Source organism: Neoehrlichia mikurensis (genome assembly GCF_019186785.1).
Classification (GTDB): domain Bacteria; phylum Pseudomonadota; class Alphaproteobacteria; order Rickettsiales; family Anaplasmataceae; genus Neoehrlichia; species Neoehrlichia mikurensis.
Map to the genome: position 1 here is coordinate 749,731 of NZ_CP066557.1, position 115,343 is coordinate 865,073.

The following is a 115,343-nucleotide window of genomic DNA, read 5'->3' on the forward strand; positions in this document are numbered from 1 at the left end:
TAGGTGATAAAAATTTTGTAAATTCAAGTAATGATACGTGTAAATTGACTGGTAATATTATAGGAATTCTAGCATTTTTATGGTCAATATTTCAATTATTTATAGCTTCACCTTTGCCTTCCATATTAGCTACAAATGATAGTTTGAATTGGGTGATTCTAACAGATTTTAAGTCTAAGGTCATACATTTATCTTTTGCATTCTTGTTACTTTTTTTACTCTTTCCTACCTTTACTAAAGGTTCTAGAAATAATATCACTTTTTTAAGTTGTGTTTTTGCGTGCTTATCAGTTATATCAACAATGTATCTTGTGGTAATGTATGATGAATTATCATTAAGAATAGCAATGCCTAATAACTTAGATATAGTGATTTCTTGTTGTGGAATATTATTTTTATTGGAAGGTGCAAGAAGGTCTATAGGAATGCCTATAGTTGTTGTTGCATTATTATTTCTTGTATATTCTATTTTTGGGCAATATATGCCTGACCTTATTGCTCATAAGGGTAATAGTCTTGCTGCGATTGCTTCTCATGAATGGTTATCTGCAGAAGGAGTTTTTGGTGTAGCTTTAGGAGTGTCTTCTAATTTTGTTTTTTTATATGTGTTATTTGGAGCTTTATTGGATAAGGCAGGAGCTGGTAATTTTTTTATTAGATTATCGTTTATTCTACTTCAAAGATTTGTTGGTGGCCCAGCAAAAGCAGCGGTAGTGGCCTCAGGTTTTATGGGGATGATGTCAGGTTCATCAATAGCTAATACTATTACCATAGGATCATTTACTATTCCTTTAATGAAAAAGATGGGTCTTAGTGCTGAAAAAGCTGCAGCAATAGAGGTATCAGCTGGAGTCAATGGACAGATTATGCCTCCAGTTATGGGAGCAGCTGCATTTTTAATGTCAGAATTTTTATCAATTCCATATGCTGATATAGTTAAATATGCTTTTGTTCCTGCTATTATGATATATGTAACATTATTATATATAGTGCATCTTGAAGCTTGTAAGTTGAATATGCGTCCTGTCATTGATCTAACAGAAGCACGTTCTATTTATTTTATTGTCTTGAAGTTTTTAATATTTATATGCTGCTTATTTATATTAGTAGGATTTATATATCTTGTTATTGAAGGTATTCATTTAGGTAGTTTTTATATTCCAGGGATAAAAGCTATATTTCTTGATGATAGTATTTATTTTATATCATTTGTTTTAGTGTGCTTATATATTGCAATTTTATTGTGTCAATTTAAAAAGGATTCAGGAGAAAATCATGATGCATTAGAATCATCTGATGTATGGGAAATTTTAAAACAAGGGTTACACTATTTTATTCCTGTTTTTATTTTAGTGTGGTGTTTGATTGGTGAAAAATTGTCATCTTCATTATCATGTTTTTGGACAAATTTATTTTTGATTTTTATGTTGATGACTCATGATACAATTAATGCGGTATTTCGGAGAAATTTTTCACAAATTTTCTATGTTTTGTGGAATAGTATAAAAAAAGTGTATGAGGCTATGGTTTTAGGTGCTAAAAGTATGCTAACTATAGCTGTAGCTACAGGTACGGCTGGTCTTATTGTTGGGACGGTTGCTTTGACTGGGTTTGGATTATCTATAGGTGTTTTTATTGATCATTTAGCAAATGGAAGTGTATTTATTACATTATTAATGACAGCTGCTATATGTATAATTCTAGGTATGGGTATGCCTACTACAGGATGTTATATTATAGTATCTACTTTAATGGTTCCTATTTTGAATGCGGTTGTTCATAAAAATGGATTATCTATACCACTTGTTGCATTGCATTTATTTGTTTTTTATTTTGGATTAATGGCTGATGTTACACCTCCTGTTGGAATAGCTTCTTATGCTGCAGCAGCTATAGCAAAGGGTAATGCATTTAAAACAAGTGTGCAGTCATTTTTATATAATATTAGAACCATGATAGTGCCGTTCTTATTTGTGTTTAATAGTGATATTATTTTATATGATATTGATAATGTATGGAGTGCAGCTTTAAGTATATTAGTTGCTTTAGTGAGCATTATGAGTATTTCTGCGGGCATGCAGGGATACTTTTTTGTAAAAAGTAAGTTATATGAATCTATAATTTTAATAGCTGTTGGTATTATTTTAATAATACCAGGACATATTATAGGGTTTTTTGTGCCTAAGTATATGGATGTGTCATTATCTGAGGTTGATAATATAATTACTGTCAAGAGTGATAGTTCTTTGTTAATGACTGTTGAGCATCAAGATGATAATGGTGAAATTATTCAGAAAGATATTGTAATTCCATTGGTTCACGGATTCCAAGGAACATTAATTGATATGATAAAGAAAAAAGTGGGGATTGATGTTGTTGTAAAAAGTTTATCATCTGGAGTTGTTAAATTAGATGTTAAAAATATCGCAAGTTGGAGCTATGTTGATCAATCAGATATAGAGGTGAAGGACTCTATTGTTAAATTAAAATTATCAATACAAAAGAATTTAAAGATGTATGTGTATTTTATTTCTTTCATAGTGTTAATTGTATTGATATTTGTACAGTTGCGTCATAAGACTATTAGTAAATAAGTATGAGGCTATGTTGTGTTGGATATAGCGGTTATTATAATACTATTGTTATGTATGTTTGTGGGTTTTTTTAGAGGGTTTATCAAAGAGGTATTTGGTATATGTGGTATTGTAGCATCTATACTATTGACAGCTAATTACCATGATTATTTTTTTGATATTTATAGTAAAAGAATTAATTCTGAAATTATAGTAAATGCATTGTCTACTGTAACGGTTTTTATTTCAATTACAGTTTGTGTGATAATTCTAAATAGTTTTTTAATGTATTTACTATTGCCAATAAGATATAATGTATTGGATAGAGTTGCAGGATTATTAGTTGGTATTATTAAAGGTATGGTATTTTCTTGTTGTTTATATTTTATAATAGAAACTTGTTGTTATACCTTTTTATATTCTTCTGATGAGGATAATGAGGAGATTGTTCTTCCTGCATGGTTTTCAGAGTCTTATTATTATAATATTTTTTATGTTATCAATGACTATGTAAGTGAAGTAGTGCCAGAATTTACTTATGATAAAATAAAAGTTATTACACATGAAATATTGAGTAAACGTTATAGCAAAAATGATAAAAAAAATAGTGTCATTAATAAGTGATATTATTTGTTTCTATTATATAAGATTTCGATGAATTATATTATAAATTGAAATGCTTTTTATATGATAAGCAAATTATTATTACGGAATTTTTGGGCTATGATATGATTAAGTCATGAAAAATAGAAGTTGTTAGATTATATAATACTAAAATATTAAGTAAATAATTATCTTGATAATAATCTTATATTATATATAATTGCGTAGTTAACTTTATGAAGGAGAGCATGTGCTTTTATATGAGTTTACTTTTATAGCACAGCAAAGCTTAACACAGTATGAATTAGAAGGATTGATAAAAGGATTATCAACTTTGTTGATAAAAGTTGGTGCTGAGCTTATTAAGTATGAATATTGGGGTTTGCTAGATTTTGCTTATAGTATTGAAAAAGCTAATAAGGGTCATTATTGTATGATGTATATTAGCGTCAATAATTTTGATGTTATTAACGAATTTAAGCGTAAAATTAGATTAAATGAGGATGTAATAAGGTTTTTATGTTTAAGAGTTAATAAAATACCAAAAGGTAATTCTTGGATGGTGAATTTAGGGAAAGATTGATATGCTGCAGAAAAACAAAAAAAATAGTACTAGTACGGGAACAGGGTCTTCGGTGTATTCTTCATTAGCTTATTTAAAAAGACCTTATTTTAAAAGATCTAAATCTTGTCCTTTGGCGCAGTGTTCAAATGATGAGATAGATTATAAAAATAAGTTACTACTTACTAAATTTATATCAGAGTATGGTAGGATTCTACCAAGTAGGATTACTTCGGTGTCATCTAGAAAGCAAAGATTACTGGCTTTAGCTGTGAAAAGAGCTAGGTTTTTAGCATTATTGCCTTATTGCTAATTAGTTTATTGTTGATATGTAGGATTATTGATATAACTGTTTGTTTTTATTTTAATAGGATTATGTTGTAATGTTATCAGTTATTTTAAAAGAGAGTGTTAGGAATTTAGGAAAAGCAGGTGAGGTAGTAAAGGTAAAACCTGGGTATGCTAGATATTTATTAACTCAAAAAAGAGCAGTAAGGGCAACTAAGGAGAATTTAGAGGCATTAAAACAGAGATGTTTAATAATAGAAGAAGAAAATCGTGAAAAATTAGCAAAGGCTCAAGCAATAAAATCATTGTTGGATGGTAAATACTTGATTATTATTAAGCAGGCATCAGATGATGGTAAGCTTTTTGGCTCGGTAACTTTGAAGGATGTTGCTAATTTGCTTTGTGATCAAGGGTATGATTTAAGTTCAAAAGATATATTCTTTAGTGGGGTTATAAAACATTTAGGTGATTATATTATTAATATAGAGCTTCATGCTGATCTAGTAGTTCCTATAAAGTTACATGTAGTTAAAGATGAATCAGCGGTTGAGGAAGTTAAAAAATTGTATGCGGATAATATAGTAAAAGTTCAAGAGGAATCTATTATAGAGAAGAATAGTATGAGTGTAGCTACTGAAGTTAGTAGTGATATAGATAATGCAAATATGTAAATTAATAATGTAACTTAATCATAGTATGTGGACTGTATTTATTTAATATAAAATAAAAGGGTCATTATATACATATTTTATGTAAGCAAAAGGACTTCTTGTTGTAGTTAATGTATTTGGGGTAGGTATGGATATTGTTGATAGTGATCTTAAGAATTGTGATAGTGAGGTTTTTAATTGTATAATACAAGAGTTGCAACGTCAAAAAACATCTTTACAACTTATAGCATCGGAAAATTTTGTCAGTAAAGCAGTTTTGCAGGCTCAAGGATCAATATTTACAAATAAGTATGCAGAAGGCTATCCTGGTAAAAGGTATTATTGTGGTTGTCAATATGCGGATTTGGTAGAAAATTTAGCAATTTCGAGATTATGTGAGTTGTTTGGTTGTAAGTTTGCAAATGTACAACCTCATTCTGGTTCTCAAGCAAATCAAGAAGTATTTATGGCATTATTAAAGCCAGGGGACACTGTATTAGGGATGTCGCTTGGGTGTGGTGGACATTTAACTCATGGGTCTGCTGTAAGTGTATCTGGTAAGTGGTTTAAATCTGTACAATATGATGTTGATTGTGATACTGGCTTAATAGATATGGATAAAATTGAAGAGCTTGCTGTTGCTTCCAAGCCTTCTTTGATTATTGCAGGGGCATCTTCATATCCACGTCGTATAGATTTTAAAGCATTTCGTGCAATAGCTGATAAAGTAGGAGCTTATTTTTTAGCAGATGTTTCTCATTATGCAGGGTTGATTGCTGCAGGGGTATATCCTTCTCCTATTAATGATGCGCATGTTGTTGTATCGACTACACATAAAACACTGCGAGGGCCTCGCGGAGGAGTTATTATGACTAATTATGAAGATATTCATAAAAAAATTCAATCTTCTGTATTTCCTGGGATGCAAGGTGGTCCGTTAGTGCATGTAATTGCAGCAAAAGCTGTAGCGTTTGGTGAGGCATTAAGGCCAGAATTTAAGCTTTATGGGAAGCAGGTTATTGATAATGCTAAAGTATTAGCTAATACATTGCAAAGTAATGGGTTTCATGTTGTGACAGGTGGTACGGATAGCCATTTAATGGTTTTAGATTTAAGATCAAAAAATATTACAGGTAAAGATGCAGTACTGTCATTAGAAAGATCTGGAATTGTTTGTAATAAAAATGTTGTTCCATTTGATACTGCAAAACCTTCCATAACATCAGGATTGAGATTGGGTAGTGCTGCTGAAACTTCTAGGGGGTTAGGTATTACGGATTTTGAAACAATAGGTCATTTAATAAGTAAAATATTAAATGGGCTTTCTGAAGATTTGGACAACATTTCTGTTATTGAATCAAACGTAAAAAGTGAAGTTGCTAAATTATGTTGTAGATTGAAGGATTTTTCTTTTGAAGCATAGCTTTTGATAAATTTTTAAATAGCTTGTTACTTTCTAAAGGTTTAGATTGTCTCTAAAAAATATATTGTCAAAAAGATAAGTTTAATTTTTTTTGCTGTAAGAGTGGTTTTTTATTTAAAAGGAATATGGTATTAAATAATAATTAAGCTGTATGTGCATAATTTCTATAAGTATGTTAGGTGCTAATTTTAATTTCTTATAAAGCTATATTTTAGCTGTGTAGTTGATATTGATATATTTTTAATGTGTATTTATGTTAATTACATAATAAGTTTTTTTGCAGCTATAACATAAATATCTTATAATTAATGTTATATAAAGATTGACATTTTTTTATGAAATGATGAACCAAATGATGGTATATAAAATGGTACTGCAGTTATGGTAGAGAGCTTATCCATATTTCAATTTCAAAGTTTAGCATACGAAGTTTTAAATTCTTTATTATATTTGATAGAAGATTCTGATCTTGATGGTGTTTTAGAGTGTGATAGTTATGAAGGGTTGGTAAAAATTACTAATGGAAAAGATGAGTATGTAATTAGTAAGCATGATTCTTCTATGCAAATATGGATATCGTCTCCTTTAAGCGGATCAGTACGCTTTAGTTATGATAGTAATTTAAAAGTTTGGTATAATAGTGATAATTGTGATGTGTTTGAATTTGTAAAAAAGGAAATAAGTTTATTATTTAATATAAATTGTATAAGCTGATGAAAATATTATTTTCATATATTAAGCCGCATATATTATATTTCGTATTTGCATATGCTGCGGTTATTATATCTTCTGTTACTATTTTAACTTTTGGAAGGGGGTTACATACTTTAATAGATGTAGGGTTTTTTACAAATACTACAAGCATTAAAGGACCATTTTTTATGATGTTAGCTATAATTGCTGTTATGGCTTTAACTTCTTTTTTCCGCATGTGGTTGACGGGGTATGGAAGTGAAAAGGTGATACGTGACATTAGGATAGGGCTATATAATAAAATTATATATTTACCTCCAAGTTTTTTTGAAAAAGTAAGTACATCAAGTTTGATGACAAAGCTAATTACTGATACTTCAATACTACAATCGATCTTAAGTAGCAGTATGTCGGTAATTTTGAGAAATGCAACTACTTTTCTTGGTAGTGTTGCAATGTTAATTCATACTAATTTGAAATTGACAATTTATACAATAATTATTATACCTATTATTTTAACTGTATTAGCTTTTTTTGGTAAAAAAGTAAGACTTTTGTCTAAGTGTGTTAATAATAAAACAGATGAAATAGCAGATTTTAGTGATGAAACATGTCGTGGTATTAATGTAATTCAGTCTTTTGTGAGAGAAGCAATAGTAAGTCAGCAATTTACTCTTTTATTAGATCAAGCATTAAGTATAACTAAGAAATATATATGCTTTCGTGCGCTGTTAGTAACGTTGATTATTACATCTGTTATGGGCTCTATTGGTCTTGTATTATGGGTTGGTATTCAAGAAGTTGTTGCTCATAATATAACTTCAGGGGCGTTATTTGCTTTTCTTTTTTATTCAACATTAGCAGCTGGTTCAATAAATAGTATTGGTGATAATATACAAGATTTGCAGAGAGCTACTAGAATATCAGAGGGAATATCTCAGTTATTGAATGTTAAATCAGATATTATTGAAATACATAATCCTAAGGTAATAAACAGCATTAAAAAATTGATTTCAATTAATAATGTTACATTTTACTATCCAACTAAGTTAAGTGTTCCAGCATTAAGAAATGTAAATTTATCTATTAATGTAGGAGAAAAAGTTGCTTTAGTTGGTCCATCGGGAAGTGGTAAAAGTACGTTAATTAATGCCTTATTAAGGTTTTATGATGTTAATGATGGAAATATAAGTATTGATGGAGTTGATATTAAACAATTATCTTTGCATAGCTTAAGGTCTCTTTTTAGTATTATACCTCAAAATCCTGTAATATTTTCTGGAACTATACTGGATAATATAACTTATGGCGTGAGTAATTATACGTATGAAGAATTAATTAATGCTGCAGAAAATGCATACATCATGGATTTTATCAATGGGTTGCCTGATAAGTTTTCTACTTTTGTTGGAGAAAAGGGTTTATGTTTATCTGAAGGTCAAAGGCAAAGAATTATAATTGCAAGGGCAGTATTAAAAAAATCTGAGGTATTAATTTTGGATGAAGCAACATCATCGCTAGATTCTCGTAATGAAAAAGCTATACAAAATGCTTTAGATAAAATTATGCATGGGAAAACGATGATCATGATAGCTCACAGATTGTCAACAGTGATGAAGGCAGATAAAATTGTTATTTTTAACAATGGTGTAATAGAAGAAATTGGCACTCATGAGTCACTGATGAAAAATCCTGATGGATTATATATGAAACTTGTAAAATTACAACTACTAACTAATAATGACTCTACAGAGTAATATTGTATATATTTTTTACAGTAAATAGTAATTATGGTATAGGATATAATTAATTTTTATATACTTATAGTTTTTATGTATCTATAATTTAGTTTGTACCATGTAGTGTATAAGGAAATTTTCCTATAGTTACGCATGTTAGTGAATAAGCTTCAATAAGTAGTACGTTTAAATTAATTGCGATTTTCGTTAGGTATAAATTAGAATTACAATGTGTAAAAAAAATAGTAAATACTAAGTGTAGAGTTTTTTAGAAGTTTAATTATAAAGTTCAAAATAGTAGTATAAGTAGATATGTTATACTGTCCTTACTTGTTGTAGCTTGAAGAAAAATTGAATTTTTATAATAGTGATATTATAATTAATAAAGCTTTAAACTTAGTTTTTACTGTAGGTTTACTATTGACTCATTGGATTATTATGGTAGCCTAAAATCATGTATGGTTTTTAATTTATTAATAATGTCTAATTTTGCATACGAGATTATAGATCATGAATACGATGTGGTTATAGTTGGTGCTGGAGGTGCTGGGTTACGAGCTACACTTGGCATGACATCTGTAGGATTGTCAGTTGCATGTATTTCTAAAATTTTTCCAACACGTAGTCATACAGTTGCTGCTCAAGGTGGTATTAGTGCAGCACTTGGTAATGTAACAGAAGATGATTGGCGCTGGCATATGTTTGATACAGTAAAAGGGTCAGATTGGTTAGGAGACCAGGATGCTATTGAATATATGTGTAAACATGCAATGCAGGCAGTTATTGAATTAGAACATTATGGTGTTCCATTTTCTCGTACTAAGGATGGAAAAATATATCAACGTCCTTTTGGGGGAATGACTACAGAATTTGGTAAGGGGAAACCAGCACAGCGCACTTGTGCTGCATCAGATAAAACAGGACATGCTATACTTCATACGTTGTATCAACAATCATTAAAGTTTAATGCTAAGTTTTTTATTGAATATTTTGCTATTGATTTAATTATGAGTGATGAAGGTCGATGTCAAGGTGTACTAGCCTGGTCGTTATGTGATGGTACTTTACATAGATTTCGCGCACATGCAGTTGTTTTAGCTACGGGAGGATATGGGAGAGTTTATTTTTCTGCAACTAGTGCGCATACTTGCACAGGTGATGGTGGAGGTATGGTTGTAAGAGCAAATTTACCATTAGAAGATATGGAATTTGTTCAGTTTCATCCTACAGGCATATATGGTTCCGGGTGTTTAATTACAGAAGGTTGTAGAGGCGAGGGTGGTTATCTAATTAATTCTGAAGGTGAAAGGTTTATGGAACGTTATGCTCCTAAAGCTAAAGATTTAGCTTCACGTGATGTAGTTAGTAGATCGATGACCATGGAAATACGTGAAGGTAGAGGAGTTGGTAAGAATAAAGATCATATTTATTTGTCAATAGCTCATCTTGATCCTAAAATTATTCATGAAAGATTGCCTGGAATTAGTGAAACGGCTAGAACTTTTGCTGGAGTTGATGTTACAAGAGATCCAATACCTGTAATCCCTACAGTTCATTATAATATGGGAGGTATCCCTACAAATTATTATGGTGAAGTTGTAACATTAAAAGAAGGTGCAGAAAAAATAGTACCAGGGCTTTTTGCAATTGGGGAAGCTGCATGTGTTTCTGTGCATGGAGCTAATCGATTAGGATCTAATTCACTATTGGATTTAGTTGTATTTGGTAGAGCTGCTGCAATTAGAGCAAAGGAGATTATTAAGCCAGGTGCTTCTTGTGCTCCTATAAATAAATGTTATGAAGAATGGATTATTGATAGATTCGATAAAGTACGTTTCTCACAAGGGAGTTTGCGTGTATCAAAAATACGTAGTAATATGCAGAATGTTATGCAATTACATGCGGCTGTGTTTCGTACAGCAGAAGTCTTAGATGAAGGAAAAGAAAAAATAAAAGAAGTTGCTGCATCCATGAAAGAGATTTCAATTACTGATAGAAGCATGATTTGGAATAGTGATTTAGTTGAAGCCTTAGAACTTATTAACATGATACCACAGGCAGTAATTACTATGAATTGTGCAGCAAATCGTACAGAAAGTAGAGGTGCTCATGCTCGTGAAGATTTTCCTGATCGCGATGATGAAAATTGGATGAAACATACTATAGCATGGTATGATTATAATTGTTATAACGTAAAAATAGATTATAAGAATGTTGCAAATTCAACTTTAACGGATGAGGTACAATATTTTCCTCCTCAGAAAAGAATATATTAAAGGATTAATTATGGTTCAGTTTTCTTTACCTAAGAACTCTAAAATTAACAGAAATGGTAAGGTTTACCATGCTGATGTTAATGCAAAAAATGTGAAATGTTTTAAAATATATAGATGGTGTCCAGATGATGGAGATACTCCAAGAATAGATACATTTTTTATTGATATGGAGGAGTGTGGGCAGATGGTGCTGGATGCTTTAATAAAAATCAAGAATGACATTGATTCTACATTAACATTTCGAAGATCGTGTCGTGAAGGAATATGTGGTTCTTGTGCAATGAACATTGATGGTACTAATACACTTGCATGTACAAAATATATTTCTGAGATTAAATCTGATGTTGAGATTTATCCTCTTCCTCATATGGCTGTTATAAAAGATTTAGTTCCTGACTTAAGTAATTTTTATAAACAATATGAATCTATTAGTCCATGGTTGCAAGCTAAGGAGCCTGATTCTGTTAATAGTGAACGTTTACAGACTATAGAAGATAGAAGTAAGTTAGATGGAATTTATGATTGTATACTATGTGCTAGTTGTAGTACTGCTTGTCCTAGTTATTGGTGGAATTCAGATAAATATTTAGGACCAGCAGCATTATTGCAAGTATATAGATGGATTGTTGATAGTAGGGATGAAGCTTTAAATGAGCGTTTAAATATGTTAGATGATGCTTTTAAATTATATCGTTGTCATACAATAATGAATTGTACTAAAACTTGTCCTAAAGATCTTAATCCAGCACAAGCGATTGCAAAAATTAAGCAGCTAATGTTCTTAAAGATAGGAAACTAAGGTTATATATGAAAACACAGCGTATTGTTGTTCCTGCTCTAGAGGAAATTTTATATAAAGATCATAAAGTATTAGATCATGGATTTATTAGGGTTATTGATTATATGGGTGATGACAGCTCTGTTGTTCAGGCAGCTCGTGTCTCTTATGGTAAAGGTACAAAACATGTGAATCAAGATGCTGGGTTAATTAATTATCTTATGAGGCATTCTCATACTACTCCTTTTGAAATGTGTGAGATTAAATTTCATGTAAAATTACCTATTTTTGTTGCTAGACAATGGATACGTCATCGTACTGCTAGTGTTAATGAGTACTCTGCTAGATATTCAGTTTTGGATAAAGAGTTTTATATTCCAGATCATAGTCAAATATCAGAACAATCTTGTGATAATGCTCAAGGTAGGGGAGAAGTTTTACCTGAAGAGTTTTCACAGGAAGTTATTGATATTTTTCAACATGATGCAGCTTTAACGTATAGTAATTATAGTAAGTTCTTAGAAAGAGGTTTAGCGAGAGAAATATCACGTATTAATTTAACATTAAATTGTTATACTCAGTGGTATTGGAAAGTAAATTTACATAATTTATTAAAATTTATTAAGTTAAGAGCTGATAAGCATGCTCAATATGAGATAAGAGTTTACGCAGAAACAATGCTAGATATTGTTAAACTTTGGGTGCCTTTAACCTATAATGCATTTGTAGAGTATTGTTTAGAAGCAAAGGCATTATCACGAAATGCTTTAAATGTCATACGCAAGCTAATTGATGGACAAGAGGTTAGCAGAGAAAGTAGCGGTATGAGTAAAAGAGAATGGAATGATGTGATGATGATTTTAGAAAAATAAATAAAAAAAAAGATTGTCAGTTTATTATGGACGTATACCTGTAATATTACATATGATAGCAATTTTGGGTTATCGGGTACAGTTTGTGCTGTTAGCTTTATATACTTATACATATTGTTTATTAAGTTATTCTTTATGGAATGGTGATGCAAGTTTTAAAAAAAGTGATTTTGATTTTAGTGGTTATGACTATTACTATCTGTGATATGTCATGTGATATTTATACACCTAGTCTGCCAAAAATTAGTGATTTTTTTAATGTAAAACATGCTATTGCTCAATTAACAGTAAGTTTGAATTTGATTGGCGGATCGCTTTCAGGATTATTATATGGCCCACTATCTGATTATTATGGACGTAGACCTATAATGTTAATAGGAATAGCAATTTTTGGATTAGCAAGCATAGGGTGCTGTTTTGTTAATAATATTGTAATGTTAATTATTATGAGGTTAATTCAAGGATGTGGAGCAGGGGTTGCAGGAGTTATAGGATATGCGGTAATTAATGATATGTTTTCTGGTAGTGAGGAATGTGCAAAAAATATATCGTATGTTAATATGGCAATTGCTTTTTCTCCAGCTATAGGTCCAATATTAGGTAGTTCCATAATATCTCATGGATATGATTGGAATGTGCTTTTTATGGTGATATCAGTATTATCAGTAATACTTTTTATTTTTCTATATATTTATCTAAAAGAAACAATAGTTACGTGGCACAAAGATAGCCTTAACTTTTACTATGTAGTTAAAAAATATGTTAATTTAATGGTGAATATGAGATTTCTAGGATTTGCCTTAATTTATAGTTTAACTATTATGTGGGTATGGGCGTCTATTGTTAATTTGCCATTTGTTTTTATTAAATCAATGAATTTACCAATAGGAAATTATGGTTATCTTATTGCTATACATGTAATTTCATATGTTATTGGTACTATTATCAATCAAAGGTTAGTGGAAAGAGTCGGAATGAATAGAATGTTAATTATGGGGTTATTATTAGATTTTATACCAGATATTATAGTTGTAATATTCCACTATGCTATAAAATTAACACCATTACTAATAGAATTGATATGGATTCCATCTGGTATTGGCATTGCATTTACTATTAGTAATAGTATGGCATCTGCATTTAAGGAAATCCAAGATAGTGGGACTGGATCAGCATTTATTGTATTTTTACAGACATTTTTTGGGGCTTTAGGGATTTATATAGTAGAATGTTTTTCTGATGGTACTATTATTGCAATAGCGATTTTACCAATAATATGCTCAATTGTTTCTATAGTGATATATACTACTTTACGTGTTACAAGAAAAGAAAAATATATTGAATAACTTTTTAGTGTATATGATGTTCATATTTAGGTACACAATAGATTATGGTAAGGGTATCATAGTTATAAAAAGTAAAAGTTACTATGATTAACTTATAAAATTTTACTATTTAATATTAATAAAAAACGTTAATTTATTTTTATGGTTGTAGCATTAGTAATTTTTTATGAGATTATGCAAAAGTACTATAAGTATTATATAAATATAAAAAATTACAATAAAGATATTATAAAATTTTATAATGATTTAGTATTACATCAAAAGTTTCAGTAACATTCTTGAAAAACTAGTGATTAAATTATTGTGTTATTTTATGCAATATGTAATAAATCGCAAGGTGATATTTTTTATAAATTAAGGCAATTTGATAGAATGTTGGAGTATACTGAATACATATTTAAAGTTTTTGTATGTGTGTTGATCAATTAATGAATATTGGGATGATGACATACTTATACAAGTAAGTTATCTGTTAAATATTGTATTGCTTGAGGTGTTATAATTCTTCCTCGCGGTGTACGTTGAAGAAAATTTATTTTTATAAGATATGGTTCTATAGTTTCTTCAATGTTATTTATATCTTCTGATAGTGCTGCTGCAATTGTTTCTAATCCTACTGCTCCATTGGAGTGAAAAATAAATTTTAAGTAACTTATATCTAACTTGTCTAACCCAATGTTATTAATGCCTAATTTGGATAAAATTTGATTTACAAATGATCTATCAATTATATTATAGCCTTTAACTTCAAGAAAGTCTCTTAATCTTCTAAGTAATCTTAAAGCAATTCTTGGAGTGCCACGAGATCGTAATGCAATTTCTCTTGCACCATCATTATCAATATTGGTATTAATAACTTTTGCTGCCCGGATTATGACGAGTATTAGTTCCTCTATTGAGTAAAATTCCAAATGTAATGGTATACCAAACCGATCTCTTAATGGACTTGAAAGTAATCCGAATCTTGTAGTAGCTCCTATTAGTGTAAAAACTGGTAAGTCAATTTTTAATGTGCGTGCGCCGCATCCTTCGCCGATAACTATGTCTAAGCAATAATCCTCCATTGCTGGATATAATATTTCTTCAATATTGCGGTTAAGCCTATGTATTTCATCAATAAATAATACATCTTTTGGTTGAAGGTTTGTTAATATTGCTGCTAGATCGCCAGCTTTATTTAATAATGGTCCAGCTGTAGATCGAAAATTTACTTTTAGCTCCTTTGCAGTGATATGTGCTAACGTAGTTTTTCCTAATCCTGGTGGACCATATAATAATATATGATCCATTTGTTCTTTTCTAGCATAAGCTGCATCGATAAATACTTTAAGGTTGCTTACTATTTCACTTTGTCCAATAAATTCCTTTAGTAGATTAGGTCTTAAAGATGTGTTACGCTTATCTTCTTCAGATTCATGACTTTGTAGCATATAAGTTACTTAGATAATTCTTGTAATGCGTGACGAATTATTGTTTGTGTATCATAGTTAGGAAATTTACTATGGATTTTTTGCAACACATTAAAGGCTTTAGATTTGTCATATCCTAAGCTTAATAATGCTGCTAGCATATCATTTAATGAATTGTTATTTTCTTCTTTATTTGTTATAGAATCAAGTTTTATTTTGCTAACCTTAGCTGATAATTCAGTAATAATTCTTTCTACTAATTTTTCACTTATACCTCCCATTTTAAGAGTAACTTTATCATTATTGATAATTGCTGAAAATATCTGGTCAGGTGTTAACTTATCTAATATATTCAAGGCAGTTTTATAATTTATTCCATTAACTGTGATGAGCATTTTTATACAATTTTGTTCTTTTATGTTTAAAAATCCATATAGTTGAGTAATGTTATCTCTATTGATATGTGTTTCAATATAGAGTTTAATATTATGTCCTATAATGCATTGTTGTAAAGTCTTTGAAGAAAGATAAACTATATAACCTACATTGTTAACATTAAGTATAATGTAATTATTGTACAATTCTTCAACGTTGCCTATCAAGATTCCTATCATAAATCCTCATTAGCAATTTGAGAGAGTTTTATATTAATTTTTTGTATATTTATTAAGGTATAAGTTCTGATAATTAATAATATAATGAATAAAAGAGATAATGCAGTAAACATAAGTAGTAAGGGTATCATCATTGAAATATCTATAGCAATACCATTTTTACGTAATATGCTAGCAGGTTGATGTAAAGTATTCCATATGTTAACGGAAAATTTAATTATTGGAATATTTATTGCGCTAAATATTGTAAATATGGCTGTAGAACGGCTTGATCTATATTCATTATCAAAAAAATTCCATAATGCTAAATATCCAATATATAAAAAAAATAATACAAGCATTGAAGTAAGTCTTGCATCCCATACCCACCATGTTCCCCACGTACCTTTTCCCCATATACTTCCAGTTACTAGACAAATGAAAGAAAAACACATTCCTATAGGAGCAATTGCGTGAGATAATATAGATGCTGTGACATTTCTCCATATTAGTACCAAAAAGCTTAAGAGTGCTATTAATAAATATGCTCCTAATGATATCCAAGCTGCTGGTACATGTATATACATGATTCGTACAATTTCTCCTTGTTTATAATCTGGTGGTGAAGCATAAAATGCTGTGTATATACCAGAAATAAAAAATAAAACGAATAAGCAGATAATTAAGGGAAGAAGAATATGTGAATATCGATTAAAATAGTGCATTACGTAATTTTATACCTTAAGTAACTAAATACATATCATAGGTGGTTTTTGAAAACAATATTTAATAGTTGAAATAATATATATATTGATGGTATAGTAGAAATGTGAATTAGAATGCAAGATAACATAGTGGCTCTTGAATTAAGAACAGAAGGTGTTATGTTAGTTATTTCATCTCCTTCTGGCGGAGGAAAGACTACAATTTCAAATTTATTGGTAAATGATAAAAGTAACAATACGGTGCGTTCTATTTCTATGACGACTAGAGCTCCAAGAAGTGGAGAGGTACACGGAAGAGACTATTTTTTTGTAAGTGTAAGTGAGTTTCTAGAGCTTTGTAATTCAGGCATGATGTTAGAATATGCAAAGGTCTTTGGTAATTACTATGGTATTCCATCTGATTTTGTAAAAAATCATATTAATAATGGAGTGAATGTATTATTTACAATAGATTGGCAAGGAGCTTTTAAACTGATTGAGTTAATGAACCAATATGTGGTTAGTATTTTTATATTGCCACCGTCGATGCAAGAATTGCAAAGGCGTTTGTATAATAGAAGTGGTAACAATATTGAAATAGAAAATAGACTTGGTGAAGCGTCTTTTGAAATTAGTCATTGTTATAAATATGACTATATTATAGTCAATAATAATATAATAGATAGCGTTAATCAAATTCAATGTATTTTAAAGGCAGAAAAACTGAAAACTAGAAGGCAGATTAAATTAAAAGAATTTATTACTCAAAGTCTTAATATAAAAAGGTAAGTAATACAGCATTATTTAGTTATTATAATATCTTAGAAAGAATTTTATAAACTGTTAACAGTATCATGATAAGTAAGAGATGGAATTTTAATACTGTAAAATTTTTTTTCATATTGTTAGTATAAGTTATTGAAGTATATTATTACTGTGATGTGTTAAATTAATTACTTGAAATGTATACTAATGTTGATTAGGTATTACACTAAAGATATTTATTCATATGTTAATTTTATGGTTGATAAATGTTTAAGTAGCAAAGAGCATGCTTAAAGAGCTTGTTATGTTGCTAGTGTTATATTATAAATGATATCATGTTAGTAAGTCTAAAGAGCATTTAAAGTATAAAGAAGCTAATATAACTAGCTTAAATTTAATGTGTTGAAATTACTTTATTCAATTTTCTTATTTAAAGAGCTTTTTACTGATTATAGGTGGTTAGTTATAGAAGTTATTATTTAAAGTTTAGTATTGATGAATACTATAAGAATAATTCTTACATTTTTTTAAATTAATTACCTTCGCAATGATAAACATTACTAACATGAATTTTGGAAGTTAAAGGAATATGTAATTGCTAAGGGCTTTTTTATATTTACACCTAAGTTACAAAGTGTTTGTTTAGTAAATTGTTCCATTATTAATTAAACATAATTACTGATATTTTAAATTACTTTAAATTATTTAATTATTTTTTGTAAATATCGGCTATTATGATCTAAACATATATTATAATAGTAATTTGTAATTTATTAAGTTGCTAGTTTTTTGAAATTTATTTATATTTTAGTAGCTAACTCTAATGATATTTTGGATACTATTTTAATTTTTGTAAGTAGTACTAGTAAGCTATAGGTTATGAGTAGCAGAAAGACTAAACAGTTAGGATATTACATTAGGATCTAACATGAATAGTAATATTATAGATGGTAAGCTTGCATCTAGTAAATTGTTGAATCATTTATCTGGTTGTATTAGTGATTTAAAGAGAAATTATGATTTGATACCATCTTTAATAGTGATAATAGTCGGGGATGATCCAGCAAGTAGGCTTTATGTTAGTAATAAGCAAAAGAAAGCTGAAAAGTTAGGAATTTTAGCGAAAACTGTATGTTTACCTTCTACAACTTCACAAGATGAATTACTTGGTATTATTAATACGTTTAATATTGATCCAAGCGTAAATGGTATTTTAGTTCAGTTGCCATTGCCAAAGCATATTGATAAAAATGTTATTATTAATGCTATCAATCCGTGTAAAGATGTAGATGGGTTTCATAATGAAAATGCAGGTAAATTAGCAACAGGACAGTTAGATTGTTTGCTTCCTTGTACTCCACAGGGATGTGTTTATTTAATTAAAACAATATTGAACGATTTATCAGGAAGCAATGCTGTTGTTATAGGAAGATCAAATATTGTTGGTAAACCTTTAGCATCATTACTATTACGTGAAAATTGTACTGTAACAATCGTTCATTCTGCTAGTACTGATATAATAGATTATTGTTGTCGAGCTGATATTCTTGTAGCTGCTGTTGGAAAGGCTTGTCTTGTTAAATCATCATGGGTTAAACCTGGTGCTGTTGTTATTGATGTTGGGATAAATTTAGTTAATCAAGATGGAAATAATAAATTTGTAGGGGATGTTGATTTTAACGAAGTTAAAAATATTGCATCCGCTATTACTTCAGTTCCTGGAGGTGTAGGGCCAATGACAGTAGCATTTTTAATGGTAAATACAGTAATATCAGCTTGTAAACAATATGGGTATGATAAGTTTATTGAAAAGTATTTAAGATTTTAAAATGATAAAAAATTTCTTTGTTGCAGAGATAGTTTTTATGGTTTATACATAAATACAATGGGCGATTAGCTCAGCTGGTAGAGCATCTCGTTTACACCGAGGAGGTCAGCAGTTCAAGTCTGTTATCGCCCACCATTTGCTAATAGTGGTCAATTTGTGTATTATACTAAGAAAATCTTGTATATATCTGATACATTATAGAGTGCTGGATTTTAAGAGTTAAGTAATTAATATATTTATTGAAAAATAGTTTCAGGAATATTATTTTGTCATTATGATAGTTCTTTGATTTTATTTATTATGTAAATTTGAAATTGTGATTATAAGGATGTAAAGGATTGTGAAAAAAAAATTTTAGAAGGTTCTTTGATTATTTTTTTTCCTAATAGGATATTGTTTTTTAGTTTATTATTAATATGTAAAATGTGCTGTAATTATTATTTGTTTGTATCAAGCTTTTTTTTTGAATAGTCAACTATCTAGCTTAAATAAGTTTGTATTATAGAAGAGCAACACTATCAATTTATCTTTTCATTGTTAATAGTTCTTGGAGTATTTTTATAGAATGTAACCCTGCTTTTATCTACTTTGTTTCTTTATATGATACAAAAACTTTTTTATATTCTATATTTACAGTCACTCTATAGCTATTTATTGGTAATCTTCATTTTTATTATTAGTTAAGGTTTGGTGTTATAGTAAAAAATGAATGTTACGTTATTTATCGCTTTTTGTGATAATGCATCATTATATTGTTACGATAACTAATTTTAAAAAGTGTAAGAATATTGTTTGATAATTTTTTTATTATAGGATTTTGATATACTATATTTTTGATAGGTATATTTAATGACCGCAGTATTTAACTTAATTATTTTCAAGTATATTAATATAAATGATATTATTAATAATATTTATTAATTTAAATATTAAATAACTATTTTATATAAAAAATTGTATATATTAGATATATGAAAGAAAGTAAAAGTGCAGTTAGTTAAATAAAAATAACATATTTCCATTGTAAAAAAAAAGTAAGAATAAATTTGAGAATAATCAGTGTTTTGTTATAAAACAGGTAAAGTATTACGAGTTATCCATTATTGTAATTAGTAAAGTTATGTACACAGAAATAAATTTTCGTGATAAATTATAATGAATACTATTATTACGTGAGTGATTTATAAAAAATTTATTAACGATTATAATATATTACATAATTTATTTTACGCAAAGTATATGTATTTACTAATAATGTTAATATTATTACTTATTTTTTAATAAAAGTTAACACGATTAAGTTATGGCACGGAATAAAGATTATTATACATTATGTAAAAGTGTATGAGTTTATATTAAAGGAGTGAATAATGTGTTATATATTTGAATTCTGACGTATATGTATAGGAAAAAATATTATTAATAATATCAAATATAGATATTAATTAACATGATTTATATAAGATTTTATAGGAAAGTACTTATGAGTAATGTTATTAAGTATGTTTTTAAATAGAAAGCTAATCTAACTAATATAACATAAATTTAGTAATGCATTTATCTAGAAAAGAGTGACAATTTTTATACGGTATTTTTATATTATGAATTAGTAATGGGTGATTTTTTGTACTTTAATAAGAATCTTTTAAGTGTAGGATTTAAAAATATTTTGAAATCTTTATAATATTATATTAAAATAGTAATGATTTATGCTGATAAATCTTGTAAATCTTTAATTATAATATCAGGGTATAAAATTAGAAGCAGTGTGTATATTAACAACATTGTCTATGTTCATGTAATGATATATTTTTCATAACTGTATTGTGAGTGTTTAGTTGAATTGTTAATAGTGAGGGATGTAATGTTATATCATCAATTGGTATTAAAAAAGCGACAAGTTAGTAATTCTGATATATGGGTAAATAGGTCTATTTATTTGTGTTCATATAAACAACGTTATCATGTTACACAATCAAGTAGTGACGGCATTAAACGATTAAGTAGTGACGGCATTAAACGATTAAGTAGTGACGGCATTAAACGATTAAGTAGTGACGGCATTAAACGATTAAGTAGTGACGGAGTTAAACGATTAAGTAGTGACGACGTTAAACGATTAAGTAGTGACGGCGTTAAACAATCAAGTAGTGACGGCGTTAAACGATTAAGTAAGTTATATTGTTTAAATGCTTATTTCCATGGAATCAATTACTATAACACGGTTGATAGAAAAAAAAGGAATATGCAAAAATGGAGAAATGCTGTAAGGCAATTTTGTAAAGGTGTACCTCATACGCGGTATAGCGTACCAAAAGAGCAACAGATTAGCATGAATGTAGGCATGAAACCATTTTATGATCATGCAAGTAATATAATACACTGTACCGCAGAATACAATGATAAAAATTATTATAGTGAATTTGGTAGAAAGGATAGTATATTCAAAGAAGGTAAGATGACCTGTAAAGTACGACGTTTTACTTTAAAAGAACAAATGGATAGCATAAAATTTATTGCACGAGATAAGAAAGGTACTTATAGATTATATGATAAAAAAAGTAAGATGCCTTATAATACATATGGTAAAATTGTTAAATGTAAGTTAGATAGTGTAGCTTATGTTATTACGCTTGATAAAAAACTAGTAATTGCTGATGAGTTAACACACGAGATTATACGTAATGAAATAATTTGTCATTCTACATTATTGCGAGGTAAGCCAGGTATATGTGCAGGGGTTATGAAAGTTCATCATGGTAGGATTGTTTATATTGATGATAATAGTGGACACTATTTGCCAACTCAGGAACATTTATATAATGCGGTTAAGATTTTAGATAAGGTGATAGATCATAACGCATGCATATCTTCATTTTCATCCATAATAGTAAACAAGAACTCATGTATAGAACATGAGTTTGCTATAAAGCAAGAAGATAAAAAAGCATTTTTGCATCGTATGGAGAAAGTGGGCAAAGATGGATTAACAATTCCACAAAGATATTTTATAGCTATTCGTAATGAAAGTATGTTATATGCAGTGAGAATAAAAAATAATTCTCTAAAGGTAGGAAGAGAGAAATATAGTAGTATTAGTATTTAATTATTTATTGTTTAACTACTAAGTTCTATTTACTTATCATTTGTTTTATAATTGACGTATTATACAAGCTATAAATGCACGTTGTTTATTATAATAATTTTTGATTAGTATGCTAGGAGCTTTATATTTGTTGTTAGAACATTTTATGAAGATTATTTTTTGTTATTCCATATGAAAAGAACATTCATTATATAATAATATACATAAATATTTATCTATAACGGATTATTAAGGATATAATGTACTATATTTGCAAGTATTGGTTAGTACCTTTATTTACTAAAGTGCTAACAAAGCTTGTCTTTTATTTATCAACACTTTAATTATTAAGATTATTGTAGAGTAAATAAATATACTTATGTTAATAATAATTTAAATAATTGTAATTAAGTTATTTCAATTAGTATACTAAGCATACACGCTATAAATTACTAATAATTAATTGAAGATGTATGGGTAATTGTTATTACGAAACAAATTAATTAATACAAAGATCATAATTATAAAGCGCATCAAATAAAAAAGAAGAGCTTTTATATGGAATAAAAAGGTTAACATTATGAAGAGTATGATTTTCAAGTAATAAGAGTTCTGTTAATTAAGTGAAGATTGTCTGGTAATCTTGAGATCATAAGTTTAATTATAATAATTTTAAGTTGTACTAATAGTATTTAAAATAGTAAATTTACTTAATTATATTGATTAATCTTTTTATAGATTTAATGTCAATCATGAATAACTTGAAAATAAAGTTTTTAGCAAAATATTTTAATTTATTTAATACTTTAAATGCAAAAACAAAATGTAGTATTAATATTAAGTGCGAGTCAATAAGAATGTAAAACAACTAATAACTATATTTATTAATATATTTATTAACATTAATTTAATATTTTAATTTTTATCATTAAAATATTAAAATTTTAATGTGGAGTAAATAAATATTTATGTTAATAAAAATATTTAAAAGAAGAAAAGAATATGATCTAGCATCTAATTTAAATAAGGAATTAGATAGTGTAGGGAAATATAAAATAACTAGTGAACTTTATGATGTATATTCTCATATAAAAAAAGAACAGAATATGAATACATGGAAATATGCTGCTAAACAGTTTGCTGCATGTTCAACAAGTAGTGCAAAATATCATGTTCCAAAGGAGGAACAATTGAGCATAAATTTATCATCGCATAAGCCAATATTTGATCATGATAATAATATAGGGAAGTTATATGATGTTGAGAATCTAGTTATAAATTTATATTATAGTGAAGTTGGAACAAAAAAGCACAATCGTCAAAAGACTTCGCAAGATTTTCCTGATGTATCTGTTGATAAATTTAGTATGAAAGAGCAGTTTGATGCTACGAAGATTATAAAAAAGGATAAAAATGGTGAATATAGATTATATGATAAAGATGGTAATGTATATGATACAACAAGGCAGCAAGGTAAAGCAGTAACAGGTGAGGTAGCTTATGCTATTACTCTTGATGGGAGATTAATTATTGCTGATGAACCGACACATATTATCACTCGTGATTCTTCTGGGGGATTACATGGGGTATATCATTCTACTTTACTAAGATATAAGCCAGGGATATGTGCTGGTACTATGATGGTACAGAATGGGAAAATTACAATGATTGACATAAAGAGTGGACACTACACTCCAGCGCAAGAAAATTTATTTAATGCAATAAAGTGCTTAGATAAAGTGATAGTTCCTGATGCAGAGGTAAGATCACATTCTTATACGATTTGTGATAACGTTGTAAGATCAAGAGCACATTTTGAAAATAAAGAAAGTTTTTTACATCGAATGGAAACTAAAGGTAAAGATGGATTAACAATTCCGGAAAGATACTTTAGTTATATACGTAAATGTAATAAAGCTAGATTAGCGTCTTTAGGTAATGATAGAGATTCTCAAGTAAAAAGTAATTCTGATAATAATCGTTTGAGTTATATTCAAAGATTGCTTTGTGAAGAAAAGAAAGAGTTATGTAGATAAGATAACTAAAAAAACTTTATATAATGAATTAATCAATAGGGCTTATTTTGATTATAAAAAGACGTGATAAGCTTAGTTGTGAAGTATTTATTGACAATTAAGCTTATTAACTTTTTAAGTTATTAGTTTAATTTGATTAATGTTACCTTAAGTTTATGACTAATTAATATTTTAAAGCTTTGTATTCGGTGTAATTGCTGATTATGGAATTATAGATAACAATAATAAGTTATAATTTTTTTAATTATATGTTGTTGAGTGATTTTTAGTACTTTTAATCATATTAATTGTGCATTGGTATTTTGTATAGTAGGTTAAAGCGTGATATAAATAAAATGTAATTTTTTTATGTGAAGAATTATATTAGTATATTCAATTTCATAAGTATTTCACATTTAGGGTTTTAAAAGTTTGATAATACATAAATTTTTTATTTGAGAGATTAATATTCATAATTTTAGCTTATCTGTTAGCTTAATGTTAATGTTTTAGTTTAAAACTATAGCTTAAACAGAAAGTATTTATAATTCTTTTATTGTATACTTTGGTAATAAAACTTATATTTGAATGATTGTATGGGAATTTGTTTTAAGTAGATCTATTTTAGATGTTGTTAAGTATGTAATTATTGAGATAGATTGTGTATTTAAGTAGAATAACTAATGCCAAATTGATATTGTTGAGATCTTTAAAAATATTTTTAATAGTATAATTATTTTAACAATTTTACATATATGTAATATTGATCTTGATAAATATTACTTTTTTATTAAAAAATTAAGTATAAAATATTTTGTGTAATACTATATATTATAAAGTATAATAAAGTTGTTTAAGTTATTGTTGTACAGCAATTTACTTTAATTAATGCCTATAGGGGATGATATTAATTCTTTTTATAACAGTAAAACAAACTTATAGTTTATTCGATAATATTAAAAATATTAAAAAATAATTTAATTTATTTATAATATTGTTAATAGTAATTTAATTTAAGTCCATTTAATATATTAATATATTTAACTAATTAAGATTAAAATTATTATGAGTAAAAATTTACAAAAAGAACAAACAACGCATCAAGATAAAAAAGTCTCGGTTGCCTTAAAAGCAAAGATTAATAATGCAGATGCTATACTACCTAAAGATCAGATGATTTATCCTGTAAATGGACGAAATCCTTTATATAGAACTTTAGATGATTTGTGTAAGGAGAAATCTGCCAAAATTTATCTTATGAAATTTAGTTACGATGGCAAGAATACTGGAGTCATAAGGCAAGATACTGAGGCAAAGAATAGTGTAAAATATAGAATGTATGGCAAAGATGATGAATTGTATAATACACAAATTAAGGATTATGTACGTCAATGCTCATGCAAAAGTGCAGTACCTTTTGTTGTTGGACGTAAAGGAGAATTATTAGTCCTTGATGGTGCAGTAACTAATAAGTCTTCTGATGTGATACGACTTTATACTAAAAGTCATTATTTTTTTGAGAGACGTAAGCCAATAATATGTGCTGGTATGATATCTATAGATAATGGTAGAATTGTTGGAATTAATACCACTAATTCTCATTATGAAGTGTCAAAAGAAAATTTGTATAATACAGTCAAGCTTTTTGAAGACGTGATTAGCAAAAATGCGAAAATTTCACACGAAGGAAAAAGATACAGTAAAAAGTCATTTATAGATATGATGGAAGGCAAAGATAGTTTCTCCTTAGGCGAAGTTCGCAATAAAATTAAAAACTATTTAACAACAGCAGTGGAAAATTGTACTAGTATTGTACGTTATAGAGGTAAAAACAAATATAATGTTAGTGGTAACATTAATGGTAGTTCGAATAATCCGCTTTTGAAAGATCATGTTGAGGGTAGTTATGTTCAAAAAATTACACAAGCCATGGTTCTAGAAAATCTAGAAAATAGTGTGACTCATCTTTAATTCTATATTAGTTTGTATCTCATTTGATAAGGTATTTTATATATAAAATACCTTTATTTAGTGAGTTACAAACTAACATATAAATTGTAATAATAGATGGTAAGAGAATGTTTTTTATTAAAGCTAAAAATTTATAATTAGCTAATGCTAATCTTTTAAGTAGAGATATGATTAAAAATTACAAATGAGATATTAATGTTGTGCTAGTAATGATTGTATTGAGTTGAAAGTTAAATTTAAAGAGTGCTTATCTCTTAGGTAGTGATCACCTGATTTAATAAGATACAAGTTAACGTTTGTAGAAGTGACCTTTTTTGCTATGTGTATTGATGTTTCATATGGGATTGCTAAATCATTCATACCATGGATTAAGATTATAGGACAATTAATATTTATATTATTGTTATTTAATAATAGATGTTTTCTGCCATCTTTAATAAAGTTGTTTGTTATGTTGTATGAACGGTCTTCATCTTTACTGTAAGTAAAAGTAACAGTTACTGGATGATTGTTTTGTAAAAGATTTTTTTCCTCAGGTGTTAGTGCAGCAAAAATTACATTTTCTGTAAAATCTGGTGCAGGAGCTAATCCAATAAGACCAGCAACTTTACTAGGATGGGTTAATGCTATTAGCAACATAAGCCATCCTCCCATGCTTGATCCGATTATAATTTGAGGTCCATTAGTTAATGATTCTATAATGCTAATACAATTTTGATACCAATCGTTGATAGTATAATCGATGAAATTACCACTTGAGTTTCCATGTCCTAAATAATCAAATACAGTTAGATTTAAATTACATTTTTTACAATAATTGTACAAGGCTGTTGCTTTTTCTCCGTACATGCTTGATCCAAACCCTCCTAGTAGTAATATTGATGGCAGATTATTATTTGTCTTTAATTGACGGTACGCTATCCTATGATTATTTTTATGATCTAATGTTAAAAAACTTGGAGAATCCATCATTTTATATTACTCTAATGATTTAAAATATGCTAGTAGGTCAGCAATATCCTGAGGATTCGATATACCTGCAAAGGACATTCTTGTGCCTTTAATGTAAGCTTGAGGTTTTGTCAAAAATGTAAATAACTCTTCTTCTGTCCAGATTCCACCTTTGCTAAGCAGTGCTTTTGAGTAATTAAAGTCTTTTAAGTGTCCTTTATTGTTGCCTATTATATGCCATAAATTAGGGCCTACTTTATTTTTACCTTCTTTTTCAAATGTATGACATGCTACACATTTTTTCGATATATCTTTACCCTTCGCTGCGTTAGCATTTTTTATTAAGGTTTTGATATCTATTGTTTTTTCTGGTGATTCTTGTTTAGTGTTATTTTTAGATAATGTTGTAACTTCATATCCTTTAACGTCGTCTTTATGATTTTTAGGGTTATATATTAGGTCTACTATATTGCTAATAACAAGTATAAGGAATGATGAAAATAAGATTGCTGTTGCAATTTTATTTAAATTAAAGCCATCCATAAGCTTACGTACACCAGGATTATAAACATGACCTTGTTAAGGATAGTTTACTTGTTATATATAGTCAATATGTAACACATATTTTAAATTAGTTTCTGAATTTATAAGTAAATATCATAGTACCTAATGATAAGAAAATAGAATGGAATTATACTAGATATGAAAATATGGCGTTGTTTATTATTGGAATGTGATAAAACTCATCATGTGATATATAATACTTGGTTTAAAAAATAATATTAAAATACATGTTGATGTTATAAGCATAGAGATTAACATAAATTTAGGTGCTTCTTTTATATGATTTGTTACAGGTGGAATAAAAAATGCTTTGTATATTATTGACATAAAATACATTGTATTTAATAAAGTGCTTAGTATTAAAATTGACATAACAAAAAAGTTTCTTTGATGTAATGCTTCAGAAAGAATATAAAATTTACCCCAAAATCCGGAAGTTGGTGGAATTCCTATCATTGTAAGTGCACCTATAGTAAATGCTATCATAGTAATTGGCATGGATTTTCCTATACCATGAATTTCATTTATATTTTTCTTTTTAGTAGATGTATATATTGCACCAACTGAAAAAAATAGTGTAATTTTTCCTAGGGCATGAGATATTAACTGGAAAACTGCAGCCTTTATAGCAGCATTTGTATAAAGCGATGCTGCTACTATAACGTAAGATAATTGTGAAATAGTTGAATATGCAAGTAATTTTTTTAAGTTATTTTGTTGCATTGCAATTAGTGACCCTATTATTACAGTTATAGCTGATACGTACATTAATATGTTATATTCTGGTGCAACTATTTCATGTATTTTTTGTACTCCTATTATGTAAACTATAATTTTTAATATAGTGAATATACCAGATTTAACTACTGCTACAGCATGTAATAATGCACTTACAGGAGTTGGAGCAACCATTGCTTTTGGAAGCCAAAAATGTGTTGGCATAATTGCGGATTTTCCTATCCCATAAGAAAAAAAAGCTATCATAAGAATAAGAAAAAATGCAGAGATATTATCTTTTAATATGCCACCATTATGAAAATCTAAAGTGCCACTTATATTAAAAGTTATTATTATTGCGGGGAAAAATAGCATAATAGAAGTACATAATAGTGTTTGTATATAATATCTGCCAGATAGTAATGAATTGTTATCTATGTAGTAGGTAATTAATGGATAAGTACAAATTGTGAGTAATTCATAAAATATAAATAGTGTTATTAAATTTCCAGAAAAAGCTATACATATAGTGCATCCTATACTAGTGGCAAAGCATGCATAAAAAAGATTCTGTTTTTTATTATGTAAATCATTATGATACATATAACTAAATGTATAGATGTTAGTGACTAGCCATAAAAATGAAGCTAAAATACTAAACATCATTCCTAGTATTTCAATATTAAAGCTTATGTGTATTTGTGGATAAAGAAAATGATAATCCAATAAAAATGCATTTTTATCTTTTACAAAAATACTGTAGATTAGTGCAATAACTATTATTAAGGTAGAAGAAGATATAAGAGTAATAAATTGTTTTGCATATGATAAGTCTTTAAGTATTAAAATAAGTGCTGCACATATAAATGGTAACAAAATTGCAATAATCATTAAAATATTTGCTTGATAAAACAAAGTGCATATCCTCATCAAGAGACATCTACCATTCTTTATATAAATAACAAGAAAATCATACTAAGAAAAGTATTTTTTGAGGAATAGTTTTTAATGTGGCAGTTTTACAAAATATAAACAAATAATTACATAGTGCATTTTAATATTTTTTGACTTCAAAAAGTTTTTTGTATAACTAGATATATAAGCTACATAAAATAATAAGGAAAGTATTTAAGTTAGTATATAAAAATACTTTGCCACAGAGATCTTTTGTAAAGGGAAGCATGAAAAATAGTTTAGTGCTAGCTGGTAGCATAAGTTTTGGTAATACTTCCATGTTTTCAGCATATTAAGATTTAGAAAAGAGTTTCTTTCCATTTGATAAGCCATTTTTATTAGTTGTCTAATGTTTTTTTGTTGATTATTACATGACTAACAGTGTCATAGCTAAGATTTTATAAGGAGAACATGAGACATAGTTTGATGCTAGTATTAAAATAACAATATATCTAATCAGCATTAAACTATCAATGTATTATTAATACATTACAAAACTTTCGTAAATCATAAAACTTTACTATACTTGTATTATTATTATGACGCATATTCTAAAAACTAATTGCATTACTAATCGTATTCAACTGCTTTTATTAACAATATTTCAACACCTTAAATTAAATAAATAATTCTATAATGTTAATTTACAGCATATATTATTATAACTGCCATCAATGCTTTATAAAAAAAAAGAACTTGTTATTATTTTATTATTATTCACAATTTAAATTATTAGTAAGCTCTATAAACTACTATTATATTGATTTTAAATATACCTAATAACACAAAATGCTATTATATCCTACAAGTGCACCTCTAGCAGTAATATTTGACTGGTATAATACTTTAATTAATACTAGTAATATAAATTACAATATTGCCAGTCAAGCTTTACATATGATGGGATACAATGTGTCGCTTGATACAATACCTAATACTCAAATTAGACAATATTTAACATATTTACTCAATAATAAGTTAAAAGAATGGAGCATATTATATGAACAAATACTTAATAAATCACAAATAGAACATAAAATACAACTCAATGAAAATGTATTAGAGATGTTAGAATTATTACATCAAAAAAGCATAAGTATGGCTATCGTAAGTAATAAAAATGGATACTATTTACGTCGTGATGTATATGATCTTAATCTTACAAAGTATTTTAAAAGTATAATAGGAGCTAATGATACACCGGAAAACAAACCATCACCTAAACCAATATTAGCAGCATTAGAAATACTAAATCTTCCACCAACTAAAAAAATATTTGTCATCGGCGATAGTATATCAGATGTTGAAAGTGCAAAAAATGCAAATTGTTTACCTATAATGTATAACCATAATACTAACATTAACGGAGTTTTGTCCTTTACTCACTTCAAAGAATTGAGTAACCTTATAATAAATTTGTCACGTTGAAAACATGAATATATTAGCAACTATTCCTCAAAGAATTTTCGCAAATATTATTGATTCCTTAGTTTTGCTAATTTTTACATTTCCATTTTCATTAATATCTTTAGATATTCCATGCATTTTTTTTCTATATAGCATTGCTGTCAATTGCAGCTATTATACATATTTTTTATCATCATCAACACAAGCAACAATCGGTCAAAAATTTTTGAATATTCACATTATAAAGTGCAATAATAATAAAATTAACATACAAACAGCATTTGATCGTACAATCTCTGAGTTTTTATGCCCAGTCATAATTATGATATTAACTCAAATAGTAAATATTTTTCACAAATCCTATTTTATTGTAATAGTTGCACTTTTATTTCAAATGATAACACTAGCTATGTATGTATATTGGTATTTAATTGCAATATTTTCACACAAAAGGCAAACTATTCATGATATTCTTTTTGATACTATAGTTGTTATAGGAAAATTTTCCAATAAAGAATAATTATTTATGTAAATTAATTTTTATATACTATAATTGATAGGTCTATCTATTAGCATAGAAATAAATCTTCTTTTAGTAAATAAAGATATATAATAGAAAAATTGATATACCATTTTAACAAAAACATATATGATAATAACTTAGTGTTGCAGTAGGCATTATGAATAAAAAAATTAAAGAACACTTATTACAATAATTTATTCGTAAAATTTATTACGTAGTTAATATATAGTCAGTCTTTTCTGGTACAATACATATGATAGAAAAATTGATATACCATTTTAACAAAAACATATGCGATGGTAACATAAATCTAAAGCATTTACTTGGGAGCAAGGGAGCAAATCTTGCAGATATGTGTCATATTGGAATAAGAGTACCTCCTGGTTTTACAATTTCAACATCTGTTTGTAATTATTATTATAAACATAAAAAATTACCTGAAGAAATCTTTGATCAGATAACCAAAGCTATGGAGTTGTTAGAAAAAGAAGTAAATCTTAAATTTGGTGACCCCATCAATCCATTATTGGTATCAATACGCTCAGGAAGCGCTAAGTCAATGCCAGGCATGTTAGATACAATTTTAAATGTTGGACTTAATAATGAGGTAACAGAAGGACTAGCAAATAAAAATGGGCAACGTTTTGCATATGATAGTTATAGAAGATTCATTCAAATGTATGCCAATACAGTAATGCAATTAGATAATTATTTATTTGAAGAAATATTAAATAACAAAAAAAAAGAAATGAATGTTGCATTTAACAATCCAATTACAGATCCATCTGCATTAAAAGAAATTATAGAAGAATTCCAAGAAGTTATACTTCAACAAACTAATCAAAAATTTCCTCAAAATGTACATCATCAACTATATAACTCTATCAATGCAGTATTAAAGTCATGGATGAATAATCGAGCTATTGCATATAGGGAAATACATAATATACCTCATGATCTTGGTACAGCTGTAAATGTACAATCAATGGTTTTTGGTAATATGAATAAGAATTCAGCAACAGGAGTGGTTTTTACCAGAAATCCATCTACAGGGGAAAAAAAAGTATTTGGAGAATTTCTCATTAACGCACAAGGTGAAGATATAGTATCTGGTACTATTGATCCTATGCCAATCAATGTAATGCAGAATTCAATGCCAGATACTTATAATGAATTAATGGAAGTATGTAATAAGCTTGAGTTACATTATCGTGATATGCAGGATATTGAATTTACTGTACAAAATGGTGAGTTGTGGATTTTACAAACTAGATCAGGAAAGCGCAGTGCTCAAGCAACATTAGAAATAGCTGTCAGTATGGTAAAAGAAAAACTCATATCAAAAGAAGAAGCTATTTTACGTGTTGATCACAATTTATTAAGTCAATTACTTCATCCTGTACTTGAAAGTAATCATAATAATATAATAATTGAAAGAGGATTACCAGCATCACCTGGAGCAGCTTCAGGATGTGTTGCCTTTACACCAAGTGAAACCGAGTATCTTACCAAAAATGGTAAAAAGGTTATTTTAATACGTCAAGAAACTAATCCTGAAGACATTAATGGGATGAACAGTGCTGTAGGTATTATAACGTTAAGAGGAGGTATGACATCACATGCAGCTGTAGTAGCACGTGGCATGGGAAAACCATGCATCTGTGGTGCTAGTGGACTATTTATTGATAAAAATGAAGAATTTTTTTACACTAACAACAATATTAAGGTCAATAAGGGAGACAACATTACAATTAACGGTAGTACTGGAGAAATAATGTTAGGCACAATTAAAACAGTTACACCACAACTTTCACAAAGTTTTTATGATTTTATGAGTTGGATCAATGAAATGACAGTATTACAAGTTATGGCAAACGCAGACACTCCAGAAGATGTAAACAAGGCTATTGCCTTTCAAGCAGATGGTATAGGGTTATGTAGAACTGAACATATGTTTTTTATTTATAATAGAATTACTATAATGCAGGAAATGATTATTGCAAATAATATACAAGAACGCAAAGAGTCCTTAGCTCAACTAGAAGTTATGCAAAAAGAAGATTTTAAAACTATATTTTCATGTATGGCTGGCAAACAAATTACCATTAGATTATTAGATCCTCCTTTACATGAATTTTTACCAGATAATGATGTTACACTAACAGAAATTTCACAAAGAACAGGAAAACCTTTAAGCAATCTTAAGAATAAGATATCATGTCTTTTGGAAAAAAATCCAATGTTAGGTCACAGGGGATGTAGACTTGCCATATCATATCCTGAAATATATCAAATGCAAGCAAGGGCAATCTTCATTGCAATACAAGAATTAAAAGAAGAAAAGGGGATTGATAACATAATTCCTGAAATTATGATACCATTTATTATTAGTGAAGAAGAAATTATTATTATCAGCGAATTAATAAAAAACATATCTATACAGTTTAACAATATACCATATCGTATAGGTACAATGATAGAATTACCAAGAGCAGCATTAATTGCAGATAAACTTGCTAAACATGTTGATTTTTTCAGTTTTGGTACAAATGATCTTACGCAAGCAACTTTAGGTATATCACGAGATGATGCAAATAATTTTATAGGATCATATAAAGCAGCAAAGATATTTCGGCATGATCCTTTTGAATTGTTAGACATAGAAGGTGTTGGACAACTAATAAAAATGGCTACTGAACTAGGAAGAAACTCTTTTCCGAAGCATTAAACTATGTATCATGTTCTCCTTATAAAATCCCAGCTACAACACTGTTAGTCATGTAATAATTAACAAAAACAGTTTATTGTTAGAAAATATTTGCTACATGAACCTTAAATTATGCATTGATTTAGATCATTTGAGTAGGGATATCATATATGTTACTAGGTAAAAACGGATTTTATGTTTATAACTATGTGGTGATGCGGTAAATTATTGCATCTTATGTAGTAAATTGCTGTAGTGAACTTTTGATTTATATTATTTATTAAGATCGTGACATTAATGGTAGCTTCTTCCATTATAATTGTATTACCTTGGTGGTTTTGAAATATATTTTAATTAAATATTAACAACAAAGCATTAAATTACTTTTAATAATTAACTGATTATCATCAATATTTGCTATGATTTCTTATAAATTATTATTTTGAGTATCGGTATTTTTTAAACATATAGATAATTCACTTAGTTGATGATTATCAATTTTAGATGGTGCTCCCATAAGTAAATCTTCTCCTGTTTGATTTAATGGAAAGCATATCACTTCTCTAATATTTGATGTATCAGCTAGTAGCATTAATATACGATCTATTCCAGGAGCAATACCTCCATGAGGTGGAACACCATACTGAAATGCCCGTACTATTGAGCTAAATTTTTGATTGACAACTTCTTTGTTATATCCTGCGATAGAAAAAGCTTTATACATTATATCAAGTTTATGATTGCGAATAGCTCCACTTGAAATTTCGATACCGTTACACACAATGTCATATTGATACGCTAAAATATCTAAAGCATTTTTATTATTTAAAGCTTCTAACCCACCTTGAGGCATTGAAAATGGATTATGAAAAAAGTCTATCTTATTTTCTGTATTATTATATTGAAAGTAAGGAAAATCTACTATCCAACAAAATTTGAATGCATCTTTTTCTATTAAGTTTAGTTCTGTGCCTAATAATTTTCTAATTTCCCCTGCAAATTCAGAAGCTTTGTTTGGTATATCTGATATGAAAAATATACTATCTCCTGGATTAAGATTAGATGTGATTTTGATTTTATTTATCTGTGTTTCATTTAAAAATTTTGCTATTGGGCCTTTTGCAATAAAATTATTGTCAAATGTAATATAACCCAATCCTTTAGCGCCAATTTTTTTTGCATATTCTATTTTACTGTCAAAAAAGCTTCTGGGATTATTTGCAGTATCTGGTGCTGGTATTGCTCTTACTACCATACCTGAAAGGATATTTGTCTTAAATGTATTAAAATTTGAATCTTGAAAAATTTCTGTCATATCAGTGATAATAATTGGATTTCTTAAATCTGGTTTGTCAGATCCATATTTTAACATTGCATCGTGATATGTAATTTTTGGGAATTCACGTGATACTTTTTTATTAGAAAATTTTGTAAAGATATTATATAATACTGGTTCAATGACATTGAATATATCATTTTGATTAACAAAAGACATTTCTATATCTAGTTGATAAAATTCTCCAGGAGATCTATCAGCGCGTGCATCTTCATCGCGAAAACAAGGAGCTATTTGAAAGTATTTATCAAAACCGCTTACCATGAGTAATTGTTTAAATATTTGAGGGGCTTGAGGTAAAGCATAGAACTTACCTTTGTGTATACGGCTTGGAACTAAATAGTCTCTTGCTCCTTCTGGAGAAGATGCTGTAAGTATTGGAGTTTGTATTTCAATAAATCCTTGATTCTCCATCATTTTTCGGAGTTCAGTAATTACCTTAGATCTTAAAAGTATGTTTTTTCGTATTTTTTCTCGTCTTAAATCTAAAAATCTATATTTTAATCTTGTTTCTTCAGGATAATCTGCAGTATTAAAAATATTTATTGGCAATACATTAGCTTCTGTTTCAATGTTTAAAAAATGTACATGTACTTCTATATGACCGGTACATAGTGCTGCATTTATAGTTTCTTTATCTCTAGCCGTGACTATCCCCTTTACTGTAATAACACTTTCTAATTTAAGATTAGCTATTGTATTAAAGATTTCATGGTGTGTTGATGCATTAAATACTAGCTGAGTGATACCATAGTGATCTCTTAAATCTACGAAAACAATTTTTCCGTGATCGCGTTTTCTATAAATCCATCCAGATAATGTAACTTCCTTATTTATATCGCACTTTTTTAATTGGTGACATAAATGTGTTCTGTATGTTTGCATAATTCTTACAACTATATTATATGTTATTTTATAATATAATAATGGTTTGCATAGTTTTTACAATTTATTATGTGTCATTTATACAAAACTTGTTCTATATAAACTTAACTATGTATGCAAAACTTATACAAGATTTAACTTTAAAAAAATATAAAACAGTAAAAATAATGAAAAGAATAACAACGATAAAAACGCATTTATAGAATTTATTATGTGTGTTATTTAAATGTAATTTATTAATATATGTTTACACAGCTGGAAAATTTATTTATATAGCAATAAGGAATTTATATTTAATGCTATGCGTATTATTAGTTTAATACTAACAGTTTTTTTAATGATTAGCCAAACTAGTTGTACGGCAATTTTAGCAGGATTAGCTGTAACTACGGGTGCAATTGTTACTCTTCAGGATCGCTCAGTTGGTGATACAATAGATGATACAGCAATTTTAATAAAAATTAATAAAGGATTATTTAAAATAGGGGTTTTTTCGTCAGTTACAGTTAAGGTAAATGAGGGGAGAGTCTTACTTCTTGGAAATGTAAAGTCTTTAGAAAAAAGAATAAGTGCGGAAAAGATAGCATGGCAGCAAAAGGATGTTAGAGAAGTAGTAAATGAAATTAGTGTCGAAAAAAATGTATCAAATTTAAAAGAATTAACCATAGATAGCATTATTAGTACTCAAGTTAAAGCGCGTATAATTGGATCTAAGGGTGTGAAGTCAATGAATTATAGCGTAAGCACAATTAATGGTATTGTGTATCTAATGGGAATTTCTCAAGATAAAAAAGAACTAGATACTGTTGTTTCAGCTGCACGAAGAGTCAAAGGGGTGAAACAGGTGGTTAGTTACGTTAGGTTTAAAGATAGTAAATTACGGCATTAATAATTGTGTTGCTAAGAGTTGCTTTCCAAATGGATAGGAATATTATTGTAGAAAAGGATTTGTCTGTTCATTTTATTAATGAAGCTCAAAGAAGGGGATATTTGATATTCTTTTATGAGCCCTATCAGCTTGCTTTTAAGTGCAATGAACCAGTTGCTCAAGCATCGATTGTATCTGTAAAAGATAATGTACTATATTTTAGCAAGGAAGAAGAACTTGATCTTAAATCATTAGATATATTGTTTATTAGGCAAAATCCACCATTTGATATGCGGTATATTACTACGACTTACATTTTAGAAAAATTAACAAATGTTGTTTTAATTAATAATCCTAAGAGTCTTAGGGATTGTCCAGAAAAATTATTCCCCTTGTCATTTCCGCAATTTATTCCTCCTACTATAATTACAGAAAATATTCAGTTGATTAAGCATTTTTATCAAGAGTATAAGGATGTTATTCTAAAACCACTTTATAGTTATGGAGGAAATGATGTTATACGCATTTGTGAAGTAATTGATATAGAAGTTGTTGCGAACTTAATGATTTCAAAATATAATTGCCCAATAGTTATTCAGAAATTTTTACCTAATATACATGATGATAAAAGAGTAGTGCTTTTAGATGGAAAGCCTATAGGCGCAATAAAACGTAAAGTATTTTCTCAAGATGAAATAAGAACAAATTTAGCTCTTGGTTCAGTACCAGAGGCAACTACATTATCAGATCGCGATTATGAAATCTGCTTATCAGTAGGAAGGGAATTATTATCTCGTGGGTTAGTTTTTGCAGGAATTGATATTTTGAATGGTTATTTATTGGAAGTTAATGTAACTTCTCCCTGTGGTATTTTACAAATTAATCAAATATATAATGTTGCGCTTGAAAAAGAGTGTTGGGATTGCTTTGAAAGTAAGTTATGTTAATATTAAGAATGTAATATTATTTAATGTTATTTTTTTTATATTTTCTAAATAATATAATAATTTCTGTATAAGTTATTTTATTGTTAATAATTAAATATAGGGTATCTAAACTAGCCTTAAATAAGTTAGATAAATGTCCTATTATTTCTTAGAAGTAGGTTTTATGTTGTTGCTGATTATTTGAGTTATTAAATTATTTTAATTTTTATGAATATATAGATTTTAAATTTAATGGATAATTTTATGCTACATAATATAGTGGTTTTTATATATTGAGTTTTTGTGTTATATAGGAAGAAATTATTTTTTAGTTATGATACATATATTGATTTATATGTTTCATTTTTATAATATGAAATGCTATTAATTATTGTAATTCATCGAGTAGTGCTGTGAATTGTTTGAATAAAAAATTATCTGTAGCTGTTTTAAATGGTGGTATGTCTTCAGAAAGAGAAGTATCTTTAATGAGTGGTAAATTAATTATAGAATCACTTAGACGTCTTAATTATGATGTTATTAGTATTGATGTAGATAGTAATGTTGTTGATAATTTGCGTAATTTTTTACCAAATGTTGTTTACAATGCTTTACATGGCAAGTATGGTGAAGATGGTTCTATCCCTGGGTTACTAAATTTAATGCAAATTCCTTATACTCATTCAGGAGTTTTGGCTTCTGCAGTTGCAATGAATAAAGTTATGACTAAGTATGTATTGAATAAGCTAAAAATAGAATATCCAATGTATAAAGTTATAACGTTGGATATGTTACTCTCTAATGATAAAATAATGCCTTATCCTTATGTAATTAAGCCTATTAGTAATGGTTCAAGTATTGGAGTATATGTTATTTTTAATAAAGAAGATTATTATAATGTTGTTAATAATATTAGTAGCTTAAATAAAGAGATAATTATAGAGGAGTATATAGATGGACAAGAGATACAAACAGCGATTTTTTTGGATAGAGCAATAGGAACAATGGAATTTTTATTTGATGGCATTGTGTATGGATATGATGAAAAATACACTAAAGGTATGTGTGATCATGTATTTCCTGCTAATGTTCCTGCTGATGTTTATAACTGTACTCTTGAACAGTCGCTAAGATTGTATAGATGTTTAGGATGTAAAACAATGGCACGAACTGATTTTAGATATGATCATAGAAAAAGAAAACTTAGATTACTTGAAATAAATACTCATCCAGGTATGACAGAATGTTCTGCGTTTCCTGACATAATTGTACGTAGGTGTGGAATAAGTTATGATGAAATGATTGATTTAGTAGTAAGAGATGTTTTGCATACTAATATTAATTATGGTCAATATATAGATAAATTAATGAAGGGGAATAATAACTATTCGATGGTTAATTAACGATGAGTTTAGTAAATAATTTACAAAAGAGATATTTAGCAAGGAGTAAGGTTGACTGTATAAAAAAATGTTTTTTTATCGCTGTTATTTTTTGTACTAGTGTTACTATTTTATATTTTTTTAGAAATCAAATTTTATATAATGTCAGTAAAGGATATAGTACATTTATTACTAATATATCTAATATTTTAATTAATAATGGATTTGTAATTGATAAAGTAATTATTAGTGGTAATGCATCTATTAATAAAAGTGATATCTTGCAATTTGTGGATAGAAAATGCGCTATTATATTTCTTTCTATTAATGATATGCGCGATAGAATAAAATCTAGTAATGCATGGATTAAAGATGTGGTTATTAAAAGAGTCTTACCAAATACTATATATATTGAAGTTCAAGAATATTATGCTTTTGCAAACTGGATACATAATGGTATTAACTCAATTATTGATAATACAGGGCATGTTATAGTAAATACAAGTAATAGAGCTAATAATTTAATTTCTATTTATGGTGATAATGCTTTACATAATTTATATTTTATTAGAGAAGTTTTAAGTGATAATAGTATGCTAAGTGCCATGATCTCATCTTTTATATGGGTAGGTGATAGAAGATGGGATATAATTTTTTCTAGTGGATTAGAAGTACGACTTCCAGAAAGTGATCCACATATTGCATGGAATTATTTGGCATATTTAAATAGAACATCTAATGAATTTATAACCTGGAAAGTAGTAGATATGCGTGTTACTGGTAAAATTTTTATACAACAGTAAAGATTTGTATTACTAATTTTAATATATAATAAAGTATTAGGCAATGCTTAATTTGATCATAATATTGCATCATTTTATGAAATAATATGTATTTTAACAAATTAGCAAGTAAATTTTTATAGCTTTTTAATTCATAAAAAGCTTGATTATAACTTAATTCTTTATTATGAAGCTACATATTATGAGATCTAGTGTTTTTTTAAAGTATAAATACTTAGTACATTATATTTTTCAAATTATTTATTTTGTATATAGATGTTCATAAAAAAATAAATATTAACCATATAATACTGCATGATTTTAGACAAACGATTAACAAAGTTAGCAGCAATGTTAGTGTTGTGTACTATATAAATAATATATTATTTTAATTGCATATATATATATATTTACTTGTTGAATGTAAGTTTGTGAAGTTATATTATTAAGTGTATTTATATGGTCGTATGTTGGTAAATATTTTAATAGTATAAGTTTTATATCATGGGAGCTTTTTTATGTTGAAAGCAAAAAGATTCTGTATGTCTGAGGTTTTAGTAGTTGATGATGAAGCTGATATTAGAAATTTAATAAAAGACATATTAAGTGATGAAAATTATTCTACTAAGTTATCAGTTGATGGATTGTCAGCAATAAAACTTGCATATGAAAAAGAGCCAGATGTTGTATTATTAGATATATGGTTAAAAGGATCTGACGTTGATGGATTAGGTGTATTAGAAAAGTTAAAGGAGCGATATCCTTATCTGCCTGTTATTATGATTAGTGGCCATGGGAGTGTTGCAACTGCAGTAAAATCTTTACATAGAGGGGCTTATGATTATATAGAAAAACCCTTTACAGAAAGTAGGCTAAAATTAGTAGTTAAAAGAGCAATAGAGTCTGGAAGATTAAGAAAAGAAAATGATAAGCTAAAAGCTTCATTTGAAGATTATGAATTTATAGGAAGCTCTCCTGTTATTAAAAATTTGCGAAATATTATTCATAAAGCATCAATGACGTCTAGTCGTGTTCTTATTACAGGTGCTTCTGGGACAGGTAAAGAAGTGGTAGCTAGACTTATACATCAAAAATCAAAAGGTTGTGATACTCCATTTGTAAATATGTGTCCTTCCATGATGCCTACAAATAATTATTTAGCTAATATTTTTGGTAGTGAAGAATGTGGTAATTTCTTACCTTATAAATTGTTACCAAATATTGGCATAGTAGAGCAGGCCAATCGGGGTACATTATTTATAGATGAGGTAACAGATATACGATATGATGCTCAATTAAGACTATTAAGACTTTTGCAAGAAGGAAAGATATATAGAGAAAATGGTAAAATGCCTGTTGTTATTGATGCAAGGGTAATAGCTTCTTCTTCTAAAGTTATTAAAGATGAAGTTAAATTAGGAAGGTTTTGTGAAGATTTATATTACCGATTAAATGTTCTTCCTATTGTAGTACCATCATTATATGAGTATTGCTCAGATATTCCTGAAATATGTCAATATTTCATGAAAAGTATATGTAAAAAAATGGGACTTGCTAATCATATTATTAGCAATGATGCTATTATAGCACTGCAATCTTATAGTTGGCCGGGAAATTTACGGCAGTTGCGTAATGTATTAGAATGGGTTTTAATTATGAAATCTTCTGAAGGTATTATTACTGTTGAAGATTTGCCTGTAGAAATAATATCAAGGTCGGCTGTAAATGATACTTTAAGTGCAAAGATGGTATCTATACCTTTAAGGCAGGCAAGAGAAGAATTTGAAAGACAATATCTAAAAACACAATTATCTCGTTTTGGTGGTAGTGTTTCAAAAACTGCAGAATTTATAGGAATGGAAAGATCTGCTTTACATCGTAAATTAAAGGTATTAGGACTGTATAATGTGGATGTAAAAGCTAACTAATATGTAAAAATCTTGTACTGTATTAAAAGTAATATATAGTTACAGCGTAGGAATAGTCAAAATAGAGTATCAAATTAGGTTGACAATATAATAGTGGATCAATTTTATTACTATAAGCAATGTTATTAAAATGGTAACTATTTTAAGGGATTTTATATTTAAATGTAATGTTTATTTATAGTTGAATATCAGATATTAATAAAGGTGATTAATTTTTTTTTTGATTTATTATTTATTTAATAATTTAAATATAAGTAAAGGTATTTTTTGTTTTATGATAGAAAATAGCAAAGATTACATGTATCCGTAATTACTATAAATTAATCCATATGTAAGAACATATCAGTAGCGAAATTTGGTTTTTAAAATTTGTTAGTTATCCTGTATGAAAAATTTATCAAATAACAGTGGCTAGTTTTTCTAATATAATATGATTATAGAATAATCCGTAATAAGCTTCATATAGTATATACTATGAGTACATGCTTTTTAACATAATTACTATCAAGTATACGTATTAGTAATGTTATTTATATAATCAAGTTTTGTTATATGTTGTTATTTAATTTAATAACGGTAAAACTTGTTTGATTATGTATACTGATAAAATTCTATGCATGAATTTATGGTGAAGAATGTAATATATATTCAATTGCTTTATCTAAGCTTAAATTTTCGTATAGTAACTGATATATTGTTGTACAGATAGGTAGTTTAATATTAAATTTTTGTGATAGTAGTGGAATAGACTTTGCAGTAGTTATACCTTCTGCTAATATTGTGTTTTTGTTATTTATAATGCTATTGTTTTGTCCAATTGTAATTCCGAAAGACATATTACGTGAATGAGTTGTAGTGCATGTTAATACTAAATCTCCTAAACATGAGAATCCTATCAAAGTTGAAAGGTTGAATTGATCATGTGTGGCTATATATAAGTCTTTAATTTCCATCATTCCTCTTGTAATAACTGTTGCTAATGCATTATGTCCTAGCTGTTTTCCAATGATAATACCACATGCAATAGCAATTACATTTTTTATTGCGGCTCCAACTTGCACACCTATAAGATCTTTTGTATATGTAATTGATAGAATAGAATTGCAAAAATTTGATATTAAATGTTGTGCTAAGATTTCATTTTTACCTGCTAATACAAGAGAACATGGTAACTTCTGTGCAATTTCTTGTGCGAAACTTGGACCTGATAAAATTAATATAGGATTATCAGGTAGTATTTCACTTACGATTTCACTTGGCAAGAGTAAGGATGTATTTTCAATACCTTTGCTGCATATTAATATGGGGATAGAATTAATGTGCGTCTTCTGCAAGCTAATGCATAAATTTCGTAATTCTTGTGTAGGTACCGTGATAATAATAGATGATGGATTGTTAGATAGAGCTGTGGATATTTCGTGGACGGTATTTATATTTGGTGAAAGTTTATAATTTGGTAAATATATAGAATTTTCTTGTTTAGAATGTATAGAATGTATTACTTTTTGATTGCGACTCCATAAAGTAATTTTTATGTTACTGTCAGATAATGCAAGTGCAAGTGCTGTTCCAAATGCTCCTGCTCCTAATATGGTAACCTTCACTTTTTATCCTGTTTTGAAAGATAATTAAAGGAAATTATATATTATTTAGGCATTATGATCTATATATAAAGAATACTTGAAAAGATGAAAATAGCATTTTTATGTTTAAGTAAATAAGTATTGTAAAAGTATATGATTGCTTTGTGAGATAATTGTTAATATCATAACGTCTGTGAAATAATTTTAATTTCCTACTTAATAGGAAGATTTTATATTTAAAATATAATATTTTCTATAATTTAATATAATAGAGTATATGTTATATAGTAGATTAATTAAAATTATATAATACTGTGGATTATTATTAAAAATTTATTCTAAAGTTATGTCTATAAAATAAAGTGCTGTTGCTATGTAAGCTCAGTATTGAATTTAGTAACTTCTTGGTATAGATTAAGTTTATTATATCAGGTTGATAGATAGTTTTCTTAAAATTTTTATATTATTAAAAAGCAAGTTTAATATTGATAAGCTGATAATTTAATTTAAAAGTTTTCTATTGTTTAGAATGGATTATAAAAAAGTCATTTGATTTTCTATATTATCTTGAAATAAGGAAATTGAATATCCACTATAAATATATTTTTTCTTCTTAGCTTGGATTTATGTTAAATAAAATTTTCTTTGATAAATAAGTAATATATAAAGTGTATAGTAAATGTACTGTTTTATATTAGATAAATTCATGCAATAAATGTTTAGTAATGAATGGATGTAATTTTACAAAAAAGGAAGATAATGTACCGTTATTATGTTAGCTGTTTATAAGATTAATAAATAACATTACTAACATGTATGCTTGACAGTATTATGTGTAAGTGATGTGGGTATTATTTATATAAATATTATGGTATATATTTGCTGCGAATATAATGGTTAATAAATATAGTATATGTTATTGGGTTAATGTATGTTATTAAATGTGATGTTTGTTTTGCAGCTTTTTATATAGATTAAGGTAAATTTTAAAGATTTGTGGGAATTTATGTTAGTGTAATATAAATTTTACTTTTTTGCTGTAAAAATATTTTAATGTTATATTGTGTATAATGTAGGGCATTGTTTTTATCTTTAGAAGATATTTATAATAGTAGAGTATAATTGTTGGTTCAGATAAGATTGATTTAATGGAATTAGATAAAGAATTATTAACCATAATAGATGATTGGGTAAATTGGTTGAAAGATGAAAAAGGTTATTCTATAAATACTATAAGCGCTTATAAGTCAGATCTTAATGGATTTATTGTTTTTTTATATAAGACTTCTTTGCAGATTGTGACTGTAAAAACTATTAGCAACATTAATGTTAAAAATTTAAGACAGTGGTTATCATTTAGGTATAAGGATAATATTGAATCTGTATCAAATGCACGTGCAATATCTGCATTAAAGAATTTTTTTCGATATTTATGTAGAACACATAATATAGATAATCAAGCAATTTTTTATATTTCAAAGCCTATCGTTAGAAAAAGCTTGCCAAAAGTGTTATATGAATCGCATATTAATGCGGTTTGTAATAATAAGGAAGGGTTATATCAATATTGGGATGAAAAACGTGATTTAGCAATCATTATGTTACTTTATGGTTGTGGTTTAAGGATTAGTGAGGCGATTAATGTAAAATTTTGTGACTTTAAAGGATATGAATTACGTGTAATTGGCAAAGGAAAGAAGGAAAGGGTTACTATAGTATTGCCATTTGTCAAGAAATGTATCAACGAATATATAGCAAGTTGTCCTTATTTTTGTGATAGTTATAAAAATAAAGCTCGATATGTATTTGTGGGGTTGCGAGGTAATAGATTGCAAAGAACTTATTTTGCGAAAAGAATGCAAGTTATGCGTAGAAAAATTGGATTACCAGAAATTACTACTGCTCATACATTCCGTCACAGTTTTGCAACACATTTATTTTTAAGAGGTGCAGATATTAGAGTTGTGCAAGAGTTATTAGGACATTCAAGTATTTCAACAACACAGATTTATACTAATTTGGATCATAATAATGTTATAGATAACTATAAGGATTTTCATCCTCAGACAATTAAAAAATTGAATCAATAAACAGCATTGAATATTTATACAATATAATGAATTATAAAAATTTTTTAATATTTATGTGGCACTATTGTTTTTATCAATGTTGTAATATGTTAAAACTTACTCGTAATAATTCATTTATATTAATAATTATGTATTTGCGAGGATGTATCAATAATCATATTGGTTATAATTAAAAAAAATTGTACTACCTAATATAAAGGATATCGCGTGATAATACATAAATAATTCAGGTAAAATAGTTGGTAAATATATACTTATAGTTGCATTATAGATGGTATGTTGTTTATTAAAAATTCAAGAAAGCTTTTATAAAATATTTTAGTATGAAAAATTTTTTCAGATTAAATTTGTTAGTGTAGTATTGTTTTTTATTATTTGTAAATTAAGGTTTTTTTTTAAGTATATTTATACAATATAAAATTGTAGTACCTATTTTATTAATGGCAGCTTTTTAATATGAAGGATAAAATTAATATGTAAATTAAAAAATAAGTACGGATTTTACAATACTTATTTTCTTAATAGCAATTTTTTAATATGAGAAATGAAGTTGATATATAGACTAATAAATACGAGTTTTATATTATAGTAAATGCAAAGTATTTTCTAATGCGTTATGCTTGCTATCATCTTAGTAATAATAAAATTATTATTTATTATAATGCTATAGATAACAATGCTAACAGAATGTTATACAATTTTTTTATTATAAGCTATATAGGACAGCATTTCTGATAGTATTAAGAAATAATCTAGCTTAAATTGTTTTTAAAGCTATACGCTAGCTATATTAAAATTTATGTTAGCTTAACAGTTTTTGCTTATAAATATTATACTTGTAGTTATTTAACTTTTTGGTATAGAAAATAAGTTTTACTAAAGGTAATTTTTATTTGAATATAACCTTTTCGGATGACTTATGATATGTTACATTACCAATTATATATATAGGATTACCTTGATTTGAAAATATGTTTTTTAATGTTTCAGCATTTTTTTTAGAAGCAATGATTACCATTCCAATGCCATAATTAAACGTATTTAACATTTCTCTTTGAGATATGTTGCCTATTTTTTCTATCCAATTAAATATTGGAGGTTTTTTCCAGGAATCTAAGAAAATATTTGCTGCTAAATTTTCTGGTAATATGCGGGGTATATTTTCAATAAATCCTCCACCAGTAATGTGTGATATACCTTTTACTAAATGAAATATTGGTAGTATATATTTAGTATATATGTAAGTAGGTGTTAGTAATACATCAGCCCATGAGCTATTGTGCCAGGGGCACTTATCGTTATAACTTATATTAAAATCTTGTAATATTTTTCGTATGAGTGAAAATCCATTTGAATGTATACCACTTGAAGGCAAGCCAAGAATTACATCATCGGGGTTAATACTATTTTTTATAGGTAAGATTTTTTCTTTTTCAACTATACCTACAGCAAAGCCTGCAAGATCATATTTTGTATCAGAATACATGCCAGGCATTTCAGCTGTTTCACCTCCTATTAATGTTACATTTGATTTTTTGCAACCTTGAACAATACCATTGATTATTTGTAGTGCAATGTTGTTATCTAATTTGCCAGTGGCGAAGTAATCTAAGAAGAAAAGTGGTTCTGCTCCATGACATAGTATGTCATTTATACACATAGCAACTAGATCTATACCTATGCTTTGATGGTTATTAACTTCTTGTGCTATACATAACTTTGTACCTACGCCATCAGTTGATGATACAAGTACAGGATTATTATATTTTTTTATAATTGATAAATCAAAAAGTCCTCCAAAGCCACCAATATCACCTATAACTTCTACTCTAGCAGTTGATTTAGCAATTGCTTGAATATTTTTGACTAATTTATTTGCATTTTTGATGTTGACACCAGAATCTTGATATGTGCTCATTACGGTTTAAAGAGTTTTATAAAAAAACAAGAATAACACTCAATTACCAATGTTAAAATATAAAGTTGTTTGATAATAAAAATTGTTATGTATTTATTATAATTTAAAGCATTTTATAAAAAAACAAGAATAACACTCAATTACCAATATTAAAATGTAAAGTTTGATAATGAAGATATATATGTATATATACTTTTTTATATTTGTGTATATTTATATATCTATAACTAACTAATACAGTACAGCTTGTTTATAAATATTAAATAGTATTTATAGTATATTATTATCTATTTACAATTGTATATATTAAAGCATTTTAATATGTATATTACATTAGGAGCTATTATGAAAGAGAATAATATTAATGCAAAAAATATTTTGTTACATATGGAACTATTGTCCGCGAAATTACTACATGATTTAGCTGGTCCTATAGGGGCAGTAGTAAATTATATAGAATTTTTAAGTGAAGGGGATAGTGATAAATCTAAAGATTTTATTTGTCTATTAATGGAAGCTTCTAATGAAATTATGGCTAGGTTTAGATTGTCTAGACAGTCTTATAGCTTCTCAGAAGATAATAAAAACTTTAGTAGCACTAAAGCAAATGTTGAAGAATATCTAGATACAAAAAAAGTTAAGTTAAGTTGGAATATAGCAGTGCAAATATATAACGTACAGTTAGTTGAAAAAATAAATAAATTAGTATCTAATATTATTATATTATCTACAATGATAATGATTGATGGTAAAGAGGTTGAAGTTTTATTACAAGAAGATGGCGATAAAGTTGTATTGAAGATAACTTTAAAAGCACAAGGTATTGAGATTTGTGAAAGTATACAAGATATTTTTGATGAAAAGACTAATTATGTGTTGGATGCAAAAAACATTCAAGCATGGATTATCTCTATGTTATTAATGAAATATAATGTTAATTTAAGTTATAATTTAATACAAAAAGGTGTTTTAGAATTTTGTATACCTTTTGTAAATTGTATTTTGTGATTTGCATTTTTGTTTTTAATATCAGATGATTATAGTATTTTGTCATAGTATAAAGCTTTTTTAAATCTTATTAAGAATTTGTAGCGTTAGTAGAAGATGGATGAACAAGGGGTTGTATATCTTTATTTTATATCCTAAATTTATTTAAAACTTCTGTGGTTAATAATGATATTATGGTTTGAAAAGTTCTATACATAAGCAACTATATATAAGCCTACTTGACACTATTGATAAAAGCATTGTTAATGTTTTTTATTATACTTTTATAATTTGCTTCATTATTTATTTCTAAGTATTTGATTAATGATCTTACTATTGGTGTATAGTTTGCTAGCTTTATAGCTATATTTTTATGTATTCTTGAAATAGCAGATTGTGCGTCTTTATTACTACAGCCAAGTAAAACAAATATAAATTTATAGTTTCCCATGTATCCTATAATGTCACTATATCTGATGTTTATGTGTAGTGTGTCGACTAGAACTTTACTTAGCTTGATAATATGTTCATTGTCATGTTTAAGATCTAATGATATTATTCCAATGATGGACTCTAAATTATTTTGTTTTATAAATTCTGAGATAATCTGTATTTCTTGTGTTGTTGAATTTACGTCTAAAACACCAAAATTTTGATCTATAGTATATACATCATTGATTAATTGCTTTTTTCTAAAGAGATTTAACTGCTGAGTAATACTAATATTGCGTATGAGTAATTCATAATTAATAATATTATTATTGGATAATATGCGAAAAATTTTAGGTTGCACATTAATAATTTCTTGATTTTTGTTAATAAAGGAAAAGTTTTTTATTTTTGATATTATATCAGTTAAGTCTATGCCATCTGGTGTATATTCTAAGTAGTTGTTTATTATATCTACAGTTTCGTAAGTTAATATAGAGTTTAATGGATGTTCTAGAATGTCATCTTTATTATACCCTAATAAGTTAGTTACAGAGTTGTTAATGTTGAAAATAGAAATAGTGTGTTGATTATTATCCTGCTTAATTGAAATTACAGCATCACTTGATCTGCGTGCAATTACACTCATTACTTTATCCTATTTACTGTAATATTATGCATACAAATGCTATATATAACTGCCTTATATGTATTGCAACGAATCGACTAATTTTGTTTATTAGCGTGTCATGCTTTTAATACAGGAAAATATTAATATAAAATTGTTAACTCATCATTAACATTTGTTGTAGAAACTTTATATTTTTGTTGGTAATTATGTATCGGCAATAAATAGTTTTTTTGCAATTATATTTATAGCTAGTATTATTTATAGTGTAACATTACTCCATAAGTCATCTAAGTTATAATAATCTCTTACATCTGGTCTAAAAATATGTGTTATTATGTTTTGGAAGCTTATTACTACCCAGTGTCCATCTTGTAATCCTTCTACTGATAATTTTTTATAAGGCTTAATTTTTTTTTTAATATTATTTGCTAAAGACTTGACGTGAGAAGTTGATTCACCTGATGCGATAATCATATATTTTGCTAATGTACTTTTGTCACTTATATCCAATATGCTAATATTATTAGCTTTATGTGTATCAAGGATTGAGATCACAAGATTTTTTAATTGCTCTGTTGACATCATTATTTTATCTAAAATCATAATGGTAAAAGACCATAATATTTATTATATATAATATTATATATCATTGTATTATGAAAGGAAAATTAGTAATTTTCTGTATATAGAATGTAAAAGTATAATCTATGTATATCAAAAGTAAAAACTTTTTTTACTAACACTATAACTTACATAGGGGATAAATATATTTTTTGCTTTGTAGTAATAGCATGAAGAATTGTGTTATAGACTACATTTTCGTATCTAACTTGTATTTCGTTACTAATGCTTTTACGAAATTAAAATGTTAATTAAATACTACTAATTAAGTAGAAGAGTTATACATAAATTATGTAGTGAAACACAATTTTATAAATAGCATTTGTTGTTAATTTTTAATGATAGAGGATAATTACTTTAGTATCATAAGAAATAATCATGTAGCAACATGATTGTATCAATTAAATTTAGCAATCTTATATATAATTTTGTTATATGTTATGCTAATTTAGTTTATATCTTATGAGGGCTTGATGGCATTTGTAGTATTATCATTGGGAAGTAATTGCGGTGATAGATTAAGCAACATTCAACTTGCTTCAAGAATGCTTCCTATTATGGGTAAGGTTTACTCGTGTATATATGAAAGTAAAGCATTGCTGCCATATGGAGCTCCTATAAGTTGGGATATTCCTTTTTTAAATATGGCTATTGCTGGATATACAAATTTATTACCTTGTATGTTTCTGCATCATGTAAAAAAAATAGAAAATTTTTTAGGAAAGCGTAATAAGAAATTTTGGTCTCCTAGAATAATTGATATAGACATAATACTATGGGATAATATTAATATTAATACTGATGTTTTACAAATACCTCATAAATATATGCATTGTAGGGATTTTGTGCTTGTACCAATATGTGATATTTGTCCTCGTTTTGTACATCATACTTTTAATATGAGTATGCAAGCAATGTTATTAAATGTTACACAAATAAATCTAGTACAAAGACTTAATATTATACAAGTGAATCTAGTACAAAGATTTAATTTTACGAAATTTATATTGCATTCTCTATTGACCAAAACTAATCTGCTTAGTAGATATATGACTTATAGGGATGAATATTAAAGTTACTGTTGTAAATTGCATGTGAATTCTTAAAGGATATGTAATATATTATAATAATATTGTTATTATTATTATTATGGATGTTTTAATAGTGTGACATGACATAATTGTATTAATTGCAAAACTGTATTAATGTTTAGAATAATGTTACGATATTTAGCAATAATATAGAATGTATCTATATTAATGATCAGTCAATAATTGTAATAAAATACCAGCTAATTTTTTAGCATATGTAAATCAAATTTTGAATATGCTAATAATTATTTCTTATCACAATAGTGAACACATACACTACTACTAGTAACTTGACCTCCACAATCAATAAAGCACATATTATAATCACTTCGGCATAATCTTTGACATTCATCAATATTACAGATACTTTTTTTATTGGTACTTATTAGTAAAGTATTATTGTTGGCACTATCATCATTCTTGGTATTAGTAATTGTTGCTATATTTGCTATACTACTAATAACAGATGATGGAATGTTGTACAATTTTTCTTTTAAACGACATTCGTTTGATTGTGCTTGACATTGACGTAGACAATTATTATATGTAAAGACGCATTGTCTAATACATTTCTTTCCTTCCTGAGTAGATGGTTGAGTATAATGAAATACTGTTCTATACACTGGAGAGCAGGAAACTGCAAAAAATATAATACAATATAATGCTATAGTGAAATATTTCATAATATTTGTACCATTTAATTGATTAACTGACTTGTTTATCTATAATAATAAAGCAAAATTTTTAATAAAATATAAAAAGAGTATGAATTATAGAGATAGAAATTTTTTTATAGCAATGATATTATATTGTAATTAGATGTAGTGTGTTTTTTGATACTTATTAGTATTACTTCAACATTTAAGGATCTTAGGTCATATTATGAATTCAATGAATAAAATTTCAATTTCTTACCATATTTACCTAATTGTAAATACTATTTTGAATAGAGTTTTATGTTATAAATTTGTCATGTTGTAAATATCATTTAATAAATAACTTATTTGTACAGATAGAAATTATGATTTAAGTAGTATTTTTAATCATGAAATTTAAAAATATATTGTAGTATAGTTAATGGTTAAGTTTAACTTGTCTTTTCAAGTCATTAATACGACTTAGGTAAATGCTATTTTTTGATAGATGGGTCTCTGATAAATTAGCATACTTATAAAAATTCTTTATATCATTTTCAATAAAGAACTTATTTGCAAAAGCAAAATATGACATTCCAATATTGTTGATTTTTCCATAAGCTATAGCTAATTGTTTCCATATAAAGGGATTGTCTTTTTCGTGATATAATACTTGCTTTAGATAGGGTATTGCTTCTCCTGGATTGCTCAATAATAATGTTTGTGCTAGTTCTAATTTTATTAACAAGTCATTAGGTAAAAACTTTAGTGCAATTTTATAATTTTTAACTGCTTTTTTAATATTACCAACTTTATAAAAAATTTGAGCTTTTAATTCATAAATATAAGGATCGTTTGGGGTTTGTTTTATAAGATCATTGAGTTGTTCTAGAGATTTCTTAATATTTGATTTTCTGTAATTGATAATAGAGCGTATGTATAAAGAAGAATATTTTTCATCTTCTAAGGTATTAAGTGGAGCAAAAAAAGCATTGACCTTATTTATGATTCTATTGAAGTTTTTTATATCATCACTTTGCCAATTATTAATTACATTTTTTCGGCGATAACTTTGTATATTTTCAAGTCTTTGCTGATTGAGTGGATGTGTTAATAAATATTGATCTATTATACCATGCTGTGATCCAATATTACTAAAATATCTAAATAAACTGATTAATCCATTATAATCATATCCTGCATCATCTAAATATTTTAATGCACATTGGTCTGCAACCTCTTCCTGTTCACGATTATTAGCAAGGAACATTCTGTAATTTATAGTGCTAGCACCTGACATAATAGCCTGTCCAATATTAGGATTAATTGCAATTGCAGCAATCATTCCTAAAGCATATCCCAACCCTGTATTGATAACGGTATTACGTATATCTTTTTTCTTATATAGTATATGTTGCTGCGATATATGACCTATTTCATGAGCTATTACACCAATTACTGTGTTAGGGTTTTGTGAAAATTGTAATAATCCTGAGTGAATAAAAATATTTTTATTGTTAATGATATAAGCATTAATAGTGTTATCATGAACAATAAAAACTTTTATGTTATCAATATTTATATTTGCTGCATTAAATATAGGCAATGCTATTTTTTTTATTACATGTTCTATTTCACTATCTCTTACAACATATGTTCCATAAGCTTTGACATTATATGTCAATAAAACCATTATTAATAACAAAATGTTCTTCATATGAGTCTGTCAAAAATTGGTGCTATTGTATTATATGATAAATAATATAAAAAAAGCATAATAAAAAATGCTTAAATTTTTTCAATTATTAAGAAATGACTATCTTTTTATATAGCTTGTTGGATAGAAATTTAAGATATAAATTGTCTACAATAAGTGATACATAACATTTATATTTCCTTTATTCAGAATAAGGTATATTATAATACTTATGTTATCATTATTTGATTGATTGTTTAGTAAATATTGTTTTATTAAAGATACTTTTTATATTTAATTAAGTACTAAATAGTATTTTATGATTCATTATCTATATTAATTAGTAAAATTATTCTTTAAAAATTGTTGGTTGCTATTATAGGATATTGTGTGGCAAGAACTACTATTCTGTATTTTTATGTTATAAATGTTAGCATACATGTAATATGAAATGCATTATAAAGAATTAGTCCGGGCGTGAGATACTGCTATTATTGATAGATTAAATTTTAGTGAACTATATTAACATTATGTTAAACGTGTGCTGTATATAGTTGTTGATTACTGAATTTTTTATAGCTTACCTCTAAATCATCTATAGATATACTAGTTAATCCAGTAATGTTAAGTAATTTCTCTGATGTCACTATCCCTATTAAAGAGTAAGGTTCATTTTGAAATATTGTTTCAAATTTTTCCTTATTATTAGGATTTATAGTGACTAAAATTCTGCTTTGTGATTCTGAAAACATTATAATTTTTTCTTTTAAATTATCATGAGGATCTATATTTTGTGTTGGTACTAAAGATAAATCTATTTTTGCTCCAAGCTGTCCTCCAATTAGGGATTTTATTAATCCTATGATTAATCCTCCTAAATTTAATGCAATGGCAGAAGCAATGATATTATTATTAATTGCATGATAAAATTTTTTGTATAATGCAGTGGCTATTTTGGCATTAACTTGTGGAACATTTACTTCTCCTATGTTGCTATACATTTGATATTCTGACATTCCAAGTTCATTATATGTTATTCCTAAAATATATATTAAATCATTAGCAGCTTTAACATCTAGTGTTACTGCATGCTCAATATTATCTATTATTCCAAGTGTAGAAATTAATAATGATGGAGGAGAAGATATATGTATGAGAGTACCTTTGCTATCATATCCTTTAAAGTCATTGAACATACTATCTTTTCCTGAGATAAAAGGAGTATTAAATGCTACAGCATAATCATAACATCCTTTAGCAGCTTGTTTTAATTGCCATAATCTTTTCGGATCTGTAGAATTACACCAACAAAAATTATCAATTAATGCTAAGTGATTAAAATTGCCACCTACTGCAACGTAATTACGTATTGCACTATCAATAGCACAAGCTGCCATACTGTAAGTATCTATATCTCCATATCTAGATCCGAATCCTTGAGATTTTACTATTCCTTTTTTTGATGACAAGATTGGACGTATTACTATGGCGTCACCGCAGACTCTTCCTTTGCCTTGAATGGGCTTTATCACAGAAGATCCTTGAACTTCATGATCATATTGTACTGAAATAAATTCTTTGCTGTTAATGTTTGCTCTTTGTAGTAAGTTATGTAAGTCTTCTTCTATTGATGAACTATGATGAGATTGTATTGTTGATGGATAATTTTTCCATGGGTTGGTTGTTAAATGTGTTACAGGGTTACCATTGTGTAGGAAATCTGTGTCAATATCCATTATAATACATCCATTGTACGTTACTATAGCTTTGTTAGTATTGGTAAATTCCCCAATGATACTAATCTCTACATTATTTTTTTTCATTATTTTTTCAAGTTCTGGATACTTATGTGGAGGTACAGATAAAGTCATTCTTTCTTGTGATTCAGATATCCATATTTCCCAAGGTAACATGTGTGGATGTTTAAGTAATACTTTATTAAGGTCTACTTTGAATCCTTTTATTCCCATTTCTCCTATAGAAGATGAGAGTCCACCTGCTCCGTTATCAGTGATTGCATTATATAAATTAAGGTCTCTTGCTTCTTTTATAATAGCATCAGATAACTTTTTTTGTGTAATGGGATCACCAATTTGTACTACTGTTGAGCTAATATTTTCTGTAAGTGTGCTTGATGAAAAAGTAGCACCATGAATGCCGTCTTTTCCTGTTCTTCCTCCAATAATGACAATATAATCCCCATTCATTGGTGATTTTAGGTGAGAAGGAGATTTTTGGATTGTACGTGGAATAATACCAGTCGTGCCAACAAATACTAATGGTTTACCGTAAAATCTATTGTCAAAATATGCAGATCCTAAGGCAGTAGGAATACCAGAGCAATTTCCTCCGAAATTTACTCCTTTTATTACTCCATACATAATTGTAGTTGGATGTAGTACAGGCTTTGAACACTGGCGATCTCTGTATAACTGTTCTTTTAAGCACTCTGCAAAACAAAAATAGTAAGAATTGAGTATAGGTTTAGCTCCTTTTCCAAATCCTATAATATCTCTGTTTACTCCTAGTATACCAGTGGTTGCTCCACCAAATGGATCAAGCGCTGATGGACTATTATGAGTTTCAACTTTATCGACTATAATAAAGTTATCATCAAAAACAATTGCTCCTGCATTATCAGAAAATACGGAAACACATATGGGAGAATTAATATCAGCGGTTGCACGTTTAATATAATGTTTATATATTCCATCTGAAATTTCATCTATAGGTGAAGAAAAAATATTGTGTTTACAATGCTCAGACCAAGTTTGTGCTAATGCTTCTATTTCTATATCATTAGGATTTCTATTAATTTTTTGAAAGTATCTTTGAATACTTTTCATTGCGTTCAATGATAAATTTAGTGAACCTTGGCCATTAATACCATATTTACTAATTTCCATCAGCTTATCATCACTGATATTAAGATTTACAGAGCTAACATGTTGAAGTTTTTTGTTAATAGTAATTGAGTATTTGATATATGGAATAGGGTAATGACTATTTTGTTTTTTAAGTGTATTATTAAGGTTTTCTATAGTTTTGCTACCTAAAAATTGTACTTTAACATTGTTATTTTGCACGTAGGTTAATTTGCAATATTCTGTTAATGGGTTATATATATTTGTAATGTAATCCATATTTGGTATTTTTGTATTTCCAAAAATTATTTTTGAAGTATGAACTTGTACTTTAAAATTATTATTAAAGTTTTCATTAATGATCTGTGTAACTGTGTTACCAATATTATCAGTAACTCCAGGTAAGAAAGACGTTTCTATTGACCAATGCGCATTAAAAACATTAAACATATTGTATGTTTTTTGGGATACTGTGTCTATGTAATTTGATATATTCTCATCATATTTAAATGTAAAAAACTCTTGTGTAACCCTATTGCTTAATAATTTACCTATAAAGTTAATTTCGTCATTAGTAAACTGATAATCTGCATCTATTATATAATTGAAAGAGTCTTTATATAAATAATTACATCTTTGATTTGATTTATTTGTAACAACAATCAATATAATCATTTATTATTATGCAATATTGTATAATTTTTATATTAGCATTTATATTAAAATATTCCATAGGTAAAATAAGGTTTACTAAAATTATGCAATGGTTATATCTTTATGTAATTGAATGTATTCTTAATTTAAATATGTTTAACGTTTTAAGAAATGAGTGTTAAGTTAGGTGATACTCATATTTGTAAATATATTGTCATAGAAATGTGCATTTAATATTACGCTATTACATAATTGTGATTATGAAAAATTAGAAGCTGACTATACTTTTAGTCTTTGTATATTATAAGAGTTATAATGATAATATAGGTATTAAAGCTAGATAATTAGATAAATTTTTTTAATGTATTTGTTATATATTTTTAATAATATAAAAACTTTTGCATGATTTTATGTTTACAATATTTGACTAAGGAACATTTATACTATATTTTGCTGTATAAGGTATGATATCATTCAATCAAGACGTTATATAATAAAAAACCACAAAATGTTTAGTTGGTAAATTGACTTAATATTAGTGATAAAAATATATAATATAAAACTTATATGCTTAATAACTGTTATAACTATGTTGGTTAGTATGTTTTTGTATTTATCATGTGTATATGAAGTAAACGATGTCAAGGTAAAACACATTTAATTAATAACATTACAGTTTTATGTAAAAAGCATTATATAAAATGTAGATTACTGAATATCTGCATAAATCAGGTAAAGATAAGCTGGATTTTGTTTATGTAGTTATTCATCTGGGATAAATATTACTATTTACCTCATGCGACTTACCCGGATAATAGTGAGGGAAAACACAATATCTCTTCTTAGTCTTGCTCCTGGTGGTGGTTACCTAGCTACTATATGTTACCATAAGTACGGTGTGCTCTTACCACACCTTTTCACCCTTACCTTATATAGGCGGTTATTTTCTGTGGCCCTAACCTAAAGTTACCTTCGACAGGGGTTACCTGTCACCATTTTCCCTTGGAGTCCAGACTTTCCTCTGTAATTTAATACAGCAACTACTTCTTTACCTGATTCTTAATTATCATATATAAATGTTAAAAATGCAAATTATTTATATAAACTATATAAACTTATAAAATAATGTACTAGCTAGTACTGGTATAACATATTTAGTAATTTAACTAATATGAAAAATCTTTTGAAACTTAATTGTTTATATAAGTAAATATAATGATACTGTATATAATAATATATTATATAGTATCAACATTTGTTATAGCTATTTATACTATTAGTTCTTTTTTTAAGTATATTTGTTGTGTTATTATAAAAGCTAGGTGTGGCTATTTTGATGTATTGTTATACTAATATTTCTGCAATCAAGTACAACTTTTCTTTTTTTGATTACTTAAATTAAGTACAATACTTGGGGATCCTATTTGTTAATATTTTTGTAATTACTGTAAAACGAATATATATATATATCTTTTTATTAGTTATTTAATTTTTTTAGATTTTTATTAACTTTGTTTACAATAGTATTAATTCTATATTGTATTGGAAAGTATAATTATTAATTTTAGTAAATTTTTACTGTGCATGTTGATTTAAATAAATTTTTCGTATTGTAGAATATTAGCTTTATATATATGCCTTTGTCTTATATTTCTTTACAGAAGTAGGAGTAATCCCTAGTTTTTCTAGTAGATTCTTATCATGTTGATATTCTGGATTTGGTGTTGTAAGTAATTTTTCTCCATAAAATATTGAATTAACTCCAGCAAATAAGCATAAAGCTTGCATTTCTTCAGACATAGATTCTCTACCAGCTGCAAGCCTTATATATGATTTAGGCATCATTATTCTGGCAACGGCAATAGTACGTATAAAATCTATGTTATTGATGTTATTACAGTTTTCAAGAGGAGTTCCTTGTATAGGAGTAAGCTTGTTAATAGGGATAGAAAAAGGATGTTTTTTTAAATTTGCTAAAGTAAGTAACATTTTTGCACGATCTTCTACGTTTTCTCCCATACCTAATATTCCACCGGAACAGACGTTTATACCTGCTTCTTGAATATTATTGATACTATTTAATCTATCATCGTAAGTTCTTGTGGTAATGATATTATGGTAAAATTCTCTTGAAGTATCTATATTGTGATTATAAAAATCAAGCCCAGCCTGTTTTAATTTTTGTGCTTGTTCTAATTTTATCATACCTAATGAAGCACAACTTTCCAAATTTTCATTTTTAATTATTTGAATTAAAGTGCATATGTATGGGATATCTCTATCTTTTAACTCTCTCCACGCAGCTGCAAAGCAGAATCTATCAGCACCTTCTTTTTTAGCTTTTTTTACGGCGAGCTTTATTTCCTCTATGTTTGTATTAAGAGGTTGTTTATTTAAAGTTGTTTTATAATGTGCACTTTGTGAGCAATATTTACAGTTTTCAGGACAGCCACCAGTTTTAATATTTAATAATGTTGAAAGTTGTACTTCATTAGTGTTAAAGAATTTTTTATATGTGAGATGAGAATTTAAAATCAAGTCATTGAATTGCATATTAAAGAGGTTCAATACCTCATCTAAAGACCAATTATTTTTTACTACGTGTTCCATACATATATGATGTTAATTTGTAATATTACATTATTGTGTGTATTTAATAATACTATATAAATAAAATTTGTGAGACTTTATGTAAAGTAAGAATAATATGTATTAATGAAAGATGTCAAGGGACACATGAGTTATTTGTTACTACATTATAATATTAGTATAATTTGTTGTACATTAATGAATTATGTAATTTTTGAGTGATTAGCACCTATGATTATAAGTGATGCAACTTTACATTATTTTGAAAGAAGCACACTTAATTTATCATAGTAATTATATTATTTAAGTAAGCTATATTATTAATTAATATATTTTTCCTCCTACAACTCCAATGATTGCATTGACGGTATTTTGTTTTCCCAATGGTAGCAAACACTGTCTTATTTTTAAATAATGACCGGTTTTAAGCTGAGTTTCTAATTCTTTTATTATAGGAGTATGGTTTTCTATAACTGATTCCAAATAATCTTCTAAATCTTCTATAACCTGAGGAAAAAACATTGTAATGTGTTCGGAGGTAGAATAATATCTTACGTCAGATTTATAAAGGTTTATTGCTTTTTCTCCAATATATGAACAGTGATATTTATGTGATACATTTTCTTGAATGTCTATTATAAAGCAACTTGGCCAAGCTTCTATAATTTCGTCAGGGTCTATTTCAGATTTTTGTGGAAAGTTTCTAGTATTACGCAATGTGTTCCAATATTCGTATAATATCTTGATAGCGCGTCTTTCTGGTACGTAATCTGACATTTATTACCTGTAAATTAATAACATTATAAAGGAATTTACATGTAATATATTGATTTTTTCTTACTATGATAACACTATATATAAATTGCGTAGCATATATATAAATACTATTAAGAGTTGTTTGATGTTATATATATTATTATTTACAATTTATGTATGATAAGGGATTAACAGCATTTCCGTTTTTACGCATTGAGAAGCATAGAACAGGGTTATTAGAAGTTTTACTATTATTTTTTACAATAGAAGCTATTACTTGCCCTTGTTTAACTTTTTCACCAACTTTTACATAGATATTGTGTAAGTAAGAATATAGTGTAATAGTATATTTGTCATGTTCTATTATTATTAAGTTTCCATACCATCTCAGCCCTTTTCCTATGTGTAATACTTTTCCGTCTGCTGATGTTTTAACATCTGAGATATCGTCAGTTTGTATACTTATTCCCTCATTACACATATTATCACCAGTGTGTACGTTTTTAAATGAGGACGTAATATTTCCTTTAATGGGCATGATAAATTTGCATTTTGTCTGTGCTTTTTTATTACTATTTGATAAGTTATTAATTATTATTTTACTGTTTTGTGAATAAATATCCTTTACTTTATCATTATAATCTTTAATAAGATGGTATTCATTTTTGTCATCTACTTCTCTACGGCCATGAAATTCTTCGCCTCTTAATGATACAGGTGCTGGTTTTTGTGTGCATCCAGATAATAATATAATCAGTATTAATATATGAGAAAATTTTATTGTTATCAATTTTTACCTATTAGCTTATATAATATATTTGACATTATATTATATAAAATTTTATGCTAGCTGTTAATTATATTCTTATTTAAGATAATGATACAAGATTTATGTTTTAAATTTTTAAAAGTAACAGAAGCAGCAGCAATAAAAGCTTATAATTTTGTTGGTATGGGCGATGAGATAGGAGCTGATAAAGCAGCTGTAGATTCTATGCGTATGGAATTAAACTTGATAGATATTGATGGTACTATTGTTATAGGTGAGGGGGAGCGTGATAATGCTCCTATGTTATATATTGGTGAAAAAATAGGGAGAGGAGGATATGCATTAGATATTGCTGTTGATCCTCTTGAAGGTACTACAATTTGTTCAAACTATAAGGATGGTGCCATGTCTGTTATTGCTATAGCAGAATCTGGAGGTTTTCTTAAAGCTCCAGATATTTATATGGAAAAGATAGCTGTTGGTCCTAATTCACCAGAAGGGGTAGTATCCTTAAATAATGATATAAAGGTCAATCTTGGTAACTTGTCAGATGCAAAAAAGTGTTCCATTAGTGATTTAGTGGTTATTGTTTTAAATAGAGAAAGACATTTATCTTTAATTAATTCTATAAGAGAATGTGGTGCACGTGTTAAATTAATAGATGATGGGGATATATCTGCTGTTTTATCATTAGTTTTTGGAAAATATGATTTATATGTTGGAATAGGAGGAGCGCCTGAAGGGGTACTTGCTGCTGCAGCGTTATTGTCTATTGGTGGTTATATAGAAGGTAAGTTGATGTTTAATACAGATTTATTAGTAGATAAGGCAAAACATTTTGGTATTAGAGACATTAATAAAGTATATACAATAAAAGATATGGTAAAAGGTAAATCTGCCTTTATAGCTACGGGTATAACAGATAGTAATTTAGTTAGAGGAGTAGAATTTTGTGACAGTTATGTAAAAACTCATTCTATAATTATTAAATCAGGTAATATTATGTATACTAGTAATATTGTATGTAATAACTAGTATAATTTATGTATTAAATGTTGCTGTATTATTGTGGGGTTTAGCAAGTAGTTATACGCTAATTATTTTATAGTATTATGTTAATTTGTAATTTCTTAGCTGATTGTATGCAGTAGTGTATGTTATTGTTTGTAAAATTACGCGAAATACTATAACCATTCTTTTTAGAAAATTATTTAGCATGTGATGTACTTAATAATTCGATATAATAAAGGATAATTTTTCATGTTTTTGAATATTTTGCATAAAAAGTAGTAGCTTGTTAATTAATTATTAGTTTATCTATTAATAATGTGTTGATTTTAATTTAAAAAATGATCCTTATTAGTGCTAAAGTTAGTATTTGTATTATCTCTATGAGGAATCAATTATAGAAAACTTATTATTGTTATTTAGATATAAGTGTTCTAATAATTTTTATGTGATTTATTCCCAGGTAAAGAAAGGGCTTGTAATAGTGGTATTAAAAATTTTATGTAATCAAAAATACTTTTCTTTTAAGTAGTGATATATGTAGAATATTTATAGTATTTTAGTTTAATCAAAAAGTATTATTCTGTTTGTTATAATGCCGTAAATAAATCATAGTGATAGCAGCTGGTGTTATGCCAGGAATTCTTTTTGCTGATCCAATAGAAGGTGGCTTTATATTTTGTAATTTTTCTTGTACCTCTTTTGTGATAAGCCATTTATTTGAGAATAATACTTAATATGTGATATTGTAGTATTTTCCTCAGTGAGAAAAAGCTTTATGTCTGTTTCTTGGCGCTTTAAATAAGGAGCATATTTTCCTTCAATTTCTATTTGTTTCAGTGCTGTTGTGCTAAATGCTTGTAAATTTGGCCATATTTGTAATATTAAATTAATATTTACATTATTGTGACTTAACAGTTCAAAGGCATTTTTTTTACATCCGTCTTGAGATATATTTATATTGTGGGTTAATAGCTGGTTAGGAGTTACTGTTAAGTTATTTAATACATTATATAAATTTTTTATTTCTTGTGTTTTTTTCTGAAATGCTAAATATCTTTCGCAAGATACTGCAGATATCTTATGCCCTATTTCTGTTAAGCGTGTATCTGCATTGTCAGATCGTAATAGTAGTCTATATTCTGCTCTAGAGGTAAATATTCTATATGGTTCAGAAGTTCCTAAGGTAACTAAGTCATCTATCATGACACCAATATATGCATCATTTCTTTTTAATATAAATGGAGTATAGTGTGTTTTTAATGATAGTGCTGCATTAATTCCTGCAATTATTCCTTGTCCTGCTGCTTCTTCATATCCAGTTGTGCCATTAATTTGTCCTGCAAAATATAGACCACGAATTTTTTTTGTTTCTAATGTATGATATAGTTCGCGTGGATCTATGAAATTATATTCAATGCTATATCCATAGCGTATTACTTTAACATTTTCTAGTCCAGGAATTGTTTTAAGCATTTCATGCTGCACATCAATAGGAGAAGAAGTAGTAATACCATTAGGGTAAATAGAATTAGAATTTAATCCTTCCGGTTCTAAAAATACTTGATGACTTGTACGATGCGGAAATCTTTTAATTTTATCTTCTATTGATGGACAGTACCTAGGAGACTTAATATCTTTTAATGCTAGATTAGATGCTGCTCTATGTTGATTATTTTGAATAACGTTATGAGTGTTTATATTAGTGTGTGTAAGATAGCAAGAAATTTGAGGAGTATTAATGGCATCCGAAAGGAAAGAGAAAGGTGTTGGTGGATTATCTCCTTTTTGTTCAGATAAGATTGCCCAATTAATACTGTTTCCATCTATTCTAGGAGGTGTTCCAGTTCTTAGTCGACCTAATTTAAAATTGTATTTATGCAATGTTGTTGCTAATTTTATTGATGGTGCTTCTCCTATTCTTCCTGCAGGCTGGCTATTGTTTCCAATGTGCATTATTCCATTTAAAAATGTACCAGTTGTTAGTACTAACTTTTTTGTATATATATACTTATTATTTAAGACTACAACACCTTTAATTGTAGGATTATTGTTAATATCTTCTACTATAAACTCCTCAACTGATGATTCTAATACTGTTAAATTCGGTAAATTTAAGATTATTTCCTGCATTGCGAGCTTATACATTTGTCTATCAGCTTGGGCACGTGGTCCCCATACAGCCGGACCCTTACTGTGATTTAATATAGCAGAGTGAATACTAGATTTATCAATTACCTTTCCCATTAATCCATCTAATGCATCAATTTCACGTACTATTACCCCTTTTGCAATACCCCCAATTGCAGGATTACATGACATTTCCCCTATTGTAGAAAATTTATGGGTAATTAATAAAGTATTGGCACCTATTCTTGCAGAGGCAGATGCTGCTTCACACCCTGCGTGCCCTCCACCAACTATTATTACGTCATATTTATCATTATGTTTATGCATATAATTAAATTATATAATGCAACTAATGGTAAAAAATAATATTAATTTTGTCAAATATTGTATATATATAATTATAATATTTAGTTAGGGAAAAGTGAAAGTAGCTGTATTATCTGGATATGGATTAAATTGTGAAGAAGAGACTCTCATTGCGTTTTTAGAAGCAGGTCAATATTTTAGTGTTAATATTACAGGAGATATTATTCATATCAATGAATTGATAAGTAATGTTAAATTATTAAAGCAATATAACATACTTGCAATACCTGGAGGTTTTTCTTACGGTGATGATACTGGTGCAGGTAATGCTTTTGCGTTACGTATACTTAATAATCTTCAAGAAGAGATTCAAGAGTTTTTGATTGGAGATAAACTTGTTATAGGTATATGTAATGGATGTCAAATACTAATGAAATTGATTGATACATTTAGTAATGTTACCATTACATATAATGATACATATAAGTATCAGTGTAGATGGGTAAATGTCAAAGTATATAATGAGTCTATATGGCTATCTGACATAGAGACATTATATATTCCTATAGCTCATGGTGAAGGTAAATTTTATGCTGCTGATGATGTATTACAGAATTTAATTTATAATAAAAATGTAGCTTTAAGATACATAAAAGATGATAAAAATTACGCAAATAATATTTTCCCTTATAATCCTAATGGATCGTTGTATGATATTGCTGCTGTATCAGATAATAGTGGGAGAGTATTATTGATGATGCCACATCCAGAAAGAGCATTATTTTTTACTCAACGATATGATTGGACATACATTAAGGAAAGAGATTTGAGGTTGGGTAAGGCTTTACCTATATATGGTGATGGTTTTAAAATTTTTTGTAATGCAATAAAATATTTTATGTAAAAGGTATTGTATGTAAATGTGCTGTAGTTATTATTTTTTTATGTAACAGGAATATCTTTCTGTTTAGGAATTGTAGGGTTATATATTGGTACCTATTCTTGCAGAGGCAGATGCTGCTTCACATCCTGCGTGCCCTCTATCAACTATTATTGCGTCATATTTATCATTATGTATTTTTAGTTAATTCTGATATTGGTGTACTGAATTTATTTTTTAATATCTAATTTATATAGTTAGTAAATTTAAGAAAAATATTTTTGCATTAGCATACCTTTTATATAATATGTATTAACATTGAAAATTTTGTACTCTTAATACTTTTTTATATTGATTGTTAATTTATGTTTTTTGGGAAGACACATGCTAATGTTTTTTATAAGAATGGAAGCTTATTATAACTTTTTACTATAGTGAACAATAATTAAACATTGGAGGTTTTTTTACTTAATGCTAGTAGCATGCATTTATTTAAGTATGATGGGATTTAATTTATACTATATTATAAATATACCACATCCTTATTTTGAATTCTTTCATATGCAGATACTGTTGCTACAAAAAGTAAGCTTGGGACTCCAAATAATAAACTCTTAGATATTATTGACAAATATTGTTCATCATTATCATTAATTATTCTATTCTCTGTATGTACATTGTCATGTGTTGCGATGGAGTAACATTGATAAATTGATGAAAGAACACATAATAGTGAGGATAATACAAGCGCAGCACATATTGGGCTGACCTTAAATGGATTTTTACTAATAGCAGATATAATAGAAAATACTGGCCAAAAGAATATAAAATTTATTAATAACACATGCACAATAAAACTTAACGATTTTGCTATATTGTCATATGGGTGTTTTTTAGGATATGAATTAAGAAAAAGGACTGCTGGAAAAAATAATACTATAAAAGTATAAAAAAAATAATCGCGTATCTTGTCACTTACTTGCATGTCACACACATTAATTTTATGCTATAATAATGCTTATTATTACATATTGAAATGATATAGCAATTAATTTTTTACTACTGAAAATTTTATGGTTTAAATATATCACCATAAAATGAAAAAGCATTGATTTGTTATATATATAAAGTGGTTTTTTTAAATCTATAGCTCATTTTTATAATGTAATTTACATAAAGATATTGATGTATATGAGATTAAGTAGTGTAGGGAGGTGATAGGCTATTATTTTTGAAGCTAAATTAATTGTATTTATATTTATTTATGTATGTGTTTTTTTATTTTTCTTTAGTTATTGTTTTGCAAAGACAATTATACATTGTGTATACGTAATTGATTTTTTAAGTGAGCTTTTATAAAATGGTGAACTTAGGTGCTTAAAGGTTTGTTGAATATTTGTTTATAATTTAAGTTATTATCTTTCATATAAGTAGACACTTGTAAAATATTTACTAAAATATATAATACTGCTAATGGTTTTATTGAAAAACTTTATAATAATGTTAAGAATAATGTTGTTGATAGTTATGATTATTAACTCATAATTAGTACATATTTGAGATTATATAACAACGTAAATTTCTTATCTCTAGAAGTTTAGATGGTAACTTTTATTTTGATAAGTAGGTATGATAAGTATTTTGCAATTCATAATTTAAAGTTGCTGTTATTGTTAATACGGATAAATTGAAGAAGATCTTTTTGATAAATATTTAGTGACCTATTGTGCAAGATGTATCTACATAAAAAAATATTAATATAGTGTATTAATTAATGCTGGAAAAAAGCGTTTTTCTATAGAATTGAATATGAAGAATACTAATAAATAAATAGTGATGTTGTATATAAGGGTTATTTTTCTATATTGTCTGTCAAATAATTAAAATTTTTAAAAGAGAATTAAATTTATAGTGGAATTTTTTTTACATATAATATATTTTTAATATTAATTATGTATAAAGTGGAAATATTCTTCTTCTAATATTTCAGTTAGCTTATATGATATCTTATATTGTATTATTAACTATTTCATCTATATTTAATCATACCAATTAAATACTGATTTATCTTAAGTATACAGTTGATTGTACATTATAAGCTATACCAAGATTGTAATTGTATATTTCTTGTATGTAATAGCTCGATTATTCATCCATGACTTTAATACTGTATTTATGATGCATAAAATGACTAATTAATTTTTTAGATAGGCTAATATATTATTAGTCATGTATTTATAATATATAATAAGTATTGTATGTTTATTTATTTGTATATAACCATAAGTTTATAGTTGTAAATGTTACGTACAGCATACATAAGTCATATATATTACTACTAAGAAAATTAATGTTTTTAATGATATGTACTTTTTCTATAAAAATACTTAATCAATAACATGGTAAATATTGTAATAATAAATTTACTTTACTTAATTATTATCCATAAAAAATAGCTTTTCTGTTGATGTTACTTTATTATTAATTATCTGAATTTTATTTAACGCTATTAAACGTATTGCTTCTGGATAACATAAGTGTTCCATTTTTAAAATTTTTGTAGATAAACTTTCTACATTATCTGTAGCAAATACAGGTACAGCAGCTTGTATTATTATTGGACCTGAATCTACTTCTGGATATACATAGTGTACTGTACAGCCTGCGATTTTTACACCAGCATCAAAAGCCTGTTTTTGAGCATTTAATCCCTTAAAAGACGGTAAAAGAGAAGGATGTATGTTAATAACTTTGAGATGCCAATTTTTAAGAAAGCTATCGTTTATAATGCTCATGAATCCTGCAAGACATACTAGGTCTACTTTATATTTAATTAAAATTTCTTCTATTTTGTTAATATCTAAAGGACGCTTTCTGACAATAAAAGTATCTATGTTGGCTTCTTGAGCAATCTTTAATCCTTGGGCATTAGAGTTATTTGATATTACACATGACACTGCTGCAGGAAAGTCGCTATTACATGCATTAATAATCGATTGCATGTTGGATCCTCTTCCAGAAATTAAAATACCAAGTCTTATCTTCTGCATACTTTGATTAATCATGTTACTTATTCATAATACTTTGATATAAATCTGTTTAGTAACCTAACGCCAAATCCAGTTGCTCCTTTAGGAGAAATTTCTAATCCTTCATCACTCCATGCTGTTCCTGCTATATCTAAATGAGCCCAAGGGACTTGATTGACAAATCTTTGTAAAAATTGAGAAGCGGTAATGCTATCAGCCCCATAACCTTTAGTTGAAATATTTTGCATATCTGCTACTGATGAGTTAATCATTTTATCATATGCTTCACTTAATGGGAAACGCCATAGCTTTTCATCAGTTTCATTGCCTGCATCAATTAATTGAGTTGCAATTAAATCATTATTGGAAAAAATCCCCGCGTATTGGTTATTACCTAATGCAACAATTATTGCACCGGTAAGCGTTGCTAAATCTATAATTAATTTTGGTGAAAACATTTCTTGAGTGTACCATAGAGCATCAGCAAGTACTAATCTTCCTTCTGCATCAGTATTAAGTACTTCTATTGTTTGTCCTGACATTGATACTACAATATCACTTGGCCTTTGAGCATTACCACCTATTGCATTTTCTACTAATCCTACTACGCCAACAACGTTAACTTTTGCTTTACGAGCTGCTAAAGCTCTTATTGCTCCAACAACAGATGCAGAACCAGCCATATCATATTTCATATCCCACATTGCTTTAGATGGTTTTAGAGATATGCCCCCTGTATCAAAAGTGACACCTTTTCCTACTAATGCAATTGGTTTATCATCTTTTTTTCCACCATTCCATTCCATAACTACAAGTTTTGAACTTTTATGACTACCTTGACCAACTCCAAGAAGTGCCATCATGCCATGTTTTTTCATATCTTCTTCGTCAAGTATTTTTACATTAACACCTACCTTTTGTAATTCTTCATTTATTTTTGCAGCGTAAGCTTCTGGATATAATATATTAGGAGGTTCTGATACGAAAGATCTTGCTAAAAATACTGATTCTCCCTCTGTTTTTAATTTATTATATAAATTCTGTGTTTCTTCAATATTGTGATTTAATAGTACTGTTATGTTCTGTACTTTAGGCGTATTTTCTTCTTTTCTTTTAGAAAAGTACTTATAGAATTTAAAACTGCGCAATAATGCACCATATGCAACATTGGCACCAAAAGTACTATTAGTTGCTAATATTGCAGCATCTTTTATTTTCATATTTTCAAGTGTAGAATATATTATTCCCCCAACTTTTAATAATTTATTTTCATTTAATTCTTCGCGCTTCCCAAGTCCTATTATCATGATGACTTTATTATTTTCGGTCAAAGTTAGAGGAAAAATTTCTGCGAATTGACCATTAAAAAATTGAAAATTTTTTGTTATACTTATAGCTTTTTCGTAATCATTACCTAACAGCCCATTATCTTCTAGTTGATTGCTACCTTCAAACATTCCTATTACCAATACCGTTGTTTTAACTAATGAAGATATTTCTGATGCCAAGTTTAAAAATGATATATTAACCATAAAAAAAACCTGAATTTAAATTGTAATTGCAAGAAGCTTCATTTTATATAGGTAATGGCTTAATATCAATAAATTTTTTAAATAATTTATTAACTTTAATGTCATTGTATGAACTGTATTTTTTATTTCTAAAATGCAACACTAGAATTATTACCTACTTTAGGTTGATTTACTAAAATTAAACAACAGCGTGTATGGCTGAATTCTAATGATGCATTGATAAATTATGTTAAATATTAATTCAATATTTTTTGGATAAGTAATGTATATTTAGTAATATTGAAATTTTAATAAGTTTATGTAGTATTTTCTTGTTATTATAATTTTTATTTGAGAATACTTTATTGTCGTGACCATATTTTTATGTTAGTGCCTTTTTTACATTGTTTGTAATTTAATTATGTTATCTCAATAGCATATAGTTATTTATGATTGGAATTGAAATATTACTTTGCGTTGATTTGTGGTATTAATTCTTTTTAATTTGGTTAAATTTATGTATTGATGGTGTATTGTAGAACAAATTATGAGATATATTGACTATTAGCATAGACTTTAATTTATGTATTATGAATATTAATTAACTATATGTTAAATTATCAGAATTCTTATTGGGAAATAAAAGCTATATGATAGATGATGGCTACATGATGGATAATTTTATGCGAATATTATATAAATTAATGTGACTCAAAGAAAATTGATAATAGTTGTGTTTGCTTATTCATGTATATTTTAAGATATTTTTAGTACAAAATTAATATTGCTTTATTGAATAGTAATCAATATTAACTATGGGTTTTAGGTTAGTGAATATGCATATTAATTTAGGTGAGCATTGGTTGTAAGCATTATTTAATGTAACATATTTTAATAGATAATGTTATGTTAACACTATTGAATAATTTAAAGGCTGAATATTGTTATTGTTCATTGTAAACATTAATGTAAAATAATTGTGGGCATGATGTAAATAGATATAAAATTTCAAAGGGATATTTAGTATAAAGAAATAAGTACATAAAATTAAATATTTTTTACTATAAATTTATTATTTTTGCTAAACATAAAATAATTTTTACATTTACAAAAAAATACATTACCAATATTCATATTCAAGTTTACGATTATATATAATTAGAATTATTTATTATAAGTAATGTATTTGAAGGTAATAGTGCTATAAATTATATGTCGAATTGCTATACGATTTATTAATACGAGTAAAATTATTATGTGTTTATAATGTTAAGGCTTAATATGACAAATGTTTAACGTTTGTAAGATTTATTCTTAAAGTTAAGGTTATTAATATGAAATATATGTTTAAAATATTGGTTATTATTTTTGCTTTTTTAGCTTCTGAGGCTTATGCTGTTGACCCTGTAATTGTTAATTGTGTTGAAACTCCTGAAATTTATAATGTACAAAATAAACCTAGGCATTTTTATGTATCTAATAACTTAAGGCGTAAAACAGGAAGTCCTATTACTGCTAAAGGTGAACTGATTTATATCATTGGAAAAGTAACTGATAGAAATTGTGTTCCTATAGCAAATATGAATGTTTCTATTTGGCAGGCAAATACCTATGGTATATACCAAAGTAGTGTTGGTAATGATAAAGTTTCTCCAAATAATAAATATGATGAACATTTTAGTGGATCAGGAATAACTACTACTGATAATTTAGGTAATTATAGCTTTATTACTGTTATGCCCGGCAAATATTCAGATAGACTTCCTCATATAAGTTTTATGCTGCAGCATCCTGATTTTTTAGTATTTTATACAGAGATGTTTTTTGAAGGATATAATAATACTGCAGATCCAGTCCTTAGTCATATGGTAAGTCCTAATTCTAGAAAATTGTTAGTATCTCAATATACTGTTAATGATATGGGAATAAAAGTTTATAGATTTAATATTACTCTTGGGGAGAAAAGTATATATAAAACTAAGTAATTTTTTGTTTATCCTACTATAGTATATTTTTATCTTTTTTGATTTGTAGAAAATAAGGTGTATTAAAATTAATATGTATGATTAGGTGTTATATTGTTGCTATAAATTTACTGCTTGATAAAGTTTTCTATTTTTAATAATTAATATTAATGTATTATATTTAGGATGATGCTTTGTTAGTTAATTCATCGGTAATGTGTATAGCTGAATTTTCCAACAACGACTTTTACAAATTATTTAATGTTTTTTGATTCAGCAATATATATTTATTAATATTGATATTTTAATAAATGCAGTATTTTCTCGTTATTATGGTTTTTTTATTCAAAAATACTTTAGCTATATTTGTTGTATTAGTGCTCTATGTTTATATTATTATTATAGTTGTATGATATCAAATAGATTTTAGTACTAATGGCGTTTATGTTATTTATACGTAAAAATTTAATGTTAGTCTAAGTCTTGATCTATAATAGAGTATACTACTAATTTTTGTAAAGGTAATTAATACATTTTTAATATGTAAAATAATTTTATTGTTGATTTTATTTATATGTGATTACTATTATAAGTATTGTGTGTGTGGGGCATTGGTTCTGTTATTATGAAAAAAATCAATACGAAAGAACTTATAGATTTTTACATTAATTTTACGTTTGGAAACTTAATAATTCCAATTTTGTTGGTATGGGCTTCTAATAAGGCATTTAACAAAGGTTATAAAAAAGCACATGTCATATTGAAAGAGCTAGCAACTTTATCACATGTTTTTTTAATAAATATGATGCTTTTTTACGGCATATTTCGTGCGGTGTTAATATTACTTCCTAATGTTAGCAGTACTGTACTACCTAAGGTTATTCTTTATTCTGCTGGTATATCTTTTGTATTAACTATGTTAGCTTTTTTAGTTAATTATCGTGATATTAAAGAAGATGTAAAAGATTATTGCAACTTTACTTATAATGCTGATTTGTACTTATGTTCACGAGAACGTGTAATTCGAGAGTTAAGTTTTGGCATACCTACTCTTATTACTCTGGTTACATTGTCTGTTGTAGATATGATATTAGGGTTATGTGTTAAGGATAGTAAAAATGTAAGCTCTAATTTAAATAATGTATCAGAATGTCGTCAGGAGGAATCGGATTATAAGTTTGTAAAAAGTACAAGTATGTAAATGATAGTTTGTGTTTTAGATTTTAGGCAGTTGATATGAGTTATGACAGTAAATTATGTGTGTATATTATAAATCTTACTGTAGCAGTCTGTTTAATCAAATAATCGTTGTGTTCTGATAGTTTTATTAGTTTTATAAGAATCTTGATAACTGATTTTAATAGATGTTTGTTTTATTAAACAGGTTGCTTATTGGTCAGTGTGTATTAGTTTAAAGTAATTGTTTTTAATAAAATACTATAGAGTTATTAGATATTAACTATAAATTTTTTAGGTTAAAATCTTAGTAAGATTTCTCTTATTGTAGTATGTCTGATTAAAACAACTCAATTATTATTATGTGTGCAAAAATTGTGCAGGAATTTAGTATATATAATTTCTCAATACTTTTTATGGGTTCTTTTAATTATATATCAATATTAGAATTTAAACTTATATTATTTTCTTGATAAAACTAATGTGTCAGTCAGCTAGTTATAATGACTAATGAATTTGTAGTATATTTTTATCTACTGTTATTAATTGTATATTGATAAGTAATTATAAAATTAAAAATATGATTTTATTTTAGATTTTTGTAATTGTTTTTTGTTGATATAGGCATGCTATTGATTTTTTAGTGAGTGTAATTGATCTATTGTGTATTAGGTAGTGTACTAATTTTTATTCAATGATGTATATAAGTAATATTATGATATTTCTTATTGGTTAGTTATTTCAATATTAATTTACTTACATTAAATATTTTATTGATATTGAAGAGCTAATATATCTTAATCTTAACTATTGTTAAATAATAAAAAAGATAAGTTATAAGTAATGATATAATCATTATAATGAAAAAAAATTGGTGTATTATGCATATTTTCTTGTATTAGCAGCGTAATTAATTGATGTTAATATCATAGGTAAATATTAGGTACTTTACTATTTGTTATAGTGATATTGTTAAAGTTATTAATATGAGTCAAGTATACACTGGTATATTGTATTGGTAATTATGAATATTTTAATTTATTGCATACGTTATTGCTGTGTTAGTATATTCAAAGCCTTTTTAAGCATAATTATAAGAATAGGATAATGAAATGAAACTGTTATTAACAAAATATTAAAAAGCATATTTTTTTTGTCTATGTCAATACTCTTAATAATACAATTTATATTTGTGAATGCTATGATTGTGGATAGATTACGTAAAAAATAAATGCTAAGCAATATTAAGAAAGTATCGGTTCTTTCGCAACTTTATTATTTCTTTTAGTGTTGTGTATGCAAAGAACCTTAGAGCGTAACATCATATATTTTTACTTTTTTTTCTGCAACAATATTTTATAGTCATAATTTAAAGAAGGAACGAGAAATGTTTAGGTGAAAATACTGATTAAAATGTTTTCAATATTAATGCTAAAATTGAATTTTAGTATGCTAGCCTAATTTTATACTTAGCCGTCATAGATAAAGTGTCATTATTATGTGATATAAGTAATAAGAATCATAATTATTAATGTTAATTTCATTTAGGTTGTTCTTAATTAAATACGGGTATAATATATTTATTGTGTGATATTAGAAATAATGTGTAAAATTGATATTAATTTATTATTAATTATATGAATTTATTTAACATATTGCTTCTGGATAACAATGCATATAATGAAGGATAATATCATAGTTAAGGTATATTATGAGCTTTTTAATATAATATTCTTGACATATAGTGTCTGCTAGATAATAACTTGCAGCTATATTCTCTATATAATAATAAAATATATGAAAAATGTTAAAAGTTATTATTTTTTGTGTACATGTATGTTATTGATTCTGCCACTTATTATTTTATGCATTGCAATGGGGTTATATTATTATGATAAAAATAAGTATCATGCAATATGTTGGGAAGCAGCATGTTTTTCAAATATTTTGCTAAGTAACATTGTATTTTTTGGAGCATTGCTATATGTAATGTTTATAATATTTCCAAGTTTGGCATTTGCAAATCAATTATTGGCAATAACTGTTTTTGCTTGTACATTGTCATGTGCATTAACCTTAACTTCCATATTATGCAATTATAAGGATATAAAGGAAGATATAAGTGAATATTTGTGTTATGGAAATGAAAGTGACTATGCTGGGTCGTGTTTATCTCGTATAATGCAAGAAATGAATTTTTCTATTCCTACATTGCTTTTTAGTGTTATATTAAGCGCCGTAGGAAAAATTATAGTTGCCATGAATAAGTGATAATGACATTGAAAAAATATAATTTACTAAATTGTAGCTTTCTGTATAGCATTATATCAATTGATATATCTGTGTAGTAATTTAATAAATGTATAGTTATAACGGTATGTTTAGTGAGTAATTGATAGTTTTATTAGTTTCAATATTACTTTACTTGTATTAGTTGTTATTACAATAATAAATGTAGTTATGATACTGAAATGCGGTTGTTACTTAAAAGCTTTGAATATATTAACACAACAATAACATTAAGAGGTATTTGTCATTGAGGTTGTATTGGTGAATATTATATTAAAATAAAAATATAAGATATATTGTATTAATATATAAATGCATTTTATTTATTGTTAAGTTACTAACATATATCTTAATTTTATCTCCTTCATTTATTGCGTCAGAAAGCATTAATTTTGCTAGCTGGTTTTGAATATATTGTTGAATGCTTCAGGTGTTAAAGTAATAGTGATTTTACGTTCACTAATTGTTTTTTGAAGATGAGAAAGTTGTATATCTATGATACCTGCTATATCTTCCTTAGATAATTTATTAAATACTATAATTTCGTCCAGTCTATTTAAAAATTCTGGCCGAAAATTTGAACGTAGTATTTTTAAAACTTCTTGATTATTTATATCATTTGTATTGTCTTGAAGAATAATATCCTGTCCTAAATTTGATGTTAATATTAATATGGTATTACGGAAATCTACCAGTTTTCCTTTACTATCTGTCAATCTTCCTTCATCTAGCACCTGTAATAAAATATTAAAAATGTCTGCATGTGCCTTTTCTATTTCATCAAATAAAATTACTTGATAAGGTCTTCTTCGTATTGCCTCAGTTAATGCTCCACCTTGCTCATATCCTACGTATCCTGGAGGTGCCCCTATAAATCTTGAAATTGAGTGTTTTTCCATAAATTCAGACATGTCGAATCTTAATAACGCAGACTTATCATTAAACAAAAACTGAGCTAAAGCTTTTGTTAATTCTGTTTTTCCAACGCCTGTTGGGCCAAGAAATAAAAATGATCCTAAAGGTTTTTGCGAATCCTGTATTCCTGCACGTGATCTTCTTACTGCATTGCTGACTGATGTAATAGCATGATCTTGTCCTATAACTATTTTTTTTATATATTGTTCCATATTTAGTAATTTTTCTTTTTCATTACTCATCATATTTTCTATAGGAATACCTGTCCATTTTGCAACAATAGTTGATATATCATTTTCAGTAATTTCTTTTTTTAATAAATTGCCAGTTACTTGTTCATGTTGTTTCAGTTCTTTTTCAAGTGTAGGTATAATACCATACATTAATTCTCCTGCCTTTGCTAAATCGCCAGACCTTTGAGCTTTTTCTAGATTACTACGTGCGTTATCCAATTTTTCTGTACATTCTTGCATTTTTGCTATTTTAACTTTTTCTGCTTGCCATTTACTATTTAAATCGGCAACCCTTGAATTAAGTTCTTCTAATTCTTTATTAATTTCTACTAAACGTTGTTGTGATGATTTATTATATTCTTTTTTTAGAACTTCTGATTCAATTTTTAATTGAATAATTTTTCTTTCAACTTCATCTATAATCTCAGGTTTACTATCTATTTCTATTCTTGCTCTGCTTGCTGCTTCATCTATAAGATCTATTGCTTTATCAGGAAGAAATCTATCACTAATATAACGATTTGATAAGGTTGCTGCTGCAATAATAGAGCTATCTGCTATTCTTATACCATGATGCAACTCATATTTTTCTTTTAATCCACGTAAAATTGATATTGTATCATGAATACTTGGTTCTGATACAAAAACAGATTGAAATCGTCTTGCTAATGCGGCGTCTTTTTCTATGTATTCTCGATATTCATCAAGAGTTGTTGCACCAATACAATGTATTTCTCCTCTTGCTAGTGCTGGCTTCAGTAAGTTAGATGCATCCATTGATCCTCCAACTGCTCCTGCACCTATAAGTGTATGTAATTCATCTATAAATAGTATTATACTACCATTAGATGACGTTATTTCATTAATGACAGCTTTTAGCCTTTCTTCGAATTCACCTCTATATTTAGTGCCAGCAATTAGCGCACCTAAATCTAATGACATTATTTTTGCATGTCGCAATCCTATAGGTACGTCTCCTAGTACTATGCGTTGAGCTAATCCTTCAACTATTGCTGTTTTACCAACTCCAGGATCTCCGATTAATACAGGATTGTTTTTTGTTCTACGAGATAATACTTGCATAGTACGTCTTATCTCTTCATCTCTGCCAATAACAGGATCAAGCTTTCCACTAATAGCACATTCGTTAACATCCTTTGCATATTTTTTTAATGCATTAAATTGTTGATCAGCATTAGCATTATCTGCTTTTACACCTTTACGAATATTTGCAATAATATTGTTAAGTTTTTGAGGTGTTATACCATTTTGTAAGAGAATGTTAGCAGTATTACTATCTACAATTGTTAATGCTTGTAATAGCCGCTCTACAGTAACATATGTATCTTGATTTCTTTTAGCTAAATTTACTGCTTCTTCTAGAACTTGTGCCATTTCTTTTGAGAGAGTTATATGTCCACTTCCAGAGCCACTAACAATAGGTAGCTTTTGAAGCGCTAGCATATTAGCATTATTTATATCATTAACATTACTGCCGCATGAAGTGATTAATACTTCTATCAACTCATCTTTCTCGTTTAACATAACTTTTAATAAATGTGCTGGTAGTAATAATTGATGACCAGAAGATATAGCAGATGTTTGTGATTGCATAATGAGGCTTTTAGCTTTATCAGTAAATTTATTAAGATCCATAAGAGCAATTTAGTTTAATTATATTAAGTAGTAATATAGCATTTATTATGAAATATTAAAGTATACGTATATAGTTTTGGTAATTAATTTTAGTTATTATGTGACTTAAGTACTTTGGTGTTGTTATTAAAAATATAAGATTATTAATAATAACAGTTATGCTGTTTTACTTGCCAACTGTAATTTTAAGACTTATTATTAAGCGTTTATTTACTGGATTGTATTAATGGGAGCATTACAAGGTAGAATAGCAATTATTACAGGAGCTTCGGGAAGTATAGGGTCAGTTGTAGCTCAGAGATTTGCTAAGGAAGGTGCTAATTTGATTCTTATTGGTAGGAATATTGATAAGTTAAAAGCTCTTTATAGTATTATACAGGAAGTAGGAGTAGAAATAATGATTATTCCTATTGATCTTCAAAATTTTGATAGTATTAAAGATATTGCATTGTCTATAAAAACAAAATTCAAATTTATAGATATTTTAGTCGCGAATGCTTCAGCATCATGTAATTTAAGTCCAGTGCAAGAATATGATCCTATAGTGTTGAAAGAAGTTATGGATATAAATTTTTTTGCAAATTGGTACTTAATAAAGTATTTTGATGCATTACTTAAAGGTTCATTATCTGGTAGAGCAATTTTTTTAACTTCAGAAATTACTCACTCGTTGTCAAGTTATCCATATTGTGGGCTTTATGCATCAAGTAAAGCTGCTTTAGAAGCAATGATTAAGATATATGCTGCAGAAACAAAGCATAGTAAAATGTGTGTTAACATGGTTTATCAATGTCAAAGTGGCAGTACTCAAGGGTTTATGTCACAAGAAAATTCTGAAATGGTCTTTCCAGAGAAGTTAACGGATAAATTTGTAGAACTTGCTTCTGAAAGTTGTAGTATTACAGGGCAAGTTTATAAACTTGAAGAATGTTAATGTTTTGTATGCAATAGTACTTTTTTATTATGATAGATAAATTTAATAATGATTCTCAAGAAGGATTGCATAATAATAAAGATTAATTTTATATTTAGCAGTATTGTCATTTGCAATTGTTAATGCTTCTATAGCTGTTCTACAGTAGCATTATGTATCTTGATTTTTTTAGCTAAATTTACTGCTTCTTCTAGAACTTATGTTATTTTATAAGGGTGGAGGAGTTATATATCTTCTTCCAGAACTACTAAAATAGGTAGTCTTTGGGTTTATTGGAGTAAGATTATAATTCGATAAAAGAAAGATTTATAAAAATTTATAGAATACATAAGATAAATGGTACCTTTTTAGTTAAAAAAATCTAATGAATAAGAAAAATTATTGTATTAAGTTGTTTTAAATAACATTTGAGTATTATTCACATATTGTTTTTAGGTAAGCTTTTTACTTATACCTTATTCTTGTTATGCTAGAAAACTTATTGATAAAGTGATAAAATATACTTTATTTATTAATAAATTACTAAAAATAATAAAACCTTAAAATGAATACGTACAATAGAATAAAAAGACCTTAATAAAAAAGATAAGTTATAATTTTTTGAAGAAAAAAAAGGGAGGGGGAGATAAAACACCCCCTATTGATTAGAACCCTCCCATTCCGCCGCCCATTCCAGCAGCTCCAGTAGCAGGATGATCATCTTTAGATGGTACATCAACTACAACAGCGTTTAGAGTCATAAATACAGCAGCAAGAGATACTGCAAGATCAAAAGCAATACGTACTACTTTTAAAGGATCCATAACACCAGAAGTAAAAGCATTTGCATAGCTCATTGTATCAACGTTAAAAATTAACTCTTTATCGTTTTGCTTTAACAGATGCTTAATCACACATGGAGCTTCCTCAGATCCAGCATTTTTTATAATACGCTTAATAGGAGCAAGTAGAGCCCTTTTTATTATATTAATACCTATTTGTTCGTCGTCATTTTTACCTTTTAAGTTATCTAATGAAGATAGTGTATACAATAAAGCAGTACCACCTCCAGGCACCACACCTTCTTCAACAGCAGCTCTTGTAGCATGTAAAGCATCTTCTACTCTATCTTTACGTTCTTTAACTTCTACTTCGCTTGAACCACCAACTTTTAATACAGCAACTCCACCTGAAAGTTTTGCCAAACGTTCTTTTAGCTTTTCTTTATCATAGTCTGAGGTAGAAGTATCAATTTGCATTTTTATTTGATTAATTCTACTTTGAACATTTGAAGAATTACTATCTACACTACCGATAAGTGTTGTTGTATCTTTTGTGATACGTATATTTTTTGCAGTACCTAGATCATCTAATGTTAGATCTTCCATTTTAACTGCTAATTCGTCATTAATAACGTATTTTGCACCAGTTAATATTGCAATATCACCAAGCATATCTTTTCTTCTATCACCAAATCCTGGTGCCTTAACAGCAGCAACATGCAATCCACCACGTAACTTATTTAGCACTAAAGTACTCAATGCTTCACCTTCTACATCTTCAGCAATAATTAGTAGAGGTCTACCTGATCTTGCTATATTTTCAAGGATAGGTAGTATTGGCTGTATGATGTTTAATTTTTTTTCTGTCAATAAAATATATGGATTTTCAAATTCAATTAACATTTTTTCTGCATTGGTAACAAAATAAGGTGATAAATAACCTCTATCAAATTGCATACCATCAGTTTTTTCAACTTCTAATTCTTTAAATCCCTTACTTTCTTCAACTGTAATAACACCATCTTTACCAACTTCTTTTACGCATTGTGCAATTTTGCTACCTATGTTTTTATCTCCATTTGCAGAAATTGTTGCAACCTGTGCTATTTCATCTTCTGAAGAAACATCACGTTTCATAGAAAGTAAAGATTCTAATACTAATTCCTTTGCTTTTAAGATACCATTTTTGATACTAATAATATCTGCTCCAGCAGCTTTAGCTTTAGATACCTCCTCGATTACTTTAGCTGTTAAAATAGAACATGTTGTAGTTCCATCACCAACTTTGTCATTACACTGTGAAGCACTTTGAGCTATTATATTAGCAATTGCTTGTGCTAACGGTTCTTCTGGTTTAATACTTTTAATTACCTTATATCCATCTTTTGTTATTTCCGGTGTACCATAAGGCTTACTAATAGCTATGGTTAATCCTTTTGGTCCAGCAGTACATCCCACAGCATCTTCCAAAATGCGAATGATGTCTCTAATGGACTTATCTAGTGTTTCACCTGTTACAACTACATTTGCCATTTTTAATCTCCTTATTAAATTATTAAAATGCTAAAAAACAAGAGGCGAACTCTTAAACTTTGTGATCATTTTAGTAGACAAAAATACTAAACTATACTTCTTTAGCAATGATATCACTTTCCTTCATTACTACATATTTTTTGCCATTAAGCTCAATTTCATTTCCTGCCCATTGGCGATAATAAACACAATCACCTACTTTAGTGGTTAAGGGGATGATCTTTCCTTCATTATTATAGACACCTGATCCTACAGAAATTACTTTTCCTCTAGTAGGTTTTTTCTTTGCTGAATCAGGAAGTTGTATAGGAGAGTTATTGCCATTATCTTCTAAAACTTCAATTAACACATTATCATGCAACATTACTAAATTCATAATTAGTACTACCTCCATAAACAATAAAACTATCGTGGTTCACCACCACATATTGGATATATAAATATCAATGAATCTAATTTCAAGTACTAGTTAACTATTTTTTTACTGATTTATAGAAAAGTATTTTGTTTAATTTTTTAATTTCTAATGTTAAGTATTACTGGTAAATACTTATAAATGAAAGTCAATGAATGTTGATTATGAGTGTAAGAAACATAAGATGGGTCATAGGAAAAGATTAAGGGAAAGGCTATTATGTGGTAATGGTAAGGGACTATTAGATTATGAGGTTTTAGAATTAATTTTATGTTCTTCTCATACTAGAAAGGATATGAAACCAATTGCAAAGAGATTAATTGATCATTTTGGTAATTTTTCAAAAGTTTTTTATGCTGATGTTAATGAATTAAAAGAAGTTTTAGGTGTTGGAGAAATATCTATAGCTGCTATTTTTTGTGTAAGAGAAGCACTAAACAGAATACATAGAGGAAACATTAAAGATTGTATAATTCTTAATGAGTGGAATAAGTTAATAGAATATTTAAAAGTTAGAATAGGAAATTCTAATATAGAAAATTTTCACGTATTGTATCTTAATAAGAAATATCATTTGATTGCTGATGAAGTACAAGATGTTGGTACAATAGATGAAACTCCAATATATGTAAGAGAGGTTATTAAAAGAGTTTTATATCTTAGTGCAACATCTATTATTATAGCCCATAATCATCCTAGTGGTGATCCATCTCCTTCACAGGCTGATATTAATGTTACTAACCGATTATTAAGGGTATGTTTAAGCATGAATATCAATTTAATTGATCATGTAATTGTTGCATTTGATAAACATTATAGCTTTAAAAGCCATGGGTTACTATAAATTATAGTATTATTCTTTTTAATAAATTGTATATTCAAATAATATTACTATTTTAGTATATGTTATTGTATTAATTTGTATTAATAAAGTGGAATTTTTTATATCATATGTAAATTTGTTGTGGTATTTTCCTAAATAAATGTCTAGTAAAAACTGTGATTTATAAAAAATTAGAGTGGATGCTTTCAGGGAGTATTCAATATGAAGAAGCATTGGATTTTATGATGAATAGAGTTGATAGTATTATAAAGGGCAATGATCCTGAATTAATATGGTTACTTGAACACCCTGAAAGTTATACTGCAGGAACTAGTGCTAAAAAAGATGAATTACTATTAGAAGGATTATTCCCGGTGATTTATACTACTAGAGGAGGTAAATATTCATATCATGGTCCTGGTCAAAGGATAATTTATGTTATGTTAGACTTAAAAAGAAGGAATCAATGTGATATTAAATTATATGTGAAGAATTTAGGAACATGGATTGTGAATACATTAGCTAATTTTTCCATAAAAAGTTATTTTAACAATGAACGCATAGGGGTATGGGTATGTAGTGATGATGATAAAGAAGATAAAATTGCTGCATTTGGTATCAGAGTGCGCAAATGGGTTACTTATCATGGAATATCAGTTAACATTTATACAGATTTATCACATTATTGTGGAATAATTCCATGTGGTATAACCAATTATGGGATAACTTCTGTGCAAAATTTAGGTATAGAGCTATCCTATGAGGAATTTGATGTTATTTTAAAAAAAGAATTTTATAAAATTTTTTGCTGATATGATAAAAAGTATTTTTGGAACAGATGGAATAAGAGGAAAGGTGAATTCTTATCCTATGAAAGCTGAAACAATATTAAAGCTAGGTATGGCAGTAGGGGCTATATTTAAGGGTATCAATAATCGTGTTGTTATAGGTCGAGATACTAGAATATCAGGTTATATGCTTGAAGCAGCATTAGTTTCTGGATTGACATCTATAGGAATGGATGTGAATTTAGTAGGAGAAGTGCCTACAGCTACTGTTGCAATGTTGGTAAAACACTTAAATGCAGATGTAGGGTTAGTGTTATCTGGTTCTCATAATCCTTATTGTGATAATGGTATAAAGATTTTTGATAATAAAGGGTTTAAGTTATCTGTTAGTGATGAACAGTTAATAGAGTCAAAAATGATGGAAAATTTAGATTATGCTTTAACATCTCCGGAAAAAATAGGTAAAGTTTCTGTTGTACATAATGCCAGCGAATATTATATAAATTTTGTGATAAACACTTTTTCTAAAGGATTAGATGTATCAAATATAAAAGTAGTTTTAGATTGTGCTAATGGTGCAGCATATCATGTTAGTAAAAAGATTTTTTCTAAACTAGGATTGGATGTGATATTTCTATCGGATAGACCTGATGGATTTAATATTAATGAGAATTGTGGCTCATCTTATCCAGAGAATATTGTACAAGTGGTAAAAAAAGAAAATGCTAATATAGGCATTTCTTTAGATGGAGATGCAGATCGTATAGTTATATGTGACGAAAAAGGTAATGTAATAGATGGTGATCAAGTTATTGCTGCAATTGCAAAGTATAATAGTGATAAGGTGCAGAATTTAGGTGTAGTAGTTACTATAATGTCTAGTTTATCTTTAGATAAGTATATGGAAAATTTAGGTATAAGACTTTATAGATGTGCAATAGGTGATCGTCATGTTATGGAGATGATGAAAAGATATTCCTGTAAGGTTGGAGGTGAAAAATCAGGACATATTGTGTTAAGTGATTATACAACTACTGGTGATGGGCTAATTACTGCTTTGCAGGTTTTATGTATTCTTACTAAAACAGAAAAAACAGCAAGTGAGGTGTTTCAAAATTTTATTCCTATGTTTCAAGTTAATAAAAATATTTTTTTTCGAGATGATTTTGATATTAATACTAAGCAGATTAAACTTATTATACAAGATGCAGAAAGTATTATTAAAAATAATGGTAGAATATTACTACGTAAGTCAGGTACAGAAAAATTAGTAAGATTAATGGTAGAAGGGGAAGATGTAGGTTTAATAGAAGAAGTTGCAAGTACATTATATGATCAATTAAATAAAATTATACATTAAATGTGAAAGATAAAAATTGGCGTTAAATAAGTGTTTAGATTAGTTATAATGTATTAACTTAGGGGGTTCTATTTGGTAAAATTTGCAGTTTGCATATAGTGTTAGTGATTACTAGATGAATAAAAAGTTATACACTAAATGTAAAAATTGGCATAAATGAATGTTTAATCAGTGTGTTTAGGATATTATGTAGGGTTTATTTGATAAGTTTTTACAGTATAGTGTATATTTAACTAGTATTACTTAAATTACAGGTGAATAAAGTTTTCATATATGTTGTTTAGTAAGATTTTTTAAAATTTTATAATATATTATGAATTATATCATTACTATCATTTTATATTTAGTAGTTATTTTGGAATGTTACTTTTTAAGTTATTTTTATGTAAAATCAAAAATTGTGTCTTGCTAGAGTGTTTAATTAGTAATTAATCAGCTAATAATGTACCTACTAATTAACAGTCTATTGCATAGTATTTAAAAAAACTTTATCTAGATTTTAAGTGTGCTTGATATGTAGTCTTTCCAGAAACTATAGTACGTAATGTTATGCCCTTAACTTTTCTGTTATGGAAAGGAGAATTTTTTGATTTACTAGAAAATTTTTCAACGTTAATAGTCCATTCATAATCTAGATCGATGATTACAAGGTCTGCAATTGCATTCTTCTGAATTCTACCTTTTGGTATTTTTATAATATCCGCAGGTTTATTTGTTAATTTTGATAATATGTCAATTAATCCTATTTGTTTATTATGATATAGTTCTAGTGATAATGGTAACATTGTTTCCAGTCCAATTATACCAAAGGCTGCAGTCTCAATTGGTAGATATTTTTCATTTTTACTGTGAGGTGCATGATCTGTAGCAATGCAATCTATTAAGCCATCTTGCAGTCCCTTGATCATGCTTAAGCGATCATGTTCAGTACGCAAAGGCGGATTCATTTTTGCTAATGATCCTTGTTGTAAAATTTCTGTTTCATTTAGAGTAAAATGATGAGGTGTTACTTCGCACGTAATATTCAATCCTTGTTTCTTAGCTGTTTTAATATAATTCAAAGAATCCTCTGTTGAAACGTGAAGTACGTGATAATGTGCATTGTGAATGTTTTTCATCAATATTATATCACGATTAATGATAATAGACTCAGCTATATCTGGAATTCCCTTTAATCCTAATTCATAAGAAATCTGTCCTTCATTGATACATCCCCCATTTGATAGATGAAGATCTTCTGCATGCTGAGCAACAACAACATTAAGCATACCAGCATAATTTAATGCTTGCTTCATTAGTAGAGAATTCATGACTGGTAATCCATCGTCAGTAAATCCTACAGCTCCTGCTTCTTTTAATAATGCCATATCACAAAGTGATTTACCAGATTTTGTAATAGATGCATAAAATTCAATATTTACGTATGAGGTTTCAAGGGCGCTCATTTTAATATATTTTGCTGTAACTACATTATTAATAGGAGGATTAGTATTTGGCTGGCATACAACAGTTGTCACTCCACCTGCTGCAGCGGCTTTACTACCAGTATGTATTGTTTCTTTATATTTCTCTCCTGGATCACGAAAATGTACATGAATATCAATTATTCCAGGCATTAACACTTGCCCATTACATTGTACTACTTCATTGATATTGCTAGGAATTCCGTTTGCAAATAAATTAGGACCAAAATCTACAATTTTTTGTCCTTGAGTTAGTAATGCACCCTTCATATCCAACTTGGAAGCTGGATCTATAATTCTTGCATTAACATATGCAACTGTGTATCCATCATGCTGACCACTTCCTAACAATTCCCAAGATTGTTCAATTGGCATGTAATTTTCTAATATGACTATTCTTTAGGCTATAAGCTAATATTTAAGTAGTCAATAATTTTTTTTGTTATGATCTTTGCAGCATCTTTTTTTGTCATTAAATGAAAAGATTCTATATTATCTTTTGTAATAATTGATATTTTGGTATAATCACTCCCCATAATTTTTTCATTGTTAATATATAGATCATTACCAATTATCCAATCACATTTTTTGCGAATGAGCTTTTCTTTTGAAGCTTGTACTAAATTTTCTGATTCAATAGAAAAGCCGATAATTAACTTTGGTCTTTTTTTATTAATACTAATGCATTTAAGAATATCAGGACTATAAGTTATATCAATGGAGTTGATGGAGTGTTTTTTTGCTTTATGATTTGAATAGTAAGGGATCCAATCAGTTACAGCTGCTGTAAAAATTGCTATATCTACTGGTAATGAATCTATGCAAGCTTGCAGCATTTGGCTACAAGTTTCTACATGTACTATATGACATTTATTGTTTATAGGTATAGTGACAGGTCCTGATATGAGTATTATGTTCCATCCAATTGTGCTCATGTATTCTGCGAGTGCATAGCCTTGCTTACCGGATGAGTTATTAGAAATATATCTTATGGGATCAATATATTCTTTAGTTGGACCAGCAGTGATTAATACGTTAGTCATGTAATGTATTTTATAGCATATATCTTTGATGATAAAATACTAACTTAATAAATTAATTATAACAAATAGTTTTTATAAATAGCGTTAGTTATTGTCTTAATGGATTTAGTTCTAGTCTATTGTATGACATTTTATTCTGTAATATTATATACCAATTGTATATTAGTTCTTGCTAAAAATTCTAATTCTTTATTAACTAGTGTGTACTCCTTAATCATTATAATTAAACTGTTTATAAAGCATCATTTTATAATATTTAATACATTATGAATTAGCTCTTTCTATAAAAAACAATTTTTTAGTAGTGAGTTAACATAATCAATAGTAATTTCAAGACACTTCACATCTTCTATAATTAATCCAAATATATCAAGTTAATAATATTTAAATTAAGTGCTTAAATACATAAAATTTATAAGATTTTTCTGTTATACTGACGGATTATCAAAAGGAAAATTTTTAGATACATTTGATTTTTTTTTGCAGTAAGTGAGCACTGCGTTTTCTATTCTGTGTTGCTGTGAGTGTACATGGAAGCTATTTATTTAATGAGTATGTTCAGCTAGATGTAAAAAATTTATCATAGTAGGAGTTTAGTGTATTTTATATATAAAATTTTAGATAATTATTTATATAGATAAATTAAAACTATGACTTATTTAAGAATTTTGTTACTTATAAATTTTTTTAGCATGGACAATTACTGTAAATTATCATAAAATTTCAGGTTATGAATTAGCTTTAAGACTTTATGGAAAAAATGATGCAGAAATTTAGAGAAGAAGCAGATAGTATGGGTAGTATCAGTGTACCTAGTTGTCGTTACTGGGGTGCACAAACACAGCGTTCTATTGATAATTTTAGGATTGGCACGGAAAGAATGCCACAATCTTTGATTAGAGCTTTAGGTGTTGTAAAATTGGCAGTAGCACGTGTTAATATAAAAAATAAAGTTATTAATAAAAATATTGGTGATGCGATTTGTGCAGCTGCTCAAGAAATTATTGATGGTAAGTTTGATGATGAATTTCCTCTAGTGGTGTGGCAAACTGGTTCTGGTACTCAAACTAATATGAATGCAAATGAAGTTATAGCAAATCGAGCTATTGAAATATTAGGAGGCATGAAAGGTAATAAGTTGCTTGTACATCCTAATGATCATGTAAATTGTTCTCAGTCATCTAATGATACATTTCCTACTGCTATGTGTATAGCAATAGTATGTGAAGTAAAAAGATGTTTATTACCTAGTCTTAATGTTTTATATGATATTTTGCATTATAAATCTGAGGAATTTAGAAATGTTATTAAAGTGGGACGTACACATCTTCAGGATGCAACTCCTTTAACTTTGGGACAGGAGTTTTCAGGTTATGCATTCCAAATTAAGAAAAGTATGGAACGTATAAATTCTTCAATAATGGATGTTCATGAATTAGCTCAAGGTGGAACAGCAGTAGGTACTGGTTTGAATACTATAATGGGATTTGGAAAAGATGTTGCTAAGGAAGTAGAAAAAATTACTGGTATTGAATTTGTATCAGCTGAAAATAAATTTGAAGCTTTGGCTGCTCATGACGCGATTGTCGAGTTTAGTGGATCTTTGAATACAGCTGCTGTTAGCTTAATGAAGATTGCTAATGATATTAGGTTACTAAGTTCAGGTCCGAGATGTGGAATAGGAGAAATTATACTTCCAGCAAATGAGCCTGGTTCTTCAATTATGCCTGGTAAAGTAAATCCTACTCAATGTGAAGCAATGACAATGGTTTGTGCACAAGTAATGGGCAATCATACAACTATTACTATTGGTGGTTGTAGTGGGCATTTGGAATTGAATGTTTTTAAACCTGTCATAATATACAATATTTTGCAGTCTATTAGATTGTTATCAGATGCTAGTGTTAGTTTTGCGAATAATTGTATTGATGGTATACAGCCTAATGTAGAACGTATTAATTATTTATTGAATCAGTCTTTAATGTTGGTAACGGTTCTTAATAAATATATAGGATATGATAATGCGGCAAAAATATCAAAGTATGCTTTTGAGAATAATGTTACATTAAAAGAAGCTGCTGTAAAACTTAACTTTATGAGTAGTGAAGATTTTGATAAAATTGTAAGACCAGAAAAAATGATATCTCCACAAGAATAAGTTATTCTTAATGTGAAAAAATGCTTTTAATTTGTAAATTCATTATTGTAATTATATGTGTAAATGTTATAAAAATTTGTGAGCTACTGTGCATGTAATATTTATGAATAATTATTAATTACATATTATGATATTCTAATAATAAATTGTTCTTGATTGACATGTATGTGTTAATAAAATACTATCAATTCAATAGTTTGTAAAGGTTAATGCTGTTATGACTGATGATTATAAGGATATTGTTAAACAATATATGGAGACTGTAAAGGAGATAGTAGGGGATAGTAAAACTTTTGATGAAATATTTTCATCAATAATGAAAATACAGGAGAAAGCTCTTGTTTCAAGTAATAAGGAAAATAATAATCAGGGTGATGTTGTACAGCAAATAACTGATAGTAATGTTATTAATGATGATGCGTATCAAAAATTATTAGATGAAATAAAAATTATAAAAAAGCGTTTAATAAGACTTGAACGTAAAGTACTTCAACCTAAGGTAGAATAGAATTAAAAATTTATTTTATAATATTACTAATAGCTATGGATTATATGGCTTTTTTTAAATAATTAGTTAGTAATTATATTCTAAATTATTTGCTAAATATATATGTAATTTGTATAAAATGCGTAAAGTATTTTATTATATTGAGGTGTTATTTTTTTCAGAAGTAGTATTAATTTTTTCTGTTTGAATTTATGTTATAAGATGTAATAGCATTTATTTAAGTGATTGTTATCTTTCTTTTAACTAATAGCTGTTTTTCATATTAAAAGCGAAATGTAATTTATTAAGGCACATTATATAAAATTTGTATTGACATGTAATTAGCTATGGAAGGCTATATTAATAAGTAAATTATTTGAATGTAGATATATGTTATAATATAAAACTTACGATGAATATATTATTCTTTGTATTAATGTTTTTAGTGTAAAATTGTGTAATGTGTGGTTCTTACATTTTAAATGTAGTTAATATTAAAGCTATATTTCTATAAGATAAATTATTCTACTATATTGATATTTTTATTATTAAAATACTCTTGTATAGGTTTAACGCATAATCCTTGCATTTTAAAATGCTTAATCGCAATTGCTAAAGCTTTTGCTCCTGATATTGTTGTACTATATGGTATTTTTTTAAAGAGAGCCGTAGTCCTAATACTACTACTTTCTGAAGTTGATTTTAATCCTTCAGAAGTATTAATTACTAAGCTAATCTTTCCATCTTGTAACATGTCAATTATGTGAGGTCTTCCATCTCTTACTTTATTAACATGCTGATTCTTAATTTGTAAATTATCAAAGTATTTTGATGTTCCTGTTGTGGACAAAATTTCAAATCCTATATCTAATAATATTTGTGCAATTTTTGCAGCTTCTGGTTTATCATTATCTTTAACTGAGATAAAAGCTTTTCCTTGAGTAGGTATTTCATATCCTGCTGCCATTTGAGATTTAGCGAATGCTATTTCAAAGGATTCATCTATACCCATTACTTCTCCTGTAGATTTCATTTCAGGTCCTAATAAGACATCTGAATTTGGAAATCTTGAGAAAGAAAAAACAGCTTCCTTTATTGCTACGTAATTGATGTTTGTATTATTTTCATTAATGCATAATTTTTTACCTAGCATAATTTCTGTTGCGATTTTTGCTACTGGAATTCCTGTTGCTTTTGCAATGAATGGTATTGTTCTGCTAGCTCTTGGATTAACTTCAAGTATGTAAATTTCTTGCTTTTGAATTGCGTACTGGATATTAATCAATCCTTTTACTTTTAATGCAAGAGATACTTTTTTAGTATACTCTACTATTTTATCTATAATTTCTTGATGTAAAGTATATGGTGGTATAGAGCATGCAGAATCTCCAGAATGGATACCTGCTTCTTCTATATGTTCCATTATAGCAGCTATATAAACATTTTCACCATCACAAATAGCATCTACATCTACTTCTACAGCATTTGTTAAAAAGCTATCTATTAACAAAGATCCATGATGGAAGATATTTTTGTGTTTTTCTAAATACGATAGTAATCCATTGATATCATGTATTATGGACATAAATTGTCCTCCTAATACATATGATGGACGTAATAATAAGGGAAATGCTATTTTTTTAACATTTAGCATAGTTTCTTCTATAGAATTACAAGCCATACTGGATGGTTGTTTAAGGTTAAGTTGTGTTAATAGTTGTTGAAATTTCATTCTATCTTCTGCTAAGTCAATAGAGTCAAAGCTTGTGCCGATTATATTAATAGATTTTTCCTTTAATATTTTTGCTAACTTTAAAGGTGTTTGCCCTCCAAATTGTACTATTACATGTACAGAAGCACCTTTTTCTTGTTCTTTATATATTATGTCTAGTATATTTTCTCGTGTAAGAGGGGAAAAATATAGTCTATCAGAAGTATCATAATCAGTAGATACAGTTTCAGGGTTACAATTTATTATAATTGCTTCATATCCCATTTGTTTAATAGTGTATGCTGCATGTACACATGTGTAGTCGAATTCTATTCCTTGTCCAATACGATTAGGTCCGCTACCTAATATAATAATTTTATTTTTTTCTGTGACATTTGCTTCACATTCTGGTGGACTTAATATACTTTCTTCGTAACAGCTGTACATATATACAGTTTTTGCTTCAAATTCTCCTGCACAAGTATCAATTCGTTTATATACAGGTTTTACTGATAGACTATCTCTTAAATGTTCTACATAATCTATAGTATTATTACTTAATTCAGCTAATCTACTATCGGAAAAACCCATCTTTTTAAGATGTATAAGGTCTAATCTATTTGTTGGTATACCATTATTTTTTATGATTTTTTCATACTTAATAATATTTTGAATCTGCATTAAAAACCAAGGATCATAACCAGTAATTTTATTGATTTTGTCTATGCTTATATTATGTCTTAATGCATCAGCAATAATTAATATTCTGTCGGGTGATAATTTGACAAGAGATTCGTATATTTGATCAGTACTAACATTATTATCAAAAAACTCATTTAATCCATTTAACCCAATTTCAAGGGAGCATAAAGCTTTTTGCAATGATTCTGTGAAAGAACGTCCTATAGCCATTACTTCTCCAACTGATTTCATAGTTGTTGATAATTCTTTATTAGAATCTTGAAACTTATCAAAATTAAACCTCGGTATTTTAACTACTATATAATCCATTGTTGGTTCAAAGGAAGCTGGGATGTTAGGAGTACAGTCATTCATAATTTCGTTTAGTGTATATCCTATAGCTAGTTTAGCAGCGACTTTTGCAATAGGAAAACCTGTTGCTTTTGATGCAAGCGCTGAAGACCTAGAAACACGAGGATTCATTTCAATTACTAGAATTTCTCCTTCTTTTTTAGGATTAATAGCGAATTGTACATTCGAACCTCCAGTTTCTACGCCTATTTCTCTAAGAACTGCAAAAGACATACTGCGCATTTTTTGATATTCTTCGTCACGTAAAGTTATTGCTGGTGCTACTGTAATACTATCTCCTGTATGCACTCCCATTGGATCAATGTTTTCAATAGAGCATACTACTATACAATTATCTCTACTATCTCTCATTACTTCCATTTCAAATTCTTTCCATCCAATTATGGATTCGTCTACTTGCACTTCCGATATTGGTGACATACTTAGCCCATGTTTAACGATGCTATAGAATTCATCTTTATTGTAAGCTATTCCTCCTCCTATTCCTCCTAATGTAAAAGATGGTCTGATTACAGCAGGTAATCCTATATATTCAATAGCATCGGTAATCATTTCTATGCTTTTAATTGTGATTCTTTTTGGATATTTTATTCCTATATTGTCCATAGATTGGCAAAATAGGTTACGATCTTCAGCTTTTTTTATTGTATTGTGATTTGCTCCTATGAGTTGTACATTATACTTGGATAATATTCCTTGATCTGATAACTCAATGGCTACATTGAGAGATGTTTGCCCTCCAACAGTAGCTAATATTGCATTGGGCTTTTCTTTTATGATGATTTTTTCTATTATACTAGGTAGTATAGGTTCAATATAGGTTGCGTCTGCTAACTTTGGATCGGTCATTATTGTTGCTGGGTTAGAGTTAATGAGTATTACTCTGTACCCTTCCTGTTTTAAAACTTTGCATGCTTGAGTTCCTGAATAATCAAACTCGCATGCTTGACCAATAATTATTGGACCAGCTCCTATAACTAGTATGCTTTCTATATCTGTACGTTTTGGCATTTTTTTAATAATTAACTTTTATAATTTAATTATATTACTATGTAATTCATAAAAAAAATACAGTTAATAATTTTTTGAATATATGTAATAAAGCATTTTTAAATTGTAATAACGTCATATACTACTAAAGCTATAAGATATTGGTTATATTATCAAAGAATAATGATTCTTTAGTTTGTATCATCTATAAATAATTATGTTTTGCTAGGAGTTGCTTAATTATTACCATGTTGCTTTATTATCAATATATTTATTAATTTTATAATAAAATTAGTTTTAAACTTTACTTTTCTTAATAAATTAAATAAATTATATACTGAAATTGCCTTATAAATATCCAATAGTGATAAGGAGATAGGAATATGATTTTAAATTTATATGAAGATTTAATTATACAAGAAGTAAATAAAATTATAGGTTATTGTATTAATTTAAAAATAAATAGGTCAGTAAAAAAAGAATTTTCATTTGTTGTGTTGCAAGATAATAATTTAACATATGATACTGTGGAACAATTAAAAGAAGTATTAAGGAAGGCTATATTTGCACGATTTGACAAAGCAAAAGTAATTTTTTTAAATAGTAAAAAAGGTATACTCTATAACAGAGCGATTAACTGTTTGATCGATAAAACTGTAAGTATGTGTAGAGTATATTCTTGTAATGATACAACATATCAAGAGAATATAGAAAAGTATAATGCAGCAATTTATAGAGCAAGTAAAAAAATGAGAAAGTTATCAGATCATTTTATAAATCACAGAGGAGTAATATGTACACAAGGAATGAGTGACGATGAATTAGAGAAGGTTTGTAAATGTGTAGGAATTGACATAGTTGACTTGAAAATTATGCTAGAAAATGGTCCACATGATATATTAAAAATGATGTTTGGAATTATGCTGAAAAAAAGTATGGTAGTATACCAATTTTTTGAAAGCGATGCTGATAAGCAAAATATAGATAGTTATTCAAAAATTATAGATTATATAATTTTTCATGAAAGGAAGAATATATGTAAAGAGTCAAATAAGATACAAAAAAGTAAATTATGTTATCATTCCTTTATTATCTTACATATTTTAATATTAGCAAGTGCAGCTGCATGCATGTTTGTAGGAAGTCAATATGATATATATAAAGATATATTATTGTTGGCTACTATGGTTATGATGGGAGTGACATTTATATTTGCGGGATTACAGCATTATTTTGCAACTAATGTTATTAAATATGGTGATATATCCAGCAATAAATTACAAGGTGCTACTTTGAGGTTATGGGATATTTTATATGTAGATAAAAATGATGAATGTAGGGCAATGGCAAAGAATTGTGTTATTGATAATGGATTAGCTATACATTAAAAATTTATTTAAGGTATGAATATTTTTGTATATGTTATGTTGATATTTACTTATAGTATATATTTTATTATGTAAAAGTTAATTTTGATAGATAAAACTAGCATTGTAATAAGTTATTAATGTAATGAAAATATTGGTGAATTGTTTTATATGCTAATAGATGTACAATAAAGATTCAGTAAATAATTTGTATTATTAAACAAAAGTTTTATGATCATATGTAGTATGATGTGCAGCTGGTATAATATGTGGTTTTTGTGATGCTAATATACATTGCTATTTTGATATTCAATAACGTTGCTTTTCTATGGTAAGTTTATACGGTTATAATTTTTTATACATTGTTTTAGTAAAATAGCTTCTATAAAGGTTACATTTATTATAGCAATGCATTCCAGATTTTGAAGGTTTGTGTATGTAAATATGAATTATGTACCCTTATAAAATCTATATTTTTCTGCATTAAAAATGTTGATATTATTGCAGTAGCATAGTCACGAAAATCATTGTCTATAGATAGTGCTGATAACATAGATTTACGTGAATGACCAACGCAGATAGGTAAGTTAAGTGCTTTAAAATGTGTGATATGTTTTATAATATATAATGATTGTTGAGCGGTTTTACCAAATCCTATTCCTGGATCAATTATAATACGGTCTGTACTAATGTCTGCAGATATTAATTGTTCTATACGTAACTCTAGCCATTTTGTTATCTCTTTTATAATGTCATAATGTGCAGGGATAGTGTTACTTTTATTTGCAGGAATTCCTAAATTATGCATAACTATAATAGCAGCATTGCTATCTTTGACTACAGGTATCATATCAGGATCTGATAATCCGCTAACATCATTTATATAATTTACTCCCAACTTAATTGCTTTATGTGCTGTTATTGCATATCTAGTATCTAAACTGACTTTAGTTTTTTTATTGTGTGCTATTGTAATAATTTCTGATATTACGTCTTTCAGGCGAATCCATTCTTCTGTTGGTGATAAAGGTATTGCGTTAGGACGTGTAGATTCTACACCTATGTCAATTATATGTGCTCCCCCATCTATTAAATTTATTGCTTGTGTTATAGCAGTTTCTGTAGTAAAAAACTTTCCTCCATCTGAAAATGAATCTGGAGTAATATTTAATATTCCAAGTATTTTTGTATTATTGTTGAACATATCTTACACGCTGCTGAAAAAGATTATATAGTTGTTAATTGTAAGCTTATTTTATGTAAAGGCAATTATGTAAATACAGAAAAATCTTATAAATTTTATGTATTTAAGCACTTAATTTAAATATTATTAACTTGATATATTTGGATTAATTATAGAAGATGTGAAGTGTCTTGAAATTACTATTGATTATGTTAACTCACTACTAAAAAATTGTTTTTTATAGAAAGAGCTAATTCATAATGTATTAAATATTATAAAATGATGCTTTATAAACAGTTTAATTATAATGATTAAGGAGTACACACTAGTTAATAGTGTATTGTATTAATTATTGTGATTTTTTTATGTTATATTATTGGAGTTAAGAACTTAAAACTTTTTAATGGAATAAATTGATTTATGAATTATGTATAATATTATGAAAATTTATCCTTATAAGGCTGGAGAATATGTTTGTTTTATTATTTTGTGTGTTCTATAAAATTAGATAATTATTCTTTTCAGTAAATAAATTTGTTAAAGAACTACTATTTTGTGATTAATATCTGCTTTTTATTGAAAACTACTGAGAATTATACTGTTATAAAGTTATAAAGTTATAAATAAAAAGTAGTTTATAAAAATAAAGCTGCTGCAATAAAGGATATGAATTGTAACACTATTCTAATAATCATGATTTTATTTCTGTGTTTTATGTAAAAGTTATTATTGATAGACATTAACACAATGCCTGATATTAAAGAAATTACGGTTAGAGATATAAAAACTAAAATTACTGTTAACGGCATTGTTTGCCTAGATATATTTATTATATAAAATATATAACATTTTACTATATTGTGTACTTTAGTGCTAGATTAATATTTATAATATTAAGTTTATTTATTAGTTAATAATAGTAAGATTACGCTTATAGGGTAAATAGTTATTACTATTAATTTTAGAGGTATATTTGTGGATAGTGTAAATTTCGATTTTGCTACAATTAAGGAATTAAAAAAAAGCGTGTTGTACTGCACTTTAGATAAATGTAAAAGTGTTTTTTGGTTTATATTTTGGTTTAGTTCTGCCATTAATTTATTAATGTTATTTTTGCCTGTTTATACTTCTCAAGTTTTAGATAGGGTTCTTTCAAGTGGTAGCATATCTACATTAACAATGTTAAGCTTGATTACAATAAGTGCATTTGCATGTTCATCAATTTTAGAAATATGCCGTTCTTTAGCTATGACCAAAGTTGCAGATTGGATAGATAAAGAAGTTACACCAGATTTAATTATAAAATCAATTAGTTTAACATCTGTAAAAGCTTCTACTTCAAGTGGTGAAGTAATACGTGATTTAGGAAATGTAAAAGGATTTATTACAGGATTTGGGATATTTTCATTATTTGATATGCCTTGGGCAATATTATATTTAATTGCAATATTTATGATACATTATATTACTGGGTATATAGCAATATTAGGAATTATACTGTTGACATTAATGGCTGTATGGAATGAGTTAGCTACAAAAAAAGTACTTCAAGAGTCACATGAAGAAAATGTACGCAATATTAATGCTATCGATATAGCAAGTCGTAATGCTGAAGTAGTAGAAGCTATGGGAATGGTTAGGCATATAGTTACTGATTGGTCACAGAAGAATTCTCAAAATAGGAGCATGCAAATAAAAGCACAGAGCCGTTCTAATATAATTATGGGTATTACAAAGTTTACTCGTGCAATTCTACAGATTTCAGTAATAGGTGTAGGGGCATTATTAGCTGTAAATGGACATAAGACAGCAGGAGGGATTATTGCAGCATCAATTTTAATGGGAAGAGCTTTAGCTCCATTTGAAGCTGCTATTAATACATGGAAAATGTTACTTGCAGCAAGAATATCTTATAGAAGATTGCAGGCCTTATTATTATCATCTCCTAAGAGAGAACAATCTATGGCTTTACCTGCTCCGAGAGGTGTAGTTGCTTTTGAACGTGTATTTTTTACTCCATATGGAGGAAGTAAACCTACTATTAAAGGTATATCTTTTACTGTGGATCCTGGTGATATTGTTGGAGTTATAGGTGCAAGTGCTTCTGGAAAATCAACAATTGCAAAGTTACTTGTGGGGGTATGGAAGCCAATATCTGGGGTTGTAAGATTAGATGGGGCAGATGTTTATACGTGGAATAGAGAAAGCTTTGGTAATTATGTAGGATATTTACCTCAGGATATTGAATTATTTAATACTACAGTAAAAACGAATATTGCTAGGATGGTTTCTGATCCTGATCCTGAAAAAGTTATTAAAGCTACTAAAATTGCTGGAGTTCATGAAATGATTTTAGGATTGCCAAATGGATATGATACAGTGATTGGCAGTGGAGGTGTTGTGTTATCTGGAGGGCAGAAGCAAATGTTAGGATTAGCAAGAGCATTTTATGGAGATGTTAAGCTCTTAGTTCTTGATGAACCAAATGCTAATTTAGATGGTGCATCTGAAGGACAATTGATAAATGCGTTAAGATATGCGTTAGAGAATAAAATTACTACTTTTATTATGACACATAAGATTCAATTATTAAATGCGGTAACTAAAATTATTGTAATGAGTGATGGTATGATTGGAGCTATGGGACCTAGAGATGAAGTTATGAGTCAGTTCACGAAATCTAAGTCAAATAGTGATAAAGATGTTAATAAGCAGCAAAGTAGTACAAAAAATGTGATAGATAATTAGATGGGAAAATAACAAATATGGTATAAATAATGAATTTACGTATCTATATTAAGGTATAAGAAATATCTTATCTGATAAAAGAGATAAATATTAGCTAAGTGTTTTATGAAAATGTTAATTATTCATAGCAGTGAATATGTTATAACAAAAAAATGATGAAGAGCATTTGATAATTTTTAAAGTTTTAGATGTTCTATTATGGAACATAGTTATATATCAAAACGTAAAGGGTTATATTCAAAGTCAGCCCCACTAAAACTTGTTCTAGCTTTTAAAGCTTATTGCCTATCTACACATTACATTCTAGTGTCAATGTAGACTACAGCAATGTTAAGTTAAAGTAATATTGTATATAAATTAATGGTAATATTTATAGATAATGTGAAATATATACTAATGTTTGATATATGTTAGTATATTTGTAAAAGAAATAATGATAAACATTATATTTAGATCAAGGTGTTTATGCTCGGTACTATAATCATTACTATGCATAAGTTGTAAAGTTTTTATATGAGGTTTAATATTTGTAAATCTGTATTATATAATGTTAGATTATGAGCTGATTTTTGGTTATTTATTGTGAGCTTTCTTATATTATAATTTCTGTTGATAATATACATCGTTTTTATTATTCAGTTTGGTTTTTCATGTAAAATCTTTTTTATAATAAAAACACCTTATACAATTTATATATAATCGTAAACTTGAATATGAATATTGGTAATGTATTTTTTTTGTAAATGTAAAAATTATTTTATGTTTAGCAATAATAATAAATTTTTTACTAAGTATTTGTTATATTGTAAAAATGGTATTATATAACAATGTACTAAGAATTTATTTGTATATTTAATAATATAGCTAAATTTTTATTTAGAATTATTATTATATAATTAATTATAGTGTGTGTTAATGTGTTTTACTTTGTAAATCGAGTGAAGGTATGGTGAAGGCTATTATTATTAATAATACTGGGGATTATGATGTTTTAAAATATACTGATGTGAATGTGAAAGATCCTGGAAACTGTGAAGTGTTGATAAGACATACAGCTATAGGATTAAATCGTTATGATGTTGAGCATAGAAGTGGTATTCGTAAAAGTAAAAGTTTACCAAATATTTTAGGAGTTGAAGCAGTAGGAGTTGTAGAAAAAGTAGGTAGCGCTACTGAAGCGCTAAGTGTAGGTGATCGAGTAGGCTATTGTACAGCTTATGGTGGTGCTTATTCTGAAGTAAGGGTCATTAATCAGAAATACCTATTTAAAATTCATGATAGTATTACAGATGAAGTAGCTGCAGCAGTTTTATTAAAAAGTATGACTGCTCATTACCTTATTCATCGAGTTTATGATGTGCGTCCAAAAACTTTTGCTTTAGTTTATGGACTCACTGGAGGCATCAGCCAAATACTATGTCAGTGGGCAGCTTATAAAGGATGTCAGGTTATAGGTGCAGTAAGCTCTAATAATCATATAGATATAGCACGAAGATATGGATGTTCATATGTTGTAAATTATCATGATGATGATTTTGTGCATGAAATTATGGATATTACAAAGGGAGTTGGTGCTAATGTAGTATATGATCCTATAGGATTAGTTACGTATAAAAAGGCCTTTGAGTCTTTATGCGTTTTTGGTTTATATGTTTCTTATGGTCAAATATCTGGTCCTATATCAAATATTAGCATGTCTATGTTGAATTCAAGGTCATTATTTGTTAGCTCTCCTACAATACATCATTATAAAAGATCAAGACTTGAATTGGGGTTAAGTGCTATAGAAATTTTTGAAATGATCAAAAGAGGCTACATAAAGGTTAATGTGAATAGAATGTATAAGTTTAGTGAAGTCAAAAAAGCGCATAAAGATTTAGAAAGTAGAAAATTAACAGGATCTAATGTTATAGTTTTTTAAAATAGCATATATTATAAAATACTATCTTATAGTTCCTTACTATTAGTGTAGTGGATTTTAAAAGGTATGGAATTATATTGTATTTTTAGGCACACTTATGTAATAAAAATGATGTTCTAGGTTTAAATACGCACAATAATTTTAATTATTATAAAAAAATGCTTTAGGGTTAATAGAAGTAAAAAATTTCAACAATAGCTATATAGATTATATATTTTTACTGTCATGTTTTTACTTTAATTGATATAGTATATATTGTATATAGTGGTGTCATCAATGTGTGTTTAATGTCTAAATATGATTAATTTTTTTTGCATTATTAGCGTAGTTGTGAGTTAAGTGAAATAATGTATTATAATCATATTATAAGGTTATATGATTAATTTAATCAGGAAGTATTTGATAAGTTTCACTTATGTGTTTTTTTATTAAGGTATATGTATTTTTACAATTTTTGAGTACATTTAAATATTAAAAAATAAATAGAAATTACTTTGCAATGTTGTAAAACTTATTGTTAAAAATGTATAGTTTATATTTGTTGAATTTATTATATGAGTATTAATTGTTGATTCAAAGGATATGTATTAATATTATCTATTACTGTAGGATTATGTGTTAAATTGTTGTTCTATACATAAAGCTTCAACTTTATTTGTGAACATTGGGAATAATTCTATAAATTTTTTTGTATATACATTGCTAACACTAGAGATAATATTATACCACGATTTATTTTGTGGGTAATTTGTTCCAGTAATATATAATTCATCTTCTGCTCTCGTTAGTGCTACATAAAGTAATCTTATATATTCATTATATTCTTCCAAGTCTTTTTTATGTTTTAGTATTGAAAGTTGATAATTAAAATTATCACAACACCAGAAAGGTGTATTTTGTTCATCAAATATTATCTGAGAATCGCTTTTTGGGATGCTTGTTGTATCTGTTAGAAATACTATAGGAGATTGTATGCCTTTTGCATTATGTACAGTCATAATTCTTACAGCGTTGTTTACAGTACTTAAATCTCTTTTTATTTCTGGATTTGTATGTTTAATCCAATGTATGAATGATTCAAGAGAACTTATATTGTCAGTTTCAAATTTTACTAGTAAATTTACAAATTCGTCTATTACTTCTATACTTGATTGACCAATGTATTTAATGAATTGCTGTTTATGTTTTGATAAGATGTAATGATATAAGTTTAAAGGGCTATGATGTCTTGAAATATTTATTAACTGCTTTAGGTAATTTGATATTTCAGGAAAATTTAATTGTAACATATTCCATAAATATTTATGTTGTCTTGAATAGCTAAGTTTGAATAACTGCTCCTCTGTAAATTCAAATATTGGTGATTTAAGTAAATTTGCTAGAGAAATATCATTTTTTTGTAGTAGTAAAAATTCTCCAAGATTTACCAAATCTTTAATTACTATATGATCCATAATGTTAAACTTATCTCTTCCTGAAACTGGAATATTGAATTTTCCTAGCTCTTCAATCATGTAATCAATAAAGGTATTTCTGTGACGTAATAAAATTAAAATGTCTCCTGCTGTTATAGGACGGTGTTTTGATATTAAAGTTCTTTTTGTTGATATCCATGAGTAAATTTTATGAGCAATAGTTGATGCAAGCTGCTGATTATGATTATTAGATTTAATATGTAACTGATTCCATGCACTAATTTTTCGAGTTTGTGTACTTGTTATTGGTAAAGGCCATAGTTCAACATATCCATAGTCTTTTTTTCTATGAGCTATATGTTCTATTTTACACTTTTCAAAAGATACTTGTTCTTGAAAGTTGTTAAAGATTTTGTCTACTAGTGTTAGTATAGGTTGAGATGAACGAAATGATACATTTAACTTTATGATGATAGGGTTAGAACTTTTATTTGCGAAATATTGGCACATTGGGTAAAAATAATCAGGTCTTGCATTCTGAAAGCTATATATAGATTGTTTGATATCGCCTACAACAAAGAGAGTACGTTTCTCATTTATTGTTCCAGTTCCGGAAAAAAACTCATTGCATAATTGTTTAATAATTTCCCATTGTTCTAAGCTGTTATCTTGTGCTTCATCAATGAGGATATGATTGATTTTATGATCAAGTTGGAAGAGTATCCAGTCTTTGTAATAAAAGTTTGTAACTAGGTGAAGTATTAAATGAATAACATCATTATAATCTATATATCTATTGCACTGTTTATCTTTTGTATATATGTCAATAAATTGTTCAGCAATCTTTATGAGATGATATGTACGATGTATTATTTGGTAATGATCAAGTTGTTCTATAAATTTAGTTATATTTTCTTGTTCCTTTATTATAATTTCTTCTGCTTGTGGAAATTTTTTTAAGGTGTTTTTTGTGATTATTGATGATAGAGGTTTGTTTTCAAGATTTGATAAATTAATAAATATTTTAGCATAGTTTTTGATTTTAATTAATTTATTATTTTGTGATAGATTATACCACTCAGAAAGTTGATAGCTAATTTTTTTATCTCTTATACTACCATTTTCTAAAATGCTGATTAATACACATAATTGTGTGGTGTGGTTAAATTTTGTGTTTAATGCAATATCATTATATTTTTCATATATGTAGTTCTTATTAAATTTTTTATTAATTATTTTATATACTAAATTGTATATTATATTTTCTGTTGATTCTATAGATATTGCTTCAAGGTGTTTTTTTATGTTTTGTTCAAGTAATAGTTTTTGAAAAATTTTTGGGTAAGATTCTGATATTTCTTTTATTGTATGGTTTTTTGAGATGCCTGTTTCATTTTGGAATATATGTATTAGACTGTGACAAAAGCTATGTATTGTTTGTATTGTAAGTGAATTGGGAATATGAAAAAATAATTTCTGAGCATTTTTATAATATTTTTTATCAAGATCATCATAACATATTTCTTTAAGTTGTAAGTTTAATTCTTTTTGTGACATTAATATCCATTTGCTAGCTATTTTGTATACTCTTTCTTTTATTTCATGAGCTGCAGCATTTGTAAAAGTCAGGCAAAGTATTTTTGTTTTTTCTGTAAGGAGTAATCTTAAAATTCTATGTGTTAATATTTTAGTTTTCCCTGTGCCAGCTGATGCACTAATCCATATGAATTCATTGTTAGGATTAGTTGCAGTTTTGACAATATTTTGCATAAGATGCTGCATAATTTTTAATTTTAAAATTAATAATAAATTATATTTTAATAGTAAAACTAAGATTACTAGTATATAAGTATTTTATTTAATGTTAAATATAGGTATAGGTAGGTTAATAGCTATGAAAAAGGTTTTTGTTACAGCAGCATTATTGGCAATACTTGGAACCGTTGACAGTATTGCCTATGAGTCACATAAAAGCGAAAAGGCTAGTTACGGTATATTTGATACTGATAAACCAATAACTGATAAGGATCATAATATCAAAGATGATAATGTCAAGAACAATAATGTCAAAGGTCGCGATATTAAAGATGATAATATCAAAGGTCATGATGTTGAAGATGATAAGATATTAAAGATGATAATATCAAAGGTCATGATGTTGAAGATGATAATATCAAAGGTCATGATATTAAAGATGATAATATCAAAGGTCATGATGTTGAAGATGATAATATCAAAGGTCATGATGTTGAAGATGATAATATCAAAGGTCATGATGTTGAAGATGATAATATCAAAGGTCATGATGTTGAAGATGATTTGAATGATTATGAGTTATTTGATAATAATCATCAGAAATTATATGATAATGATGGTAAATTAATAGATGATGAAAAAAATACAAAAGCTAAAAAACATACAAAAAATAAAAAAACAAAGAATAATAGTAAAGATGTAGATGATAAGGAACTAGAAAAGAAAAAAAATATTATTGGACATGAAGATGCTGACATAAAAGAGAAAGAGTCGAATAATGATATTTTTCAGGGTGAACAGGGAAAGCAAGTACAACTTAGTAGTAGCGCTAAATCTGCAAGTGAATGGAAAAACCTTAATAGCGGACAATCATTATTAGATCAATGGTTATTTTATAGAAATCCCATAGAGTTTATTGAAGTAAGAAATTATGATGAAGAAAATAGTCATTTGCCAAAAGTAACATCTTTAAATGATTATTATGAACAGATGTTTTATTGTGTAAGAGATAATGATGTTTCTGGTTTACGAGCTGTAATTTATAAACTTGAGAATTTAGGAATTAATGTAACTACTGTATTGGAAGATCTACGTACGCAAGAAGAAGGTGATAATTTGTTGTTATATGCTATTAGAGAAGGTAGTATAGATGCAGTAAGGTTTCTTTTATCCATAGGATCTAAACCTGATATTAATAATGATCATTCAGAAACACCATTAGGTATTGCTGTAAAAAACAAAAGAGCAGATATAGTTAATGCTATTGTTGAAATGCAATAAATGTAAAATTTTATTTATACATTTTATAGTTAATGTTGTCTTGTTTATTGTTCTTAAATTAAACAAGGCAACTTAGCATGAGAAAAGAATTTTATAATATTTACATCATATAAAACTTGTTAACATATAATAAATTTGTAGATTAATGAATTATTTTTATAAACTATAAGTAGTTATGTTATTGTTTTAGTAGTAATTATAAATATTAATAATATGTTATTTTTTATATATGCAATTTTCTTGTACATTATAAAAATGGTAGTTATTTTTAGAGTAAGTTTAATTGGAAAATATTATTTGTAGTTTTTACGTAAGGTATAATTGTATACCATTATATAGTGATGTGTAGAAAGTAAGTTTTAGTTCAGATAATTTTTATTTTAAATTATATACATCGAAGTATGTATATTTTAGTTTTTATATTAGTTAGTAAAGTACTTTCAGCTTAGATAATAAAGTTTATTAAGTTATTATTTTATAATTATTTACATTAAAAGTTAGTGTATTTTTTTTGGCATTAAATACAAAAAAACTTATGAAAAATGAGTTACTTTATTAAGTAATTTGGACAGTTGCAACTGTTTCTATACTATATTTAGTATAAAAAAATATTTTAAACAATATAAAATACTTGTTTTTAAATTGATAAGATGATTTTTTGATCAGGTTTATGATAAATACATCATATAATTATATTATAATAAGTATTAAATATTAAAGTAAAAATATTTTTATGATAAATAATACTTAAAATTTAAAAAATCATAAAATAAATTAAATATATTTGATATATACCTTGATTTTTTGTCTTCCATAAGTGTTGAATGCACTAATATTTTCACTAAAGAGGTTAAAAATGGATACTGATATATTAAATTCTTATGAATACTGTAATACATATAATATAGATTATTTTGATGATCTAGAAAGTAATGAGTTATTAGGAGAACAAAAAAGATATAATTCTTTATGGGAAGCAGTTATATTACAAGCTATGATTGATTTGACTTCTAATTATAAAAGAACAGAAAATAAATTAGAAAAAATTAAAGCTTTTAATTGGATTAATGATTTACATGATGATTTTATTACAGTATGTTATTTTACAGGATATAGCCCTATTTATGTAAGAAATAAGGCACGTAAAATTATGTTTAAAGGGTTAAATAGTTGTAGTAAATAATATAGACATGTTCTTAATGTTGCTTAATGGTTGTGTTAATAATATATAATAAAAACTTTGGCATGTAATTAATCTTGAAGTGCTGTTTAATTAGTAAGTAGATAGTTAGTTTATGAGCCGTTCTTGTATTTTGTCTCATTATTATAATATGATCGATACATGTAAAATTACTTATGATAAAGAGCAAGTTAATTTACTAGAAAAATTAGTATCATATGATAATATATTGCCGATATATTTATACTTTTGGTCTCTTATAAGAGATTGTAAAAAAGCAGGATTATATATATATGGAAAGGTAGGTCGAGGGAAGTCCTTATTGATGGATTTATATTATCATCATTGCAGTATAAAACGTAAAAAGAGAATACATTTTAATAATTTTATGGGAGAAATTCATGATTTATTACATGAACTACGATATAAATCTATTAAGGATCCTATAACAAAAGTTGCTAAATTTATAGCAAAGGATATAGATTTATTATGTTTAGATGAAATACAAGTATACGATATATGTGACGCTATGATATTTAGTAAACTGTTTTCAGTATTATTTTCACACAATATTGTGATAATGATGACTTCAAATTATGCTCCTAAACAGCTTTATGAAGATGGTATTCAATATGAATCTTTTATGCCTGCAGTATCTTTAATAATGAAGTATATGGAAGTAATACATTTATGTGGAGCACAAGATTATCGATTATCAAAAGGTGATGACAAAGAAGTATATTATATGGGGAAGGATTCTAATGATAAACTACAAGAAGTTTTTGTAGAATTTACTAAAGGCAAAGCATGTAATTCTATGATATTAGATGTTAATAATAAGAAAATTAATATTTATAAAGTATGCAACAATGCTGTATGGTTTGATTTTCAAGATTTATGCGGTAATAAAATGCCTTTATGGGTAGATGATTATCATATTATTGCTAAAAATTTTATGGTAATTTTTATTGCAAATGTACCAATTTTTGATTTGTATAATCAAAATGAGATGCGTAGGTTTACTATATTAATAGATGAGTTATATGAGAATAAAAATAAAATATTTTGTTCTTTTGCTGCAAATTTGAATAATTTATATTATTCAAATGTGGTTCCTGTAGATTTTCAGCGTACAATTTCAAGGTTGAATGAAATGAGATCACAGGCTTATTATAACTTGTAAATAAGTTTTTTTATTATTTAATTTAGGATTTATATAAAAATTTTATACTTTTAAATATTTTAACTTTGAATGCTTTTTGATTAGTATACATGTATTGCATAATTTGATTGTTTGTTTAGAATAGATTATTTGTAAATTTAGATGTTTCTGTAATATTAATTGATATTTATGTACTGTAATACTGCTATTATATTGCGTTATATTATAATGCTTTGTTAAAATTTATTTATTTTTCTATTGAGTTAGAGATATAATTTTTAATGTAATGTGTATTTTTAAGATAAGTAATAGATTTTATTAGAATATAATATTATTATATCAAGGATTTATTGTAGTACATTTATTAATGTAATAGTTTTTAATATAAATCATTAATGGCATTAATTTATTATGATATATAAATCTTATATCTGATAATTATTTTGAAAATATATTTAATGTTGAAAAAGTTTTTTTGTGTTATGCCAACACATTTTATTGTTATAAGAGCATTGAAGCGTTAAATTACAATGTAATTGGCTTTTAATGCATAAATCTTTGAGACATTTGATAAAAAGTTTGTTAATTCCTAGTGTTGGAACACGAAAGTATAATTTTTTTGACAATAATGACTTATAATATATATCAAGTTCGAAAAGAGTTTCAGAATTTTCTGATACGAAGGAAATAGGCACAATTATTACAGGCACATTATCTTGCTGTGCTCTTAAAATTTCTGATTTAGTGCAGGGTTCTAGCCATTTTACATAACCTATTTTGCTCTGATAACATATAACCCAATCAAGTGTTTTAATATTTAAAGCTTTTACAATCATAGAAGCACTGTAATGTATTTGTTTGTGATAAGGATCACCTTTGTTCACTATACTTATTGGTAAGCTGTGTGCAGAAAATAATATTCTTGGAGTATTATGAATTTTTAAAGCTTTTGTATACTCTGTATATATTATTTGACAGTAAGCTTTAATATAATAGCTGTTGTTATAATAACAGCATATTATACTAGTTGGAAATTTGTATTTTTTAGCATGATAATGCCAATCTTTAATTGAGGATAAAGTTGTGGTGCTTGAGTAATGAGGATATAAAGGTAAAAGAATAACTTTATTTGGTAAAAAATTGGCCACAGATTGTATAATTGTTTTTGCACATGGATTAGTATAACGCATACATATAAATACTTTATATATGCTGTTTTCTTGATTAAAATTTAAGTACTTCTCTAATGCTGCAGCTTGCAAATTTGTTTCTTCAAGTAATGGTGACTTTTCATTGGCTAGCCTTCTATATATCTTTATTGTAGATTTTTCTCTATAACTTGCTATTAATTTTGCTATAAGAAACCTAAAAGGATTTATTATATTAATGATATTCTTATCATAAAATAAGCTAAATAAAAATGACCTTACATCAGATAATTTTTCAGGAGCACCTAAATTAAATAATACTACAGCTACTTTTTTTTTCACAAACAACTTTTAGTTTATAATATTTTTTTCTGAATTACAGAAGCATGATTTTTTTATTTCTGCATCGACATTTACTATATGAGATGGACTTTTTTTATTTTTTAATATTATAATCTCCGAAGCACCTAAAGTCAATACTAGTGCTATATCTTTTAAAAATGCTAAAAAAAAACTTTTTGATAATACAAGATTCTCCTTTGATGCGCAAAACCTATTCCCTTCTTTCGAAAACTTGCTGTATTCTATCATATCCAGTATAAAACTAAATGGAATTTCTATAATGTTTAAGATAGCAAGACTCAACATCATAGGAAGTAAAAGAATTTTTATTGGCAGCATTAACAGAGTAAAAAGATAAAGCTTTAAGTATGGATATGATTTTAAACTAGAAATAATATCTAAATTCTGGTCTGTGGTTGATTCTACATTTGTTGATTCTATATCCTTATTATAGTCATCTGACTTTTTTTCTGGTGAAAATTTTATAAAAATACTATCATCATAAATAGGATGTACTATAGGATTACAACAATCTGACACTATGCCTAACCTTCGTAAGATAAAACATGTAGCTATCATTATAGCAATGCATATCCCTATACATAAAGAATAAGATAGCAGCGGTGCTAAATTAATATGTAAATAAGAATGTATAACATGATGAGATAAAAACACTATTGGCATTATAATTAATAATTCGCACAAAGGAATAATACTTTTTTTTGTTTGTACAATAGCATAACTACGTTCATCGGTATATTTTTTAGAATCTTGTATATTAAAAAGCTTTATAAACATGGAATACTGTATTGCTGTTAAAGATGCCATACTAAAAACACATGCTCCTTTAAAGCTACATAAAATTGAATTTTTAAACTGATTAGCTAACATAGGATTTATCTTTAACGTAATAAAATTAATGATTATATATAAATAGCATATAAACCCTTAAGATAATTTTTTATTGTCATTATGTCAATATATTTTTGGTATCTAGAAAACTTGAGGAAAATTTTAAACTGAATAGCTGATATAGATTTTATCTATAACACAGTAAAAATTAATTATTATATTTAATAATCTATAAATAATTTTTTACTGTAATTTGCTAGTATTTTTTAAAATCTGTATGCTATAAAAAGTTTAAAGAACGTGGATAATATATTATGGAGCTGTGATGTTAAATACAAATTTCTTAAACCTGTGTTCTAAATGGAAAAAAATTAAGTAGCTAAACATATGAACATAATTGTTGTAATAATTTTACTAAATGTTTTATCTGTATAATTTACATTAGTGGTTACTGCAGTATATCAGTTCTTATTTTGTGTTATTTTTAGTGTAAAATGTAGAATTTATATGAGTTTTTTATGATTTTCTATTGTTTAAAGATATTCCTATCAAATGTCGTTATTTACTGATGGTGAAGTGATACTTTTGATGTATAAAATTAATTTTTCTATTCTTAATAAGCTATATGATACATATTCTTCTATAGCATGCTGTTTTTGCAAGGATTGTTCGTATTGCATTTTATATTTTGATAGTTCTTCCTTGATATTTTTTAATTCATGAGATAATTCTTCTATTTGGTCTTCTAGGGTTAACCCAGCTAATAAAAAAATTAAAGTATCAGGTGTTTTGTTTTTGACAGAATTTGATATAGTATTTACTAAAGAATTGAATTTATTAGCTAATTCTATAAGGCGCGGTTTTTCCTCTATATGACATGCAACCTTATATATATTATTGTGGATTATTATTTCAACAATTTTTTGTTTGTTATGGTTTTTTTCAGTCACTTAGTCTCCTTTTTAATAATTGACTGAATAGTCTCTATTGATAAATTTAATTTACTTATTACTTCGCTACATATTTCTTTCCAATTATCACATTCTTGTTGTTTTGTTAAAAGCTGTTGTGCTAACGTATTTTTTTCATTAAGTAAAATTTTTATAGTTTCTTCATATTGTATAATTTTGATAGGTTTATAATTAATGTTTTGTGCTAGATAATCTTCAAGTTTATTGAAAGCTTTTTCTAATTTTTCTAGATATTGTAAGTTATCAAAGTTTTCCATTGTATTCATGTCAAATCCTTTAATAATTTTCTAATTAAGTTAGATATGCTACATTATAAATAATCAACATTCTATATAATTATTGTTGATTTATTAATTGTATAAGTTTATTGCTAGGTCTAAAATAAATTTTCTTATACTTGTCCTTAATAAGTCTAGAATTACTTGATTTTATTATATAGCTCTTAGTAGAAAATGATCCAAAACCTCTTAATTCAACTCTTTGATTATTTTTTATGTTGTTGATTATTAATGAAAAAAATATATCAAATATGTGAAGTACTATATCTTCTCCTAGGGATGGATTTTTTTTAGAAATACGTTGAATTAGATGTGATTTTAATGACATAATTAATAATAAACTGCTAAATTTTGAAAAAACTGTAACAATAATGTATGTATGTACTGTGTTATTAATGAAAAAAGTGATTTATTATTACCTATTCCATTTTTATAACTAAAGCTTTTTATCTTACTTATTTTGATATTGTGTTGTTTTTTTAGCCATTCAATTGCATCTTTTTCCCCTCCAAGCCGATCAACAAGACCTAATTTAATTGCTTGCGAACCAGTATACACACGTCCATCAGCTACTTTTAAAACATGTTCTTTTGTTAACTTTCTACGATGCACTATTAAATCAACAAAAAACTTATATGACTCATTGACAATATTTTGTATAGCCTTTTCACCATTAGGTGTTAACTCCTCAAAATAAGACATAGCTGCTTTTAGCTCAGAAGTTTTTATAGACTTTAAGGAAATACCAAGTTTTTTTGCCATTGGTGCAATTCCAATATATTGTGCTATTACACCAATTGATCCTGTTAAGGTATTGCTATGTGCTATTATATAATCTGCTGCAATTGCTGCCATATATCCTCCTGATGCAGCAAGATTGTTAAGTACAGCAACAACTGGCTTTTTTTGTGCAATATCCCGTATTTGCTGATATAGAATTTCACTGTCAACAACTGATCCTCCTGGACTATCAATTATTAGAATAAGAGCCTTTGCATTATCATTTTTAGCTAGTTGCTTTAATAATCGATATCTATTGTCATTTTGACTGATTTCTTCATTGATAGTAACTTGTGCAATATACTGCATTCCGATCGTATTTGTAATGCCTGAAAAATCAACATAATTCACTAATAATATAGATAAACAAATTACAATAAACGATACGGTGCGCCATAACTTTATACGTGAATTTAAAATTTCTATTTTTACTAATTGATCTGACACTTAGATTTACCTAATTATTTTCTTTTAATGATAATATCATATTATAAGTTTCAATCAGCAAAACTTCAGCCTCGACTTTATCACCGGGAAAGAATTTTTTACCTTCTGGTAAATATTCTTGCTCAATTAGTACATTAAAACTGCTTGAATTGTTGTTATTATTAAATACATCTACTAATAAGCCCATATCCTCTACAACTTTAGAAACAGTAACAGGAATCTTATCACCTAAATTAATTTTTCTTAATAATTCAACAAATGGGTCATATTCAATTTGTTTTATGCCAAGATCAATTTTATTTTTATGAACATTTACCATAAGAATTTTTGCTTCTACCACACTGCCAACAGTGTACTTTTTTAGAGCTGTTTCAGGCGAGCCTGACCAACTTAATTCTGTGGAACGAATTAATCCTTCAATCCCTGAATTAAGAGTATCATCAACAAAAGAAACAAATATGCCAAGATTGCTGATATTTTTTATTTTTGTTTTAACAATTGATCCCAAAGGATTTTGTAATATAAAAGATTCCCATGGGTTTTTTTTGCATCTTTTAATGCTAAGACTCATCCTATTTTTATTGATATCAATACTAAGAACTTTTACCTCAACTTCTCCCCCTCTCATAAATAATTGATTAATTGGAAGAGTATTTTTTGTCCAGCTAATTTCTGATACATGAACTAATCCTTCTATTCCCGTTTCCAGTTCAACAAATACGCCATAATCTTCAATGCTAGTGATAATACCTTTATGTATACTATCAACAGGATAACGTTGTTCTATATTTGCCCATGGACTTTCTTCGAGTTGCTTTACTCCAAGTGATATTTTTTTACTTTCTCTATCAATTTTAATAATTTTTGCCTTAACAGTTTGACCACATGAAAATACTGCTGAAGGATGGCTAACTCTACTCCATGATATATCAGTAATATGTAATAAACCATCAACTACACCAACGGAAGGTGATTCGTGTATTTCAATAAATACACCATATTTAGTAATGCTTTTTACCTTACCTTCAATAATATCTCCCTCATTCAGTTGATTTAAGAACAAGTCTTTAGCATCTGCAAGTGATTCTTCCAATATAGCTTTTCTTGATACAACAATATTTCCTTGTTTTTTATCCATTTTTAAAATACGAAACTTCTGTTTTTTGCCTAACAGCGGGGTAATATCCTTTACTTGACGTAACCCAACATGGCTTGCTGGTAAAAAGGCTATAACACCACCTACATCAACAGTATAGCCACATTTTATTGAACTAAATATTACACCTTCAATATCGGACTTTTCCTGTGCTGCCACTTCAAGTTTTTGCCATAACTCGTCCCTGATTGCTTTTTCACGACTTAAAATTATACTGCCATTTCTTCCTTCAATTTTATCTAGATACAGCTTAATTTTTGACCCTACTGCAATATTTTGATAATCTTCACTAAGCTCAAATTCTTTTAATGAAACTATTCCTTCAGATTTTAATCCTGCATCTATAGTAACATAGTCCTTATCCAGACAGATAACAGTTCCTTCAATTATTTCTCCTTCTCTTGAACTATCATTTAATAATTCAGATAACACATCTGTAAAATTTTGATTATCTTGGCTATCTGATTGAAAATCATAATTTACAAACTTATTAGAGTATATTCTCTTAATGCCTGCTGAGCTATTTTGCAAAGTTGCTTTTGCTTGATCCATAATATCCTACACTTAAAACTTTAAAAACAATAAATAAAAAGCAGTAAAATGATATTACTGTTTATATAACTTTACAAGAAAGTTTTTATTTTTTTTATTACTTCTAAAAATACAAATTCCTTGCTCATATACGATGTATTAAAATATAATGAATTTTCTACGCATTTTAAAGGGGCTATACGCCTATAAGTATCCCTTATATCTCTTTGTAATAGGTGTGAAAGTATACTTTTATACATTTCCTTTGTTGTTGATCGTAATTCTTTAAATCTTCTTTGTGCTCTTATTGAAACATATGCGGTAATAAAAATTTTTATATTTGCATTTGGGTAAATTACCGAAGATGTATCCCTTCCATCTAATACTGCACCATTTGATGATGAATTGATAAATTCGTGCTGTATAGGTAATAAAGCAGACCTAATATTTTCATTTGTTGCTAGTATAGAAGCTATTTTACCTATGTATTCATTATTATAGTATGATGCATTATTTTGATCTTCTAGTAATGCAAATATTTTTTGCTTCATTAAGGAGTCTATAAGTAAATTTGGTGTTATTTGTAGATTATTTTTAATAAATTCTGTGGCTATAATTCTATACAATTTCCCTGTGTCAAGGTATCTAAGATTGAAAAATTTGGCTATTTTTCGCGCTAAACTTCCTTTACCTGCGGAAGAAGGACCGTCGATAGTAATAATAAGATTATTATTTATGGACATTGTTATTTTGTAAATTTTGACTATAAGTATAATATAAGGCTATTGCTGCAG

At 27.3% G+C, this 115,343-nt stretch carries 83 protein-coding genes, 1 tRNA gene, 1 other RNA gene and 2 pseudogenes (2 of these 87 only partly in view); 47 read left to right on the forward strand and 40 right to left on the reverse strand.

Annotated elements, in window-relative coordinates:
- The 12 genes from HL033_RS03000 to HL033_RS03055 all read left to right on the forward strand — a co-directional run.
- Positions 1-2,594, forward strand: partial view of a TRAP transporter fused permease subunit gene (locus tag HL033_RS03000; RefSeq protein ID WP_218193826.1) — the 3' portion only. Its footprint begins 7 nt before the window's first position; 2,594 of the gene's 2,601 nt are visible here — the last part of the coding sequence; the start codon falls outside the window, past its left edge; the stop codon is at positions 2,592-2,594.
- Between the two features lie 15 nt (positions 2,595-2,609).
- A complete protein-coding gene (locus HL033_RS03005; protein WP_218193827.1) occupies positions 2,610-3,197 on the forward strand; it encodes a CvpA family protein in 588 nt (195 codons plus the stop codon).
- A 229-nt stretch (positions 3,198-3,426) separates the two neighbouring features.
- Positions 3,427-3,759: a 30S ribosomal protein S6 gene (rpsF, locus tag HL033_RS03010; RefSeq protein WP_218193828.1), complete on the forward strand. Its 333-nt coding sequence runs from the start codon at positions 3,427-3,429 to the stop codon at positions 3,757-3,759.
- A 1-nt stretch (position 3,760) separates the two neighbouring features.
- Positions 3,761-4,051, forward strand: coding sequence for a 30S ribosomal protein S18 (gene rpsR / locus HL033_RS03015; protein ID WP_218193829.1), 291 nt, complete (start codon positions 3,761-3,763; stop codon positions 4,049-4,051).
- Between the two features lie 70 nt (positions 4,052-4,121).
- Entirely contained in the window at positions 4,122-4,697 is a 576-nt protein-coding gene (gene rplI, locus HL033_RS03020) for a 50S ribosomal protein L9 (RefSeq protein WP_218193830.1), read from the forward strand.
- A 127-nt stretch (positions 4,698-4,824) separates the two neighbouring features.
- Positions 4,825-6,099, forward strand: a complete 1,275-nt coding sequence (gene glyA, locus HL033_RS03025; protein ID WP_218193831.1) for a serine hydroxymethyltransferase — start codon at positions 4,825-4,827, stop codon at positions 6,097-6,099.
- A 381-nt stretch (positions 6,100-6,480) separates the two neighbouring features.
- Positions 6,481-6,813 (forward strand): frataxin domain-containing protein, encoded by a 333-nt coding sequence (locus HL033_RS03030; protein ID WP_218193832.1) that lies wholly within the window; start codon positions 6,481-6,483, stop codon positions 6,811-6,813.
- A complete protein-coding gene (locus HL033_RS03035; protein ID WP_218193833.1) occupies positions 6,813-8,549 on the forward strand; it encodes an ABC transporter ATP-binding protein in 1,737 nt (578 codons plus the stop codon). The genes HL033_RS03030 and HL033_RS03035 overlap by 1 nt, the downstream gene beginning before the upstream one ends.
- Positions 8,550-9,010: 461 nt before the next feature.
- Positions 9,011-10,807, forward strand: a complete 1,797-nt coding sequence (sdhA, locus tag HL033_RS03040; protein ID WP_218193834.1) for a succinate dehydrogenase flavoprotein subunit — start codon at positions 9,011-9,013, stop codon at positions 10,805-10,807.
- A gap of 10 nt (positions 10,808-10,817) precedes the next feature.
- Entirely contained in the window at positions 10,818-11,606 is a 789-nt protein-coding gene (locus tag HL033_RS03045; protein WP_218193835.1) for a succinate dehydrogenase iron-sulfur subunit, read from the forward strand.
- Between the two features lie 8 nt (positions 11,607-11,614).
- A complete protein-coding gene (gene thyX / locus HL033_RS03050; RefSeq protein ID WP_218193836.1) occupies positions 11,615-12,457 on the forward strand; it encodes an FAD-dependent thymidylate synthase in 843 nt (280 codons plus the stop codon).
- Positions 12,458-12,603: 146 nt separating this feature from the next.
- Positions 12,604-13,803, forward strand: coding sequence for a multidrug effflux MFS transporter (locus HL033_RS03055; protein ID WP_218193837.1), 1,200 nt, complete (start codon positions 12,604-12,606; stop codon positions 13,801-13,803).
- Positions 13,804-14,255: 452 nt separating this feature from the next.
- Here HL033_RS03055 and ruvB read toward each other — a convergent pair whose 3' ends face one another.
- Genes ruvB through ccmC form a run of 3 tightly spaced genes read right to left on the reverse strand, consistent with a single transcriptional unit; the run spans position 14,256 to position 16,530 of the window.
- On the reverse strand, positions 14,256-15,233 hold the full coding sequence (ruvB, locus tag HL033_RS03060) for a Holliday junction branch migration DNA helicase RuvB (protein WP_218193838.1): 978 nt from the start codon (positions 15,231-15,233) through the stop codon (positions 14,256-14,258).
- Between the two features lie 5 nt (positions 15,234-15,238).
- Entirely contained in the window at positions 15,239-15,826 is a 588-nt protein-coding gene (ruvA, locus tag HL033_RS03065; protein ID WP_218193839.1) for a Holliday junction branch migration protein RuvA, read from the reverse strand.
- Entirely contained in the window at positions 15,823-16,530 is a 708-nt protein-coding gene (ccmC, locus tag HL033_RS03070) for a heme ABC transporter permease CcmC (RefSeq protein ID WP_218193840.1), read from the reverse strand. The genes ruvA and ccmC overlap by 4 nt, the downstream gene beginning before the upstream one ends.
- Before the next feature lie 114 nt (positions 16,531-16,644).
- Between ccmC and gmk the strand changes: the two genes are divergently transcribed.
- The 6 genes from gmk (at position 16,645) to HL033_RS03100 (ending at position 26,173) form a co-directional block, all read left to right on the forward strand.
- On the forward strand, positions 16,645-17,298 hold the full coding sequence (gmk, locus tag HL033_RS03075) for a guanylate kinase (RefSeq protein ID WP_246575214.1): 654 nt from the start codon (positions 16,645-16,647) through the stop codon (positions 17,296-17,298).
- 904 nt (positions 17,299-18,202) lie between these two features.
- Positions 18,203-19,102, forward strand: coding sequence for a bifunctional 5,10-methylenetetrahydrofolate dehydrogenase/5,10-methenyltetrahydrofolate cyclohydrolase (locus HL033_RS03080; protein ID WP_218193841.1), 900 nt, complete (start codon positions 18,203-18,205; stop codon positions 19,100-19,102).
- A 59-nt stretch (positions 19,103-19,161) separates the two neighbouring features.
- A tRNA-Val gene (locus HL033_RS03085) sits at positions 19,162-19,237 on the forward strand.
- Between the two features lie 1,729 nt (positions 19,238-20,966).
- The gene (locus HL033_RS03090) at positions 20,967-22,208 is read left to right on the forward strand and encodes a hypothetical protein (protein WP_218193842.1); all 1,242 of its coding nucleotides are present in this window, start codon (positions 20,967-20,969) and stop codon (positions 22,206-22,208) included.
- Between the two features lie 947 nt (positions 22,209-23,155).
- On the forward strand, positions 23,156-24,223 hold the full coding sequence (locus HL033_RS03095) for a hypothetical protein (protein ID WP_218193843.1): 1,068 nt from the start codon (positions 23,156-23,158) through the stop codon (positions 24,221-24,223).
- 1,044 nt (positions 24,224-25,267) lie between these two features.
- Complete coding sequence (locus HL033_RS03100; protein ID WP_218193844.1) at positions 25,268-26,173, forward strand: hypothetical protein; 906 nt, start codon at positions 25,268-25,270, stop codon at positions 26,171-26,173.
- A 192-nt stretch (positions 26,174-26,365) separates the two neighbouring features.
- On the opposite strand, the gene HL033_RS03105 is transcribed toward HL033_RS03100, so the two are convergent.
- The 3 genes from HL033_RS03105 to HL033_RS03115 form a co-directional block, all read right to left on the reverse strand.
- Positions 26,366-27,145, reverse strand: a complete 780-nt coding sequence (locus tag HL033_RS03105) for an alpha/beta hydrolase (RefSeq protein ID WP_254815644.1) — start codon at positions 27,143-27,145, stop codon at positions 26,366-26,368.
- Between the two features lie 6 nt (positions 27,146-27,151).
- A complete protein-coding gene (locus HL033_RS03110; protein ID WP_218193845.1) occupies positions 27,152-27,667 on the reverse strand; it encodes a c-type cytochrome in 516 nt (171 codons plus the stop codon).
- 180 nt (positions 27,668-27,847) lie between these two features.
- The gene (locus HL033_RS03115; RefSeq protein WP_320414800.1) at positions 27,848-29,320 is read right to left on the reverse strand and encodes a proton-conducting transporter transmembrane domain-containing protein; all 1,473 of its coding nucleotides are present in this window, start codon (positions 29,318-29,320) and stop codon (positions 27,848-27,850) included.
- 828 nt (positions 29,321-30,148) lie between these two features.
- Here HL033_RS03115 and HL033_RS03120 point away from each other — a divergent pair.
- From HL033_RS03120 to ppdK, 3 genes are all read left to right on the forward strand, one after another.
- Positions 30,149-30,787 (forward strand): HAD family hydrolase, encoded by a 639-nt coding sequence (locus HL033_RS03120; RefSeq protein WP_218193847.1) that lies wholly within the window; start codon positions 30,149-30,151, stop codon positions 30,785-30,787.
- A gap of 4 nt (positions 30,788-30,791) precedes the next feature.
- Positions 30,792-31,286 (forward strand): RDD family protein, encoded by a 495-nt coding sequence (locus tag HL033_RS03125; RefSeq protein ID WP_218193848.1) that lies wholly within the window; start codon positions 30,792-30,794, stop codon positions 31,284-31,286.
- A 256-nt stretch (positions 31,287-31,542) separates the two neighbouring features.
- Positions 31,543-34,017 (forward strand): pyruvate, phosphate dikinase, encoded by a 2,475-nt coding sequence (gene ppdK / locus HL033_RS03130; protein WP_218193849.1) that lies wholly within the window; start codon positions 31,543-31,545, stop codon positions 34,015-34,017.
- A gap of 406 nt (positions 34,018-34,423) precedes the next feature.
- On the opposite strand, the gene aspS is transcribed toward ppdK, so the two are convergent.
- The gene (gene aspS / locus HL033_RS03135) at positions 34,424-36,217 is read right to left on the reverse strand and encodes an aspartate--tRNA ligase (RefSeq protein WP_218193850.1); all 1,794 of its coding nucleotides are present in this window, start codon (positions 36,215-36,217) and stop codon (positions 34,424-34,426) included.
- A gap of 301 nt (positions 36,218-36,518) precedes the next feature.
- Between aspS and HL033_RS03140 the strand changes: the two genes are divergently transcribed.
- From HL033_RS03140 to HL033_RS03160, 5 genes are all read left to right on the forward strand, one after another.
- A complete protein-coding gene (locus HL033_RS03140; protein ID WP_218193851.1) occupies positions 36,519-37,106 on the forward strand; it encodes a BON domain-containing protein in 588 nt (195 codons plus the stop codon).
- A gap of 29 nt (positions 37,107-37,135) precedes the next feature.
- The gene (gene gshB / locus HL033_RS03145) at positions 37,136-38,032 is read left to right on the forward strand and encodes a glutathione synthase (protein ID WP_246575218.1); all 897 of its coding nucleotides are present in this window, start codon (positions 37,136-37,138) and stop codon (positions 38,030-38,032) included.
- Between the two features lie 392 nt (positions 38,033-38,424).
- Entirely contained in the window at positions 38,425-39,414 is a 990-nt protein-coding gene (locus HL033_RS03150) for a D-alanine--D-alanine ligase (RefSeq protein WP_246575222.1), read from the forward strand.
- A 2-nt stretch (positions 39,415-39,416) separates the two neighbouring features.
- Entirely contained in the window at positions 39,417-40,196 is a 780-nt protein-coding gene (locus HL033_RS03155; RefSeq protein WP_218193853.1) for a cell division protein FtsQ/DivIB, read from the forward strand.
- Positions 40,197-40,693: 497 nt separating this feature from the next.
- Complete coding sequence (locus HL033_RS03160; protein ID WP_218193854.1) at positions 40,694-42,103, forward strand: sigma-54-dependent transcriptional regulator; 1,410 nt, start codon at positions 40,694-40,696, stop codon at positions 42,101-42,103.
- A gap of 623 nt (positions 42,104-42,726) precedes the next feature.
- Here the strand turns inward: HL033_RS03160 and HL033_RS03165 are convergent.
- Positions 42,727-43,707 (reverse strand): NAD(P)H-dependent glycerol-3-phosphate dehydrogenase, encoded by a 981-nt coding sequence (locus HL033_RS03165; RefSeq protein WP_218193855.1) that lies wholly within the window; start codon positions 43,705-43,707, stop codon positions 42,727-42,729.
- 1,127 nt (positions 43,708-44,834) lie between these two features.
- Between HL033_RS03165 and HL033_RS03170 the strand changes: the two genes are divergently transcribed.
- Positions 44,835-45,776, forward strand: coding sequence for a tyrosine-type recombinase/integrase (locus HL033_RS03170; protein ID WP_218193856.1), 942 nt, complete (start codon positions 44,835-44,837; stop codon positions 45,774-45,776).
- 889 nt (positions 45,777-46,665) lie between these two features.
- Here the strand turns inward: HL033_RS03170 and purM are convergent.
- Entirely contained in the window at positions 46,666-47,694 is a 1,029-nt protein-coding gene (purM, locus tag HL033_RS03175) for a phosphoribosylformylglycinamidine cyclo-ligase (RefSeq protein ID WP_218193857.1), read from the reverse strand.
- 345 nt (positions 47,695-48,039) lie between these two features.
- On the opposite strand from purM, the gene HL033_RS03180 reads away from it, so the two are divergent.
- Entirely contained in the window at positions 48,040-48,702 is a 663-nt protein-coding gene (locus HL033_RS03180) for a histidine phosphotransferase family protein (protein WP_218193858.1), read from the forward strand.
- 214 nt (positions 48,703-48,916) lie between these two features.
- On the opposite strand, the gene HL033_RS03185 is transcribed toward HL033_RS03180, so the two are convergent.
- Entirely contained in the window at positions 48,917-49,759 is an 843-nt protein-coding gene (locus tag HL033_RS03185) for a diguanylate cyclase (protein ID WP_218193859.1), read from the reverse strand.
- Positions 49,760-49,999: 240 nt separating this feature from the next.
- Entirely contained in the window at positions 50,000-50,344 is a 345-nt protein-coding gene (rsfS, locus tag HL033_RS03190; protein WP_218193860.1) for a ribosome silencing factor, read from the reverse strand.
- A gap of 491 nt (positions 50,345-50,835) precedes the next feature.
- Between rsfS and folK the strand changes: the two genes are divergently transcribed.
- Positions 50,836-51,435 carry a 2-amino-4-hydroxy-6-hydroxymethyldihydropteridine diphosphokinase gene (folK, locus tag HL033_RS03195; protein WP_218193861.1) on the forward strand — a complete coding sequence of 200 codons (600 nt, stop codon included), beginning with the start codon at positions 50,836-50,838 and terminating at the stop codon, positions 51,433-51,435.
- Between the two features lie 263 nt (positions 51,436-51,698).
- On the opposite strand, the gene HL033_RS03200 is transcribed toward folK, so the two are convergent.
- The 7 genes from HL033_RS03200 to HL033_RS03230 form a co-directional block, all read right to left on the reverse strand.
- Entirely contained in the window at positions 51,699-52,136 is a 438-nt protein-coding gene (locus HL033_RS03200; protein WP_218193862.1) for a hypothetical protein, read from the reverse strand.
- Between the two features lie 391 nt (positions 52,137-52,527).
- On the reverse strand, positions 52,528-53,805 hold the full coding sequence (locus tag HL033_RS03205) for a M48 family metalloprotease (protein ID WP_218193863.1): 1,278 nt from the start codon (positions 53,803-53,805) through the stop codon (positions 52,528-52,530).
- 512 nt (positions 53,806-54,317) lie between these two features.
- Positions 54,318-57,323 carry a phosphoribosylformylglycinamidine synthase subunit PurL gene (locus HL033_RS03210; protein ID WP_218193864.1) on the reverse strand — a complete coding sequence of 1,002 codons (3,006 nt, stop codon included), beginning with the start codon at positions 57,321-57,323 and terminating at the stop codon, positions 54,318-54,320.
- A gap of 703 nt (positions 57,324-58,026) precedes the next feature.
- Positions 58,027-58,358: RNase P RNA component class A (gene rnpB / locus HL033_RS03215), an RNA gene on the reverse strand.
- Positions 58,359-58,928: 570 nt separating this feature from the next.
- Positions 58,929-59,912 carry a biotin synthase BioB gene (gene bioB / locus HL033_RS03220; RefSeq protein WP_218193865.1) on the reverse strand — a complete coding sequence of 328 codons (984 nt, stop codon included), beginning with the start codon at positions 59,910-59,912 and terminating at the stop codon, positions 58,929-58,931.
- Positions 59,913-60,215: 303 nt separating this feature from the next.
- Positions 60,216-60,668: a PAS domain-containing protein gene (locus HL033_RS03225; protein ID WP_218193866.1), complete on the reverse strand. Its 453-nt coding sequence runs from the start codon at positions 60,666-60,668 to the stop codon at positions 60,216-60,218.
- A gap of 139 nt (positions 60,669-60,807) precedes the next feature.
- The gene (locus HL033_RS03230) at positions 60,808-61,437 is read right to left on the reverse strand and encodes a murein hydrolase activator EnvC family protein (RefSeq protein ID WP_320414801.1); all 630 of its coding nucleotides are present in this window, start codon (positions 61,435-61,437) and stop codon (positions 60,808-60,810) included.
- A 90-nt stretch (positions 61,438-61,527) separates the two neighbouring features.
- On the opposite strand from HL033_RS03230, the gene glpX reads away from it, so the two are divergent.
- Complete coding sequence (glpX, locus tag HL033_RS03235) at positions 61,528-62,451, forward strand: class II fructose-bisphosphatase (RefSeq protein WP_218194514.1); 924 nt, start codon at positions 61,528-61,530, stop codon at positions 62,449-62,451.
- 541 nt (positions 62,452-62,992) lie between these two features.
- Here the strand turns inward: glpX and mnmG are convergent.
- A pseudogene (mnmG, locus tag HL033_RS03240) lies at positions 62,993-64,881 on the reverse strand (tRNA uridine-5-carboxymethylaminomethyl(34) synthesis enzyme MnmG).
- A gap of 94 nt (positions 64,882-64,975) precedes the next feature.
- Between mnmG and HL033_RS03245 the strand changes: the two are divergent.
- The gene (locus tag HL033_RS03245) at positions 64,976-65,764 is read left to right on the forward strand and encodes a phosphoribosylformylglycinamidine synthase subunit PurQ (RefSeq protein WP_218193867.1); all 789 of its coding nucleotides are present in this window, start codon (positions 64,976-64,978) and stop codon (positions 65,762-65,764) included.
- A gap of 499 nt (positions 65,765-66,263) precedes the next feature.
- Here the strand turns inward: HL033_RS03245 and HL033_RS03250 are convergent, their stop codons facing one another.
- From HL033_RS03250 to HL033_RS03260, 3 genes are all read right to left on the reverse strand, one after another.
- Positions 66,264-66,725, reverse strand: a complete 462-nt coding sequence (locus HL033_RS03250) for a hypothetical protein (protein ID WP_218193868.1) — start codon at positions 66,723-66,725, stop codon at positions 66,264-66,266.
- Positions 66,726-68,172: 1,447 nt separating this feature from the next.
- Entirely contained in the window at positions 68,173-68,790 is a 618-nt protein-coding gene (gene purN, locus HL033_RS03255) for a phosphoribosylglycinamide formyltransferase (protein ID WP_218194515.1), read from the reverse strand.
- Positions 68,791-68,810: 20 nt separating this feature from the next.
- Entirely contained in the window at positions 68,811-70,301 is a 1,491-nt protein-coding gene (locus tag HL033_RS03260; protein ID WP_218193869.1) for a leucyl aminopeptidase, read from the reverse strand.
- Between the two features lie 1,313 nt (positions 70,302-71,614).
- On the opposite strand from HL033_RS03260, the gene HL033_RS03265 reads away from it, so the two are divergent.
- The 3 genes from HL033_RS03265 (at position 71,615) to HL033_RS03275 (ending at position 75,691) form a co-directional block, all read left to right on the forward strand.
- Positions 71,615-72,265, forward strand: a complete 651-nt coding sequence (locus HL033_RS03265) for a protocatechuate 3,4-dioxygenase (RefSeq protein WP_218193870.1) — start codon at positions 71,615-71,617, stop codon at positions 72,263-72,265.
- A gap of 580 nt (positions 72,266-72,845) precedes the next feature.
- The gene (locus tag HL033_RS03270; RefSeq protein ID WP_218193871.1) at positions 72,846-73,445 is read left to right on the forward strand and encodes a hypothetical protein; all 600 of its coding nucleotides are present in this window, start codon (positions 72,846-72,848) and stop codon (positions 73,443-73,445) included.
- 1,772 nt (positions 73,446-75,217) lie between these two features.
- Positions 75,218-75,691, forward strand: coding sequence for a hypothetical protein (locus HL033_RS03275; protein ID WP_218193872.1), 474 nt, complete (start codon positions 75,218-75,220; stop codon positions 75,689-75,691).
- Between the two features lie 291 nt (positions 75,692-75,982).
- Here HL033_RS03275 and HL033_RS03280 read toward each other — a convergent pair.
- Positions 75,983-78,513: pseudogene (locus HL033_RS03280) on the reverse strand (ATP-dependent Clp protease ATP-binding subunit).
- A gap of 226 nt (positions 78,514-78,739) precedes the next feature.
- Between HL033_RS03280 and HL033_RS03285 the strand changes: the two are divergent.
- The gene (locus HL033_RS03285) at positions 78,740-79,447 is read left to right on the forward strand and encodes an SDR family oxidoreductase (RefSeq protein WP_218193873.1); all 708 of its coding nucleotides are present in this window, start codon (positions 78,740-78,742) and stop codon (positions 79,445-79,447) included.
- A gap of 644 nt (positions 79,448-80,091) precedes the next feature.
- Here the strand turns inward: HL033_RS03285 and groL are convergent.
- On the reverse strand, positions 80,092-81,741 hold the full coding sequence (groL, locus tag HL033_RS03290) for a chaperonin GroEL (RefSeq protein ID WP_218193874.1): 1,650 nt from the start codon (positions 81,739-81,741) through the stop codon (positions 80,092-80,094).
- Between the two features lie 91 nt (positions 81,742-81,832).
- Positions 81,833-82,117, reverse strand: a complete 285-nt coding sequence (locus HL033_RS03295; RefSeq protein WP_218194516.1) for a co-chaperone GroES — start codon at positions 82,115-82,117, stop codon at positions 81,833-81,835.
- Between the two features lie 190 nt (positions 82,118-82,307).
- Here HL033_RS03295 and radC point away from each other — a divergent pair, with 190 nt between their 5' ends.
- The 3 genes from radC (at position 82,308) to glmM (ending at position 85,127) form a co-directional block, all read left to right on the forward strand.
- Positions 82,308-83,000, forward strand: coding sequence for a RadC family protein (gene radC, locus HL033_RS03300; protein WP_218193875.1), 693 nt, complete (start codon positions 82,308-82,310; stop codon positions 82,998-83,000).
- 179 nt (positions 83,001-83,179) lie between these two features.
- Positions 83,180-83,791, forward strand: coding sequence for a lipoyl(octanoyl) transferase LipB (lipB, locus tag HL033_RS03305; protein ID WP_246575360.1), 612 nt, complete (start codon positions 83,180-83,182; stop codon positions 83,789-83,791).
- Position 83,792: 1 nt separating this feature from the next.
- Positions 83,793-85,127, forward strand: coding sequence for a phosphoglucosamine mutase (glmM, locus tag HL033_RS03310; protein ID WP_218193877.1), 1,335 nt, complete (start codon positions 83,793-83,795; stop codon positions 85,125-85,127).
- A 488-nt stretch (positions 85,128-85,615) separates the two neighbouring features.
- Here glmM and HL033_RS03315 read toward each other — a convergent pair whose 3' ends face one another.
- Both HL033_RS03315 and HL033_RS03320 read right to left on the reverse strand, forming a co-directional pair.
- Positions 85,616-86,965, reverse strand: a complete 1,350-nt coding sequence (locus tag HL033_RS03315; protein WP_218193878.1) for a dihydroorotase — start codon at positions 86,963-86,965, stop codon at positions 85,616-85,618.
- A 29-nt stretch (positions 86,966-86,994) separates the two neighbouring features.
- Positions 86,995-87,633: a phosphopantothenoylcysteine decarboxylase domain-containing protein gene (locus tag HL033_RS03320; RefSeq protein ID WP_218193879.1), complete on the reverse strand. Its 639-nt coding sequence runs from the start codon at positions 87,631-87,633 to the stop codon at positions 86,995-86,997.
- A gap of 760 nt (positions 87,634-88,393) precedes the next feature.
- Between HL033_RS03320 and fumC the strand changes: the two genes are divergently transcribed.
- Together fumC and HL033_RS03330 are read left to right on the forward strand one after the other, a co-directional pair.
- Entirely contained in the window at positions 88,394-89,791 is a 1,398-nt protein-coding gene (gene fumC, locus HL033_RS03325; RefSeq protein WP_218194517.1) for a class II fumarate hydratase, read from the forward strand.
- A 217-nt stretch (positions 89,792-90,008) separates the two neighbouring features.
- The gene (locus tag HL033_RS03330) at positions 90,009-90,299 is read left to right on the forward strand and encodes a hypothetical protein (protein ID WP_218193880.1); all 291 of its coding nucleotides are present in this window, start codon (positions 90,009-90,011) and stop codon (positions 90,297-90,299) included.
- 499 nt (positions 90,300-90,798) lie between these two features.
- Here HL033_RS03330 and carB read toward each other — a convergent pair whose 3' ends face one another.
- The gene (carB, locus tag HL033_RS03335; RefSeq protein WP_218193881.1) at positions 90,799-94,053 is read right to left on the reverse strand and encodes a carbamoyl-phosphate synthase large subunit; all 3,255 of its coding nucleotides are present in this window, start codon (positions 94,051-94,053) and stop codon (positions 90,799-90,801) included.
- 362 nt (positions 94,054-94,415) lie between these two features.
- Between carB and HL033_RS03340 the strand changes: the two genes are divergently transcribed.
- On the forward strand, positions 94,416-95,420 hold the full coding sequence (locus HL033_RS03340) for a hypothetical protein (protein WP_218193882.1): 1,005 nt from the start codon (positions 94,416-94,418) through the stop codon (positions 95,418-95,420).
- Positions 95,421-95,799: 379 nt separating this feature from the next.
- On the opposite strand, the gene folP is transcribed toward HL033_RS03340, so the two are convergent.
- Both folP and HL033_RS03350 read right to left on the reverse strand, forming a co-directional pair.
- On the reverse strand, positions 95,800-96,603 hold the full coding sequence (folP, locus tag HL033_RS03345; RefSeq protein ID WP_218193883.1) for a dihydropteroate synthase: 804 nt from the start codon (positions 96,601-96,603) through the stop codon (positions 95,800-95,802).
- Between the two features lie 614 nt (positions 96,604-97,217).
- Complete coding sequence (locus tag HL033_RS03350) at positions 97,218-97,391, reverse strand: hypothetical protein (RefSeq protein ID WP_218193884.1); 174 nt, start codon at positions 97,389-97,391, stop codon at positions 97,218-97,220.
- A gap of 166 nt (positions 97,392-97,557) precedes the next feature.
- Between HL033_RS03350 and HL033_RS03355 the strand changes: the two genes are divergently transcribed.
- Positions 97,558-99,330, forward strand: coding sequence for a type I secretion system permease/ATPase (locus HL033_RS03355; protein ID WP_218193885.1), 1,773 nt, complete (start codon positions 97,558-97,560; stop codon positions 99,328-99,330).
- Between the two features lie 946 nt (positions 99,331-100,276).
- Positions 100,277-101,251: a quinone oxidoreductase family protein gene (locus HL033_RS03360; protein ID WP_218193886.1), complete on the forward strand. Its 975-nt coding sequence runs from the start codon at positions 100,277-100,279 to the stop codon at positions 101,249-101,251.
- Positions 101,252-101,862: 611 nt separating this feature from the next.
- Here HL033_RS03360 and HL033_RS03365 read toward each other — a convergent pair.
- Positions 101,863-104,448, reverse strand: a complete 2,586-nt coding sequence (locus HL033_RS03365; protein WP_246575223.1) for a UvrD-helicase domain-containing protein — start codon at positions 104,446-104,448, stop codon at positions 101,863-101,865.
- Positions 104,449-104,560: 112 nt separating this feature from the next.
- On the opposite strand from HL033_RS03365, the gene HL033_RS03370 reads away from it, so the two are divergent.
- From HL033_RS03370 to zapE, 4 genes are all read left to right on the forward strand, one after another.
- Complete coding sequence (locus tag HL033_RS03370) at positions 104,561-104,989, forward strand: hypothetical protein (RefSeq protein WP_218193887.1); 429 nt, start codon at positions 104,561-104,563, stop codon at positions 104,987-104,989.
- The gene (locus HL033_RS04535; RefSeq protein WP_255323770.1) at positions 104,986-105,702 is read left to right on the forward strand and encodes an ankyrin repeat domain-containing protein; all 717 of its coding nucleotides are present in this window, start codon (positions 104,986-104,988) and stop codon (positions 105,700-105,702) included. The genes HL033_RS03370 and HL033_RS04535 overlap by 4 nt, the downstream gene beginning before the upstream one ends.
- Before the next feature lie 856 nt (positions 105,703-106,558).
- Complete coding sequence (locus HL033_RS03380; protein ID WP_218193888.1) at positions 106,559-106,885, forward strand: hypothetical protein; 327 nt, start codon at positions 106,559-106,561, stop codon at positions 106,883-106,885.
- A 148-nt stretch (positions 106,886-107,033) separates the two neighbouring features.
- Positions 107,034-108,065, forward strand: a complete 1,032-nt coding sequence (gene zapE / locus HL033_RS03385; protein WP_255323771.1) for a cell division protein ZapE — start codon at positions 107,034-107,036, stop codon at positions 108,063-108,065.
- A 434-nt stretch (positions 108,066-108,499) separates the two neighbouring features.
- Here the strand turns inward: zapE and hemH are convergent, their stop codons facing one another.
- The 9 genes from hemH to rlmB form a co-directional block, all read right to left on the reverse strand.
- Positions 108,500-109,534, reverse strand: a complete 1,035-nt coding sequence (hemH, locus tag HL033_RS03390) for a ferrochelatase (protein WP_218193890.1) — start codon at positions 109,532-109,534, stop codon at positions 108,500-108,502.
- Between the two features lie 9 nt (positions 109,535-109,543).
- Complete coding sequence (locus HL033_RS03395; protein WP_218193891.1) at positions 109,544-110,425, reverse strand: hypothetical protein; 882 nt, start codon at positions 110,423-110,425, stop codon at positions 109,544-109,546.
- 509 nt (positions 110,426-110,934) lie between these two features.
- Positions 110,935-111,336, reverse strand: coding sequence for a cell division protein ZapA (locus HL033_RS03400; protein WP_218193892.1), 402 nt, complete (start codon positions 111,334-111,336; stop codon positions 110,935-110,937).
- Positions 111,333-111,623, reverse strand: a complete 291-nt coding sequence (locus tag HL033_RS03405) for a DUF4164 domain-containing protein (RefSeq protein WP_218193893.1) — start codon at positions 111,621-111,623, stop codon at positions 111,333-111,335. Before HL033_RS03405 ends, HL033_RS03400 begins: the two co-directional genes overlap by 4 nt.
- 70 nt (positions 111,624-111,693) lie before the next feature.
- A complete protein-coding gene (locus HL033_RS03410) occupies positions 111,694-111,963 on the reverse strand; it encodes an HU family DNA-binding protein (RefSeq protein WP_218193894.1) in 270 nt (89 codons plus the stop codon).
- Positions 111,964-111,965: 2 nt separating this feature from the next.
- The gene (sppA, locus tag HL033_RS03415) at positions 111,966-112,862 is read right to left on the reverse strand and encodes a signal peptide peptidase SppA (RefSeq protein ID WP_218193895.1); all 897 of its coding nucleotides are present in this window, start codon (positions 112,860-112,862) and stop codon (positions 111,966-111,968) included.
- Positions 112,863-112,872: 10 nt separating this feature from the next.
- Entirely contained in the window at positions 112,873-114,570 is a 1,698-nt protein-coding gene (locus HL033_RS03420) for a 30S ribosomal protein S1 (RefSeq protein ID WP_218193896.1), read from the reverse strand.
- A 71-nt stretch (positions 114,571-114,641) separates the two neighbouring features.
- Complete coding sequence (gene cmk / locus HL033_RS03425) at positions 114,642-115,292, reverse strand: (d)CMP kinase (protein ID WP_218193897.1); 651 nt, start codon at positions 115,290-115,292, stop codon at positions 114,642-114,644.
- Positions 115,279-115,343 carry the 3' portion of a 23S rRNA (guanosine(2251)-2'-O)-methyltransferase RlmB gene (gene rlmB, locus HL033_RS03430; protein WP_218193898.1) on the reverse strand. The gene runs 703 nt beyond the window's last position, so the window shows 65 of its 768 coding nt (coding positions 704-768); its start codon lies beyond the right edge, outside the window; the stop codon is at positions 115,279-115,281. Before rlmB ends, cmk begins: the two co-directional genes overlap by 14 nt.

Excerpts from the sequence above, each read along its gene's own strand:
- rpsR (WP_218193829.1), top strand. The coding sequence starts at position 3,761 with ATGCTGCAGAAAAACAAAAAAAATAGTACTAGTACGGGAACAGGGTCT.
- rplI (WP_218193830.1), top strand. The coding sequence starts at position 4,122 with ATGTTATCAGTTATTTTAAAAGAGAGTGTTAGGAATTTAGGAAAAGCA.
- glyA (WP_218193831.1), top strand. The coding sequence starts at position 4,825 with ATGGATATTGTTGATAGTGATCTTAAGAATTGTGATAGTGAGGTTTTT.
- HL033_RS03030 (WP_218193832.1), top strand. The coding sequence starts at position 6,481 with ATGGTAGAGAGCTTATCCATATTTCAATTTCAAAGTTTAGCATACGAA.
- HL033_RS03035 (WP_218193833.1), top strand. The coding sequence starts at position 6,813 with ATGAAAATATTATTTTCATATATTAAGCCGCATATATTATATTTCGTA.
- sdhA (WP_218193834.1), top strand. The coding sequence starts at position 9,011 with ATGTCTAATTTTGCATACGAGATTATAGATCATGAATACGATGTGGTT.
- HL033_RS03045 (WP_218193835.1), top strand. The coding sequence starts at position 10,818 with ATGGTTCAGTTTTCTTTACCTAAGAACTCTAAAATTAACAGAAATGGT.
- thyX (WP_218193836.1), top strand. The coding sequence starts at position 11,615 with ATGAAAACACAGCGTATTGTTGTTCCTGCTCTAGAGGAAATTTTATAT.
- HL033_RS03055 (WP_218193837.1), top strand. The coding sequence starts at position 12,604 with ATGCAAGTTTTAAAAAAAGTGATTTTGATTTTAGTGGTTATGACTATT.
- ruvB (WP_218193838.1), bottom strand. The coding sequence starts at position 15,233 with ATGCTACAAAGTCATGAATCTGAAGAAGATAAGCGTAACACATCTTTA.
- ruvA (WP_218193839.1), bottom strand. The coding sequence starts at position 15,826 with ATGATAGGAATCTTGATAGGCAACGTTGAAGAATTGTACAATAATTAC.
- ccmC (WP_218193840.1), bottom strand. The coding sequence starts at position 16,530 with ATGCACTATTTTAATCGATATTCACATATTCTTCTTCCCTTAATTATC.
- gmk (WP_246575214.1), top strand. The coding sequence starts at position 16,645 with ATGCAAGATAACATAGTGGCTCTTGAATTAAGAACAGAAGGTGTTATG.
- HL033_RS03080 (WP_218193841.1), top strand. The coding sequence starts at position 18,203 with ATGAATAGTAATATTATAGATGGTAAGCTTGCATCTAGTAAATTGTTG.
- HL033_RS03090 (WP_218193842.1), top strand. The coding sequence starts at position 20,967 with ATGTTATATCATCAATTGGTATTAAAAAAGCGACAAGTTAGTAATTCT.
- HL033_RS03095 (WP_218193843.1), top strand. The coding sequence starts at position 23,156 with ATGTTAATAAAAATATTTAAAAGAAGAAAAGAATATGATCTAGCATCT.
- HL033_RS03100 (WP_218193844.1), top strand. The coding sequence starts at position 25,268 with ATGAGTAAAAATTTACAAAAAGAACAAACAACGCATCAAGATAAAAAA.
- HL033_RS03105 (WP_254815644.1), bottom strand. The coding sequence starts at position 27,145 with ATGATGGATTCTCCAAGTTTTTTAACATTAGATCATAAAAATAATCAT.
- HL033_RS03110 (WP_218193845.1), bottom strand. The coding sequence starts at position 27,667 with ATGGATGGCTTTAATTTAAATAAAATTGCAACAGCAATCTTATTTTCA.
- HL033_RS03120 (WP_218193847.1), top strand. The coding sequence starts at position 30,149 with ATGCTATTATATCCTACAAGTGCACCTCTAGCAGTAATATTTGACTGG.
- HL033_RS03125 (WP_218193848.1), top strand. The coding sequence starts at position 30,792 with ATGAATATATTAGCAACTATTCCTCAAAGAATTTTCGCAAATATTATT.
- ppdK (WP_218193849.1), top strand. The coding sequence starts at position 31,543 with ATGATAGAAAAATTGATATACCATTTTAACAAAAACATATGCGATGGT.
- aspS (WP_218193850.1), bottom strand. The coding sequence starts at position 36,217 with ATGCAAACATACAGAACACATTTATGTCACCAATTAAAAAAGTGCGAT.
- HL033_RS03140 (WP_218193851.1), top strand. The coding sequence starts at position 36,519 with ATGCGTATTATTAGTTTAATACTAACAGTTTTTTTAATGATTAGCCAA.
- gshB (WP_246575218.1), top strand. The coding sequence starts at position 37,136 with ATGGATAGGAATATTATTGTAGAAAAGGATTTGTCTGTTCATTTTATT.
- HL033_RS03155 (WP_218193853.1), top strand. The coding sequence starts at position 39,417 with ATGAGTTTAGTAAATAATTTACAAAAGAGATATTTAGCAAGGAGTAAG.
- HL033_RS03160 (WP_218193854.1), top strand. The coding sequence starts at position 40,694 with ATGTTGAAAGCAAAAAGATTCTGTATGTCTGAGGTTTTAGTAGTTGAT.
- HL033_RS03170 (WP_218193856.1), top strand. The coding sequence starts at position 44,835 with ATGGAATTAGATAAAGAATTATTAACCATAATAGATGATTGGGTAAAT.
- purM (WP_218193857.1), bottom strand. The coding sequence starts at position 47,694 with ATGAGCACATATCAAGATTCTGGTGTCAACATCAAAAATGCAAATAAA.
- HL033_RS03180 (WP_218193858.1), top strand. The coding sequence starts at position 48,040 with ATGAAAGAGAATAATATTAATGCAAAAAATATTTTGTTACATATGGAA.
- HL033_RS03185 (WP_218193859.1), bottom strand. The coding sequence starts at position 49,759 with ATGAGTGTAATTGCACGCAGATCAAGTGATGCTGTAATTTCAATTAAG.
- rsfS (WP_218193860.1), bottom strand. The coding sequence starts at position 50,344 with ATGATTTTAGATAAAATAATGATGTCAACAGAGCAATTAAAAAATCTT.
- folK (WP_218193861.1), top strand. The coding sequence starts at position 50,836 with ATGGCATTTGTAGTATTATCATTGGGAAGTAATTGCGGTGATAGATTA.
- HL033_RS03200 (WP_218193862.1), bottom strand. The coding sequence starts at position 52,136 with ATGAAATATTTCACTATAGCATTATATTGTATTATATTTTTTGCAGTT.
- HL033_RS03205 (WP_218193863.1), bottom strand. The coding sequence starts at position 53,805 with ATGAAGAACATTTTGTTATTAATAATGGTTTTATTGACATATAATGTC.
- HL033_RS03210 (WP_218193864.1), bottom strand. The coding sequence starts at position 57,323 with ATGATTATATTGATTGTTGTTACAAATAAATCAAATCAAAGATGTAAT.
- bioB (WP_218193865.1), bottom strand. The coding sequence starts at position 59,912 with ATGGAACACGTAGTAAAAAATAATTGGTCTTTAGATGAGGTATTGAAC.
- HL033_RS03225 (WP_218193866.1), bottom strand. The coding sequence starts at position 60,668 with ATGTCAGATTACGTACCAGAAAGACGCGCTATCAAGATATTATACGAA.
- HL033_RS03250 (WP_218193868.1), bottom strand. The coding sequence starts at position 66,725 with ATGCAAGTAAGTGACAAGATACGCGATTATTTTTTTTATACTTTTATA.
- purN (WP_218194515.1), bottom strand. The coding sequence starts at position 68,790 with ATGCAGAAGATAAGACTTGGTATTTTAATTTCTGGAAGAGGATCCAAC.
- HL033_RS03260 (WP_218193869.1), bottom strand. The coding sequence starts at position 70,301 with ATGGTTAATATATCATTTTTAAACTTGGCATCAGAAATATCTTCATTA.
- HL033_RS03265 (WP_218193870.1), top strand. The coding sequence starts at position 71,615 with ATGAAATATATGTTTAAAATATTGGTTATTATTTTTGCTTTTTTAGCT.
- HL033_RS03275 (WP_218193872.1), top strand. The coding sequence starts at position 75,218 with ATGAAAAATGTTAAAAGTTATTATTTTTTGTGTACATGTATGTTATTG.
- HL033_RS03285 (WP_218193873.1), top strand. The coding sequence starts at position 78,740 with ATGGGAGCATTACAAGGTAGAATAGCAATTATTACAGGAGCTTCGGGA.
- groL (WP_218193874.1), bottom strand. The coding sequence starts at position 81,741 with ATGGCAAATGTAGTTGTAACAGGTGAAACACTAGATAAGTCCATTAGA.
- HL033_RS03295 (WP_218194516.1), bottom strand. The coding sequence starts at position 82,117 with ATGAATTTAGTAATGTTGCATGATAATGTGTTAATTGAAGTTTTAGAA.
- radC (WP_218193875.1), top strand. The coding sequence starts at position 82,308 with ATGAATGTTGATTATGAGTGTAAGAAACATAAGATGGGTCATAGGAAA.
- lipB (WP_246575360.1), top strand. The coding sequence starts at position 83,180 with ATGCTTTCAGGGAGTATTCAATATGAAGAAGCATTGGATTTTATGATG.
- glmM (WP_218193877.1), top strand. The coding sequence starts at position 83,793 with ATGATAAAAAGTATTTTTGGAACAGATGGAATAAGAGGAAAGGTGAAT.
- HL033_RS03315 (WP_218193878.1), bottom strand. The coding sequence starts at position 86,965 with ATGCCAATTGAACAATCTTGGGAATTGTTAGGAAGTGGTCAGCATGAT.
- HL033_RS03320 (WP_218193879.1), bottom strand. The coding sequence starts at position 87,633 with ATGACTAACGTATTAATCACTGCTGGTCCAACTAAAGAATATATTGAT.
- fumC (WP_218194517.1), top strand. The coding sequence starts at position 88,394 with ATGATGCAGAAATTTAGAGAAGAAGCAGATAGTATGGGTAGTATCAGT.
- HL033_RS03330 (WP_218193880.1), top strand. The coding sequence starts at position 90,009 with ATGACTGATGATTATAAGGATATTGTTAAACAATATATGGAGACTGTA.
- carB (WP_218193881.1), bottom strand. The coding sequence starts at position 94,053 with ATGCCAAAACGTACAGATATAGAAAGCATACTAGTTATAGGAGCTGGT.
- HL033_RS03340 (WP_218193882.1), top strand. The coding sequence starts at position 94,416 with ATGATTTTAAATTTATATGAAGATTTAATTATACAAGAAGTAAATAAA.
- folP (WP_218193883.1), bottom strand. The coding sequence starts at position 96,603 with ATGTTCAACAATAATACAAAAATACTTGGAATATTAAATATTACTCCA.
- HL033_RS03350 (WP_218193884.1), bottom strand. The coding sequence starts at position 97,391 with ATGCCGTTAACAGTAATTTTAGTTTTTATATCTCTAACCGTAATTTCT.
- HL033_RS03360 (WP_218193886.1), top strand. The coding sequence starts at position 100,277 with ATGGTGAAGGCTATTATTATTAATAATACTGGGGATTATGATGTTTTA.
- HL033_RS03365 (WP_246575223.1), bottom strand. The coding sequence starts at position 104,448 with ATGCAGCATCTTATGCAAAATATTGTCAAAACTGCAACTAATCCTAAC.
- HL033_RS03370 (WP_218193887.1), top strand. The coding sequence starts at position 104,561 with ATGAAAAAGGTTTTTGTTACAGCAGCATTATTGGCAATACTTGGAACC.
- HL033_RS03380 (WP_218193888.1), top strand. The coding sequence starts at position 106,559 with ATGGATACTGATATATTAAATTCTTATGAATACTGTAATACATATAAT.
- zapE (WP_255323771.1), top strand. The coding sequence starts at position 107,034 with ATGATCGATACATGTAAAATTACTTATGATAAAGAGCAAGTTAATTTA.
- HL033_RS03395 (WP_218193891.1), bottom strand. The coding sequence starts at position 110,425 with ATGTTAGCTAATCAGTTTAAAAATTCAATTTTATGTAGCTTTAAAGGA.
- HL033_RS03405 (WP_218193893.1), bottom strand. The coding sequence starts at position 111,623 with ATGAATACAATGGAAAACTTTGATAACTTACAATATCTAGAAAAATTA.
- HL033_RS03410 (WP_218193894.1), bottom strand. The coding sequence starts at position 111,963 with ATGTCATTAAAATCACATCTAATTCAACGTATTTCTAAAAAAAATCCA.
- HL033_RS03420 (WP_218193896.1), bottom strand. The coding sequence starts at position 114,570 with ATGGATCAAGCAAAAGCAACTTTGCAAAATAGCTCAGCAGGCATTAAG.
- cmk (WP_218193897.1), bottom strand. The coding sequence starts at position 115,292 with ATGTCCATAAATAATAATCTTATTATTACTATCGACGGTCCTTCTTCC.